This window comes from Streptomyces sp. CB03234, from assembly GCF_001905885.1.
In the GTDB taxonomy this organism is placed as follows: domain Bacteria; phylum Actinomycetota; class Actinomycetes; order Streptomycetales; family Streptomycetaceae; genus Streptomyces.
Genome location: NZ_LIYH01000002.1, coordinates 1 through 111,563, shown reverse-complemented (window position 1 = coordinate 111,563; position 111,563 = coordinate 1). Strand labels below are relative to the sequence as shown.

The window sequence follows — 111,563 nt, the reverse complement described above, 5'->3', positions numbered from 1 at the left end:
AGCTGCATCCAGGCGACGACCTTGCGCTCCCACACGATGGCGAACAGCACGGTGATCATCAGGAAGGCGAAGCAGAAGACCGCCTTGATCGCCACGAGCCACCAGGGGTCGCGGCCGAACATGGACAGGTCTTCCACCGCCAGGGTGTACGGGATCATGCCTCCACCTCCGTGGGGGCCGCGGAGCTCGGGGTCGTCGGGGAAAGGCGGACCAGTCGGCCGGGGGCCGTGCCCATGGCGGACAGGACGCCGCCCGGGGTGGACTTGAGCGGCAGCCAGACCACCCGGTCGGGCATGTCGGTCACCTGCAGCGGCAGTTCGACGGAGCCCGCCGGGCCGGTCACCGACAGCAGGTCGCCGTCCTTGACGCCCGTCTCCGCCGCCGTGGCCGCCGACAGGCGGGCCACCGAGGCGTGGCGGGTACCCGCCAGGGCCTCGTCGCCCTCCTGGAGGAGGCCCAGGTCCAGCAGCATCCGGTGGCCGGCCAGCACCGCCTCGCCCTCGCCCGCGCGGGGCAGCGGTACGGCGGACCCCACCGGGTCGCCCGCCGGTGTCCCGTCCCAGGCGCCGAGCCGGTCCATCTCACGGCGTACGGCCTTCACGTCCGGCAAGGCGAAAGGTACGTCCATGGCGTCGGCCAGCATGTGCAGCACCCGCGCGTCCGCCGGGGCGAGCGTCCGCGTCATGTGCTCCGGCTTCAGCGCGGCCTCGAACATCCGCACCCTGCCCTCCCAGTTGAGGAAGGTGCCGGGCTTCTCGGCGACCGCGGCCACCGGGAGGACCACGTCCGCCCGGTCGGTGACCTCGCCGGGCCGCAGCTCCAGCGACACCACGAACGCCGCGTCCAGGGCCTCACGCGCGCGTGCCGCATCCGGCAGGTCGGCGACCTCGACGCCCGCGACGAGCAGCGCGCCCAGCTCGCCGGTGGCCGCGGCCTCCACGGTCTGGCCCGTGTCGCGCCCGTACCGGTGCGGCAGCTCCCGTACGCCCCAGGCGGCGGCGACCTCGTCACGCGCGCGTGGATCGGTCGCGGGCCGCCCGCCCGGCAGCAACGACGGGATCGCGCCCGCCCACACCGCGCCGCGCTCACCGGCCCGGCGCGGGATCCACACCAGCTCCGCCCCCGTCGCCGCCGCGGCGCGCACGGCCGCGGTCAGCGCGCCCGGCACTCCCGCCGGCCGCTCACCGACCACGATCACCGCGCCGGGCTCCCGCAGCGCCTGGGCGGCCGCCGACCCGTCCGCGTCCAGCCCTGTCCCCGAGGCCAGCGCGTCCAGCCACTCGGCCTCCGTCCCGGGCGCGGCCGGCAGCAGCGTGCCGCCCGCCTTCTGAAGGCCCCGGGTGGCGAACGGGGCAAGCGCGTACGTCCGCTGGCCCCGCTTGCGCCACGCCTTGCGCAGCCGCAGGAAGACGCCCGGCGCCTCCTCCTCCGCCTCAAGACCGACCAGCAGCACCGCCGGGGCCTTCTCCAGGGAGGTGTACGTGACCCCTCGCCCGTCCAGGTCCCGGCCACGGCCCGCGACCCGGGCGGCCAGGAAGTCGGCCTCCTCGCTGCTGTGCGTCCGCGCGCGGAAGTCGATGTCGTTCGTGTCGAGGGCGACGCGGGCGAACTTGGCGTACGCGTACGCGTCCTCCACCGTCAGCCGCCCGCCGGTCAGGACGCCCGTGCGGCCCTTCACCAGCCCACGCGCCGCCGCCTCCAGGGCCTCCGGCCAGGAAGCGGGCTCCAGCTCGCCCGTCTCGGAGCTGCGCACCAGCGGGGTCGTGAGCCGGTCACGCTGCTGCGCGTACCGGAACGCGAACCGCCCCTTGTCGCACAGCCACTCCTCGTTGACCTCCGGGTCGTTCATCGCGAGCCGCCGCATGACCTTGCCGCGCCGGTGGTCGGTGCGCGTGGCGCAGCCGCCCGCGCAGTGCTCACAGACGCTCGGCGACGAGACCAGGTCGAAGGGGCGGGAGCGGAACCGGTACGCCGCCGAGGTCAGCGCGCCGACCGGGCAGATCTGGATGGTGTTGCCGGAGAAGTACGACTCGAAGGGGTCGCCCTCCCCCGTACCGACCTGCTGGAGCGCACCGCGCTCGAGCAGCTCGATCATCGGGTCGCCCGCGACCTGGTTGGAGAACCGGGTGCAGCGCGCGCACAGCACGCACCGCTCGCGGTCGAGCAGCACCTGCGTGGAGATCGGCACCGGCTTCTCGAACGTCCGCTTCTTTCCCTCGAAGCGGGAGTCGGCCTGGCCGTGGGACATGGCCTGGTTCTGCAGCGGGCACTCGCCGCCCTTGTCGCAGACCGGGCAGTCCAGCGGGTGGTTGATGAGCAGCAGCTCCATCACCCCCACCTGGGCCTTCTCGGCGACGGGCGAGGTGAGCTGCGACTTGACGACCATGCCGTCGGTGCAGGTGATGGTGCAGGACGCCATCGGCTTGCGCTGGCCCTCGACCTCGACGATGCACTGCCGACAGGCGCCGGCCGGGTCGAGCAGCGGATGGTCGCAGAACCGGGGGATCTCGATGCCGAGCTGCTCGGCGGCGCGGATGACCAGCGTCCCCTTGGGGACGGAGATCTCGATCCCGTCGATGGTCAGGGTGACCAGGTCTTCGGGTGGGACGGCCGCGCTGCCGCCCCCGGCGGGGCCGGATGCCATGACGGTCACGCCGTCACCTCCACGTGGTTGTCCGCCCAGGCGGTCGACTTGGCCGGGTCGAAGGGACAGCCCTTGCCCGTGATGTGCTGCTCGTACTCCCCGCGGAAGTACTTCAGCGACGAGAAGATCGGCGAGGCGGCGCCGTCACCGAGGGCGCAGAACGACTTGCCGTTGATGTTGTCGGCGATGTCGTTGAGCTTGTCGAGGTCGCCCAGCGTGCCCTTGCCGGCCTCGATGTCCCGCAGCAACTGCACAAGCCAGTACGTTCCTTCACGGCAGGGCGTGCACTTGCCGCACGACTCGTGGGCGTAGAACTCGGTCCACCGGGTGACCGCCCGCACCACGCACGTCGTCTCGTCGAAGCACTGCAGGGCCTTGGTGCCGAGCATCGAGCCGGCCGCGCCGACGCCCTCGTAGTCGAGGGGGACGTCGAGGTGCTCGTCGGTGAACATCGGGGTCGACGAGCCGCCGGGCGTCCAGAACTTCAGCCGGTGGCCGGGCCGCATGCCGCCGCTCATGTCGAGCAGCTGGCGCAGGGTGATGCCGAGCGGCGCCTCGTACTGGCCGGGCGAGGCGACATGGCCGCTGAGCGAGTAGAGCGTGAAGCCGGGGGACTTCTCGCTGCCCATCGACCGGAACCAGTCCTTGCCCCGGTTCAGGATCGCGGGAACCGAGGCGATCGACTCGACGTTGTTCACCACAGTGGGGCACGCGTACAGACCGGCGACCGCGGGGAAGGGGGGACGCAGCCGGGGCTGGCCACGGCGGCCTTCGAGCGAGTCGAGCAGCGCCGTCTCCTCACCGCAGATGTACGCGCCGGCGCCCGCGTGCACGGTGAGTTCGAGGTCGAGTCCGCTGCCGAGGATGTCCGTGCCGAGGTAGCCCGCCGCGTACGCCTCACGCACGGCTTCGTGCAGCCTGCGCAGCACGGGCACGACCTCACCGCGCAGATAGATGAAGGCGTGGTTCGACCTGATCGCGTAGCACGCGATCACGATCCCCTCGATGAGGGAGTGCGGGTTGGCGAACAGGAGCGGGATGTCCTTGCAGGTCCCGGGCTCCGACTCGTCGGCGTTGACAACAAGATAGTGAGGCTTGCCGTCGCCCTGGGGGATGAACTGCCACTTCATCCCGGTGGGGAAGCCCGCGCCGCCACGGCCGCGCAGGCCGGAGTCCTTGACGTACGCGATGAGGTCGTCGGGCGTCATGGCGAGGGCCTTCTTCAGCCCCTCGTACCCCTCGTGCCGCTTGTAGGTCTCCAGCGTCCAGGAGTTCGGCTGGTCCCAGAACGCGGACAGGACCGGTGCCAGCAGCTTCTCCGGGCTGGTCATCTCGGGTGCCAACGTCATCACTCCCCCTCCTCGGTGACCGAGCGGGCCTGGCCGTCCGGGCCGACCGGCCCGGACGGGTGCTGCGGGTCCGAGGCCGACGTCGGCTGCGGCGCGTCGTGCGAGCTGAGGTGCCCCGAGCCGGGTGTGGGCTCGTCCTGCGGGGCCTCACCGCGTGGGTGGACCACGCGGGCGCCGGGCACGGCCTCGCCCTTGGCGAGCTTCAGGCCGATCAGCGAGGCGGGCCCCGCGCCACCGGTCGCCTCGACCGCGCCGGGGCGCTCGTCGGGGAAACCGGCCAGGATGCGGGCCGTCTCCTTGTACGTGCACAGGGGCGCGCCGCGTGTCGGTTCGACAGGGCGGCCGGCGCGCAGGTCGTCGACGAGGCGCTTGGCGGACTCGGGCGTCTGGTTGTCGAAGAACTCCCAGTTGACCATCACCACGGGCGCGAAGTCGCAGGCCGCGTTGCACTCGATGTGTTCGAGGGTGACCTTGCCGTCCGGCGTCGTCTCGTTGTTGCCGACGCCGAGGTGCTCCTGAAGCTCCTCGAAGATCGCGTCGCCGCCCATGACCGCGCACAGGGTGTTGGTGCACACCCCGACCTGGTAGTCGCCGCTCGGCTTACGCCGGTACATGGTGTAGAAGGTCGCGACGGCGGTGACCTCGGCGGTGGTCAGGCCCAGCATGTCGGCGCAGAACCGCATGCCGGTCCGGGTCACGTACCCCTCCTCCGACTGCACCAGGTGCAGCAGCGGCAGCAGCGCGGACCGGCTGTCGGGGTAGCGGGCGATGACCTCCCGGGCGTCGGCTTCGAGCCGGGCGCGCACATCGGCCGGGTAATCGGGGGCGGGGAGCTGCGGCATCCCCAAGCTGACGTCTGTCATTACCGGTCGACGCCTCCCATCACGGGGTCGATGGACGCGACGGCGACGATGACGTCGGCGACCTGGCCGCCCTCGCACATCGCCGCCATGGCCTGCAGGTTGGTGAACGACGGGTCGCGGAAGTGGACCCGGTAGGGGCGGGTGCCGCCGTCGCTCACGACATGGACACCCAGCTCGCCCTTGGGCGATTCGACCGCCGTGTACGACTGTCCCGGCGGCACCCGGAAGCCCTCCGTCACCAGCTTGAAGTGGTGGATCAGGGCCTCCATGGAGGTGCCCATGATCTTCTTGATGTGGTCGAGGGAGTTGCCGAGCCCGTCCGGGCCGAGGGCCAGCTGCGCGGGCCAGGCGATCTTCTTGTCGGCGACCATCACCGGCCCCGGCGCCAGCCGCTCCAGGCACTGCTCGACGATCCGCAGCGACTGGCGCATCTCCTCCAGCCGGATGAGGAAGCGGCCGTACGCGTCGCAGGTGTCGGCGGTCGGGACGTCGAAGTCGTACGTCTCGTAGCCGCAGTACGGGTCGGTCTTGCGCAGGTCGTGCGGGAGACCGGCGGAGCGCAGGATGGGGCCGGTGGCGCCGAGGGCCATGCAGCCGGCCAGGTCCAGGTAGCCGATGTCCTGCATCCGGGCCTTGAAGATGGGGTTGCCGGTGGCGAGCTTGTCGTACTCCGGCAGGTTCTTCTTCATCGTCTTCACGAACTCGCGAAGCTGGTCGATGGCGCCGGGCGGCAGGTCCTGGGCGAGGCCGCCGGGGCGGATGAACGCGTGGTTCATGCGCAGCCCGGTGATCAGCTCGTACAGGTCCAGGATCATCTCGCGGTCCCGGAAGCCGTAGATCATGATCGTGGTGGCGCCCAGCTCCATGCCGCCGGTGGCGATGCACACCAGGTGGGAGGAGAGCCGGTTGAGCTCCATCAGCAGGACGCGGATGATCGTGGCCCGGTCGGGGATCTGGTCCTCGATGCCGAGGAGCTTCTCCACGCCCAGGCAGTACGCCGCCTCGTTGAAGAACGGCGTCAGGTAATCCATGCGCGTGACGAAGGTGGTGCCCTGCGTCCAGGTCCGGTATTCGAGGTTCTTCTCGATCCCGGTGTGGAGGTAGCCGATGCCGCAGCGGGCCTCGGTGACGGTCTCGCCGTCGATCTCCAGGATGAGCCGGAGCACGCCGTGGGTGGACGGGTGCTGGGGCCCCATGTTGACGACGATCCGCTCGTCGTCGGCCTTGGCCGCGGACTGGACGACCTCGTCCCAGTCACCGCCGGTGACCGTGTAGACGGTGCCCTCGGTGGTCTCGCGCGCGCTTGCAGAAGGGGTGGTCACGAGTACGACCTCCGCTGGTCCGGAGCCGGGATCTGGGCGCCCTTGTACTCGACGGGGATGCCGCCGAGGGGGTAGTCCTTGCGCTGCGGGAAGCCCTGCCAGTCGTCCGGCATCATGATCCGGGTCAGGGCGGGGTGGCCGTCGAAGATCAGGCCGAAGAAGTCGTACGTCTCGCGCTCGTGCCAGTCGTTGGTCGGGTAGACCGCGACGAGCGACGGGACGTGCGGGTCGGAGTCCGGGGCGGAGACCTCCAGCCGGATCAGCCGGCCGTGGGTGAGCGAGCGCAGGTGGTACACCGCGTGCAGCTCGCGGCCCTTGTCGCCCAGGTAGTGGACGCCGGAGACGCCCGTACACAGCTCGAAGCGCAGGGCGGGGTCGTCGCGCAGGGTGCGGGCGACGCGCACGAGGTGCTCGCGGGCGATGTGGAAGGTCAGCTCGCCGCGGTCGACGACCGTCTTCTCGATGGCGTTCTCGGGGACGAGCCCCTGCTCCTCCAGGGCGCCTTCGAGCTCGTCGGCGACCTCGTCGAACCAGCCACCGTACGGACGGGTGGCCGGCCCCGGCAGGCGGATGGAGCGGACGAGGCCGCCGTAGCCGGAGGTGTCGCCGCCGTTGTTCGCGCCGAACATGCCGCGCTGGACGCGTACCTCCTCGCCGCTGTCACCGCGCTGGCCGGGCAGGTTCTGCGCGCTGAGGTCCTTCTCGGGATTCGGCTGATCGGTCACCTCAGCAGCCCCTTCATCTCGATCGTGGGCAGCGCCTTGAGCGCGGCCTGTTCCGCCTCGCGGGCCGCTTCCTGGGCGTTGACGCCGAGCTTGGAGCTCTGGATCTTCTGGTGGAGCTTGAGGATCGCGTCCATCAGCATCTCCGGACGCGGCGGGCAGCCCGGCAAATAGATGTCAACGGGAACAATGTGGTCGACGCCCTGCACAATCGCGTAATTGTTGAACATCCCACCCGATGAGGCGCAAACCCCCATCGAGATCACCCACTTGGGGTTGGGCATCTGGTCGTAGACCTGGCGCAGGACGGGCGCCATCTTCTGGCTCACCCGGCCCGCCACGATCATCAGGTCGGCCTGGCGCGGTGAGCCGCGGAAGACCTCCATGCCGAAGCGCGCCAGGTCGTACCGCCCGGCGCCGGTCGTCATCATCTCGATGGCGCAGCAGGCGAGGCCGAAGGTCGCGGGGAAGACGGACGCCTTGCGCACCCAGCCCGCGGCCTGTTCGACGGTCGTCAGCAGAAAACCGCTCGGCAGCTTCTCTTCGAGTCCCATTGGTGCCCCTCAGCCCCTCAGTCCCATTCCAGGCCGCCGCGCCGCCACACATACGCGTAGGCGACGAAGACGGTGAGCACGAAGAGCAGCATCTCCACGAGCCCGAAAAGCCCCAGGGCGTCGAAGCTGACGGCCCAGGGGTAGAGGAAGACGATCTCGATGTCGAAGACGATGAAGAGCATCGCCGTCAGGTAGTACTTGATCGGGAAGCGGCCCCCTCCGGCCGGAGTGGGCGTCGGCTCGATACCGCACTCGTATGCCTCAAGCTTCGCCCGGTTGTACCTCTTTGGGCCGATAAGCGTGGCCATGACCACGGAGAAGATCGCAAACCCTGCCCCGAGGGCGCCGAGCACGAGGATGGGCGCGTAGGCATTCACGCTCCTCGCTCCTTCCAGTCGTCCTTGACCGATGGACCGCACCGGGCACCGTCTCGCCGCCTCGCGAAGATCGTGCACATGTGAGGCAGTTCACAAGCCCGACTGCTTCGCATCCTATGCCCGTCGATCTGTGATCTGCGACACGGGGTACGGCAACGCCTTTGTGATCTCCACCACCTGGCGAAGGATCATGAATTCCAGGGCGCGGCGATCTTCATACCGCATGTGGTCACGCGCTTACGAGCTGTGACATTCCAAGAAGTCGCGGCTGGTCAGAGGGGTCGCGCCCTATCAAGAGGTGGTAACTACAAGCAAATTCGCCCTGGACTCACTCGGGTGATAGAGAGCCCCGCTTCACTCGCCCGAGGGGCCAGCCGGGACCGAAGTGGACACGTGCGCGCTTTCACGATCTTCCGGGCATCCGCGGCGTGATCATTCTGTGACCTGCGTCACTCCGCCACGGGGCCTGTGAAAGCGGGCTTGGCCACCGGAGTGAAGGAGTGGTAAGAGCACGGCAATTCGGGCGTTTCGCGGAAAACCCATGATCACGGCCCTGATCACCACAGTCCGCAATGTCCGTTACGGCGTCAATAAGGGGTACACGGAAGCGGATTCACCCAATCCGCGCGCAACTGTGGCGCAACACACGTTTCTTGAAGGGAACCGTGAAGCCCTGATAGCGGTTGTACTCATGTCCCACACCGCTCACATACCCAGCCACCGGAAGCCCCGCCGCAGCGCTTCGAAGCTCTCGCTGCGAGCCGGAGTTGCCGGTGGCGTCCTCAGCACCATCGCGGTGGCCGGTGCTGCCGGGCCGGCGAATGCCGAGCCGGTGACCGAGACCATCGAGATGCCCACCCTCAACGCGGACCTGTCCGCGGACCTGTCGAGCGCCGTCGCCGCCTCCGCCGAGGCGACCCAGCAGATCGCGCTCGACCAGGAGCTGCAGGCACAGGAGGACGCCGCGGCCGTCAAGGCCGCGAAGGACGCCAAGACGGCCAAGGCCGAGGCGGAGCGCAAGGCGGAGGCCGAAGAGGCCCGGCGCAAGGCCGAGGCGAAGGCCCAGGCCGAGGCCGCCGAGCGCGCCTCCCGCTCCTCCGAGCGCACCACGCTGTCCGCGTCCGTCGGCTCCTCCGACGACGACAGCGACGGCGGCGGCTCCTCCTACGACTCGTCCCAGGCGACCGGCTCCGCCGCGGCGATCGTGGCGTTCGCCCGCGCCCAGGTCGGCGACGCGTACGTCATGGGCAGCACCGGCCCCAACTCCTGGGACTGCTCCGGGCTCGTCCAGGCCGCCTACCGCCAGGCCGGCATCGAGCTCCCGCGCGTCTCCGGCGACCAGTCCAGCCGCGGCACCTCCGTCTCGCTGGACAACCTCCAGCCGGGCGACATCCTCTACTGGGGCAGCCGGAGCAACTCGTACCACGTGGCGATCTACGTGGGCGGCGGCATGTTCGTCGGCGCGCAGAACCCCAGCACGGGTGTCGTCGAGCGCTCGCTCGACTACGACATGCCGTCGGGCGCGGTCCGCGTGCTCTGAGGCGTACGCACAGGGCGTGAAAGGCCGTCGCTCCCCCGCTCGGGGAGGGAGCGACGGCCCTTCGGTGTCCGCGTACGCAGCAGGACGTGCGCGGCGACGCCCGCGAGCAGGCCCCAGAACGGCGAACCGATCCCGGCGATCGTCACGCCCGACGCGGTGGCCAGGAACGTGATGACGGAGGCCTCCCGGTCGCGCTCATCGGCGACCGTACGCGCCAGGCTGCCCGCGATGGAGCCGAGCAGCGCCACCCCGGCGAGCGTGGCGACGAGCGCCTTGGGCAGTCCGGTGAACAACGCGACCAGCGTGGAGCCGAAGCAGCCGACCACCAGGTACCCCACCCCGCACGCCACGCCGGCGATCCACCGCTTGGCCGGGTCCCGGTGCGCGTCGGGCCCGGTGCAGATCGCCGCCGTGATGGCCGCCGGGTTGACCGCGTGCGAGCCGAACGGCGCCAGCAGCACCGACACCAGACCCGTCGTCCCGCACACCACCCGGCTGTCCGGCCGGTACCCGGCGGCGTTCAGCACCGCGAGGCCCGGCGCGTACTGCCCGGCCAGGGTCGCCACCAGCAGCGGCACGCCGATCCCGACGAGCGCCCCGGCCGAGAACTGAGGCATCGTGACATGGGGGACAGCGAGCCCCAATCCGGGCAGATCAACCCGTAGTCCGCCCGTCGCCCCCGCCACCGCCAGGCCCGCCACGAGCGCCCACACCACCGCGTACGTCGGCACCAGGCGCCGCGCCAGCAGGTACGCCAGCAGCATCGCGCCGGCGAGCAGCGGAGCCGTACGCACGGACGTGAAGACCGCCGTGCCGAAGGAGAACAGCGTCCCGGCGAGCATCGCCGCGACCACGCCCCCCGGGATGCGGGCCATCACCCGCGCGAACACCCCGGTGGCGGTGAGCGCCGTGGCGGCCACGCCCGCCGCGAGGAAGGCGCCGACGGCCTCGGCGTAGCCGTGCTGGGGCAGGGCGGTGACCAGGATCGCCGCGCCGGGCGTGGAGAACGCGGTGATGACCGGGGCGCGGCTCCACCAGCTCAAGCCCACGCAGGTGACGCCCGCGCCGATGGAGATCGCCCACACCCAGGACGACGCCTGCCCCTGGGTGAGTCCGGCCGCGGAGGCGGCGGCCAGGACGAGGGCGAGCGGCCCGGCGTACGAGACCACCATGGCCACGGTCCCGGCGGTCACCGCCGTCAGGGGCAGGGCTCCGCCCGTACGTATCGGTCCTCGGATCATCCGCTCATCGTGCCGTACCCGGATCAGCGCCCGCGGAAGGCGTCCACGAGGCGGGCGTAGCTGTCGCCGCCGTTTCCCTCGGCGACCGCCTTCGCCATCAGCTCCCGGTGCAGTTCCGGCAGCCGCCCGTCGATCCCGCGCTCGCGGCCGGCGTGCAGCAGGTGCTCGATCGCCGCGAGCTGGACGTCGATGGTGGCGTCGTCGCCCGGGTAGTGACCGGCGTCGATCTGGCCGGCGTACCGGTCCATGAAGCCGCTCACCGTCGTCAGCCAGCGGACGGCGACCGGCGTGAAGGCGCTCGCCGCCACCCCGTCCGCGCCGACCAGCGCCGTGGCGTGCAGCCACCCGCCGAACACCGACCACATCAGCCCCAGCAGCCCCGCGTCGTACAGCGAGGCGAGCCCGGGGTCCGCGCCCAGGTCGATGGGGTCGCCGAGCACGGCCAGGGTCTCGCGGTGGGCCGCGAGCACCTCGGGCGAGCCGGCGTAGAGGAACATGCTCTCCGCGTGGCCCACGCCGTCCGGCGTCGTCATGATGCCGCCGTCCAGGTAGCCGGCACAGTGCCCGGCGGCCCAGGCGGCCATCTCCCGGGCCTGTTCCGGGGATCCGGACGTCAGGTTGACCAGCGTGCGCCCCGCGAGCGACCCGGCGACCGGGTCCAGGAGGTCGTGCACGGCGGCGTAGTCGAGGACGCAGACCAGGATGAGGTCGCTCGCCTCGACGGCCTCGGCGACCGTGTCCGCGCGGACCGCGCCGGAGGCGGCGAGGGCGTCGGCCTTGGCGGGGGTGCGGTTGAAGACGGTGGTGGGGTGGCCGGCGGCGAGGAAGGCGGCGGCGAGTGCCGAGCCCATCCGGCCGAGCCCGAGGACGGTGACGTGCGCGTTGTCGTGTTCGCTCTTCATGATCGTCAGCCTCGCAGCGGGCCCGAAGCGCCGACAGCGGCAGGACTGCCCACATCCGCAAAATTCCTGCCGCCCGTTCGGCGGGCGCCGTACGCTCGGGCTCATGAGCCCGGGGACCGTCGCCATCGCCGTCGTACCGGACAGTGACGCGGGCATCTCGCTCTGGGAGATGTACGAAATGTCCATCGCCCTCGCGGTGTTCGGCATCCCGCAGCCGGACCTCGCCGACCCCTGGTACGAACTGCGCCTGTGCGGCACCGGAATCCCCGCGACGACCGGCCCCTTCGCGCTGCGCACGGACCACGGCCTCGACGCCCTCGCCGACGCGGACACCGTGATCGTGCCGTCCGTCCCCGAGCGGGTCGTCGACAGCGGCGAGGACGTGCCCGCCGCACTCGTCGAGGCGCTGCGCGCGGCCGCCGCCGCCGGGGCGCGGATGGTGTCGCTGTGCACCGGCGCCTTCGCGCTCGCCGCCGCCGGACTCCTCGACGGCCGCCGCGCCACCGCTCACTGGCAGCACACCGCCGAACTGGCCGCCCGCCACCCGGCCGTGATCGTGGACGACTCGGTCCTCTACACCGACGAGGGAACCGTCCTCACCAGCGCGGGCGCCACGGCCGCCCTCGACCTGTGCCTGCACCTGGTCCGCCGGGACCTCGGCGCCCGCGTCGCGAACCAGCTCGCCCGCCGCCTGGTCGTGCACGCCCACCGGGCGGGGGGCCAGGCCCAGTTCATCGAGGCGCCGCTGCCTCCGGCCGACGCCGACAGCCTCGGTCCCGTACTCCAGTGGGCCGCCGAGCACCTCGCCGACCCGCTGAGCGTCGACGACCTCGCCCGCCGGGCGCGGATGAGCCCGCGCAGCTTCCACCGGCGCGTGCTGGAGGCCACCGGGACCACGCCCCTGAAGTGGCTGCTCCAGCAGCGCATCGCCCGCGCCCAGACGCTCCTGGAGTCGACCGACCTGCCCGTCGAGCGGATCGGCGAGAGCAGTGGGCTGGGCACGGGGGCGAACCTGCGCCGCCACTTCACCCGCACGGTGGGGGTCTCCCCCACCGACTACCGGAAGGCGTTCAGGACCGTCAGGCCTTCGGGGCGACCTTCGACAGGCCGTTGATGATGCGGTCCATCGCGTCCCCGCCCGTCGGGTCCGTCAGGTTGGCGAGCATCTTCAGCGTGAACTTCATCAGCAGCGGGTGCGTCAGGCCGCGCTGGGTCGCGATCTTCATGACCTTCGGGTTGCCGATCAGCTTCACGAACGCGCGGCCCAGCGTGTAGTAGCCGCCGTAGGTGTCCTTGAGGATCTTCGGGTAGCGGTGCAGGGCCAGTTCGCGCTGCGCCGGGGTCTGGCGGGCGTGGGCCTGGACGATGACGTCGGCGGCGATCTGCCCGGACTCCATGGCGTACGCGATGCCCTCGCCGTTGAACGGGTTGACCAGGCCGCCCGCGTCGCCGACCAGCAGCAGGCCGCGCGTGTAGTGCGGCTGGCGGTTGAAGGCCATGGGCAGGGCGGCACCGCGGATCGGGCCGGTCATGTTCTCGGGGACGTACCCCCAGTCCTCCGGCATGGAGGCGCACCACGCCTTCAGCACCTCGCGCCAGTCCAGCTCCTTGAAGGAGTCGGAGGTGTTGAGGACGCCGAGGCCGACGTTGGAGGTGCCGTCGCCCATGCCGAAGATCCAGCCGTAGCCCGGCAGCAGCCGGTCCTCGCCCGGCCCGCGCCGGTCCCACAGCTCCAGCCAGGACTCCAGGTAGTCGTCCTCGTGGCGCGGGGAGGTGAAGTACGTACGGACGGCCACGCCCATCGGCCGGTCCTCGCGCCGGTGCAGGCCCATCGCCAGGGACAGGCGCGTGGAGTTGCCGTCGGCGGCGACGACGAGCGGCGCGTGGAAGGTGACCGGCGTCTTGTCCTCGCCCAGCTTGGCGTGCACGCCGGTGATCCGGCCGGTGCGGTCGTCGACGATCGGCGCGCCCACGTTGCACCGCTCGTACAGCCGGGCGCCGGCCTTCTGCGCCTGGCGGGCCAGCTGCTCGTCGAAGTCGTCGCGCTTGCGGACCAGTCCGTAGTCCGGGTACGAGGCCAGTTCCGGCCAGTCGAGCTGGAGGCGGACCCCGCCGCCGATGATGCGCAGCCCCTTGTTGCGCAGCCAGCCCGCTTCCTCGGAGATGTCGATGCCCATCGCCACGAGCTGCTTGGTGGCGCGGGGGGTCAGGCCGTCGCCGCAGACCTTCTCGCGCGGGAACGCGGTCTTTTCGAGAAGCAGGACGTCCAGGCCGGCCTTGGCGAGGTAGTACGCGGTCGTCGAACCGGCCGGACCGGCCCCGACGACGATCACATCCGCGGTGTGTTCGGAGAGGGGCTGCTGCTCGGTCACGGCGGGGTCTCCCGAATACTCGAAATTGCGTACCGGACGGCACAGGACGTGTGCAGTCTATGGGGACGTACCGATCACCGACCCGAAGGGCCACCTTGATGACCGAGCTGCTCCCCGGCGCCGTCCAGCCCGTTGTCCGGCTGCGTGTGCCGACGGACGAGGACGCGTACGCCTGGCACCGGGTCTTCGACGACCCGGAGGTCATGGAGTTCTTCCAGGGCGGGCCCGCCGAACTGTCCTTCTACCACGAACTCAGCGCCCGCCAGCGGCGGCACGACGCCGAGCACGGCTTCTGCCTGTGGACGCTGCTGGACGAGGACGGCGAGGTCATCGGCTTCACGGGCGCGCAGCCGTGGCCGCGCGCCTGGGGCCCGGTCGGCGAGATAGAGATCGGCTGGCGGCTGGCGCGGGCCGCGTGGGGCAAGGGGTACGCGACGGCCGCCGCCCGCGCCACGCTGGAGCGGCTGCGGGCGGCGGGGGTGGAGCGGGTGGTCGCCATGGTGAACACCCGCAACGAGCGGTCGGTGGCGGTGGCGCGGCGGCTCGGGATGGAGCGGGCGGAGACGTACGCCATTCCCGACAGCGGCGGGCAGGAGGGGTACTGCTTCCGCCTGGAGCTGGCCTAGAGCGTCTTCGTGCCCCGGTGCAGGGCGACGATCCCGCCCGTCAGGTTCCGCCAGGCCACCTTCGACCAGCCGGCCCGCTGGAGGAGCCCGGCCAGCGTGGGCTGGTCGGGCCAGCTCTGGATGGACTCGGCGAGGTAGACGTACGCGTCGGGGTTGGAGGAGACCGCGCGGGCGACCGGCGGCAGCGCGCGCATCAGGTACTCCTCGTACACGGTCCGGAACGGCGCCCAGGTGGGGTGCGAGAACTCGCAGATCACGACCCGCCCGCCGGGCCTGGTCACCCGGTACAGCTCGCGCAGCGCGGCGTCCGTGTCCTGGACGTTGCGCAGCCCGAAGGAGATCGTCACCGCGTCGAAGACGCCGTCCCGGAACGGCAGCTTCGTGGCGTCGCCCGCCGTCAGCGGCAGCCATGGGTGGCGCTTCTTGCCCTCGCGGAGCATGCCCAGCGAGAAGTCGCACGGCACGACGTACGCACCGGCCTCCGCGAACGGCAGCGATGACGTGCCGGTGCCGGCCGCCAGGTCGAGGACCTTCTGGCCGGGCCGCGCGTCGACCGCCTTGGCGACCTCCTTGCGCCACCGCCGGTCCTGGCCGAGCGAGAGCACGTCGTTGGTGAGGTCGTAGTTCGCGGCGACGTCGTCGAACATCGAGGCGACTTCGTGCGGCTGCTTGTCCAGAGTTGCTCGCGTCACGCGCCCATTGTGGCAGGCGGGCCGACGCGGGCGGATGCGGGCCGCTGCCCGCCCAGCCAGGTTCCTCCTCCGAACTCCTCTTAAACCTTTCCGGCCGCCCGGCGCTCAGGGAGGGGTGACGGCCGCGAGAGGCGCGGGCGGCGAAGGGGAGGGCGATGCCGGCACCACATGGCTCACGGGACGGGTTCGAGGAGTTCGCCCGTGCCTGCCAGCAACGGTTGTACCGCACGGCGTACCTGCTGTGCGGGAACGCGGAGACCGCCCGCGATCTCACCCAGACGACGCTGGCCAAGCTCTTCCAGCACTGGCGTCGGGCGAGCGCGGCCGAGTACCCCGAGGCGTACGCGAAGACGGTCCTCACCCGCACCTTCCTCGCCGGACGGCGGCGCCGGCTGCGCGACCTGGTCGCGTACGCCAAGGCCGGAGGCCCCGGCCCGCACGCCGCCGAACCGTCCGACCTGCGCGTCACACTGCTCGCCGCGCTCGCCGAACTCCGCCCCGGGCACGCGCGACGGTCGTGCTGCGCTACTGGGAGGATTTGCGGTTCTCCGTACGCCCGGCGGGGAAGGAGCCGCTCCCGGAGTGCCGGAACGTCCCGGCCAAGGGCCTGAAGTGCAAGCACCTCACCCTGGACGGGGGGATGCGCGTCCAGGCGTACACGCGTCCGGCGGCGGCGGAGGAGGCGTACGGCCGCGGGCTCGGTGGTCGCGGGCGTCGTGGCCGCCGGCGTCCTGGTGAGCCTGCCGGAGGGGGAGAGCGGCACCCGCCCGGGGCTCCAGGCGCGGCCGGCACCCGCGATGCCCTCGCCCGACGGGGCGCCGCCCGTGGAGGCGACCGCGGGCGCCTCCCCGTCGGGCGCCTCCACGGCGGGCTCTGCCCCGACCGCCTCCCCCGCCGGCGCCCCCGCCTCCGGACCCGCCGGCGCCCCCGCCTCCGGACCCGCCGGCGCCCCCGCCTCCGGACCCGCCGGCGCCCCCGCCTCCGGTCCCGGCGCCTTCGCCGTCGCCCCGGCGGATGGCGCGACCGGCCCCGGGCTCCGCTACCGGGTGGAGGTCGAGGACGGCTCGGGGGTGGACCCCGTGGCAGCCGCCGAGGAGATCGCCGCCGTCCTCGCGGACCCGCGCGGCTGGGGGCACGGCGGCACGCGCTCGTTCCGCCGCGTCACCGGGGCGGACGCGGGGCTGGTCATCCGGATAGCCACCCGGCGACGGTCGACCGGCTGTGCGGGGCGCACGGTCCGGACACGGGCGGCGAGGTCAACTGCCGGGTGGGGCCCGCGGTCATGGTGAACCTCAAGCGGTGGCAGCGGGGCTCACCGCGGTTCGACGGGCCGCTGGGCGAGTACCGGGCGCTGGTCGTCAACCACGAGGTGGGCCACTGGCTGGGCCGTGGCCACGAGACCTGCCCGGGCCCGGGGCGCCCTGCTCCGGCGATGATGCAGCAGATCAAGGGCCTGAAGGGGTGCCTGCCCAACGCCTGGCCGTACGACGGGACCGGCCGCTACCTGGGCGGGCCGGCCGTACCGTGAGGCCGGCTCAACGCCCCCGGTACACCAGCCGGCCACCCAGCACGGTGGCCACGCACGTCGAGGCGCCGAGCCGTACGAGGGCGGCGCGGTCGGGTACGCCGAAGACGGCGAACCGCGCCGGTCCGCCGACGGTCAGACCCGGCAGCAGCACCAGCGGCACCGGCGAGAACGACGGGGGCCCCGGCAGGGCGGCCGGGCGGTGAGCGGCGACGGCCAGCCCGGCGCGGCGCACCGCGTCCAGGGCGGCCCGGCCGCGCAGTTCACCGGCGACGGCGACCGTGCCGTGCGCCAGCATCCGCTGCACCCCGCGCCGGGCACTGGCGCCCTGCCGTGACGGATCGGCGCGGAAGAGGGCCCGCGCCCGCTCCCCGGTGACCGGCTCGGTGCCGTACCGGTCCGCCTCGCGCGGGTCGGGGTGGTAGGCCTGCTCCAGCAGCTCGGGCCCGTACGGGTTGAGCAGCCCGGGGGTGAGGATGCCGGGCCACCGCCGCACCCTGGCCTGCGGGTGTGCGGCGGCCAGTTCCTCGTACGGGCCGAGGGCGGCGACGTACGCCCCCTCGACCAGGACCGCCGCCCCGGGCGAGGCCTCGGCGACGTGGATCGTCAGCACGGCCGGCTCAGGTGGCGGGGAGCAGCGTGAGCTCCGGGTGGGCCGTACCGCCCTCGATCGCCGTGGAGGAGATGTGGGAGGCGACGCGCTCGTCGACCGGGTCGTTCGCCGGGTCGTCGTGGACGACGATGTGCTCGTACGTCGTCGTCCGCTGCGCCGGTACGCGGTCGGCGGTGCGGATCATGTCGATCATCTCGCGCAGGTTGGAGCGGTGCTTCGCGCCCGCCGACGAGACGACGTTCTCCTCCAGCATGATCGACCCCAGGTCGTCGGCGCCGTAGTGCAGGGTCAGCTGCCCGATCTCCTTGCCCGTGGTGAGCCAGGAGCCCTGAATGTGGGCGATGTTGTCGAAGAAGAGCCGCGCGATGGCGATCACGCGCAGGTACTCGAAGATCGTGGCCTGCGTGCGGCCCTTCAGGTGGTTGTTCTCGGGCTGGTACGTGTACGGGATGAAGGCGCGGAAGCCGCCGGTGCGGTCCTGGACGTCGCGGATCATGCGCATGTGCTCGATGCGCTCGGCGTTCGTCTCGCCCGTGCCCATGAGCATCGTGGACGTGGACTCCACGCCCATCCGGTGCGCGATCTCCATGATCTCCAGCCAGCGCTCGCCGGACTCCTTGAGCGGGGCGATCGCCTTGCGCGGCCGCTCGGGCAGCAGTTCGGCGCCGGCGCCCGCGAAGGAGTCGAGACCGGCGGCGTGGATCCGGGAGATCGCCTCCTCGACGGAGACGCCCGAGATGCGCGCCATGTGCTCCACCTCGCTGGCCCCCAGCGAGTGGATGACCAGCTGCGGGAAGGCCTGCTTGATGGCGGCGAAGTGCTTCTCGTAGTACTCCACGCCGTAGTCCGGGTGGTGCCCGCCCTGGAACATGATCTGCGTGCCGCCCAGCTCGACGGTCTCGGCGCAGCGCCGCAGGATGTCGTCGAGGTCGCGCGTCCAGCCCTTGGCGGTGTCCTTGGGCGGGGCGTAGAAGGCGCAGAACTTGCACGCCGTGACGCACACGTTGGTGTAGTTGATGTTGCGCTCGATGATGTACGTCGCGATGTGCTCCGTACCCGCGTAGCGCCGCCGCCGTACGGCGTCCGCGGCCGCGCCGAGCGCGTGCAGCGGGGCCGACCGGTAGAGGTCGAGCGCCTCCTCGGGGGTGATCCGCCCGCCCTCCGCGGCACGGTCGAGGACGGACTGAAGGTCGGCCTTCTCGGTCACCGGGTGACACCTTTCGGCGGTTTGCGGGCTTCGGTTTGCGGGGTTCTGCGCGGACCGAACCAGCCTACGCCAGGGGTCCGCGCCCCCTGCCGGAGCCCTCACCCGCCCTGCTTGGTCAGCGTGCCGGAGGGCCGTCCGGCCGCTGCCTCGTCGGACTGGTAGTGGAGGGTGCCGTCCTCGTTGAGGGTGAACGTCAGGGTGGCGGAGCCGGCGGTGCACATGCCGGGCGAGCCCGGCCGCTTGGGGTCGCTGCGGTCGGTGACGGTGAGCCTGCCGGGTTCCGCCGAGGTCAGCCGGCCGACGGCATGGCACTCGGCGGTCACGGTCAGGACCGTGAGGGTCGTGGTCAGGCGCATGACGTCGTCGCCCGCACGGCCCCGGGTGATCACCACCGTCAGGTCGCCGTGCGGCACGCCCTGCGCCTCCCGGGTCGGGCCCTTCCAGGTACCGAGGAACTCCTTCGGTACGCCGGAGGCCGGCACCGCGCCCTCCGGGGCGCTTCCGCTCGCGCTCGTCGTGGGCTTGGGCGAGGCCGTGTCGGTGTGGTCGCGGCCCGTGCCGAACAGGCCGAGGAGGTACCCGCCGCCCACCGTCACGGCGGCCAGGGCGCCCGCCACCGCGAGGGCCACCGTGCAGCTGAGCCGGCGGCCCCGGCCGGTGGCCGTCGGCTCGGAGGTGGTGCTGACCGAGAGGGACACCGGCTTACGGGGCGGGGGCCCCGCGTCCGCCGTCGGCACGGGGTCGATGGGCGGGCCGAAGACACCGGAGACCACCGGACCGCCCGACGCCCCCACCGCCGGGGTGCTGAACGGGACCGGGCCCGAGGCGGACGGGTGCGCCGGCGGTTCCAGGTCCAGGAGGCGGACCGCGTCGCGGCTGACCCGCTCCACCAGGGGGCCCGGGAGCCAGCCGCCCGACACCAGCGCGGCCGCGCCGCCCGGGGCCAGCCGCCCGGCCAGCTCGGCCGGCGCGGGGCGGGCGGCCGGGTCCTTGGCCAGGCACGCGGCGACCAGGTCCCGCAGCTCACCGGTGAGGGCGCCGCCCAGCTCCGGCTCCTCGTGGACCACCTTGTAGAGGAGGGCGGCCGACGAGCCGCCGGGGAAGGGCGCCGCGCCGGTCGCCGCGTACGCGAGGACCGCGCCCAGCGAGAAGACGTCAGCGGCGCCGCTCACGCCCTTGCCGAGGATCTGCTCGGGCGCCATGTAGCCGGGTGAGCCGACCGAGACGCCGGTGGAGGTGAGCGACGCGGTGCCGTCCGTGGCGCGGGCGATCCCGAAGTCGATGAGGCGCGGCCCGTCCAGGGCCAGCAGCACGTTCGAGGGCTTGACGTCCCGGTGGACGAGCCCGAGCGCGTGCACCGCCGCCAGCGCCTCGGCGAGCCCGGCGCCCAGCGCCCGTACCGTGTGCTCCGGCAACGGCCCGTGCTCGGTGACCGCCTGGGCGAGCGGGGGCCCGCTCACGTACCCGGTGGCGACCCACGGAACCGGTGCGTCCGGGTCCGCGTCGAGCACCGGAGCCGTCCATCCCCAAGCTCTCGAACCACCTCGAGCAGGGGAGACCCCATCGCCACCGACCCGCCGCGCCGACTCGACCTCCCGCCGGAACCGTGCCCGGAACTCCTCGTCCAGCGCGAAGTGCGGGTGCACCACCTTCACCGCGACGGTGCGGCCGCCCTCGCTGCGGGCGAGGTAGACCCGGCCCATGCCGCCCGCCCCGAGTCTGCCGAGCAGCCGGTACGGACCGATGACCCCCGGATCGCCAACTTCCAGCGGCTGCATGCGCCTTCCCCCCGTACGTCGTCGCGTACAGCAGCGTAGAGGGGTCGGGGCGGAACCGGTCGGGGTCCACGGCCATCTACCTGGCCGTAAATGCCCCGAAAGACCCGGAGTCCTCCCGTGAAACGACTCGTCGCCGCCGTCGCCCTCGGCTCCCTCGCCCTGCTCACCGGCTGCTCCGGCGAAGGGGCTCCGGTCTCCTTCGACGGCCCGAGCGCGCCGGCCCCCGCGCCCCGGGCAACGGACGCGAAGGGGAAGGCCCTCCCCAAGACCCTGATGCCGACCGGCCCGAAGGCGGATTTCACCACCGCCAACACCCTCCCCGACGGTACGAAGATCGGCGTGACGGCGCTCCACGGCGCCAAGTCCGGCTTCACGGGGAAGGTCTGGGTCTGGGCGCCGCCGCAGTACTTCGACCCGAAGTACGCGAACAGCGGCTTCCCCGTGCTGATCGCCCTGCCCGGCGGCAACGGCTATCCGAACAATTACTGGATGGGCACCGACCTCAAGCTGCAGAGCAGCATCAGCGAGTGGTCCAAGCAGGGCAAGAGCCTGCCCTTCGTCGTGGTGATGCCGGTCCTCAACCCGGACAAGGAGCACTACTACGACGGCAGCGACATCCCCGGGCAGCCCAAGATGGGCACCTGGATGACGGAGGACGTTCCCGATTTCGTCCGGGCGAATTTCCGCACCTTCGCCTCGCGCGACGGCTGGGCGTTCATGGGCTCGTCGTCCGGCGGGTTCGTGGGCCTGAAGTCCGTACTGAAGCACCCGGACAGGTTCAAGGCCGTCATCGCCTCCGGACCGGACACGGTTCCGGACTCGCCGCTGTGGGCCGGGCACGAGAAGGAGCGGCAGGCGAACGACCCGGAAAGGCTGGCGCGACTGCTGGGCGCCGGGCCGGACTCCAAGGACCGCGAGGTGTATCTGGCGTTCCAGATCGGCAGCAAGGAATCCGGCGTGGCCAACGTGAAGTCCTTCATCAGGAAGTACACCAAGGGGCCGGTCAAGAGCCGCCTACAGGTGATCCCGGACGGCGAGCACAACGCCAAGACCTATGTGAAAGGCATGGGCGACGGCTCGATCCAGTGGATCAGCGAGCACATGCAGGCCCCCGTACCCGCTCCCTAGGCCAGCAGTTCGACCGTCACGTCCGCCGGGAACCCGGTCGTCGGCCCGGTCCGGCGGGCGAACTCCCGTACCCCGGCCAGCTGCTCCGCCCCGAAGCGGAAGTCCAGCGTCGTGAAGTACTTCTCCAGCACCACCGCGTCGAACGCCTCCCAGCGCGCGGCCTGCTCGGCGACCTTCGCGACCTCCTCCAGCGACACGTCGCGGGAGGCCAGGAACGCCTCGTGGACCTGGCGCACGACGCGCGGCTCGCGGGCCAGGTAGTCCTTGCGGACCGCCCACACCGCGAAGACGAACGGCAGCCCGGTCCACTCCTTCCACATCTGCCCCAGGTCATGGACCTGGAGGCCCAGCCTCGGGGCGTCGTGCAGGGAGGCGCGCAGCGCGGCGTCCCCGATCAGGACCGCCGCCTCGGCCTCCTGCATCATCACGCCGAGGTCGGGCGGGCAGGTGTAGTAGTCGGGGGCCACCCCGTACCGCTCGGCGAGCAGCAGCTGCGCCAGGCGTACGGAGGTACGCGAGGTGGAGCCGAGTGCGACGCGCGCGCCGTCCAGTCTCTCCAGCGGCTGCTGCGAGACGATCACGCAGGACATGACCGGGCCGTCGCAGCCGACCGCCAGGTCGGGGAAGGCGACGAGCCGGTCGGCGTTGCGCAGGTACTCGACGAGGGTGACGGGGGCGATGTCGAGGTCGCCGCGTACGAGCTGCTCGCTGAGCTTGTCCGGGGTGTCCTTCGTGAGCTCGAGGTCGAGGAGCGTTCCGGTGCGGGCCAGGCCCCAGTAGAGGGGGAGGCAGTTCAGGAACTGGATGTGTCCGACGCGGGGCCGGCTCCGCAGCTGGTGGTGGTCGTCGGTTGAATTGTCCACAACGCGAGGCTAGCCCCGTCTCGTACGGCGGACGGCGCCGGGTCGGCCGCCGGCGCGGCCGGGTCCGCCGTCAGCACGGATGAACTCCTTCAAACAACCGGGTGACGTGATCTTTCCCTCTACCCATGCGCACACGCTGCGTGCTAGGCTCAACGCAAGTTGCAGTTTGGTTTCCCTTGCAGTACAGAGCCTGCGGAGCATGTAACCCGCAGGCTTTTGTAGTTTTCAGACTTGTTTGGCAGGTTCTGGAGCAGGGCAACCCTTTGGCCCATAGGAGGGCTTATGGCTACCGGAACCGTCAAGTGGTTCAACGCTGAAAAGGGCTTCGGCTTCATCGCCCAGGACGGCGGCGGCCCGGATGTCTTCGTCCACTACTCCGCGATCAACGCGTCTGGTTTCCGCTCCCTCGAGGAGAACCAGGTCGTGAACTTCGACGTCACCCAGGGCCCGAAGGGCCCGCAGGCGGAGAACGTCACCCCGGCCTAAGTAGCCCGGGTCGGCGATCGCGCACGACTTTCAGTACTTTCAGTACCCGATTCAGCAGTACCCAAGGAGCCTTTTCCGTCCGGCCGCGAGGCCGCACGGAAAAGGCTCCTGCCTTTTGGTTTCCTTACCGGTCGTACAGTTTGTCGATTTCCGCCGCGTAGCGCTCCAGCACCGCTTTCCGCCGCACCTTCAGCGTCGGTGTCAGGACCCCGTCGGCGACGCTGAAGTCCTCCTCCAGCACCGTGAACGCCCGGATACGGGCCGGCCGCGACACCCGCGCGTTCGCCGCGTCGACCGCCTCCTGGACCAGGGCCCGTACGGCGTCGGCGTCCAGGCCCCGGACGGCGTCGGCGTCCACCGTGATCAGCGCCACCGGATACGGGCGGCGGTCGCCGGCCATGACCGCGTGCGAGACGACCGGCGCCCGCTCGATGAGCAGCTCCACCTCCGACGGGCTCAGGTTCTTGCCCGAGGACGTAATGATCAGATCCTTCTTCCGGCCCGTGATCGTCAGGAAGCCGTCCTCGTCCAGCGCCCCCAGGTCCCCCGTGTGCAGCCACCCGTCGTCCGCGACCTCCCCCGCCGCCACCATCGGGCCCCGCGCCAGCACCTCCCCGTCCCCGGCGATCCGCACCTCGCACCCCGCGACGGGCCGCCCGACCGTCCCGTAGCGCACCGCGCCGGGGTGGTTCAGCGAGATCACGCCGCCCGACTCGGTCATGCCGTACCCCTCGAAGACCTGGACCCCGCACTCCGCCAGGAACTCCAGCGTCTCGGGCGCGATGGGCGCCGCCCCGGTCAGCGCCCACCGCAGCCGGCCGCCGAGCGCCTCCCGCACCTGCTCCGGTGTCGCGCCGAACGCCCGCGCCATGGAGTGCACCTTCTCGAAGAGGCGCGGCACGGACGGCAGGTGCGTGGGCTGCGCCTCGGCCAGCTCGGTCACCACGTTCTCGATCCGCCCGCCGAAGTAGCACAGCTCGCCGCCGTACAGCAGGGTCGTGAACTGGATCAGCTGGGCGAGCAGGTGCGCGAGGGGGAGGTAGAGGTACGTACGGTCGCCGGGGCCGCCCTCGATCAGCGGCAGCGTGGCGTCCTGGACGGCGCCCAGGTTGCCGTGGGTGAGGCGGACGCCCTTGGGCGGGCCCGTGGTGCCGGACGTGTACACGATCGCCGCGCCGTCGGCGGGGCGGACGGCGCGGGCGCGGGCGAGCAGCGCGTCGGGGGTTGCGCGCGCCCCTGCCAGGTCGTGCAGCGCGTCGGGGGTCGCGCGCGCCCCTGCCAGGTCGTGCAGCCCGATGACATGCCGCAGCGCGGGCAGCCGCCCCCGTACCCCCGCGACCCGCGCCCCCTGCGCCGCGTCCTCCACGAGGACCACCGACGCCCCCGAGTCGCCGAGCACCCAGGCCAGCTCCTCCTCCCCCGCCGTCGGGTAGACCGGCACGACGACCGCGCCGGCCGCGAGCACCGCGAAGTGGGCGTACGTCCACTCCACCCGCGTCTCCGACAGGATCGCCACCCGGTCGCCGGAGGCCACCCCCAGGGCGATGAGGCCCTGGCCCGTCTCCCGTACGGTCGCGCGGAGCCGTTCGTACGAGACCGGGGTCCACGCCCCGTCGTCCTCCCGTCTGTGGCGCAGCGCGGGCAGGTCCCCGTACCGCTCGCCCGCCCATTCGGTGAACACCGCCAGCGTGTCAGGCCGTTTCAGGGTCATGGCGTGACGGTAGGGACCCCGGCGGGCGCGCGGCATGACGGGAAACGTCAGCCCCGCTGACCTCCGCGCTCAATCCCGCTACCGTCCCTGAGCATGGCGTCCACGGCCAAGCGGACCATCACCGTGCACCATGTGCGGGCCCTGCTGCGCGGCGCGCGGCGGCACGGGCTCGACACCGTGCCGCTCCTCCAGGCCGCCGGCATCCCGCCGCTGCTGCCGGGGGACGACCGGGCGCGGGTCACCCCGTCGCAGTTCGCGCTGCTGTTCCGGGCGCTGTACCGGGCGACGGGCGACGAGTTCCTGGGCCTGGGACAGGCCCCGAGCCGCCCCGGGACGTTCGCGATGATGTGTTACGCCTCGCTCGGCTGCCGTGACCTGGGGGCGGCGATCGAGCGCGGCACGGCGTTCTACCGGCTCTTCCCGGGCGGGCCGGATCTGGCGCTGCGGCGCGGGGAGGCGGAGGCCGTCCTGACCGTGCGCGGCGCGCTGCCGGACCCGTTCGTGGACGAGTGCCTGATGATCATCTGGCACCGGCTGTGCAGCTGGCTCGTGGGCCGTCGCATCCCGCTGCTGCGGGCCCACTTCGCCTATCCGCCGCCCCCGCACCGCGACGAGTACGGGCCCCTCTTCGGCTGCCCGGTCCGCTTCGGGGCCGGGGCGACACAGGCCGCGTTCGCCGCCCACTGGCTGGCCGCCCCGCTCGTACGGGACGAGGACGACCTGGCGGTGATGCTGCGCCGCTCACCCTTCGAGCTGCTCAGCCGCCGGGCGTACGGCACGACCGTGGCCGAGCAGGTGCACAGCGCGCTCGCCGGGGCGCTGCGGGCCTCGCCCCGGCTGCCGACGCTCGTCGAGGTGGCGGCGCGGCTGGCGGTGAGCCCGGCGACGCTGCGGCGGCGGCTCCAGCGGGAGGGCACCTCGTACCAGCGGCTGAAGGACACGGTCCGGCGGGACGCGGCGATCGCGGGGCTGGCGGAGGGGCGGGAGCCGATCGCGGAGCTGGCGGAGCGGCTGGGGTTCTCCGAGGACACGTCGTTCCACCGGGCGTTCCGGCGGTGGACGGGGACGACGCCGGGTGCGTACCGGGGTCAGTGAAGCTGAGCGTTCCGGTCAGCCCCGTACTTACTCGTGAGTCACTACGGTCTCCTCACCCCCCATTGGACGTAGGGAGAGCCGCCCATGCGTGTACGTACCAGGGTGCTGGCCTGTGTGGCCGCACTCGCCCTGTCCTCCGCCACCCCCGCCCTCGCGGAGGAGACCGCTTCCCGTCCCGGTGACCTCGTGAGCTCGCAGCCCTCCGCCTTCCACCCCCTCCCCGGTCAGCCGACCGCCACCAAGGCCTGGAAGATCCACTACCGCTCGACCTCGGCGACCGGCGCCCCGAACGTCGTCTCCGGCACGGTCATCGTCCCGCAGGACGGCCGCACCGGGCCGCGCCCGCTGATCACGTACGCCGTCGGCACGGTCGGCCTCGGCGACTCGTGCGCGCCGAGCGCGGGCTTCCCCAAGGGCACCACCATGGAGGCCAACCTGATCCAGCAGCTCACCTGGCGCGGCTGGGCGGTCGTGGTCACCGACTACGAGGGCCTCGGCACGCCCGGCGAGCACACGTACACCGCCGGGCCCTCCGCCGGGCACGCCATGCTGGACGCCGCCCGCGCGGCGATCCGCCTCCCGGAGGCGGCCGGGTCCGGGCTCGGCGCGGACTCCCCGGTCGGCATCATGGGCTACTCGCAGGGCGGCCAGGCATCGAGCTGGGCGGCCGAGCTGCACTCCTCGTACGCCCCCGAGCTGAAGGTGAAGGGCACGGCGACCGGCGGCGTACCGGCGCAACTGGCGAAGCTCGCGCCCGTGCACGACGGTTCGTACGGCTCGGGCCTGCTGTTCATGGCGGCGGCCGGGCAGGACGCCGCCTACCCGGAGCTGAAGCTCGACTCGTACCTGAACCCGGCGGGCAAGGCCCTGATCGGGTTCCTCCGGGACAACTGCGTGGCGATCGACGCGACCGTCGGCTCCTTCAAGCGGATCTCCGACCTGACGGTGAAGAACCCGCTGGAGACCCCCCAGTGGCAGGCCCGCCTCGCCGAGTCGAACCTCGGCACCAAGGCGCCCGGCCACCCGGTGTACCTGTACCACGCGCTCGCCGACGAGCTGATCCCGTACGCCCAGGGGTCGGGGCTGCGCAAGGACTGGTGCGCCAGGGGCGCCGACGTGAACTGGCGGACGATCGTGGTCGGCGAGCACGTCTCGGGCGTGATCACCGAGTCCCCGAGGGCGGCCGACTGGCTGGCGGACCGGTTCGCCGGGAAGCCGGCGTCCGGCAACTGCTGACCGTCTAGCCTGGATCGTATGACCGAACGCAAACCGCCCGGCGTGGACGTCGAGTCATGGGTCGACAAGCAGATCCGCGAGGCGACCGAACGCGGTGAGTTCCACAACCTGTCCGGCTTCGGCAAGCCGCTGCCCGACGACACCGCCCCGTACGACGAACTGTGGTGGGTCAAGGGCAAGATGCACCGCGAGGGCATCGCTCCCGTCCTGCCGCCCGCGCTCGCCCTCCGCAAGGAGGCGGAGGACGCGCGGGAGGCGGCGGGACGGGCGGCGAGCGAGGCGGAGGTACGGCGGATCGTCGCCGGCATCAACGAGAAGATCGAGGCGGCCCTCCGACGTCCCCCGGCGGGCCCCCCGCTGCGGCTCACGCCGTTCGACGCGGAAGAGCTGGTCCACCAGTGGCGGTCCCGCCGCTAGACCCCCGGCGCCCCCGGCAACTCCGCGAGCCGGGGCGGCCAGACCGGCTCGGCGTCGGGGGCGGCCAGGTCGTGGGGGGTCCACCAGCGCCAGGTGAGGATCGTGTCGGCGGCGCGCGCGGCGGCCGCCTCGTCGGCCGGGTCCCGGCGCGGGCCGTGGGCCAGGTAGATGTACTCGTGCTGGCGGACGGGGACACCGGCCCGGGTGAAGTCGTGCTCCCAGGTGCACAGCAGCGGCCCGGGCTCCACGTCGCACCAGCCCGTCTCCTCGCGCAGCTCGCGCAGGGCGCCCTCGCGCGGGCTCTCGCCCGGCTCCAGGCCCCCGCCGGGCAAGGCCCAGTGGACGCCCACCTCTTCGTTGTCGTAACGGAAGAGGAACACCGCCCCGTCGGGATCGAGGACGGCGACGCGAGCGGCGGGCCGGGGGATGCGCACGGGTCAGCCCTTTCGGGTGCGGAGCACGTGGCGGGAGAGCGCGAGCGAGGCCAAGGCGGCGATCAGCGCGCAGACGCCCGGCCAGCCGAAGCGGGTGTACGCGCGCGTGGCGGCCCATGAGCCGAGGCCGCCGCCGAGGAACGCGCACATCATGTACGCGGTGTTGAGGCGGCTGCGTACGTCGGCGCGCAGCGCCCAGATGCGTACCTGGTTGGCGATCATGCCGGACTGCATGGCCACGTCCAGCAGCAGCGTGCCCAGCACCAGGGCCGCCAGGCCGGCCGCCCCGCCGAGGCCGCCGAGCGCGAGGACGGCGGCGGAGGCGATGACCGCGAGGAAGCAGACGAGGTTCACCGCGTCGGGGCCCCGGCGGTCGACCGCCCGGCCCGCCGCCGGGGTGGCGAGCATGGTGCCGACGTTCACGACGGCGAGGACGCCGACCGCCTGCGCGCCCAGCCCGTACACCGGGCCCGTCAGCAGCAGCGCGGCGCCCGTCCAGACGGCGGTGAACGCGCCGAAGACCGTCGCCTGGTAGAAGCACGAGCGGCGCAGCTCGGGCTCGGCGCGCAGCAGGCGCAGCGGGGCGGCGAGCAGCGCCCGGTACGGCTGCGCGTCGCCCGCCGGGGCGGTCCGCGGCGGCAGCGTACGGGCCAGGACGGCCGCCATGAGCAGCGAGGCGGCCGCCGCGAGCACGTACGGCGCCCGCCAGCCGAGCCATTCGCCGAGCGTCCCGCCGACGGCGCGGGACAGCAGCATGCCGCCGATGGAGCCGGCCAGCAGCGTGCCGGTGACGGCCCCGCGCCGGTCCTCGGCCACCAGGCCGGCCGCCATGGGCGCGACGAGCGGCGCGACCACGGTTGTCACGCCGACCAGCGCGCTCACCGCGACGAGCGGCGACAGCCCGGGCGCGGCACTCGCGGCGAGCAGGCTCACACCGGTGACCGACAGGAGCGTGACGATCAGCGGGCGGTGCGGGAAGCGGTCGCCGAGCGGTACGAGGAGGAAGATCCCGGCCGCGTACCCGAACTGGGCCGCCGTCACGATCAGCGCGGCGGTGTCCGGCGCGACGTGCAGGCCGGCGGCGACGAGCGGGCTGATCGCCTGGGGGAAGTAGATGTTGCCGACGGCCACGCCGCAGGCCACGGCGAGGAGCAGCACCATGGGGCGGCTCAGCGTCGCCCGTTTCTCGATCAGCACCGCCCCACGATCGCCGCACGCCAGGCCCCGCACAAACGTTTTACGCGTACCGCACCCGGTAGCGCAGGTGCGTGACGCCCTTGCCCTCGGCGATGGAGACCGGCCCTTCCAGCTCGTACGGCGCGCCCTTCAGGTCCCGGAAGAACGGCGTCCCGCCGCCGAGCAGCACCGGCACCAGGTCGATGCCGACCTCGTCGAGCAGCCCGGCGTCCAGGCACTGCTGGGCGATCGTGCCACCGTTCACCCCGACGTGCTTGCCGTCCCCCGCGAGTCGCCGGGCAAGCGCGACAGCGGGCTCCACCCCCTCCGTGACGAAGTGGAACGGCGCCCCCTCCCGGGGCCAGCCGTCCGGTACGGAGTGGGTGACGACCACGACGGGCACCCCCATCGGGTGGTTGCCGCCCCACCCGCCGGTCAGGTCGAACAGCTTGCGCCCGACGACCAGCGCCCCGGTCTCCTGGACGAGCCGGTGCCAGTGCGTGGCGCTCACCTCGGTGAGGTGGAGGGTGAGCTCCGGGTGCGTGGTCTCCACCGTCACCTCGCCGCTGTCGTACCACGCGAACAGCTTGTCGAAGCCCGTCTCGTCCGGCCCCGAGATGTAGCCGTCGAGGGACATGCTGGCGCCGGTGTAGATCTTGGTCGTCATGGTGGAGCTCCTCGCGTCGGTCGTATGTGCAGGGTGGACCGCCGGTGGCGGGAAAACTCATCGGGACGGGCGTAGCGTGAGTCGTGTCTCGGGGAGGTGTCTCGGGGAGTACGGAGGCACACCATGGTCACCACCACACGGGCTGCCGCCCTCGACATCCCCCGTACGCACCCGGTGCGGGCCCGTGCGGTGAACGCCGCCGAAGTCCGCGCGATGCTCGCCGCGCTGGGCGGGCTGGCCCCCGCCGACTGGCCGCGCGCCACGGCGTGCGAGGACTGGACCGTGCGCGACCTCACCGCCCATGTGGTGGGGCAGTACGAGGAGCTCGCCCGGCCCTGGCTGCTCGTCGGCCGGACGCTGCGCGGCCGCCGGCGCTACCCGCGGCTGATGCCCCTGGCCGCGCACAACCAGTGCCAGGTCGACGCCCGCCGCTCCGTACCGCCCCACGTCCTGGTCGGTCTGCTGACCCGGTTCGGCCCGCAGGGCGTGCGCGCGGTGGAGCGCATGCCGGTCGCCGTACGGCGGCGGATGCGCCTGAGCCCGCTGTTCCCCGAGTCGAAGGAGCTGCCCGAGGACTCCATGGACTACCTGGCCAGGGTCCTGCTCACCCGCGACACCTGGATGCACCGCGTGGACATCTGCGACGCCACCGGCCACGAGCTGGTCCTGCGCGAACACGACCGCGAGGTCGTCGGTCAGGTCCTGCTGGACCTCGCCCTCCGCTGGACCGGCCCCCCGACCTTCCTGGACCTCTCCGGCCCGGCCGGCGGCCGCTGGATGCTCGGCCGTGGCACCCCCGCCGTGGCCGCCGAGGCGGACGCCGTGACGATGATGCGCCACCTCTCGGGCCGCCCCCCGCGCGGCACCCTCGAATGCCAGGGCGCCCCGGACGCGCAGGCGGTGGTCATGGCGGCGCGGGTGATCTTCTGAGCCGGTTTCCCGGTCACCGCCCACGCCCCGGGGGTGGGCCGTCTGGTCACGGTTGCCGTTCCGGGCCGCCCTCCCTTCCGAGAGTCGCGGGCTCCGGCGCCCTGTCAAGGGCGCTTCGCGTCGGCTTCGCCGATGGGCTTCGCCCACCCTTGACAGGCCGCCTCCGCCCGCGCGTTTTCTCTCGGAGGGCGGCCCCGGGAAGCAGGCATCCCGGGGGGCGCACCACTGTGCCGGGGTTCGTTGCCGAGGCGACCCGGCCGGGGCAGGCGCGACAGTGGAATGGGGCGGTGACGGCTCGGATAAGCGACTGGCGGCCGTCTCCCGGTTGCGGCACAAGACCTCGCTCCGGTGAGTGGTGGGTGCGCGGCAGTGGTGTGGGGCTTCTGGGGTCGGCTCGGCGACTGCGGCCGGGTGAGGGGCCGGGGTTAAGGCAGGTGGCTGAGGTGGTGCGGGGCTGGGCCAGGGTGTTGCCCTGTCCGGCCGGGGGCACGGCGGGGGCGTCGGGCCACGGGACGGTGAAGCGCCCGGCCCGGTCGGGCCTTCGGCTCGGGCCCGGGCCCACGGCCTCCCGGCGACTCGGGTGCGGCCGGGGCACGCCCCGCTGCTCCCCTGCCGGGACAGCCCGGGAAGGGGCGGCCCTCCAGTCACAGCCGTATCGGCCCCCTGGGGTTGTGGGCGGGATCGGACACCCCTGCCCGGATGCGCTTGGCCGGGAGGTGTCCTACACCGCCCGCAACTCCCCGGCTGTGGTGCAGGTGTGACGGTGGGGGCGAGTGGGGCGACGTGGTGAGGCAGGCGGGGCCAGAGGGACGGATCCGGACACCGGGTGCCCCGCAGGGACCGCCTGGAGGCGTGGCCTTCCCGGCCCGGCTGATGCTCTACGGGACCCGCTGGCGGTCCCGCGGGCCCAGGACACCCCAGCCGACACCACAGGACGACCCCCCTGCCCTCTCCAGTCACAGCCGTGTCGCCTCGCCGGAGTTGTGGGCGGCATGGGACACCCACAGCCCCCGACACCACGGCGGGGAGGTGTCCCACACCGCCCACAACTCCCCCATCCCGGTGCTGCTGTGACCAAGGAGACGGGTGGGGCCTCCCTGTGGGGCAGGCGGGGCCGGTGAGGTACCCGGGCGCCACTCCGCCACGGCAACACCCCGGCCCAAACCCCATCTCACCCCAGCCAACCTGCCTGAACCCCGACCCCTCACCCACCCGCAGCCGCCGAGCCGGGCCCGGAAGCCCCATGCCACTGCCGCGCACCCACCACCCACCGGAGCGAGGTCCTGCACCGCAACCGGAAGACGGCCGCTCGCCGCTTAGCCGAGCAGCGCCGCCCCATTCCACTGCCGCGCCCCCTGCGGCGCCCGTCTCACGGCCACGAACGGCATGGGGAAAGGGGCGTCCCTCCTGGGCCCGTTTCCCCGGGCCGCCCTCCGAGTGGGAAAAGGCGGGCGGAGGCGGCCGGTCAAGGGTGGGCGAAGCCCATCGCGAAGCGACGCGACCGAAGGGAGCGCCCTTGAGGGGACGCCGGAGCCCGCCACACTCGGAGAGAGGGCGGCCCACACGCCCACCGGCGCGGTCGGGTGGTTCCGGCGGGCCAGGCGGAGGAGGACGCGCGGGGAGCCCGTGACCGACACCTCGGTGAACGCGCCGGATTCCAGGGCCCGCCGGTAGACACGGTTTCGGTCTGATGCCGTTCTTGAGTACTTCCGCCCATGTGGGGCCACGGCCGCCCACCACAGGCTGGTGCCGTCCACGGCGTACCCGGCGAGAAAGGCCCCACCCATGCGCACCGCACCGGCCCCCAAGGGAAGGACGCGGTACGTCGTCCTCGCCGCCGCGATCTGGACGATGACGGTCCTGTCGCTCGTCCCACTGGCGATCATGATGCTGATCGTGAGCCTCTGGGCGGTGTCCGTCGGGGAGTTCCCGCCGTTCCTGCTCGGGGCGGCGCTGGTGGCCGTCGTCGCCGGAGGCGCACTCACGCTGCTGTACTACGCCCCCTGCATGCGCCGCCTGTCCCTCCCCGCTCGCTTGGCCGTGCTGGGCGCCCTTGCCTTCCCGGTTTCGTCGGCCCTGTCGCTGTGGGCGACGCTGAGCGTCTGACCTCACACCCGACCGGCCAGCTCGGCCCACACCGTCTTGCGGGGCGCCGTGCCGGGGGTCGCGGGACCCCACCGGTCGGCAAGCGGGGCGCGGAGGAATGAGCGAAGGGGGACCGGGCCTGGAGGACTGCGACTCCTGGGCCGTCATCACGGCGGTGGGCCGGCAACGTCCTGGACGTGGGCGGCAGGATCGCCGCGATGACGAAGGACGTCGCGGAGGCGGCGGTATCCGAGGAAGGTCCGGGACTTGGCCAAGTTGGAGGCGAACACGGTCGAGATGGGTGCGTACACGAACACCGTGGTGGCCGGCCTGCTGCAGACCGAGGACTATGCACGCGCCATGGGCCGCAGCCCGAATAACAATTGTTTTGTTAAGGTATCGGCATGGATACCGCACCCGCTCCAGGCGAAGGCCCCGTACGGCCCGTGTCCGTGTCATTGCACGAAGGCACGATCGCGGCGCTCAAGGCACGCACCGGCAAGCGCGGCATGTCCGCGTACGTCGAAGCGCTCATTCAGCGACAGCTGGAGCGGGAACGCCTCCGCGAGCTGATCGAGGAGGCGGAAGCCGAGCACGGACCGGTCGATCAGGGAGCCGTTGAGGCGAAGCGGGCAATCCTGCGCGGCAGCAAGGACGATTCGGCCGACGCCGCATGAGCGGAACGCTCGTCCTGGACCGCGAAGGACTGTCCAAACTCGTGCGACGCAACCCTGAGCTCACGGAATGGCTGGTCGCGGCCGACGCCGAGGACATCCGTGTGATCACCAGCTCCGTCACGCTCGTCGAAGCACGCGACCCGGAGATCCACCAGGCCCAGTTCGATCACGCCATCTCACGCGTGAACATCATCCCGCCCACAGAGCCCATCGCGCGCCGGGCGAGCAGGCTTCTCGCATCGGGCGGGCTGCACGGCCACAAGTACGCGCTGGACGCCATTGTGGCCGCCACCGCACTGGCCTCGCCCGGCCCGGTGACCGTTCTTACCTCCGACCCTGAGGATCTCGGGATGCTCTGTGGCATCGGCGTCACCGTGATCAGGATTTGATGGTCCCCGGCACAGCCGTCAGGACGGGGGCCGGGCGTCGATCATGACGACCTCGAACTCCTCCACCGACCGGACGGTCGCCCGCGCCTTGCTCGCTGCTTCGCCGCGCACCCCCGCGACAGGGCCACGGGAGGCGGCCAGGCTGTCCCGGTCGGCGTAGACCGCGCCGACCGTGCCCCGGCCCGCGGTGCGGTCGAGGAAGAGCGTTCCGCCCAGGAAGCCCCGCATGGTCCGGAGCTTGGGCAGGACGCCGTTCTCGAAGGCGTCGACCAGGGCGTCCGCGTCGGTGGGGGCGAACTCCAGGCGGGTCAGGCGGAAGCGGGCGTCCTCGCCGACCGACTCGGGGCGCGAGACGACCGCGGCCTCCCAGTTGTCGACCGTCATGGTCGCGGCGAAACCCGACAGCACCCGGGCGCGCAGCTCACCCATGCGGTCGGCGCTGGCGCGGAGCGCCTCCTCGTCCTGCCACCACGTGCCGGTCAGCAGCTTGCCGACCTCGCGGTCGACGAACAGGCCCGCGCCCCGGTAGCCGGGCTCCTTGGTCAGTTGCTCCCGACCTTCCCCGGTCAGGGCCTGCACCGCCTGGTCGAGCTTCGCCGGATCACCTGTCGCATAGGTCGTACGAACGAACATGGCAGCCTTTCGCGCCGGACTCGATGTCTCTGTCCATGCGACGGCCGGTGCGGGCGGGCGGCAAGGCGGCCCACGCGTTCGGGTGACGCCACGGCGACACCCGACGGCGCCAGACGGCAACAGGCGGCGTCCGGCGGCAACAGGCGGCGCCCGGCGGGCGGCGGGAGCACGGCACGCGCTTTTCGTATGGTCATATTCGTTCGCTGTCATGCCGAATGCACCGTGCCGCCCGCATATTGCCGCTTCCTATGCCTGTGTGACGGGAATCGAACGGTTGTTGAGGTGGACACGACCACCTCTGGAGCGAAGGGAAGAGGGATGTTCCCGAACACACTCGACACGTTCGTCTCATCCGTGCGGCACGGCAAGGAAATGATGATCATCCACCGGGTCACCGGTGGCTACCTCACCCACAACGGTGACCTCCAGATCGAGACCGACCCGGTCGAGAACATCGACAACAGGCGCCACCTCTGGATCGCGCAGTTGGACGGCTACTTCAAGGGCAACGCCGTCTACACGTTCCAGAACAAGAGGGAGGACAAGTACCTCTCCGTCAACCCGGACAACATCCGCGACGGCATGCGCTTCACCGACAAGGTGGACCCGAAGGACCCCGACGCGGCGAAGAAGGCCAATGCCCAGCGGTTCCTCGTCCTGCCCATGTGCAGCAACGGCGGGTACTCGCTGGTGCCGGTGCTCGCCAGGGAGTACGCCCTGATGCCGATGGGCAACCGTCCCGGGCCCGGCTGCGACCGGCCTCTGCCCCACTGGGGCGGTCAGTCCTCGGACAACGCCTCGCACGACTTCGTACGGGGGCCCGACCAGACCGAGCGGGAGGACCCCACGGACCGGGACATCACGAGTTCGGTCGGCCGCGCCGGCGGTGGAGGCGGAGGCGGCTCGCACTGAGCTCAGCGGCGGCCACCGGCGTACAGCGCCTCTATGTCCGCCGCGAAGTCCCGGGCTATGGCGGACCGCTTGAGCTTCAGGGACGGGGTCAGGTGGCCGCTGTCCTCCGTGAAGTCGGCCGGCAGGACGCGGAAGCGGCGGATGGACTCGGCGCGGGAGACGAGGCGGTTGGCCTCGTCGACGGCGCGCTGGAGGGTGGCCAGCAGGTCCTCGTCCGTGACGAGGGCGCGCAACGGCACGTCGTCCTTCTTCTTCATGCGGCGCCAGTGGGCCAGCCCGTCCGGTTCCAGGGTGATCAGGGCGGTGACGTACGGGCGGTTGTCGCCGACGACCATGCACTGGGAGACCAGGGGGTGGGCGCGGAGCCAGTCCTCCAGCGGGGCGGGGATGACGTTCTTGCCGCCCGAGGTGATGATGACGTCCTTCTTGCGGCCCGTGATGGTGAGGTAGCCGTCCTCGTCCAGCGCGCCCAGGTCGCCCGTGGCGAGCCACCCGTCGGTGACCGCCGGGACCGCCTCGCCGCGTTCCGCGTCCCAGTACCCGGCGAAGACGTGGCCGCCGCGCAGCAGGACCTCGCCGTCCTCGGCGATCCGTACCGCCGTGCCCGGCAGCGGGCGGCCCACCGTGCCCAGCTTGGGCTTGAGCGGCGGGGTCACGGTGGACGCGGCGGTGGTCTCCGTCAGGCCGTACCCCTCGAACACGTCGATGCCCGCGCCCGCGTAGAACGACGCCAGGCGCCGCCCCAGCGGGGAGCCGCCGCAGATGGCGTACCGTACGCGGCCGCCGAGGGCCGCCCGGATGCGGCGGTAGACCAGCGGGTCGTACAGGGCGCGGGCGGCCCGCAGCGCGAGCGAGGGGCCGGGGCCGGTGCCGTGCTGGGCGGCCTCCATCGCCTCGCCGTACCGCCGGGCGATGGACGCCGCCCGGTCGAAGGAGGATGCGCGGCCCATCTTCTCGGCGGTGGCGCGGCCGGTGTTGAAGACCTTTTCCAGGACGTACGGGATGGCCAGCAGGAACGTCGGCCGGAAGCCCGCCAGGTCCGCGAGCAGGTCCTCGGTCTGGATGGACGGCGCGTGGCCGAGGCGTACGCGGGCGCGGAGGCAGCCGATGGCGACCATCCGGCCGAAGACGTGGGACAGGGGCAGGAAGAGCAGGGTGGAGGCCGGGTCCTTGCTGACGGATGTGAAGACGGGGTGGAGGAGTTCGACCGCGTTGTCCACCTCGGCGAAGAAGTTGGCGTGGGTGAGGACGCAGCCCTTGGGGCGGCCGGTGGTGCCGGAGGTGTAGATGAGGGTGGCGATCGAGTCGGGGGACAGGCCGGAGCGGCGGGCGGTGATGACCTCGTCCGGTATGCGGCGGCCGGCCTCCCGCAGCGTGCCGATGGCGCCCGTGTCGAAGGCCCACAGGTGCTCCATGCCGGGTATCTGCTTGCGTTCGTTGCTGATGAGCCGGGCCTGTTCCGTGTTCTCGACGGCGCACGCCACGGCGCCGGAGTCCTGGAGGATCCAGCGGGCCTGGAAGGCGGAGGACGTCGGGTAGACGGGGACGGTGATCAGGCCGGCGGCCCACGCGGCGAAGTCGAGGAGGGTCCACTCGTACGTCGTACGGGCCATGATGGCCAGCCGGTCGCCGGGGCGGAGGCCCTCGGCGACGAGTCCCTTGGCCACGGCGAGGACGTCGGCGGCGAAGTCGGCGGCCGTCACGTCGGACCAGGTGCCGTCGGGATCCTTGCGGCTGAGGACCGGGTCCGTGGGCGCCTCGCGGGCGTTGTCGAAGGGGATGTCGGCGAGGGACCCGCGCGTCACGGGCGGGACGAGGGGCGGGACGGAGACTTCGTGCGGCGGCTGGGTCGGGGCGAGTGCCACGTGCGGCTCCTTCGTCGGGCGCGAGTTCTCGACCAGGTCCTGACCTCTGAGTAACCTTACTCGGGAGTAAATCTAGGGCCGAGCAGGGAGTCAGGACAATGGCCGACCGCTATCTGCACGTCACCGCCACAGCACCCGGCCGTTTCCTCGCCCGGCGCCTCGGCCTCCCACAACCGGTCGCGCTGCGCCGCCGGTCACCCGAAAACCCGGGCCTGGACGGGCCGTTGCTGCACCTCACGGCGGGGCCGTCCGTACACACAGAAGCCCTGGCCCGGGTGCTGGCCCGGATCGGCGAGCAGGGCCCCGGCGACCCGGCCGGCGTCGTGCTGGACGCCACCGCCGTCGCCTCCCCCGCCGCGCTCGCCGAGGTCCACGGGGCGCTGCACCCGGTCGTACGGACCGTCAGGACGAGCGGGCGGATCATGGTGCTGGGCGCGCCGACATCGGAGGCGGACCATCACCAGGCGGCGGCGCAGCAGGCATTGGAGGGGTTCGTACGCTCACTGGCCAAGGAGGTCGGCCGTGGCATCACGGTCAACCTGGTGCGGCTGACGGCCGTTGCGCCCGCCGAGTCGACCCTGCGGTTCCTGTTGTCGCCCGCGTCGGCGTACGTGGACGGCCAGGCGGTCGACGTCGCCGACGTACCGTATGACGCCCCGGACGACTGGGCGCGGCCCCTCGCCGGCCGTACCGCCCTCGTCACCGGCGCCGCGCGCGGCATCGGCGCGGCCGTCGCGCAGACGCTGGCCCGCGACGGGGCGCGGGTGGTGTGCCTGGACGTGCCGGGGGCGCGGGCCGACCTGGTCCGTACCGCCGACCGGATCGGCGGCGCCACCGCCCTCCCCCTCGACATCACCGCCCCGGACGCGGCGGACCGCATCGCGGCGGCCGCACCGGGCGGGCTGGACGCCCTGATCCACAACGCGGGCATCACGCGGGACCGGCGTCTCGCCAACATGCCCGCCGAGCGCTGGAGTTCCGTCGTCGCCGTCAACCTCACGGCCGTGCTGGACACGACCGACGCCCTGCTCAAGGCGGGTGCCGTACGCCGGGGCGGGGCGATCGTCGCGACGGCGTCCATCGCGGGGATCGCGGGCAACACCGGCCAGACCAACTACGCGGCGAGCAAGGCCGGGATCATCGGCCTGGTCCGCTCCCTGGCGCCCCGCGCGGCGGCGGACCACGGCGTCACGGTCAACGCGGTGGCGCCCGGCTTCATCGAGACCCGTATGACGGGCGCGGTGCCGTTCCTGATCCGCGAGGCGGGCCGGAGGATGAACTCCCTGTCGCAGGGCGGCCTCCCGGCGGACGTCGCCGAGACCACGGCCTGGCTGGCGAGCCCCGCCTCCCGCCCGGTCAACGGCCAGGTGGTGCGGGTGTGCGGCCAGTCGCTGCTGGGCGCGTGAGGGCCATGAACCTTCCCCTGACCCTCGCTCTCGGCGCCCTCCGCTCACCGTTCAAGCGGCCCGGGCCCGGCGCGGTCGCGCCCGGCCGGCGGCTCGTCGAAGCGGACGTACGGATCGATCCGGCACGCCTCGGGGCGTACGCGCGCGTGTGCGGGTTCGCCGAGTCGGGCCCGGTTCCGCTGCCGTACCCGCACGTCCTGGCCTTTCCGCTCGCCATGCGGCTGATGGCCGCGCGGGACTTCCCGCTGCCGCTCCTCGGGCTGGTCCACACCTGGATCGAGGTCACCCGGCACCGCGCCCTGCTCCCGGCCGAGCGCCTGGACCTGACCGTGCACGTCGCCGCCCTGGCCCCGCACCGGCGCGGCACGGAGGCGACCGTCGTCACGGAGGCGCGGGTGGCGGGCGAGCCGGTCTGGGAGTCCCGCAGCGGCTACCTGGCCCGGCACCGGACGGCCGGCACGAGCCGGAAGGAATCCCCGCCGCGCCCCCTCCCCGCCCGCGCCGCATGGCACCTCGCCCCCGGCCTGGGCCGCCGCTACGGCGCCGTCTCCGGCGACCGCAACCCGATCCACCTGCACCCGCTCACCGCCCGCGCCTTCGGCTTCCCCCGGGCCATCGCCCACGGGATGTGGACGTTCGCCCGCTGCGTGGCCGAACAGGACCTGCCGCCCGCGGTCCACGTCCGTACGGAGTTCAGGGCGCCCGTGCCGCTGCCCGCCACCGTCACGTACGCCGCCGAAGGGGCGGCGTTCCAGCTGCGCACCGGCGGCACGGTCCACCTCACCGGGAGGGTGACCAGCGCTGCCCGTCCATGAGGTGGCCCAGGCCCGTCCAGGCGAAGTTCATCAGGGTCGCGGCCGCCTCCTTGGCGGACACCCCGGGCGTCTCGTTCGCCCACTGCGCCAGCGACTCGGCCGCGCCGACCAGTGCCTGGGCGAGCCCGGACACGTCCCGGTCGCCGAAGGCGGGGTCCTGGTGCGCGTCCCGGGCCGCCGCACCTAGCAGGCCGGTGACGAACGCGGCGATCTCGTTCCGCATGGCGGCTGCTTCCGCGGCGAACGGCTCGCCGTGCGTACGCGCCTGCTGGTGGAGCACCGCCCAGCCGTCGGGGTTCTCGGCGGTGTGCGTGAAGAACGCGGTGAGCCCCGCCCACAGTTGCCGGTCGGCCGGCATGCCGGGCCCGGAGGCGTCCCGCTGCACCGCGTCGCGCACGGCGGCGATGAGGGCGGCGGCCTCGCGGCGGATGCAGGCGGTGAAGAGCTCCTCCTTGGAGTTCAGGTACAGGTAGACCAACGGCTTCGACACACCGGCCAGTTCGGCGATCTCGTCCATCGACGCCGCCCGGTATCCGCGCTGCCCGAACGTCCGCACGGCCGCGTCCAGCATCTGCTGCTCGCGCACGGCCCGCGGCATGCGCTTGGCCTTCGCACCCGTCACGACACCCGCCCTCCTACTCCTCGGTGATCGGTAAGCCTACGGCCCGTCACAGGGGCGCGTGCCGCGCACATGACAGGGGCCAGATGCGCCGTTCGCCACCGAAAGTAGTCATGTCACTCCAGTAGGTGATATTCCGGATGGCGCGCGGGCTGCTTCGCTACAGGCGTCGCTCTTTGTCAGAAGCTCCCGAACGGAGTACTGAATGAGGCTGTCCGCCCGCCGCGCGTGCGTCGCGCTGCTCCTGCTGCTCCCCCTCGCCGCCGCCCCGACCACCGCCACCGCGGCCGACGACGACCCCGCCCCGCTGCGCACCACCGCGGCGCCCGTCCCGGACCAGTACATCGTCACCCTGAAGCCCGGCACCGCCTCGGCGAAGGTCGCCCAGCGGCTCGGCATCACCCCGCTCCACGAGTACACGAGTGTGCTGCGCGGCTTCGCGGCCAAGCTGGACGCCTCCCAACTGGCCGCCGTACGCGGCCTGCCGGACGTCCAGGCCGTCGAGCAGGACGCGGTCGTCACCGTCGGCCCCGTGGCCGCTCCCCACGCGGTCGCCGCCAGTTGGGGCCTGGACCGCATCGACCAGCCGTACCTCCCGCTGAACGGGCAGTTCAACGTCTACAGCACCGGCGCGGGAGCCACGGCGTACATCCTCGACAGCGGCATCGACTACGGGCACACCGAGTTCGGCGGCCGCGCGGTGCCCGGCTTCGACGCGATGGGCGACGGCAGGAACGGTCAGGACTGCAACGGTCACGGCACGCACGTCGCGGGCACCGTCGGCGGGGCCACCTATGGCGTCGCCCGGGCGTCGAGGCTGGTGAGCGTCCGTGTCCTCGGCTGTGACGGCAAGGGCGCGTACTCCGGGATCATCGCCGGGTTCGACTGGGTGGCGAGGAACGCCCAGCAGCCCGCGGTCCTCAACGGCTCCCTCGGCGGCCCGCGGAGCGACGCCGTCAACCAGGCCGCCACCGCGCTGTCGGACAGCGGCGTCCTGCCGGTGATCGCCGCCGGAAACGACGCGATCGACGCGTGCAACGTCTCCCCCGCGAGCGCGGCACGGGTCCTCACCGTCGGGGCGACCAACCAGCATGACCTGCAGACCAACTTCTCCAACCACGGCCCGTGCCTGGACATGTACGCCCCCGGCGCCGACATCGTGTCGGCCAGGCTCGGCGGCGGCAGCGTCGCCCTGAACGGCACCTCCATGGCCAGCCCCCACGTCGCGGGCGTGGCGACCCTCCTCAAGTCCCGCCATGCCTCGGCGACGCCGGCGCAGGTCTACCGCTGGCTCACCGACCGGTCGGTCGACGGCATCCTCGTAGTGAGCCCGTCCTCCCCGAACCGCCTCGTCCAGACCGCCGGCCTCTGACACCGGCGAAGCGCCCCCGGTCGTCGGACCGGGGGCACTGCCGGATGACGTGGCGTCAGGCGGTGACCGGCACGGTCACCTTCTGCTCGGCCTCGCGCACCTCGTGGTCGTCGTCCACCGGGGACGCCGAGGCGGAGTTGTACGCGTCGAGGTCGAGGATCTTCTCGCGGGCGGCGACCACGACCGGGACGAGCGCCTGGCCGGCGACGTTCGTGGCCGTGCGCATCATGTCCAGGATCGGGTCGATCGCCATCAGCAGGCCCACGCCCTCCAGCGGGAGGCCCAGGGCGGAGAGGGTCAGGGTCAGCATGACCGTGGCACCCGTCAGACCGGCCGTGGCAGCGGAGCCGACGACCGAGACGAAGGCGATCATCAGGTAGTCCTGGATGCCCAGCTGGACGTCGAAGATCTGCGCGATGAAGATCGCGGCGAGCGCCGGGTAGATCGCGGCGCAGCCGTCCATCTTGGTCGTGGCGCCGAACGGGACGGCGAAGGAGGTGTACTCCTTCGGCACACCGAGGCGCTCGGTGACCTTGACCGTGACCGGCATGGTGCCGACGGAGGAGCGGGAGACGAAGGCCAGCTGGATGGCGGGCCAGGCGCCCTTGAAGAACTGGACCGGGTTGACCTTGGCAACGGTCGCCAGGAGCAGCGGGTAGACGCCGAACAGGACCAGCGCGCAGCCGATGTAGACGTCGGCGGTGAAGGTGGCGTACTTGCCGATGAGGTCCCAGCCGTAGTCGGCGATGGCGTAGCCGATGAGGCCGACGGTGCCGATGGGGGCGAGGCGGATGACCCACCACAGGGCCTTCTGGAGCAGCTCCAGGACCGCCTCGCTGAGGGTGAGGATCGGCTGGGCCTTGTCGCCGAGCTTCAGGGCGGCGATACCGGCGACGGCGGCCATGAAGACGATCTGCAGGACGTTCAGCTCGGTGAACGGCGTGATGACGTCCGTCGGGATGATCCCGGTGAGGAAGTCGAGCCAGGAGCCGGCGTTCTCGGGCTTCTGGCCGTCCTTCGGGGTGAGGCCGGTGCCGGCGCCCGGGTCGGTGAGCAGGCCGATCGCCAGGCCGATGGCCACGGCGATCAGCGACGTGATCATGAACCAGAGCAGGGTGCGGGCGGCCAGCCTGGCGGCGTTGTTGACCTTCCGCAGGTTGGTGATGGACACCAGGATGGCGAAGAAGACGAGCGGCGCGACGGCCAGCTTCAGCAGCTGGACGAAGATGTGCCCGACCTGGTCGAGGGTGGTGTGCAGCCACTGCACGTCATAGCTGCGGGTGATCCAGCCGAGGACGACACCGAGGACGAGACCGGCGACGATCTGGGCCCAGAAGGGCACCTTCGGTATGCGGCGGCGGGTGGGCTGGGTATCGGGGTTCGCGGTGCTCGCGGACGCGGACACGGACACACTCCAGTGGTACGTATCGGGGAATACGGGGACGAGGGTGCGGCGCTCGCGCCTTCCGGCGGCGCCGCTGCATGATGCCGGGTCAGACTTCGCGGCAACAGACCGCGGACATACAGCGGCAGAGGTCGACGTGCAGGCGCGCCACGAGCGGGGTGCTCATGGCGTCGGCTTGGGGGCGCACTGCTGTCGTCACGCCGAACACGTTAACACTTGAACTTTGAGAACCTCAAAGCTCTTCTTTGGGGTGCGGGTGCCGCCCGGAACGCCAACACCCCCGTACGAAGCGCGGCTTCGGCACGGGGGTGCGCGATACGAGCGGAGGGCGTGAGCTACCTCACTGGGCGACGCTGTCCTCACGGGTCCGGTTGGCCTCCAGGCGGGCCTTCGCGCTGTCGACCTTCTCGACGATCTGCGCGGACATCGCGTCACGCTGCTTGCGCAGCAGGACGAAGCTGAGGGGCGCCGAGATCACGATCGACAGGAGCAGCACCCACAGGAGGTTGGAGTCCCCGAGGCCGCGCGGCAGCACACCCACGTACACCAGACCCCACAGGGCGAGGAAGCAGCCGGCGAAGATGCCCAGACGCATCAGGGTGTACCGGATCGTGGCGCTCGTGCGGGCAGCAGCGGACACGGCGTGGCCTTCTTCCTTCGTGTTCCTTGGTACGGCGTTCCTGCCTGACTAGTGAAGCACGTGGCGAATTGATCAGTTCAGGGGGAGCAGCATGACGATGTCGTCGCGGTCGTCGCCGTCCGCGACGCGGATCGCGTCCGGGATGCGCCCGACCTCCTTGTAGCCGCACGAGGCGTAGAACCGGTCGACGCCGGTGCCGCCGCGGCAGGTGAGCCGGATCGCCTCGATGCCGCCGAGGCCGCGTACCGCCGCCTCCGTCGCGGCCATGAGGTCGCGCCCGTACCCCTTGCCGTGGTGGCGGGGGTGGACCATCACGGTGTAGAGCCACACCCAGTGCCGCATCAGGCGGTGCGTGTTGTACGTGATGAACGCCGTGGCGGCGACGGCGCCGTCCTCGTCGCGGCCGACGAGCAGGCGGGTGCGGCCCTCGGTGATGGCGGTGAGGTGCTTGACCCACTCCGGGCGTATGTCGTCCGGCGTGACGGGCGGAACGAAGCCGACGGAACCACCCGCGTTGGAGACGTCCGTCCACAGCGTGAGGACGCCGTCACGGAGGGCGGGGTCGATCCGCGGGTCCAGTTCGAAGTTCAACGGCATGCATTCGACGATAAACGGCTCAGCGCAGGGCCCGGGCGGCTATCCGCAGGTCGGACACCAGCCCCTCGTACACCGCCTCGCGGTCGTCGGCGCGCAGTACGGCGGAGGGGTGGATGGTCGCGAGCAGGCACTCGCCGAGCTCCTCGTGGCCGGGGAACGGCAGGAGCATGCCGCGCTGCTTGGTGACCCGGAAGGAGGAGCCGAGCAGCGCCTTCCCGGCGGTCGCGCCGAGGGCCACGATCAGCTCGGGGTCGACGAGCCGCAGCTCGGCCTCCAGCCACGGCCGGCAGGCGGTCATCTCGCGGAGGCTGGGCGCCTTGTGGATACGGCGCTTGCCGCGTTCGGGGACGACCTCGAACTTGAAGTGCTTGACGGCGTTGGTGGTGTACGTGTCACCCGGCTCGATCCCGGCCTCGGCGAGCGCCCGGTCCAGGAGCTTGCCGGCCGGGCCGACGAACGGCGCGCCCTGCCGGTCCTCCTGGTCGCCCGGCTGCTCCCCCACGAGCAGGACGCGCCCGTGGACGTTCCCGGCGCCGAACACGGTCTGGGTCGCGTCCCGGTGCAGCGGGCAGCCCCGGCACCCGGCGGCCGCCTCGCGCAGCGCCTCGATCCCGGCGCCCTCGGGCACGAAGGGCTCGGCGGTGTAGGCGTCCTCGGGGGCGGTCCTCGTACGACTGGCCATGCGCCCCGGGTACCCTCGGGGCGGCAGGTCAGACCTGTACGGGGAGGGGCCACACCTTGGTGCCCACGACGGGGGTCACACCCGCATGGGCTGCGGCGACTCGCGGCGGTCCGGGTCCGGGCCCGGGTACTCGCGGATGATCTCGTACCGGGTGTTGCGCTCCACCGGGCGGAAGCCGGCGTCCCGGATCAGCTCCAGCAGGTCCTCACGGCCCAGCTTGTTGGGCGTGCCGTAGTTGTCCGCGTCGTGCGTGATCTTGTACTCGACGACCGAGCCGTCCATGTCGTCCGCGCCGTGCTGGAGCGCCAGCTGCGCCGTCTGCACGCCGTGCATGACCCAGAAGACCTTGACGTGCTGGACGTTGTCGAACAGCAGCCGCGAGACCGCGAAGGTCTTCAGCGCCTCGGCGCCCGTCGCCATGGTCGTCCGCGCCTGGAGGCGGTTGCGGATCTTGCCGTCCTTCATGTCCACGAAGTCGTGCTGGTAGCGCAGCGGGATGAAGACCTGGAAGCCGCCGGTCTCGTCCTGCAGCTCACGCAGCCGCAGCACGTGGTCCACCCGGTGGCGGGGCTCCTCGATGTGCCCGTACAGCATCGTGCACGGGGTCTTCAGACCCTTCTCGTGCGCGAGGCGGTGGATGCGGGACCAGTCCTCCCAGTGGGTGCGGTGGTCCACGATGTGCTGGCGGACCTCCCAGTCGAAGATCTCCGCGCCGCCGCCGGTCAGCGATTCGAGACCCGCCTCGATCAGCTCGTCGAGGATCTCGGAGGCGGACAGCCCGGAGATCGTCTCGAAGTGGTGGATCTCGGTCGCCGTGAAGGCCTTCAGCGAGACGTTCGGCAGCGCCTTCTTCAGCTCGCTGAGCGAGCGGGGGTAGTAGCGCCACGGCAGGTTGGGGTGGAGCCCGTTGACGATGTGCAGCTCGGTGAGGTTCTCGTTCTCCATCGCCTTGGCGAGGCGGACGGCCTCCTCGATGCGCATGGTGTACGCGTCCTTCTCGCCCGGCTTGCGCTGGAACGAGCAGTAGGCGCACGACGCCGTGCACACGTTCGTCATGTTGAGGTGCCGGTTGACGTTGAAGTGCACGACGTCGCCGTTCTTGCGCGTACGCACCTCATGGGCGAGGCCGCCGAGCCACGCCAGGTCGTCCGACTCGTAGAGGGCGATGCCGTCCTCGCGGGTCAGCCGCTCCCCGGACCGGACCTTCTCCTCCAGCTCGCGCTTGAGCCCCGCGTCCATCAGGCCGCCTCCCATACGTGTGTCAATCGGGCTCCACCACCGTACGCCTAGCCTTCCTCCGGCAAGTCGCCGACCCGGTTCTCCCACTTCGTCGACAGCACGATCGTCGTACGCGTACGGGACACGCCCTTCGTCCCCGACAGCCGGCGGATGGTCTTCTCCAGGCCGTCCACGTCGCTCGCCCGCACCTTGAGCATGAACGAGTCGTCACCGGCGATGAACCAGCAGTCCTCGATCTCGGCCAGGTCCCGCAGCCGGCGCGCCACGTCCTCGTGGTCGGCGGCGTCGGAGAGGGAGATGCCGATCAGCGCCGTGACGCCCAGGCCGAGGGAGGCGGAGTCCACCGTGGCGCGGTAGCCGGTGATGACGCCCGCCGCCTCCAGGCGGTTGATCCGGTCGGTGACGGAGGGCCCGGAGAGCCCGACGAGCCGGCCGAGCTCGGCGTACGAGGCCCTGCCGTTCTCACGAAGGGCCTGGATGAGCTGCCTATCCACGGCGTCCATATACCTGAAGCCTTCCATTGTTCAGCAACACAGCACGTTTGATTGTAAAAACAAAGGCACACACGGGTCCGTCAGGAGACGATCCTCATCCTGTACACGACCGGCACGGCCGGGACGCGCTAGTCCCCACGGGAAGCACCACCCAGTTCGCCCCTCCAGCGGCGGTACAGCTGGTGCGGCACCCCCGCCGCGTCCAGCACGCGCCCCGCGACGAAGTCCACCAGGTCCTGGATGTGCGTCGCGCCCGCGTAGAACGCCGGGGAGGCGGGCAGCACCACCGCGCCCGCCTCGTCCAGGGCCACCAGGTGCTTGAGCGTCTGGCCGTTCAGCGGGGTCTCCCGCACCGCGACCACCAGCGTGCGCCGCTCCTTCAGCGTCACGCTCGCCGCCCGCTGCAACAGGTCCTTGGACAGGCCGAGCGCCACCCCCGCCACGCACGCGGTGGAAGCGGGCACGATCAGCATCCCCTTGACGGGGTACGAACCGGACGACGGCCCGGCCGCGAGGTCGCCCGCCGCCCAGTGCCGTACGTCAGACACGTCCACGGGGAACGCCCCCGGCTTGCCGTCCGCGCCCCGCGACAGCCACTCCGTCAGGTCCTCGCGCCAGTGCGCGTCCCGGAACGCGATCCCGGTCTCGTCCAGCAGCGTCAGCCGCGACGCCCGGGACACCACCAGGTCGACGCTCTCCCCGGCAGCGAGCAGCCCGCGCAGCACGGCGGCGGCGTACGGGGTCCCTGACGCCCCCGACACCCCGACGACCCACGGGCGACGCTGCACTTCTACCGGCTCCACGCCGCTGAGCCTATCCGGCCGGACCGGTACGGAACCGGCCGGTACGGAACCGAGCGGGGCGCCCCGGACGTTTCCGCGGGAGACGCGCTCACGGACGCGCTCACGGACGCGCTCACCGGCGCGCTCACCGACGTGCATCACCACAGGGGGCCGCCATGGCAGGGACGACAAGGGGCGAGGTCACCGGCCGGACCGGCGCCGACCGGGTGAAGGCCGCCGCCGTGCTGATGCTCGGGTGGGTGGCCCTGCTGTGGCTGCTGGAGGCCGTCGACCTGGCGAGCGGCCACGCCCTCGACGCGTACGGCATCTCACCGCGCGAGGTCGTCGAGCTGCGCGACCTCGTCCCGGCCGCGTTCCTGCACTTCGGATTCGGCCACGTGGCGGCGAACAGCGTCCCGCTGCTGGTGTTCGGCTTCCTCGCCGCACTCGGCGGCATCCGGCGCTTCCTGGCCGTCGCCGCGCTGATCGTGATCGTGGACGGCCTGGGGGTGTGGCTGGTGTCCCCCGCGTACAGCGTCACGGCGGGCGCGTCGGGCCTGATCTTCGGCCTCTTCGGCTACCTGCTGGTGCGCGGCTTCGTGGACCGCAAGCCGATGGACATCGTGGTGGGCCTGCTGATCGGCGCCGTCTGGGGCAGCACCATCCTGCTGGGCATATCGCCCACCCAGTCGGGCGTCAGCTGGCAGGGCCACCTGTTCGGCCTGCTGGCGGGCGTGGCAGCGGCCTTCGTCTTCCGCCGCCGCCGTCCGCGCGGTGCGGCGGCCGGGGTCACGGCCGGCTGACGCCGGGGTCCACGGGCAGGTCGGTGGTGTCGACGGTGAGCTTGCCGAGGCCGGACTCCACGGTCACCGTGTCGCCGTACGGGATCACGTCCCGCCCGCGATAGCCGTCGGGACCCGGGTTCCACAGCGTCAGGCAGTGCGCCTTGTACGGGTCGAAGATCAGGTAGTGCGGGATACCGCGCCGCGCGTACGCGCGGTCCTTGACCTCGTAGTCGTTGCGCACGCTGCTCGGCGAGACGACCTCGATGGCCAGTCCGACGAGGTCGGGCGGGTACGAGCTCGGTGCGGTGCCCGGGGAAGACGTCTTCGAACCGGCTCAGCCGGGAGCGGAGTGGGCTGCCTCCGGTATCGGTCACTGCCCGCCTCCTCCGTTCCGTCCCCGCACCGGGCGGGGAGCCGACGGGGAGAGCGTGCCGCACGGCGAACGCCCACGTCGATCACACGATCGGGTTACACCGTGAGCCCACGCACCAGGAGGTCGGCCAGCGCGCACACGAACAGGGCAATCCCGATGAAGCCGTTGACCGTGAAGAACGCCCGGTTCAACCGCGACAGGTCGTGCGGGCGCACGATGGTGTGCTCGTAGAGGAACGCGACCGCGACGATCAGCAGGCCCGCCCAGAAGAACGGGCCCGCGCCGGTGGCCAGGGCGTACCAGACCAGCAGCGCGGTGGTCACCGCATGGGCGCCCCGGGCCCCGTACAGGGCCGCCGGGATGCCGAAGCGGGCGGGGACGGACTTCACGCCGTGGGCGCGGTCGGCCTGGACGTCCTGGCAGGCGAAGATCAGGTCGAAGCCGCCGATCCAGACGCCCACGGCGAGGCCCAGGATCACCGCCTCCCACGACCACGCCCCGGTGACCGCGATCCACGCGCCGACCGGGCCCATGGCCTGGGCGAGGCCCAGGATGGCGTGCGGGAAGTTCGTGAACCGCTTGCCGTACGGGTAGACCACCATCGGGACGACCGCGACCGGCGCGAGCGCCAGGCACAGCGGGTTCAGCAGGGCGGCCGCGCCCAGGAAGACGGCCAGCGCCACCAGCGCGCCCGTCCAGGCGGACCGGACGGACACCGCGCCGGTGACCAGCTCGCGCCCCGCCGTGCGCGGGTTACGGGCGTCGATCTCGCGGTCGATGATCCGGTTGCAGGCCATCGCGAAGGTGCGCAGGCCCACCATCGCCACGGTGACCAGCAGCAGCTCCAGCCAGTGGACGGTGGTGTCGGTCCGGAACATCGCGGTGAGCGCGGCGATGTACGCGAAAGGCAGCGCGAAGACCGAGTGCTCGATCATCACCAGCCGCAGGAAGGCCTTGATCCGGCCGGCCGGCCGCGGCGCGGTGGTCGTCGTCATGCGAGGCTCCCGAGGAACGCGTCGAGGTCGGCCAGCAGCGCGGCGACCGGCACCGGGCCCGTCTCCACGGTCAGCTCCGTCTCGGGGTCGTCGGGCGGGGTGATGTGCGCCGTGAAGGCGTACGCGTCCGGGCCGGCCGGGCGGGCGTCCAGGCGCAGCACGGCGCCGCCGTCGACCGTGAACGGGCCGGCCGCCGCCGCCAGCTCGGCGCGCAGCCGCTCGGCGAAACCGGCCGGTTCGGAGTCACGCACACCGGGCAGCTCGAAGCCGTCGCCCTCGCCGTCGTTCTCGACGAGGACGGCCCAGATGTCTCCGGGACCGGCGAACTCCTCCGGCGGGACGCCCGCCTCCTCGGCGGCCAGCCGGACGCCGTCGTCGGCCGGGTCGAGCGCGGGGCGCACCAGGGCGACGTAGGAGGTGTCGGTGCCGATGAAGAGGGCTGGGCCTCCAGGGGCGGGGCTCACAGGCCGTACTCCTTCCAGCGGCGGTCCACCAGCGCCGCCGTCGCCGGGTCCGACTCGACCATGTCGGGCCAGCCGCCGTCGCGCGTGTAGCCCTCCTCGGGCCACTTCTTCGTGGCGTCGATGCCTGCCTTGCCGCCCCAGAACTGCTGGTAGGAGGCGTGGTCCAGGTGGTCGACCGGGCCCTCGACGACCGTGAGGTCGCGGGCGTAGTCGGTGTTGCCGAGGGCCCGCCACGACACCTCGTGCATGTTGCGGACGTCGCAGTCGGCGTCGACGATCACGATCAGCTTGGTCAGCGACATCATGTGCGCGCCCCAGATGGCGTGCATGACCTTCTGCGCGTGCTTCGGGTACTTCTTGTCGATCGAGACGATCGCGCAGTTGTGGAAGCCACCCGACTCCGGCAGGTGGTAGTCCACGATGTCCGGCACGATGATCTTGAGGAGGGGGAGGAAGAAGCGTTCCGTCGCCCGGCCCAGCGGGCCGTCCTCCGTCGGCGGGCGGCCCACCACGATCGACTGGAGCAGCGGGCGCTTCCGCATGGTCACGCAGTCGATCGTCAGCGCGGGGAACGGCTCCTGCGGGGTGTAGAAGCCCGTGTGGTCGCCGAACGGCCCCTCGGGCAGCATCTCGCCCGGCTCCAGCCAGCCCTCCAGGACGACCTCCGCCTGCGCCGGCACCTGGAGCGGCACCGTCTTGCAGTCGACCATCTCGATCCGCTTGCCCTGCAGGAAGCCCGCGAACAGGTACTCGTCGATGTCCTCGGGCAGCGGGGCCGTCGAGGCGTACGTCACGGCCGGCGGCGCCCCGAACGCGATGGCGACCGGCAGCCGCTCCCCGCGCCGGGCGGCGACCTGGTAGTGGTTGCGGCTGTCCTTGTGGATCTGCCAGTGCATGCCGATGGTGCGCCGGTCGTGGCGCTGGAGCCGGTACAGCCCGAGGTTGCGGATGCCGTTCTCGGGGTGCTTGGTGTGGGTCAGTCCCAGGTTGAAGAACGACCCGCCGTCCTTGGGCCAGGTGAACAGCGCCGGGAGCTGGTCCAGGTCCACCTGGTCGCCCCGCAGCACGACCTCCTGGACCGGCGCGTCCTTGACCTTCTTCGGCGGTACGTGGGTCATCGCGCCCAGCTTGCCGAACGCCTCGCGCACGCCCACGAAGCCGTGCGGCAGCTCCGGCTTCAGCAGCCCGCCGATCTTCGCGCTGATCTCGTCGTACGACTTCAGGCCCAGCGCCTTCAGCAGCCGGCGGTCCGTCCCGAACACGTTCATCGCGAGCGGCATCGAGGACCCGCGTACGTTCTCGAAGAGCAGAGCGGGGCCGCCGGACTTCTGGACCCGGTCGACGATCTCCCCGACCTCCAGATACGGGTCGACTTCGGCCTTGATGCGCTTGAGGTCGCCTTCGCGGTCCAGGGCCCTGAGCAGCGAGCGGAGATCGTCGTAAGCCATGGGGCCCAGTATCGGCCACCGGTTACCCTGGCCTTGTCACCGGGGCTGACGAAACGCGGCCCGCCAATGCTTCCAGGGGGCTGTCCCACATGCTCAGGGCACTGCTGTACATCCTGCCGCTGGCGCTGACGATCTACGCGTTCATCGACTGCCTGAACACCCCCGAGGACGAGGCCAGGCACCTGCCCAAGGTGGCCTGGATCTTCATCATCCTGCTGTTCTGGATCGTCGGCCCGATCGTCTGGCTCGCCGCGGGCAAGCTCCGCCACGCCCCGGCCGGCGGTCGCACGCCCTCCCCCTTTTCGAAGGGCTACCGCAACCACCGCACGGAGTGGGTGGCGCCCGACGACAACCCGGAGTTCCTGAAGTCCATCCGTGAGGACAACAAGAAGGACGAGTCGCTCCTGAAGGACTGGGAGGCCGACCTGCGCCGCCGCGAGGAAGAGCTCAAGGGCAAGGGCAAGGACAAGGGCGAGGGCGAGGACGAGGACGAGCAGCAGGACGGCGGCGGCGACACCGGCCCCGGCACTGCCCCCGGCACCGGACCCGAGAAGTCCTGACCTCGTGGAGATACGGCTCCTGGTGACCTTCGAGAAGGTCGCCGGCATCCTCAGCTTCACGCAGGCCGCCGCCGAGCTGAAGTACGCCCAGTCCAGCGTGACCAGCCAGATCCGGTCGCTGGAGTCCTCGCTCGGCACCGAGCTGTTCGACCGGCTCGGCAGCCGTATCCGGCTGACGGAGGCGGGTGAGCGGCTGCTGCCGTACGCCCGGCAGATGATCGAGCTGGCCGACGAGGCGAGGGCGGCGGTCGCCGCGGCGGAGGAGCCGGCCGGGACGGTCAACATCGGCACCATGGAGTCGCTGACGTCCTACCGGCTGCCCGCGCTGCTGGAGCTGTTCCACCACCGCTACCCGAAGGTGCGGCTGTCGCTGCGGCCCACGCTGGGCGACGAGACGCGGCAGGCGCTGCGGCAGGGCACGTACGACATCGGGTTCCTGATGGAGCGCGAGACCGAGCACACGGGGCTGGAGAGCGAGGTGCTCACGGCCGAGCCGCTGGTCCTGGTCGCCGCGCCCGCGCACCCCCTGTCCGGCCTGCCGGACCTGTCCACGGGCGACCTGGCGGCCGTGCAGCTCGTCGGGACGGAGCCGGGCTGCCCGTACCGCGACCTGTTCGAGGAGGAGCTGCGGGAGCGGACCGGCGCGCCGCCGCCGTTCATGGAGTTCGGCACCATCGAGGCGACGAAGAGCGGGGTGGCGGCCGGTCTGGGCGTGGCGCTGCTCCCGCGCGTGACGGTGGCGCGGGAGCTGGCGGCGGGGACGCTGGTGGAGCTGGCCTGGGAGCCGCCGTTCACGCTGTTCACGCAACTCGCGTGGCGGCGCGGGAAGCGGCTTCCGGCGCAGGTGCGGCTGTTCGTGGAGCAGGCACGGCGGCTCGTGCGCGAGCAGACACAAGCGTGACCTGCAGGCTCGCCAGCACGATCAGCGGCAGGCCCAGGGCCTGTACGAGCCCGATGTGGTGGCCGTACACCGCCCAGTCGGCGAGCATCGCGACGGCCGGGTAGGTGAAGGCCAGCACGGCGATCTTGGCGGTGGGCAGCTTCTGGTACGCCGCGTACATCAGGACGTACATCAGGCCGGTGTGGATCAGGCCCAGTCCGGCGAGCCACGCCCAGCCCGCGCCCAGGCCGGCGACCTGGGCGAAGTCCGCGAACGGCAGCAGCAGCGGGATGCCGACCAGGACCTGGACGAGGGCGACCAGGTGCGGCCGTACGCCGGTGACCCGCTTCGTGACGACGGTCGAGATGGCGTAGAACACGGCGGCCAGCAGCGCCAGCCCGAGCCCCTTGAGCGAGCCGGTGTCCCCCGGCCGGATGCCGGAGACCAGGATCAGCCCGGCGAACGCCACCACCAGCCAGCCGAGCTTGGCGGCCGTGAGCCGCTCCCGGAGGAGCACCGCGCCGAGCAGCACCACGTAGAAGGGCTGGGTGTGGTAGACGACGGTCGCGAAGGAGATCGAGGTCGCCTCGTACGCCTCGAAGAGAAACGCCCAGTTGAAGACGATGAACACGCCGCCGAGCGCGGCGAGGCCGAGCTTCTTCGCGGTGAACCCGTGGTCGGTGAAGTAGCCACGGACGAGGGCGTACGCGCCCAGCGCCAGGGCCCCGAAGAGGCAGCGGAAGAAGACGACGTTGAACGGGGACGCCCCCGACTCGACGACGAAGATGCCGAGGGTGCCGGACAGCACCATGGCGAGGGTGAGCTCGACCGTGCCCTTGGTTTCGTTTCTCATGGCGGTGACGCTACGGATGGCGCAGGCGGCCGGTCCACGAGCCAGTGGGGCGTCCCGCCGATGGGGTCATCGGCGCGGCCGATGGGGAAGAGTGGCTGTCATGGACCTTCAGCAGCAGGCACGGCAGTGGCTGGAGACGGCCGTCGCCGAGGCGCGCGCCGGGCTCGCCGAGGGCGGGATCCCCATCGGGGCCGCCCTGTACGGGGCGGACGGCACGCTCCTGGGGCGGGGGCGCAACCGCCGCGTACAGGACGGTGATCCGTCCATGCACGCCGAGACGGCCGCGTTCCGGGCGGCCGGGCGGCAGCGGTCGTACCGGGGGACGACCATGGTGACCACGCTGTCGCCCTGCTGGTACTGCAGCGGGCTGGTGCGGCAGTTCGGGATCTCGCGGGTGGTGATCGGCGAGGCGGAGACGTTCCACGGCGGCCACGACTGGCTGGCCGGGCACGGTGTGGAGGTCGTGCTGCTGGACGACACGGCGTGTGTCGCCATGATGCGCGACTTCATCGAGGAACACCCGGCGCTCTGGAGCGAGGACATCGGCGATGAGTGAACCGGCCATTCCCGTGATCGACCTGTCGCCCTGGCTGTCCGGCGACCCCGCCGCCCGTGCCCGGGCCGCGCGGACCGTCGACCGGGCGCTGCGCACCGCCGGGTTCCTGCTGGTGACCGGGCACGGGGTGGAGCCGGGGCTGCGGGCGGCGATCCGGGAGGAGGCGCGGCGGTTCTTCCACCTGGATAGGCGGGTGAAGGAGCCGTACGCCGTGAAGGTCGGCGGGCGCGGCTGGCTCGGCCCGGGCGCGGAGGCCAACGCGTACGCGGAGGGGACGGCGAGCCCGCCGGACCTGAAGGAGTCGCTGTCGTTCGCGTCCCACGAGCCGACCGGCGAGCCGGCGGTGGACGCGGAGTGGTTCCTGCCCAACACCTGGCCGGCCGAGGTGCCGGGGCTGAGGCCGCTGGTGGAGGAGTACCTGGCGCGGATGCGGGAGCTGTCCGACCGGCTGCTGGAGCTGCTGGGCGTGGCGCTCGGCGAGCGCGAGGACTTCTTCACCCGGCACACCACGCACCCCACCTGGGGCTTCAACATCAACTGGTATCCGGGGCGGGACGTGGTCGGGGAGCCGGAGGAGGGCCAGTTCCGGATCGGGCCGCACACGGACTTCGGCACGGTGACGGTGCTGGACCGGCAGGCGGGCCGGGGCGGGCTCCAGGTGTTCACGGACGAGGGCGGCTGGGAGGACGCCCCGTACGACCCGGACGCCTTCACCGTCAACATCGGGGACCTGATGGCCTTCTGGACGGACGGCCGCTGGCGCTCGGGCCGCCACCGGGTGCTGCCGCCGCCCGCCGACGTACCGTCCGAGGAGCTGATGTCGCTGGTGTACTTCTACGAGTGCGATCCGGGGACGGACGTACGGGGCACCGACTCGCACACGTACCTGCGCAGGCAACTGGACGCCATCACGACTGAATGACGGTTCGCCCGACCCCTCACGCGGCCAACGGTTCGAAAGTAACCTGAGCTTGACGCTGAGTCACGGGGGGTGGCGGTGGACAGAGAGCTGTACGGCCGCGAGGCGGTGCTGGACGAGCGTGGTCTGGCCGCCCGGCTGACCGGACTCACCCCGTACAGCTTCAGCCCCGCCGGGTACGAGCACGGCGACGATCCGCCCGTCACGGTCTTCACCGGCGGCCGGGGCATGGGCAAGACCGCGCTGCTCAAGCAGCTCCGCAACGCCTACCGGGGCGGTACCCCGCTCGCGCTGCTGGACTGCGCGCACATCGAACCGCCCTTCGACCACGGGCCCGGCTGGAATCCGCTGACGGGCGCGCTCGCGGAGCTGGCCGTGCAGTTGTCGCCGAGGGTGCACTCGGCGAAGCCGGTGGAGTTCCCGCGCCTCGCGCTGGGCCTCGCGGCGGTCGCGGTCACCGGCTGGACCCAGGAGGACGACGACCGGGCGCGGCGCGACCTCCAGCGTCTCGGCCCGGTCCTGGCGACCGTCGACGAGGCCAAGGGCGCGGCCGGTACGTGGGTCTCCAAGGTGCTGGCCAAGCTGGCCTCGACGGTCGCCGAGTCGACGGCGCCGCTCGCCGGGCTGCTGGCCGAGGCGACGGTGGAGACCGTCCTGGAGGAGGTGTTCGGCCGCCACCAGCGCAAGTCCAAGGCCTGGTACGGCGCGTACCGCAACGCGGGCGGCCGGGGCGAGCTGGGGCTGCACCAGCTGGCCGTCGACTTCGAGCAGGGCGGGCGGCGCCGGGAGGAGGCCGAGGGCTTCCTGGTCGGGGCGCTCGTGGAGGACGTACGCCGGGCGTACGTGGGCCTCACCCGGCGCGGGACCCGGCGCGGCCGCCCGCTCGTCCTGCTGGACAACGCCCACCTGCCGCTCGGGCGGCGGCTGGTCGAGCCGGTCCTGCGGGACCGCAGCGCCGGGAGCCGCGACCAGCTCGTCGTCATCGCCGCGTCCCGGGACCGCGACCACGAGGGGCTGCGCCGGGCGACCCGCAAGCGGCTGCCGGAGGTCGCGCACACGGCGGGCTGGGAGCGGGGCGCGGACATCACGTCGGGCATCCTCGCCGTGGAGCTGACGCCGCTGAGCGCGGCGCACACCCGGGCCGTGTTCGACCGGTACGACCCGGCGGGGCGCACCCCGGCCGACCTGTCGCGGGCGGTCCACCGGCTGGCGGGCGGCCGGCCGCTGGCGGTGGCGCTGCTCGGGCGGGCGGTGGGCAGGGTGCCGGCGGCCGGGCGCGGCGGGCTCACGCCGGGTGCGCTGCTGGACCTGACGGTGGAGCTGCGCGAGGACACCGCCGCCGTACCGGTCGCGGACACCCTGCTCGCCGGGCTGCTGCCGCCCGGGCTGCGCCCGGACGTGGCCGCCGTGCTGGCCGCCGCCCACGACGAGGAGTCGGCCCGCGTGCTGGCCCGCACCCGGCTGCGCGGCGCGTCGGTGGAGGGCGACATGGCGCTGCTGGTGCGGGACGCGCTGCGGGCGGACGGCTGGCCCGAGGCGGGCGGGCACTTCGTGGCGGACCCGCTGCTGCGGGCCCTGCTGCTGCACCGGCTGCGGTTCCACGACGCCGACGCGCCCGCGTACGCCGCGTGGCGCGCCGTCCACGAGACGCTGCACCGCCACCACGGCCCCGAGCCGACCCCGTACCGCCTCCGGCAGGACCTGGCGCTCGGCCGGGCCGAGGAGGCGGTGACCGAGCTGCGGCTGGCGTTCCCCGGTCCGGACGTCCTGGACTGGCTGGACCGGCTGCGGCTCATCGCCACCGCCCCGTACCCCCGCGAGCAGGGTCGCACCGGCCCCGATCCGCGCCGCGCGGTGGCGCTCGGCGAGGACCCGGGCGGCCCGCTGCCCGACGGGCTGGACGCCGACGCGACGGCCCTGCACCTGGGGCTGCGGCGGCTGCTGCACGCGGTGTGGCTGCTGACCGACCCGCTCGCCCTGCCGGACGACGACGTGATCGACAAGCTGATCCACGAGCTGCGGCAGCTGTCCGGCCGGCATCTGACCGGCACCAGTCCGCTGTGGGAAGCGGCCACCCACTGGCCGAGGGACATCCGTGCCTGGCGGGCCCCGACGGTGCCGCCGGGACGGGAGGACGGAGTCTGACGTGCCCCATCCCCTCCGCTACCGGGTCTTCTACACCACCCGGCAGAAGATCGTCACGAGTGTGCTGGTGCTGGCGCTGCTGGCCTGGGGCGCGGTGTACGCCGTCGACCGGCTGACCGCCCCGGACGACCGTTCCTGCGCCCCCGGCGTCGCGCGCCCGGTGGGCAGTGACGAGTGCGTCGGGGTCTCCGGCGACGGCCACGACTTCGGCGTCACGGCGCTGACGGAGGCCGCCGCCGCCATCGACCGGGAGAACGACACGCTGACGGCGGGCCAGTACGTGACGGTCGCCGTGCTCCTGCCCCTGACGTCCACGAGCGCCGAGATGCGGACCAAGGTGGTCCACGAGGTGCGGGGCTCGTTCGCCCGCCAGTACAAGGCCAATCACGACGACAACGGCAAGCTGCCCAAAATCCGGCTGGTGCTGGCCAACACCGGCGACGGCAACGCCCACTGGCGTACGGCGGTCGAGCAGCTCACGGGCATGACCGGCGCCCCGCACCACCTGCGCGCGGTCTCCGGCATAGCCACCAGCAGCGCGCCGGTCAAAGCGGCCGTGACCGAGCTGACGCGCGCGGACATCGCGGTCGTGGGGACCACGATCACCGCCGACGACATCGCCAACGGCCACCCCCGCCCCGGCGACCATCCGTTCCCCGGCCTCGCGCGGGTCGTCCCCACCAACAAGGACCTGGCGGACGCGCTGGCCAACTTCGCCAAGGTGGACTCGGAGAAGGCGTTCCTCGTCCATGACACCCGCACCGGGGACAACTACACGGACACGCTCAAGGACGCCTTCTCGGAGTTGCTGCGCAAGTCCCCGCACCCGCCGCAGCTGTTCACCTCGCCGAAGCACCCGAAGGACCCCGACCCCACGCCCAACACCTTCGCGCACATCACGCACATCCTCTGCGCCTCCCGCGCCGAGACGGTGTTCTTCGCCGGGCGCCACACCCAGCTGCGCCACTTCGTCAACGCGCTCGGGGAACGCGGCTGCGCGCACCGCACCTTCACGGTGCTGACCGGCGACGAGGGCTCGTACCTGGGAGCGGACGAGCGGCTCAAGAAGGAGTCCCTCGACTCCGGGCTGACCGTCCGCTACGCCGCGCTCGCCCACCCCGACGCCTGGCGGGCGGTGAAGGGCAGGCCGAATCCGGCGACGGGCGGGACCACGGGCGCGTACGCGGACTTCGAGAAGGCGATGGAGGCCGCGCGGCTGTCCCCGAAGGCGTCGAAGCCCACGCCACGCCCGCCGTTGCGGCCGGTGGGGCTCACCGACGGGCAGGCGATCATCGCGTACGACGCGATGGCGGCGGCCGTCCAGGCCATCCGGATGGCGACGCCGAAGGGGCGGACGGTGCCCCCGTTCGAGGACGTGGGCAAGCAGTGGGCCCAGGTGCAGGGCCCCCTGCGGGTGCACGGCGCGAGTGGCTGGATCTGCCTGGACAACTCCGGCAACCCGCACAACAAGGCGGTCCCGGTGGTGGAGCTGACCCGCGGGGCCCCCCGGTTCGTGGAGATCGCCTGGCCCGAGGGCAAGCCCCCGACGAGCGACTGCCTGCCACCGCGCCGGCCCTAGGCAACCGCCGCGGCCGCCGGGCCGGTCCGGGACGCCGGGCCGCGGGTGGGCGCGCGGGCAACGCACCGCCGGCCCGCGGCGTCACGTCGCGCCGAAGTCGCGGGCCTCGTACCGGTCGCGCAGGTCCTGCCAGCGCTCCCGGGACCAGGCCGCCCAGTCCGCCGCGCGGCCGTCGAGGAAGTCGGCGAGGTAGGTGAAGTGGTCGTGCCAGCCGGCCAGGCAGTCCAGCCGCAGGTCGTCCGTCCCCCGGAACTCGTTGGTGAACCGCAGCACGGTCGACCCCGGGGGGCCGCCCGGCTCGATGTGGAACCGCATCCGGCCGTGCACCTCGACCGTGTACTCGACGATCCGTTCCACGTCCCACGCGGTGACCGTCCCGGACACCACGGTCGCCGGCTTCGTGTTGAGCCAGCGCAGGGTGACCGCCCCGCCGAGCCGGGCCTGCAGGACCTCGGCCTCGGCGAGCCACCCCCGCAGCCCACCGGGGGTGGTCAGGGCGAGCCAGACCCGCTCCTCGGGGTGGGCCAGGGGGACCACGAACCGCACGGTGTGGGTGTCGCCGTGACTCGTACTGGTGCCGGGAGGGATCTGTTCGGCCATGTATCCAGCGTCGCGCGCTCCCCCGCCGGGCGCTACCTCACACGCCCGCGTACGAGTGCAGGCTGTTGACGAACATGTTGACGCCGTAGTAGTTGAACAGCCAGCAGGCGAACGCGATCAGCGCCACGTACGCGGCCTTGCGGCCCTTCCAGCCGGCCGTCGCCCGCGCGTGCAGGTACGCGGCGTACGCGACCCACGTGATGAACGACCAGACCTCCTTGGCGTCCCAGCCCCAGTAGCGGCCCCACGCGTCACCGGCCCAGATCGCGCCCGCGATGATCGTGAAGGTCCACAGCGGGAAGATCGCCGCGTTGACGCGGTACGCGAACTTGTCCAGGCTCGCGGCCGCCGGCAGCCGCTCCAGCACGGAGCGGGCGAAGCCGTTCGGCGTACCGCCGCCCGCGAGCTTGTTCTCGTAGGAGTCCCGGAAGAGGTAGAGCAGCGTGGCGACCGCGCCCAGGTAGAAGACCGCGCCGCAGAAGATCGCCGTGGAGACGTGGATCCACAGCCAGTACGAGTGCAGGGCCGGGACCAGCTGGTCGCTCTCGGTGTACAGCCAGGTCGTGGCGATGCCCAGGTCCAGCAGGACGGTGGTGACCAGCGGCAGCCCCATCCAGCGGACGTTCTTCTTGGCGACGAGGAAGCCGAGGTACGCGCCGACCACCACCGTGGAGAAGGTGGTGGAGAACTCGTACATGTTGCCCCAGGGGGCCCGCTGCACGGACAGCGCGCGGGTGACCACGCCGGCCGCCTGGACGAGGAAGGCGAGGGTGGTCAGCGAGACGGCGATACGCCCGTACAGGTCGCCCTTCTCGTCCCCGCCGGCCGCGCCGGGCCCGTCCGGTACGTCACGCGCACCGGTGGCGGAGCGGGTGACCACCGTCGGCTTGTCGAGGACGGCGGTGCCTCCGGCCCGCTGCCCTCCCACCCGCACCTGCGCGGCGGCGGGACGGGCGGTCAGGGCCGCCGCCGTACGGCCGACCTTGCTGCGGCTGCCGAGGACCCACTCGGCGATGTGCGCGAGGAAGGCCAGGGTGTAGACGGCCATGGAGGAGTAGATGAGCACATTGCTCATCTCCGCCAGGCTCTCGTTCGTCGCGGCGGCGAGATTCACTTCTCAGCCCCTTCAGCAGCTGCTTCTTCGGCTTCGGCTTCGGCATCGGCATCGGCTTCGGGCGCGGTCGGCGCCACGGAATGGAGCGTGACCGCCAGGTCGGCCAGCTCCTCGGGGAGCTTCGCGGACTCGCTCCGCCCCAGCCCCGCCATCTCGACGACGGTCACGCCGTCGTCCCCCCGTACGGCCCGGATCCAGACCCGGCGGCGCTGGATGAACAGCGAGCCGACCAGCCCGGCGATCGCGACGATCGCGCCGGTGAGGGCGAGGCCGTTGCCGGGCTGCTGGGAGATCTGGAAGCTGGCCCACTCCTTGATCTCCTTCTCGAAGGTGATCGAGCCCGCTCCCTCCGGGAGGGTCATCGTCTCGCCCGGTACCAGCGTCTTCTTGAAGATGTCGCCGTTCGCGTCCTTGAACGGCTTCATCTTGCTGGTGTCGAGCTGGTACACGTTCTGCGGCAGTCCGCTGTCGACGCGCAGGTCGCCGCGGTACGCGCTCAGGTTGAGCGCGGGGAAGGCCAGCCCGGGGAACTGGCTGAACATCTGGCCCTGGCCCTTGCCCGCGTACGTCGGCACGAAGAAGGCCGGGAAGCCCAGCTGGTCCTTCTTGCCGTTCTTGTCGCGGTAGCCGTCCATCACCTTGATCACGCCGGTGGAGGTGATGTTGTTGTCGATCGGCAGGAGCGGGACGGCGCCCTGGAAGACGACCTTGCCCTTGCCGTCCTTGACGGTGACGACGGGCGCGTACCCGTGGGCGATCAGGTAGACCTTCGAGCCGTCGACCTCCAGCGGCTCGTTGACCCGGATGACGCTCCGCTTCTTCTCACCGCCGCCCTTGGAGTACGTGACGTCCGCCTCGAAGGTGCGGGGGGTGCCGCGCTGCGGGCCGCTCGTCTCGTACGTACCGGTGAACTGGTTCAGGGTGAAGGTGAACGGCGCCAGCTCGTCGGTGGAGAACAGGGAGCCGGACTTGAAGTCGTCGTACTGGGTGAGCGTGTTGGAGAAGCCGTCGCCCTCGACGATCAGCTTGCCGCCCTCGGACTTGAAGAGCTGGCCCACGGCGAAGGCCACCAGCATCACGATCAGCGCGATGTGGAAGAGCAGGTTGCCGACCTCCCGCAGGTACCCCTTCTCGGCCGCGACGGCGTCACCCGCCGTGTGGGCCCGGAAGCGCCGCTTCCTGAGCATGGCCAGCGCCGCCCGGCGCACCTCCTCGGGCGCGGCCTCGGTGCGCCAGGTGGTGTACGCGGGCAGGCGGGTCAGGCGCTTGGGAGCGGCCGGCGGGCGGCCTCGCAGCTGTCCCACGAATTGCCAGGTGCGCGGGACGATGCAACCGATGAGGGAGACGAACAGCAGGATGTAGATCGCGGAGAACCACACCGAGCTGTAGACGTCGAAGAGCTGGAGCTTGTCGTAGACCGGCGCCAGCGTCTCGTGCGCTTCCTTGAAGGAGCGGACTTTCAGCTCGTCGACGCTGTTCTGCGGGATGAGGGAGCCGGGGATCGCGCCGAGCGACAGCAGGAAGAGCAGGATCAGCGCGACCCGCATGGAGGTCAGCTGGCGCCAGAACCAGCGGATCCAGCCGATGACGCCGAGCGCCGGGCCGCCGGCCTGGACGACCTCTTCCCTGGGTGCGGTGGACAGCTGCGCACCGGCCGCCGCCTCGTCCCGCTCGGTCGTCGTCTCTGTCTTGCTCATGGAACTAGATCCCCACCTGGAAACCGTTGGACCAGCCCTGCACCTGCTGTACGAGGGTGTCCCACGCACCTGTGAGCAGCAGCAGCCCGGTCAGGATCATCATGCCGCCGCCGATCCGCATCACCCACGCATAGTGCCGCTTCACCCAGGAGAAGGCGCCGAGCGCCTTGCGGAACGCGACCGCGGCGAGCACGAACGGCAGGCCGAGGCCGAGGCAGTACGCGAGGGTCAGCAGCGCCCCGCGCCCCGCGCTGGCCTCGTTGGCGGCGAGGGCCTGGACGGAGGCGAGCGTCGGGCCGATGCACGGCGTCCAGCCGATGCCGAACAGGGCACCCAGCAGCGGCGCACCGGCCAGCCCGGTCACCGGCCGCTTGTGGAAGCGGAACTCCCGCTGGGTGAACCACGGCATGAGTCCCAGGAAGAAGACGCCCATCAGGACCATCAGGACGCCGAGGACGGTGGTGAGCGTTTCGCGGTGTTCCTGGAGGGTCCAGCCGAAGTAGCCGAAGAGGGCGCCGCCGGAGACGAAGACGGCGGAGAAGCCGAGGACGAAGAGGGCCGCGCCGGCGGCCATCCGGCCCCGCCGGGCCTCGGCCAGGTCGGTGCCGGTGACGCCGGTCACGTAACTGAGGTAGCCGGGCACGAGCGGCAGGACGCAGGGCGAGAAGAAGGAGACCAGCCCGCCGAGCACCGCGATGGGCAGGGCGAGCAGGAGGGCCCCGCTGGAGACCGTCTCGTTGTACATCGGCTAGTTCCCCGAGGCCTTCTCGGCCGCGATCGGGTCGATCATCTTGCGCAGCTTGGTTTCGTTGAGCGGCATGAGCGCGCGTGCCGCGATCTTTCCGTCACGGTCGAGGACGACGGTGGAGGGGATGCCCTGCGGGTTGAGCGTGCCCTTGGGGAAGCCGTTGAGGATCAGCTCGCCGGCCGGGTCGTACAGGCTCGGGTAGGGGACCGCGAAGTCCTTCTCGAAGGCGAGGGCGGGCTGCTTGTTGGGGTCGCGGGTGTTGATGCCGACGAACTCCACGCCCTCGGACTTGAGGTCGGTGGCGACCTTGGTGAAGTGCTTCGCCTCGGCCCGGCAGGGGCCGCACCAGGAGCCCCAGGCGTTCAGCACGACGACCTTGCCCTTGAGGTCGGCGACGTCGAGGGGCTTGCCGTCGAGGGTGGTGCCCGCGAGCTTGTTGGGAGCCGTGCGCTCGCCCTTGGCGACGGTGTCGATACCGCCGGTGTTGGTGACGAAGTTGGTGTTGCCGCCACCACCGGACGTGCCGTTGGAGTCGCCGCTGCACGCGGCCAGCGTGAGCGCGGCCGCAAGGGCGGCGCCGGCGGTGAGCAGGAGGCCTCGGGGGGCGCGGCTAAGGCTCATGTGAAAAGTTTCGCATGTACGTTTCGGGGATCTTGCGCGCCCCCCTGCCTGCCCGTAAAGCCCGATGTCAGGCGGGCTTAAGGAAGGTGTTCCAGCCGCCCGCCGGCGATTGGCCGACTTCGAGCGTACGGAGCTTGTCGAGGATCCCCGGGTCCTGGACGTCCAGCCAGTCGACGAACTGCTTGAACGACACGAGCCTTACGTCCTTCTTCCCGGCCATGCCCTTGAGGGCTTCTTCGACGGCGTCCATGTAGATGCCGCCGTTCCACTGCTCGAAGTGGTTGCCGATGTAGAGGGGCGCGCGATTCGATTCGTAGGCGCGGGTGAATCCGGCGAGGTAGGCCTCGGTGGCCTGCTTCTTCCATTCCGGATAGCGCGACGGCATGCCCTTGGTCGTGTTCTTCGACTGGTTGGCGAGCATGTTGTAGTCCATGGACAGGACCTCGAAGGAGCGGCCGGGGAAGGGGATCTGCTGGAGCGGCAGGTCCCAGATGCCCTGGCGCTTGACGGGCCACTTCTGGTGGCCGCCGGGCGAGCTGGCGTCGTAGCGCCAGCCGAGCTTCTTGGCGGTGGGCAGGAGGTTGTCCTGGCCGAGGAGGCAGGGGGTGCGGGCGCCGACGAGTTCCTTGCGGTAGTCGAAGGGCAGCGGGTCGAGGTCGGTCCAGCCGCTGTTGGTCTTCCATTCGGTGACGAATTTCACCGCCTGGTCGATTTCGCTCTGCCAGTCGGCCGGGGTCCACTTCTCGACCGAGCCGGAGCCGGCGCAGAAGTGGCCGTTGAAGTGGGTGCCTATCTCGTGCCCGTCGAGCCAGGCCTGGCGGACGTACGTCAGCGTCTGCTTGATGTGGTCGTCGGTGAGGTAACCGATGTCGGAGGCGCCGGGGCGGTTGTTCGGCGGGCGGTAGAGGGTCTTCTTCGATTCGGGCAGGAGGTAGAGCCCGGAGAGGAAGAAGGTCATGCCCGCGTCGTGGTTCTTGGCGAGCTCGAGAAAGCGCGGGAAGAGGCCGTTGCCGACCTCGCCGGCGCCGTCCCAGGAGAAGATCACGAACTGCGGCGGGGTCTGCCCGGGCTCCAGGGGGACGGGCCTGTCGGGCTGGTTGGGCTGCTTTCCGGTGTCGGACGTGGAACCGTCCCCTATGAGACGCCCCTCTACCTTGCCGGGGGCCGTACCTTTCTGCCCACCCTCGCCGGGCCCGCTCCCGGGCTTGTCCGAGCCGCCGCCCAACCCGCAGCCACCGACCCCCATCGCGGCCGCGGCGCCAACTCCGGCTCCCAGCAGGCCCCTTCGACTGATCCCGCGCATATCGTCCCCATCCGCGCTCGCTCGTTGCCGGACATACCTTCCAAACCGGCAATGTGTGAGAGGGCAGAAGGAAGAGGGCGGTTCCCCCGATTACCACACAATCCCCTGCGTGACGGGACCGTTACCCGCAGCTTGACGACACGGGCGTGTGCGCGGGCGGGGCGGGGGCGGGCGTTGCGGGCGCGGGCGCGGCGGGCGCGGCGGGCGGGCGCGGCGGGCGGGGGGCGCGCGGGCGCGGGCGTTGCGGACGCGCGCTTCGGGCGCTTCGGGCAAGCTCGGGGTGACGAGATCTGGCCGTCGACACCCGGGTCGACGGCTGCGGATCCGCGCTCTACGGGTCCGGGAGCTGCGGACGCGGGAGCTCCGGGGCCCGGGCAAGGGGCGGATGAGACCCGGGCGCTGGCACGGGGCCGAAGGCCCGGGTGGCCGCGCGCGGGCGCCACGGCGGGGCGCGAAGGCCGCGCGGCGGGGCGCGCCCGGCGCCCAGCGCCCAGCGCGGCGGGCACGGGCGCGGCGGGCACGGGCGCGGCGGGCACGGGCGCGGCGGGCACGGGCGCGGCGGGCACGGGCTTTGCGGCCTGGGCGAGCCTAGGACGGGACGAGGTCCATCCGCCAGGGCCGGGGCCGAAGGCCGAGCGGCGCGCGGGCGCGCGGGCGGGCCAAATCCGGGACGGGAGGGAGCCGGTCGCCGCGAGCGGGGCCAAGGCCGGGAGTGGCGGCGCGCGGGCGCGGGCACCGCGGCGGGGCGCGAAGGGCGCGCGCCGCGCCCGGCGCTGCGGGCGCGTGCGCCGGGCACAGGCTCTGCGGCCCGGGCGAGCCTGGGACGGGACGAGGTCCATCCGCCGGGACCGGGGCCGACGGCAAAGTGGCCGCGCGGGCGCGCGCCGCCCCGGGGCGCCGGCCGGCCCCGAGGGGGCGGCGGCGCCCGGTGGGGGCAGGGGTCAGGCGCCGAAGGCTTTGGACTTGCCCTTCGCCGGCTTGGCACCGGCCAGCAGGTGCGGCGGGACGAGGTCGCGGGCGGGCTCGCTGTAGCCGACCGAGACGATCTTGTCGCCCTGGTAGGTGAACGTGGTGAGGGACGCGAGCGTGCACTGCCGGCGACGCGGGTCGTGCCACAGCCGCCGCCGCTCGACGAAGCTCCGGACGATCCAGATCGGCAGCTGGTGGCTGACGCACACCGCCTCATGGCCCCGGGCCGCGTCCCGCGCCGCGTTCAGCGCGCCCATCATCCGGACGACCTGGTCGATGTACGGCTCGCCCCAGGACGGCCGGAACGGATTGGTCAGGTGCCGCCAGTTCGACGGCCGGCGCAGCGCGCCGTCGCCCACGCCGAACGTCTTGCCCTCGAAGACGTTGCCCGCCTCGATCAGCCGCTCGTCGGTGGCGAGGTCCAGCCCGTGCGACTTGGCGATCGGCTGGGCGGTCTCCTGGGCGCGCTCCAGCGGGGAGGCGGCGACGTACGTGACGTCCCGCCCCGCCAGGTGCTCGGCGACCCGGTCGGCCATCTGCCGGCCGAGCTCGGACAGGTGGTAGCCCGCCCGGCGCCCGTACAGGATCCCGTCCGGGTTGTGCACCTCGCCGTGGCGCATCAGGTGGACGACGGTGATCTCGTCGTTGCCGGTCATACGGTGGCCTCCGCCGCGGCGCGGGCGGCGGCCGGCAGCGCGGCGGCGATCCGCTCCACCGCGCGCTCGTCGTGCGCCGTGGACACGAACCACGACTCGAACGCGGACGGCGGCAGGTAGACACCCTGCGCCAGCATCGAGTGGAAGAACGCGGTGAAGCGGAACGCCTCCTGCTTCTTCGCGTCGTCGTAGTTCACGACCTCCGCGTCGGTGAAGAAGACGGAGAACATGTTGCTCGCGGTCTGGAGGCGGTGCGCCACGCCCTCCTTGGCCAGCGCCTGGGTCACCAGGCCCTGGATCTCGCGCGAGACGGCGTTCACCTTCTCGTACGCCGCGTCGTCGAGCAGCCGCAGCTGCGCCAGACCGGCGGCGGTGGCGACCGGGTTCCCGGACAGGGTGCCCGCCTGGTAGACGGGGCCGGCCGGGGCCAGGTGGGCCATGACGTCGGCGCGGCCGCCGAACGCGGCGGCCGGGAAGCCACCGCCCATGACCTTGCCGAAGGTCATCAGGTCGGGCGCGACGCCGTCGACGCCGTACCAGCCGGCCTTCGACGTACGGAAGCCGGTCATGACCTCGTCGGAGATGTACAGGGCGCCGTTCTCGGCGCAGATCTCCTTCAGACCGGCGTTGAAGCCGTCGCGCGGCGGGACCACGCCCATGTTGCCGGGCGAGGCCTCGGTGATCACGCAGGCGATCTCGCCGGGGTGCGCGGCGAAGGCCTGGCGTACGGCGTCGAGGTCGTTGTACGGCAGCACGATCGTGTCGCCCGCCTGCGCGCCGGTGACGCCGGGCGTGTCGGGCAGCCCGAAGGTGGCGACGCCCGAGCCGGCGGCGGCCAGCAGCGCGTCCACGTGCCCGTGGTAGCAGCCGGCGAACTTGATCACCTTCGCGCGGCCGGTGAAGCCGCGGGCGAGGCGGATCGCGGACATCGTCGCCTCGGTGCCGGACGACACCAGACGTACCTGCTCGACGGGCTCGATCCGGGCCACGATCTCCTCGGCGAGGGCCACCTCGCCCTCCCCGGGCGTACCGAAGGAGGTGCCACGGGCCACCGCCTCCTGGACGGCAGCGATCACCTCGGGGTGCGCGTGGCCGAGGATCATCGGCCCCCACGAGCAGACGAGATCGACGTACTCACGCCCGTCCGCGTCGTTGAGGTACGGACCCGTACCGGACACCATGAACCGGGGCGTACCGCCCACGGCCCGGAAGGCCCGTACGGGAGAGTTCACGCCGCCGGGCGTCACGAGGGACGCGCGGTCGAAAAGCGTCTGTGAGACTGGGGCTTCGTATGAATACGGCACGTTGGTCCTGACCTGCGAGAACGAGTTGACGGCAGCAATGCTCGGGCATGGCGGCCGGGACGACACCAGTGGGCCTTCCTTGAACGCTTCGCCTGCCCGCGACGTTGTTTACGACGAGGCGCCGGACCTCCGGGTCTGCGAAACTGGGGCGTCATAGGGAATGCTCACGGAATCCATGGTGTCAGAGGCCCGGACGTTCTTGCGGACAGGTGTTTCACCGCACGTCCGCGGGGGAGGTCACTGTCACGATGATCGGGTTGCGCGGCGGGGGCTGTGTTACCTAAAAAGCAGTCGGGTGGAGATATGCATCGCGGTGGCGGACTGGGCGAGGGGACCGACGACCTGGGACCCGAGCCTGCCCGGCGGGGGAAGCACCGGCGCGAGCAGGACAAAGCCTCGCAGGACAGAGCCTCCTTGGGGCCGATGGGCGGCGGAAGCGGGGGTGGCCGGGGCATGGGGGTGACGTACAAGTACTTCGGCGCGCCCAATGGCGCGACCGCCGCCCGCGTACCGATCTCGATGCGGCCCGAGGAATTGGGCGGCGACGAACTCGGTATGGGCGGCATGTTCACCAAGATCAAACCGGAGACCATAGCCGCGATGGTGCTGACCGGCATCCAGGGCATGCCGCTGCACAAGGTGCCGCCGCTGGAGCTGGTGGTGCTGCACCCCGACTACGCGGTGGTGAAGCTGCCGATGACGGTGGTCGACCCGCTGCGCGGCATCGGCGAGGAGTCGGTGGGCGCGGCGGCGTTCATCTGGTCGACGGTCCCGGACCGCGGCGGGCCTCGGGACGCGTTCAACGTGTACCAGCTGCTGCACGAGTGGCAGGACTTCTCGGTGCGGCTGCACGAGGCGGGGCACCAGCCGTACTGCCTGGTGTGGCCCTGAGCACATGGGCAGCGGAGCGTCGCCGGTACGGCTCGAGGCGTGGTCGGAGCGGGACTTCGACCTGCTGCGGGCGGTCAACGCGCCGGAGTTGATGGCCCACCTGGGAGGGCCGGAGACGGCGGAACAGCTGGTCAAGCGGCACCAGCGGTACGTGGACCTGAGCGCGGACCGCTCGGGGGCCGGGCGGATGTTCCGGATCGTGCTGGAGCCGGAGGGCGTCCCGGTGGGCGTGATCGGCTTCTGGGAGCAGACCTGGGACGGGACGCGGGTGTACGAGACCGGGTGGACGGTTCTGGGCGGCTTCCAGGGGCGGGGCGTCGCGACGGCGGCGACGGTGGCCGTGGCGGATCGGGCCCGGGCGGCGCGCAAGCACCGGTATCTGCACGCGTTCCCGTCCGTGGACAACGGTCCGTCGAACGCGGTGTGCCGGAAGGCGGGTTTCGAGCTGCTCGGCGAGCGGGACTTCGAGTACCCGCCGGGGCACCTGCTGCGGAGCAACAACTGGCGGCTGGACCTGGAGGCGGGCGATCCGGGCTCGCGCTGATGGTTCAGGTCCGGGAAACCATGAGGTGCGGTGATCGCGGTGCGCTGCCCGGCGCCCGGGCCCCGTCCGGCGGCCCGCCCACCGGCGGCCCTGACCCGGCGAAATGATCTGGCTGGCCCGGCGGGCCCGGTGGCATGCTGGCGACGTGAACGGACCGGAGATCCACATCAGCTTCGCGCCCGGCCTGGGCCTCTTCGTCGCCGCCCCGCGCCGCGCCGGGCGTTCCGTCGTGGTCACCGACGGGGTGTCCACACTCGGCCATGTGGTCGAGTCGCTCGGCGTGCCCCTCACCGAGGCGGGCCTGCTGCTGGTCGACGGCCGCCCGGTCACGCCCGCGCACATCCCGGCGGCCGGCGAGCACGTCCAGGTGCTCGGCGTCGAGCGCCCGCAGCCGGTGCCGGGCGCGCCGCTCAGGTTCCTGCTGGACGTTCACCTCGGGACGCTGGCGCGGCGGTTGCGGCTGCTCGGCGTCGACGCGGCGTACGAGAGCGAGGACATCGGCGACGCGGCGCTGGCCACGTGGTCGGCGAAGGAACGGCGCGTGATGCTCTCGCGCGACCGGGGGCTGCTGCGGCGCCGCGAGCTGTGGGCCGGGGCGTACGTCTACAGCGACCGGCCGGAGGACCAACTGCGGGACGTGCTGGAGCGGTTCGCGCCGCCACTGGCGCCGTGGACGCGGTGCACGGCCTGCAACGGCCCGCTGGCCGACGCCGACAAGGACGCGGTGCGCGACCAGTTGGAGCAGGGCACGCAGCGTACGTACGACGTCTTCGCGAAGTGCACCGAGTGCGGCCGGGTGTACTGGCGCGGCGCGCACCACTCCCGCCTGGAGGCCATCGTCGAGGACGCGCTGCGCGAATTCGGCGACGCGGCCGCCTAGAGGCCTGTCCGGCCGGACCTGTCAGGGCCGGTCAGGGCCGGTCGGCGGTCAGATACCGCTGGATCGTGGGGCCGAGCCAGGCGATCACCTCCTCGCGCGACATGTCGACGGCGGGCGGCAGCCGCAGCACGTACCGGGCCAGTGCCATGCCGAGAATCTGCGAGGCGGCGAGGGCGGCGCGGCGCGGGGCGTCGGCCGGGTCGGGGCAGACGCCGGCCGCTATCGGGCCCAGCTGCGCCTTGAACACCGCGCGCATGCGCTCGGCGCCCGCGGCGTTGGTGACGCCGACCCGCAGCACCCCGGTCAGCACGTCGTCCTGCTCCCAGCGGTCGAGGAAGTGCGTGACGAGGACGGCGCCGATGTGCTGTGCGGGCAGCGCTCCGAGCGGGGGGAGGCGCAGGTCGATCTCGGAGGCGGCGGCGAAGAGCCCCTCCTTGTTGCCGTAGTACCGCATCACCATCGACGGGTCGATCCCCGCGTCGCGGGCGATGGCGCGGATGGTGGCGCGCTCGTAGCCATCGGCCGCGAACCGCTCCCGGGCCGCCTCGAGGATGGCGGCGCGGGTGGTGTCGGAGCGACGGGGAGTCGTCATGCCAACAACTGTAGGCCAACAACCGTTGACACGCCAGAGCCGACGGGTCTACCGTTGCCAACAAGCGTTGACCAACAGATGTTGACCCATCCACCGTTGGCACCCAGGAGGCAGCCATGAACGGCACGGCCGGCACGGAGTTCGACGTCATCGTGGTGGGCGCGGGGCCCACCGGACTGCTGCTCGCCGGCGACCTCGCCGCCGCGGGCGTGAACGTCACGGTCGTCGAGCGCCGACCGCACGAGACCAGCAACATGACGCGCGCGTTCGGCGTCCACGCCCGCACCCTGGAACTGCTCGACGCCCGGGACCTGGCGGACGAGCTGGTCCACAAGGGCACGTCCGTCACCGGGCTGCGGTTCTTCCGCAAGCTGTCGCTCGACCTGTCCCGCCTCCCCTCCCGCTTCCCCTTCCTGCTCATCACCCCGCAGTACGAGGTCGAGCGACTGCTGGAGCGCCGCGCCGTCGCCGCGGGCGTCGACTTCAGGTACGGCACGGAGCTGCGCGCCCTGCACCAGGACGACGGCACGGTGACCGCCGAGGTCACCGGCGCGGACGGAACGCCCGGCACACTGCGGGCCCGCTACCTCGTCGGCACCGACGGCCACCGCAGCGCCGTGCGCCGCGACCTGGGCCTGCCGTTCCCCGGCAGCTCGGTCATCCGCTCCATGGTGCTCGCCGACGTCCGCCTCGCCGAGGAGCCCGACGAACTGCTCACGGTCAACGGCGTCGGGGACACCTTCGCCTTCATCGCCCCCTTCGGCGACGGCTGGTACCGGGTCATGGGCTGGAACCGCCAACGCCAGGTCCCCGACAGCGAGCCGGTCGGCCTCGATGAGGTGCGGGAGATCGCCCGGCTCGCTCTCGGCTCGGACTTCGGTATGCACGACGCCCGCTGGATCTCCCGCTTCCACAGCGACGAGCGCCAGGTCCCCGCCTACCGGTCCGGCCGCGTCTTCCTCGCCGGGGACGCGGCGCACATCCACTCCCCGGCCGGCGGCCAGGGTATGAACACCGGCCTCCAGGACGCCGCGAACCTCTCCTGGAAGCTCGCATCCGTCCTGCGCGGGGAAGCCCCCGACCCCGAGGCCCTGCTCGACAGCTACCACGCCGAGCGGCACCCCGTCGGCACGATGGTGCTGCGCAGCAGCGGCGCCCTGGTCCGCCTCGCCATGGCCCACAACCCCCTCGAGCGCATGGCCCGCGCCCTCGGCGCCGGTCTCCTGAACGCGGTCCGTCCCGCGGCCGCCAAGGCGATGGGCATGGTCAGCGGCATCGGCATCAGCTACCGCGCCGAGCGCGGCGCCCACCGCCTGGTGGGCCGGCGCGCCCCGGACCTGACGCTCACCGAGGGGCGGCTGTACGAACTGCTCCGCAAGGGCCGGTTCGTCCTCGTCGCCCCGCAAGGCGCCGCCCCCCAGGCGCCCCGAATCCCCGTGCCCGGCCGGGTCATACGGGCGAGCTGGGCGAACAGCACCCGCCAGGACACCGTCCTGGTCCGCCCCGACGGCTACATCGCCTGGGCGGCCAAGGCCTGACCCGCACCAGAAACCCGCGCCCCCCTCACCCGCACACCCGCACCCGCACCCGCACCCGCGTCAAGCACAAACAGGAGGTGCCCTTTTCGGAGGTTTTATCAAGGAAACACCCATATGTCGTGTTGTGGTACCCGAACGGCGCCGGACGATGTGCGGGCTCCTTCTCCGCCACCGACGACCGGGATGTGTCATGGGACTTTCCCTCACCGAAGCCGATCTGCCGCTCATCCACTGTCCATGGGACTCGGCGGTCCACCCCCATGCGCGTCAGGTGGAGAAGCAGGCCGAGGAGTGGATCCGTGACAGCGGTATGTGCGCCACGGACGACGAGTGCGCGTGGGTCGTGGCGACGCACAGCACGGACTTCTTCGCCCGGTTCGCGCCCGTCGCGGACGACGACCGGCTGCTGGCGACATCTCTGTGGGTCTACTGGGGGTTCGGAATCGACGACGCCCGCTGCGACAACGGGCCGTTGAGTGCCCGTCCGGCGCTGTTCAACGCCCTGGCCGGCCGGGTGCAGCGGGCAGCCGAGGCGCCATCGGCCACGGACGGGGGCGAGCGCTACATCCCGGCCCTGCAGGACATCCTCGCCCGCTTCCGCTCCTTCGGTACGGCGGCACAGGTACGGCGGTTCACCCACGCCCAGCGGGCCTGGCTGTCGGGTGTGTGCTGGCAGGTGGGCAACCAGGCGTCCGGCCGGATGCCGGAGCTGGACGAGTTCCTCGCCATGAGGCTGCTGTCCAGCGGCGGCGAGCCGACCTTCGCCATGCTGGAGCTGGCCACCGGGCTGGAGGTCCCGGACAACGAGCTGCACCGGCCGGCCGTGCGGGCGCTGACGGAGATGGCCATTCTCGTGGCCGCGCTGGACAACGACAGGCACTCACTGCGCAAGGAGTTGTCCCGGGGGCACACGGACCAGAACATCTACAGCGTCCTCATGTGCCACGAGTCGATGTCGCTGCCCGAGGCGGTGGAGGCCGCGACCCGGCTCAGGGACCGGGTCCTCGTCCGCTTCACGCGCCTGCACGACCGGGTCCGGCCGCACGCCGGTGCCGCCCTGGCGAACTATCTGCAAGGGCTCCGCCACGGCATCCGGGGGAACGCCGAGTGGGGGCTGCGGGTGCCGCGCTACCTGAGCCTGGGGCGGGTACCGGACGCCATGGAGGAAACGCCGCTGGAGTGGGCGGAGGAACCGGCCGACAGCCGCCCCACTCCGCCCCCCGGCGCGCCCACCATCGCCTGGTGGTGGGACGAGGACCTGGCCTGACGACGGCTCCCGGTCAGCGCGGCGCGGCGAACAGCAGGGTCCACCAGGGCCCGTCCGGGCCCCGGCCCACGCCCACACCGGCATGGCGGAACTGGCAGGTCAGGACGGACTCACGGTGCTCGGGGCTGTTCATCCACGACCGCACGGCCGCTGCGGCGTCCTCGGGCCCGGCGACGATGTTCTCCCCGGCCCGGCTCCAGCGGTAACCGGCGGCCGTGAGCCGGCTGCCCGGATCGGAGCCCTTGTGCCCCGTATGGGAAAGGGCTCCCGTACGGGCCATGTAGGCGCTGTGCCCCTGTGCGGCCTTGGTCACGGCGCTGTGCTGCCGCACCGCGGGACAACCGGCCCTGGACCGCTCCTGGTTCACCAGCCGGACCACCTCCGCCCGTACGCCCCCCAACGCCCCCACCCCGCTCGGCGCCCCCGCCGCACCCGGCCTGCCGGCCTCACCGGGCCCCCCGGGCCGCCCCGCGCCACCCGGCCTCTCAGGCCCACCCGGCCGCTCAGGCCCACCCGGCCGCTTCGAGGACGGGCGCACGGCGCCGTCCGGGCCGGGGTGAGAGGAAGGCGGCCGCCAGACGGGCACGGGAGAGGACTGCCACGGCGGTGGCGGCTGGGGTTCGTAATTCCGGGGCCGCTGCGAAAGGGATTCGGCGGCGCACGGCGGCCCGCCGAACACGGCGCATACGGCTGCCAGCGCAGCAACCAACAAGGTGCGAGATTTCACCGTTTCACCCTACGGAAGAGCGAAATAAGACACACCGAACACCCGCCACCGACCCCCACCACCAAAGAAAGAAAAGGAGATCCCACTATTGATCCGGTTCGTCATGACGTCACTCCGGTAGCCCCCTTCGAGGGAAAAGCGACCCATTCCCCTGGCATACGCGGCTGCCGTACAGCAGCAATGGCTAGGGTGATTTCCGTTGAGGATCATCCTTTCCTGAGGAGCCAGCCATGTCGTTTTTCCGTCGTGCCGCGGCGATTTCCGTCGTAGCGATCACACTGGCCGCGGGCGGCGCCGCGCCCTCCGCGTTCGCCGCCCCGTCGTCTCCCGCCGTCGACATCGACGGTCCGGGCGGCAGGCGCGGCCACGACCGTCCGATGAACTTCGGGCCCTTCGAGGTCCCGCGCAACGGCCATGTCACCGCTGGGTTCGCGTGGGGCACGTCGAACCGTGACGACCGCGACGACTACGACCGCTACTGACGACCACCGCGGCACCGACAGCAGCACAGCGGGTGGGGTACGGCCGGCCGGCCGTACCCCACCCGTTTGTCGTCAGCGCTTGAGCGTGGCCGCGCTGGCGACCAGGACACCGATGACGCACAGCAGGATCAGCAGCGCGTCACGGACGAAGACGCCGGTCACCCCGTCGTGCCGGGCGGCCTCGGTCGCCGCCTGCACCGCGTACGTCATCGGCATGACCTGCGCCAACGCGTCCAGCGAGCCGTGCATCTCCTCGCGCGGCACGAACAGCCCGCACACCAGGAACTGCGGCAGCACCCCGGCCGGCAGGAACTGCACCGCCTGGAACTCATTGCGCGCGAACGCGCTCACGAGCAGTCCCAGCGCCAGCCCCAGCAGGGCGCCGAGCATGGCGATGACCATGAGCAGATAGGCCGGCCCCTTGATGTCCAGCCCCAGCGGCCCGATCGCCAGCAGCGTCGACAGGACGGCCTGGAGCATCGCCAGGAACGCGAAGGCCAGGCTGTAGCCCAGCACGATGTCGAGCCGCTGCACCGGCAGCGTCAGCAGCCGTTCGGCGGTCCCCGAGGTGCGTTCCCGCAGGGTCGAGACCGACGCCACCAGGTACATGACGATCACCGGGAAGATGCCGAAGACCTGGGGGCCGACACGCTCGAACGACTCCTCCGCGTCATGGAACATCAGCTTCAGCAGCACCATGAGCATGCACGGGATGACCAGCATCAGCGCGGCGCTGCCCCGGTCCCGGGAGATCTGCTGCAACACCCGGTGAGCCGTGGCGGCGGTGATGCTCGGCGTGAACGGCAAGGGCCGCCCGGCCAGCCGCGGCCCCGTCCCCGTCCCCGGACCCGCCGCGCCGCTCACCACGGGGACTCGGAAGCGAAGTAGGGCCGGTCGGGATCGTGGAGTACGTCGGTGATCAGCGGCTCCCGGACCGGCTCGGCACCCGGCCGCCGCCGCCCCGTCTCGGCGGCCTCCGCCGAGGTCACCAGATGCATGAAGGCCTCCTCCACACTGTCGCAGCCGGTATGCAGCAGCAGGTCGTTGCGCCCGGCCGAGGCGAGCAGCCGGCCGGCGCGCATCAGCAGCAGCCGGTCGCAGCGGTCGGCTTCGTCCATGACGTGGCTGGACACCAGCAAGGTCGTTCCTTCCTCCGCGAGGCGCTTGAACACCGCCCACAGCTCGCGGCGCACCAACGGGTCCAGCCCCACGGTGGGTTCGTCCATGACGAGCAGGTCGGGGGTGCCCAGCAGCGCCACGGCCAGCGAGACGCGGGAGTACTGCCCGCCGGACAGCCGGGCGACCGGCTTGTCGGCGTACTCGGCGAGGTCGACCTCCTTCACCACCCGGACCACCGCGTTCTCCCGCCGCCAGCCCCGCAGCCCCAGGGCGGCGGAGAAGTACCGGAGGTTCTCCAGAACGGTGAGGTCGGGGTAGACGGAGGGGGCCTGGGTGACGTACCCCACCCGGGAGCTCAGGGCGGGCGCCCCGGCGGGGCAGCCCAGCACCTGCACGTGTCCCGACGTACAGGGCTGGATTCCGACGACGGACCGCAGAAGCGTCGTCTTTCCGCAGCCACTCGGTCCGAGCAGGCCGACAATCGTCCCCCGGGGGACGGTGAAACTGATGTCCTGCAGAAGAGTGTGGGTTCCGCGCGCGACATGGAGGCCGTACACGCTGATGGCCGGCGGACCGACCGCCTCCCGGCTTCTCATCCGAATATCATTCTGCTGCAAGAACCCACTGTTTTCATCAATAGATATGGCTGTGGCGGCACGGCGGTGCGACTGCCCGGAAAAAGGAACGTAACGTCGGCGCACTCGGTTACGAAGAGGGCATTCCCATGTTGACGCACCGCCGTCCGGCCGGTGAAATCAGCGGTCGCGACCGGTCATCAGCACCGCGATGTCGTGCAATTGCCGGTAGATCTCCGGGGCGGGCTCGGCCCGCGCCAGGGCCCTCATCGCCGCGGCGACCTGGCGTTTCGCCTCCAGCTCTGTCCGTTCCCGCCCCCCGGCCTCCTCGATCAGCCGCGCCGCCAGGGCGACATCGGCCTCCGGCAATGGCGCCGACCCGGCGTAGAGGTCGGCCAGCCGTCTGCCCACCGGCCCCTCGTCGGCCAGCGCCACCACCACCGGGAGCGATTTCTTGCGGGCCGCGAGATCGGCACCGACGGGTTTGCCGCTGCGCGCGCTGGAACCCCAGATGCCCAGCAGATCGTCGACGCACTGGAACGCCACGCCCAGGCACCGGCCGAAGTCACGCAGCCCGGACACCCGGTCCTCCGACGCCCCCGCGAGCACTCCGCCCAGCGCGCAGGCGCATCCCATGAGCGCCCCCGTCTTGCCCTCCGCCATGGACAGGTACTCGGCGGGCGCGACCATGGTGGCCTTCTCGAACGCCACATCCTGGCTCTGCCCCCGCATCAGGTCGACGAGGGCGGTGATCAGCTCCCGCAGGGCGGGCTCCGTCCGGGGCGCGGACGACTCCGCGAGCGTCCGGACGGCGTTCACCAGCAGGGCGTCACCGGTCAGCACGGCGGCCGGAGTGCCGTACACCGTCCAGGCGGCGGGACGGTGCCGCCGCAGCGGATCCCCGTCGATCACGTCGTCGTGCAGCAGCGAGAAGTCGTGGACCAGCTCCACCACGACGGCCGCGGGTACGGCGGCCTCGGCGGCGCCCCCGACGGCCCTGGCCGACAGGAAGGCCAGCGCGGGCCGCACCGCTTTGCCGCCCCGCTCGCCGACGGGCGCGGCCGGCGGCCCGCCGTCCGCCTCGTGCCAGCCGCGGTGGTACCCCACGATGCGGCACTCGGGCGGGGGCATGGCCCGCACGGCGTCCCGCAGAGCGGGGGTCACGAGCTCGCGGGCCCAGTCGAAGAGCGCGTACGCGGACGTGGCCGGCTGCGCGCCGATCGCGGTCAATCCCGACATGCGCTGCCTCCGACGGCACCGGGCGCCGGGATGCCTCTCGGCCGGGCACGTTCTCGAACTGCGTGGCGGGGGTCTGACTGTTCGTAAGGCACGGCCCCAGCTAACCGAGCGATGGCGTCCGTGTCGCCTCCAGCGCCCGGGAAACAGAAAGATCACCTCAGCGGCCCAGGGAACGCAGATCTCCCGGTAATCGGCTGGTCCCTCTGATCACGGCCCGGCGGGCATCAGAAGACGTACGGGTCCCCCGTGGCCAGCACCAGCACCCGGTGGTCGTTGTCGGCCGGGTTCCGGTCCACCGCGCCGCCGTTCCACGCGGTGGCCACCCGAGCCGTCAGCTCCTGCGGCGCGACGCCGGCCGTCCGCAGGGTCAGCGCCGTCTCGTGCCGCGTACCGTCCACCCGCAACGGCCCGGTGGAGCACAGCACCTCCCGCTCGCCGCCCCACACACAGCCGGCCGGCAGGGCGTGACCGGCGGCGAGCGGGACCGAGAAGGCCAGCCGCACGGTCGTGTCGTCGAGCCCCGACGGCCCGCGGTTCTCACTCAGCAGGACGACATCGAGCCGCCCGTCCCAGAGCGTCACATGGCCGTGGTGCGCCACATCCGCCTCGGGTCCGGCCATCCCGTCACCGGCCGTCTCGGCAGCCCCACCCACGCCCACACTCACACCCGCCACCGTCGCCACGGCGACGGACATCACCAGCAGAGCCCTGCGCATCGCAACCATGTCCGGAACATACCGATATGACCGGCCGCCATGTGTCTCCCCCGCCGCTCCGGAGGGATCTTCGCGGCCGCCTATGCTGGCCGCGTACCGGCCGTTCGATCACCCGCGCGAGGAGTACCGCCATGACCGCCGCCGCCACCCCCGCCGGCTCCACCGACTCCCCCGGCGTTCCCGTCGCTGTCGTCACCGGAGCGAGCAGCGGTATCGGCGCCGCCACGGCACGCCGGCTCGCCGGGGCGGGCCACCACGTCGTGCTCACCGCCCGCCGCAAGGACCGTATCGAGGCCCTCGCCGCCGAGCTCACCGCCGCCGGCCACCGGGCCACGGCGTACGCCCTCGACGTCACCGACCGCCCGGCCGTCGACGCCTTCGCGGCCGGCCTGGAGCGCTGCGACGTGCTCGTCAACAACGCGGGCGGCGCCCTCGGCGCGGATCCCGTCGCCACCGGCGACCCCGCCGACTGGCGCCGGATGTACGAGGTCAACGTGATCGGCACGCTCCACATGACCCAGGCCCTGCTGCCCGCCCTCACCGCGAGCGGCGCCGGCACGGTGGTCGTCGTCTCCTCCACCGCCGCCCACGCCACCTACGAGGGCGGCGCCGGATACGTCGCCGCCAAGAACGGCGCCCGCGTCCTGGCCGAGACCCTCCGCCTGGAAATCCTCGGCACCCCGGTCCGCGTCATCGAGATCGCCCCCGGCCTGGTCAAGACCGACGAGTTCGCCACGACCCGCTTCCGCGGCGACACCGAGAAGGCGGCCAAGGTCTACGCGGGCGTCCCCGACCCCCTCAGCGCCGACGACGTCGCCGACACCATCACCTGGGCGGTCACCCGCCCCGCCCACGTCAACATCGACCTGCTGGTGGTGCGCCCCCGTGCCCAGGCCTCCAACACCAAGGTCCACCGCGAGCTGTGACGGGACCGGGGCCGTGACGTGAAGGGCGCGCCTCAGCCCTTCACGCACACCACCTGTTTCAGCTTCGCCACGACCTCCACCAGGTCGCGCTGCTGGTCGATGACCTTCTCGATCGGCTTGTACGCACCCGGGATCTCGTCCACGACGCCGGAGTCCTTACGGCACTCCACGCCCCGCGTCTGCTCCTCCAGGTCCCGCGTCGAGAAGCGCCGCTTGGCGGCGGAGCGGCTCATCTTCCGTCCCGCGCCGTGCGAGGCCGAGTTGAACGACGCCTCGTTGCCCAGGCCCTTCACGATGTACGAGCCGGTGCCCATCGAGCCCGGGATGATCCCGAAGTCGACGGAGCCCGCGCGGATCGCGCCCTTCCGGGTGACCAGCAGGTCCATCCCGTCGTACCGCTCCTCCGCCACGTAGTTGTGGTGGCACGAGATGACCCGGTCGAAGGTGACCCTGGCCTTCTTGAACTCCTTGCGGACCACGTCCTGGAAGAGCGCCATCATGATCGCGCGGTTGTACTTGGCGTACTCCTGCGCCCAGAACAGATCGTTCCGGTACGCCGCCATCTGTGGGGTGTCCGCGATGAAGACAGCGAGGTCGCGGTCGACCAGGCCCTGGTTGTGCGGCAGCTTCCGCGCCTCGCCGATGTGGTGCTCGGCCAGCTCCTTGCCGATGTTCCGGGAGCCGGAGTGCAGCATCAGCCAGACCGATCCCGACTCATCGAGACAGAACTCGACGAAATGGTTTCCGCTTCCGAGGGAGCCCATCTGCTTCACTGCTCGATCCCGACGGAATTTGACCGATTCCGCCACCCCGTCGAACCGCGCCCAGAAGTCGTCCCAGCCCGCGCCCGGGAAGCCGTGCAGCCGGCGGGGATCGACCATCTCGTCGTGCATGCCGCGCCCGACCGGAATGGCCTGCTCGATCTTCGAGCGCAGCCGCGACAGGTCACCGGGCAGGTCGTTCGCCGTCAGCGACGTCTTCACCGCCGACATGCCGCAGCCGATGTCCACCCCGACCGCCGCCGGGCAGACCGCCCCGTGCATCGCGATCACCGACCCGACCGTCGCGCCCTTGCCGTAGTGCACGTCCGGCATCACGGCCAGGCCCTTGATCCACGGCAGGGTGGCGGTGTTGCGCAACTGCCGCATCGCCCCGTCCTCCACCGTCGAAGGATCGGTCCACATCCGGATCGGGACCTTCGCCCCCGGCACCTCTACATACGACATAGTTCTCAATCCCCCCGAAAATTCTGAAAGCGCAAAAACCGGCTCCAAGGTCCGCGAAAGAGACGGCGGACCGGCATCGACGGCGGCGCGTGCGATACACATTGTGTCCATCGACCGGCGACGGGCGGCAACCCGTTTTCCCGCCGGCCGTACCGACCGGCACCAGAGCGAAAGGAGCCCGGGACCGTGCAGCGAAGGGCGTACGTACCCGGTGTGGCCGCACTCCTCGCGGCGCTCACCGTCGGCGTCACCGGCCTCGCCGGGTGCAGCGCCGGCTCCGGACCCGACGGCGCCACCACCGACTCCAAGGCGGGCGGCCCCGCGGACACCGCAGTCCAGCCCGGCAAGTACCGCACGCTCCTGGAGCCCTGCGGCTCCGTCCAGCGCTCCACGCTCAAGGACCTCCTGCCCGGAGCCGCCCAGCTGCCCGAGGAACAGCGCGAGCGGGTCTACCGCGGCACCCCCTCCGCCACGTACGACACCGACCGCCGCGCCGGCTGCAGCTGGAAGACCGACGGCCCGGACGCCTCCCACCAGCTGACCCTCGACTTCGAGCGTGTCGTGTCCTACGACCCCACCGTCAGTGACGACGACCGCGCCCAGCAGGTCTATGCGGAGAAGGAAGCCGCCGCCGGGCTGCCCTCCCAGGCCCCCGCGCCCGCCGCCGGCACGGCCCAGCAGGCCCCGCCCACAACCGGCCCCACCGCGAGCCCCGCCGCGAAGGCGACCACCCCCACCGCCGACCCCACCCCCACCGGGAGCGCCGGCACCCCCGAGGGGCTGGAACCGCGCGTGCTGGCCGGCCTCGCCGACGCGGCGTTCCTCGACGACGTCCTCACCCGCGCCGGTTCGACCGCCCAGCACCGCACCGTGAGCGTGGTGTTCCGCACATCGAACGTCATCGTGACCATCCGGTACGGCGAGCAGCCCGCCCGCGTCACCGAGGTGCCGGACAGCAAGGAACTGCAGGAAAAGGCCCAGGGTCTGGCCCGTAACCTCGCCGAGCGGTTCGAGGAGTAGTCACTCCCCAGCCACCCCGGGCCGGTCCCGTGACGCCGCCGGGACGCCCCCGCGGACGTACCGACTCGGGCTACCGTGTCCGGACCGCCGGACCGTACGACAAGCGACTGAAGGAACCATGTACCGATCAGCCCCGCGACTCACCCGCATACTCGCCTGCGCAGCCGTACCGGTGATGCTCGTCGTCGCCGGCTGCTCGTCGGACTCCGACAGCAAGAGCGACGCGGACGCGCAGTCGCCGTCCACCGCCTCCTCGCCGCAGGCCGCCGTGAAGCCCAAGCCGACCGTCGCGCCCGCGAAGTACACGCAGCTCCCCGAGGCCTGCAAGGCGATCACCGGGAAGACCATCGAGGACCTGGTGCCGGAGGTGAAGAACGAGAAGGGCACGCCCGGCAAGTCCAGCGACACCGCCAGCCGCGGCAGCTGCGCCTGGAACGGCCTGGACGACAACGGCATCAAGGGCTCGCAGTACCGCTGGCTCGACATCTCCCTCCTCCGGTACGACTCCGACCCGTCGCTCGGCAGCGCCGAGCAGCGCGCGCAGGAGAACTACACCAAGGAGGTCGCCAAGGTGAAGGCGACCGAGGGCGCCACCAGCGTCAAGACCTCACCCGCGGCGGGCGTCGGCAATGAGGCGACGGCCATCAGCTACGGCTTGAAGAAGACCGACGAGGACTTCAAGTACGCGGCGATCGTGACCCGTACGGAGAACGTGCTCATCACCGTCTCCTACAACGGCGCGGGCTACGCCGGTGCCAAGACCCCGACCCCGTCGGACCTGATGGAGGACGCGGTCAAGGCCTCCAAGGAGGCGGTGGCCGCGGTCGCGGCGGCCAACAAGTAGCCCAACAGGCGCAACAGGCGGCAACCACCTGGCACATACATGCGGAGCCCGGACGTCCCCCGAGGACCGGGCTCCGCACACGTGTGCCAGGCTTTGCCCGCCAGACTCGTCAACGGGAGGGGATCGCGGGTGGCCGCGATGCAGCTGACACGCACGCACCGAATACTCATCGGCGTCGTCATCACCGGTGCGGTGATCATTGCCGGAATCGGTTTCGCCGGCTCGTACGCGGCGGTGCGCGAGCTCGCCGAGAAGAAGGGCTTCGGCGACTTCTCGATCGTCTTCCCCATCGGCATCGACGCCGGTATCTGTGTGCTGCTGGCCCTCGACCTGCTGCTGACCTGGCTGCGCATCCCCTTCCCGCTGCTGCGCCAGACGGCCTGGCTGCTGACCGCCGCGACGATCGCCTTCAACGGCGCGGCGTCCTGGCCCGACCCGCTCGGCGTGGGCATGCACGCGGTGATCCCGGTCCTGTTCGTGGTCGCGGTGGAGGCCGCACGGCACGCCATCGGCCGGATCGCCGACATCACGGCCGACAAGCACATGGAGGGCGTACGCCTCACCCGGTGGCTGCTCTCGCCCGTACCCACCTTCCGGCTCTGGCGCCGGATGAAGCTGTGGGAGCTGCGCTCGTACGAGCAGGTCATCAAGCTGGAGCAGGACCGGCTGATCTACCAGGCGCGCCTCCAGGCCCGCTTCGGGCGCGCGTGGCGCCGCAAGGCCCCGGTGGAGGCGCTGATGCCGCTGCGGCTGGCGAAGTACGGGGTGCCGCTCGCCGAGACGGCCCCGGCGGGCCTGGCGGCGGCGGGCATCGAGCCGGTGCTGCTGCCGCCGAACCCGGTGCTGCTGGAGAAGGCGGTGCCCGAGCTGGAGCTGCCCCAGGGCGAGGCCCACCAGCACGGGACGCCCGACGACCGGGACCAGCCCGTAGCCCACGCCCACCCGCAGCCCCACCCCCAGCCCCGGCCCCAGCCGGAACCCCAGCCCGGAAACCGGCCCGAGTCCGAGCCGCAGCCCGAGCCGCAGCCCGACGGCCAGCTCCCCGGCAACCACGTCAGCCCCTGGTTCGCCGCCCCCCAGCTGCCCCAGGACGCCTACGAGCGCGCCTACGCCCCCACCTACGTCGAGGGCCTGGAGCCCACCCCGGTCCGCGTCCCGCCGGGCCCCGACGGCCACGACGGCCGCGAGGAGCCGATGCCCGCCGGGACCTCCGGGCCCGCCGAGACGGCCGAGCTCGCCGACCCGGACGCCGAGGAGTTCAGCCGCCTCGCGTACCCGGTGTTCAAGCAGTACGTCGACGAGAACAACGACTGGCCGAGCGTGGACGTCATCGACATCCACCTCGCCGACGGCTACGGCATCCGCCACCCGCTCAGCGCGGTCCTGCTGCGCCGCCTGCTGCCCGAGTTCAAGAACCGCTACCAGGCGGAGCTCGCCGCCGAGCACATCGCGTAACCGCCCGCCACGGGTCAGCGCCTGGCGCGGACCTTCGCCGTCTCCCCGTACACGGCGAGGACCGCGCCGAGCACCGCGATCACGGCGTACCCGGCCGTAGGGATCTCCCACCATTTGTGGAGCAGGCCCCAGGGCCCGTCCCCGAAGGTCCGCCCGGCGACGCCCAGCACGCCCTGGACGCCGGTGACCCACCCGATGACTGCCACGATCTCCTTCATGGCTCCACGGTCCCGTGCCCCGCGCCCCGGAACGTCCTGCGCCGGACGGAAAGCCGGGTCATCCGAAGGATGCAGAAGGCCAGGAGGGCCCTCACCCCCAGGTGAGAGCCCTCCCCCCGCACAAACCGCGGAAGCTACGCGCCGAGCAGCTTGCGCACCCGGTCGGCGCCCACCGCCAGCAGCAGCGTGGGCAGCCGCGGCCCGGTGTCCCGGCTGACGAGCAGCCGGTACAGCAGGGCGAAGAAGGTGCGCTGGGCGACCTTCAGCTCCGGCGTCGGCTTGGCCTCCGGGTCGAGCCCGGCCATCACCTTCGGCACGCCGTAGACGAGCGTGGTCAGCCCGTCCAGCGACCAGTGGCTGTCCAGGCCCTCCAGCAGCAGCCGCAGCGACTCGCGCCCCTCCTCGTCCAGCGAGCCGAGCAGCTCGGTGTCCGGCTCGGAGCGGACGATGGTGCGCTGCTCCGCCGGGACCTGGGTGGAGATCCAGTTCTGGGCGCGGTCCAGCCGCGGCCGCGCCTCGTCGAGCGAGGCCAGCGGGTTGGCCGGGTCCAGCTCGCTGAGGATGCGCAGCGTCTGCTCGTCGTGCCCGGCGGTGATGTCCACGACCGAGGCGAGCGTGCGGTACGGCAGCGGGCGCGGCGTACGCGGCAGCTCACCGGCCGCCGTGCGCACCGCGCGGGAGTGGGCGGCGGCGTCGGCCGGCAGCACGCTGCCGTCGGCGACCTTGGCCTCCAGCTTGTCCCACTCGTCGTACAGCCGCTGGATCTCCTGGTCGAAGGCGATCTTGAAGGCCTGGTTGGGCTTGCGGCGCGCGTACAGCCAGCGCAGCAGCGGCGCCTCCATGATCTGCAGCGCGTCGGCCGGGGTCGGCACCCCGCCCTTGGACGACGACATCTTCGCCATGCCCGAGATGCCCACGAACGCGTACATGGGGCCGATCGGCTGGACGCCGTCGAAGACCTCGCGCACGATCTGCCCGCCCACGACGAACGACGACCCGGGCGACGAATGGTCGACACCGCTCGGCTCGAAGACGACCCCTTCGTACGCCCAGCGCATCGGCCAGTCGACCTTCCAGACCAGCTTGCCCCGGTTGAACTCGCTCAGCTTCACCGTCTCGGAGAAGCCGCAGGCGCAGCTGTAGGCCAGCTCCGTCGACTCGTCGTCGTAGGAGGTGACGGTGGTCAGGTCCTTGCCGCACTGCCCGCAGTAGGGCTTGTACGGGAAGTAGCCCCCGGCGCCGCCGGAGCCGTCGTCCTCGCTCGCCGCGCCGGAGCCCTCCTCGGCCACCAGCTCGGCCTCGTCGACCGGCTTCTGCTGCTGCTTCTTCGGCTTGCCGGTCGCCTTGTCCTTCGTCCGGTACCGGTCGAGGATCGCGTCGATCGTCCCCCGGTGCCGCATCGCGTGCAGGATCTGCTCGCGGTACGCGCCGGAGGTGTACTGCTCGGTCTGGCTGATGCCGTCGTACTCGACGCCCAGCTCGGCCAGCGACTCGATCATCCCGGCCTTGAAGTGCTCCGCCCAGTTCGGGTACGCGGAGCCGACCGGGGCGGGGACCGAGGTCAGCGGCTTGCCGATGTGCTCCTCCCACGAGCCGTCCACGCCCGGGATGCCGAGCGGCACCTTGCGGTACCGGTCGTAGTCGTCCCAGGAGATCAGGTGGCGGACCTCGTACCCCCGGCGCCGGATCTCGTCGGCGACCAGGTGCGGGGTCATGACCTCGCGGAGGTTGCCCAGGTGGATCGGGCCCGACGGGGACAGGCCGGAGGCGACGACGACCGGTTTCCCAGGCGCACGTCGCTCCGATTCGGCGATGACCTCGTCCGCGAAACGGGAGACCCAGTCGGTCTCGGTGCTGCTCTGAGCCACGATCGGCACGTCCTTGATTCCTTGGGATTCTCGAAGGCTGGCGTAAGACATTCTCCCAGACGGAACAACGTCCCCCGAGGTTGTCCACAGGCCGGGCAAAGCCCCGACAAAGAGCTTGCGGACCCATGGGACACTTGACAACCGGAATAGGCATTCACCACCACGACAGGAACGGAAGCTCATGGCCTCGGTCCCTTCCCTCGCTTCGACCGTGCGGCAGCGCCTCGCGGACGCCCTGACGGCAGCCCTGCCGGAGGCCGGCTCCGCCGACCCGCTGCTGCGACGAAGCGACCGGGCCGACTTCCAGGCCAACGGCATCCTGGCCCTGGCGAAGAAGCTCAAGGGCAATCCGCGCGAGCTGGCGACCAAGGTCGTCGAGGCCATCGGCGCCAACGACGTCCTCAAGGACATCGAGGTCTCCGGCCCCGGCTTCCTCAACATCACCCTCACCGACAAGGCGATCCTCGACACCCTCGCCGCCCGCGCCGCCGACGAGCGCCTCGGCGTCCCGTACGCCGAGAAGGCCGGCACGACGGTCATCGACTACGCCCAGCCGAACGTGGCGAAGGAGATGCACGTCGGGCACCTCCGCTCCGCCGTCATCGGCGACGCCATGGTCAAGATCATGGAGTTCGCGGGCGAGAAGGTGATCCGCCGCCACCACATCGGCGACTGGGGCACCCAGTTCGGCATGCTCATCCAGTACCTGATCGAGCACCCGCACGAGCTGGACCACAAGGACGCGGACGTCTCCGGCGAGGAGGCGATGTCCAACCTCAACCGGCTCTACAAGGCGGCCCGGGCGCACTTCGACTCCGACGAGGAGTTCAAGGCGCGCTCGCGCGACCGCGTGGTGGCCCTCCAGTCGGGCGACGAGGAGACGCTCGCCCTGTGGCAGCGGTTCGTCGACGAGTCGAAGATCTACTTCTACTCGGTCTTCAACAAGCTCGACATGGAGATCAACGACCCGGACGTGGTCGGCGAGTCCGGCTACAACGACATGCTCGACGAGACGTGCCGCCTGCTGGAGGAGTCCGGCGTCGCGGTCCGCTCCGAGGGCGCCCTGTGCGTCTTCTTCGACGACGTCAAGGGCCCGGACGGCAACCCGGTCCCCCTGATCGTCAAGAAGTCCAACGGCGGCTACGGCTACGCGGCCACCGACCTGTCCGCGATCCGCGACCGCGTCCAGAACCTGGGCGCGGACACCCTGGTGTACGTGGTGGACGCCCGCCAGTCGCTGCACTTCAAGATGGTCTTCGAAACCGCCCGCCGCGCGGGCTGGCTGGGCGACCAGGTGCATGCCGTCCAGCTCGCCTTCGGCACGGTCCTCGGCAAGGACGGCAAGCCGTTCAAGACCCGCGAGGGCGAGACGGTCCGGCTGGTCGACCTGCTGGACGAGGCGATCGACCGGGCGGCGGCCGTGGTCCGCGAGAAGGCCCAGGACCTGACCGAGGACGAGATCGCCGAGCGCGCCGCCCAGGTCGGCATCGGCGCGATCAAGTACGCCGACCTGTCCACGTCCGCGTCCCGGGACTACAAGTTCGACCTGGACCAGATGGTGTCGCTCAACGGCGACACGTCCGTCTACCTCCAGTACGCGTACGCCCGTATCAAGTCGATCATCCGCAAGGCCGGCGACTCCAAGCCGGCCGCCCACCCGGACATCGCCCTCGCCCCGGCCGAGCGCGCGCTGGGCCTGCACCTGGACCAGTTCGCCGAGACGCTGGCCGAGGTGGCGACCACGTACGAGCCGCACAAGCTGGCCGCGTACCTGTACCAGCTGGCGTCGCACCTGACGAAGTTCTACGACCAGTGCCCGGTCCTCAAGGCGGACACCCCGGCCCAGCTCGAGAACCGCCTCTTCCTCATCGACCTGACCGCCCGCACGCTCCACCAGGGCATGGCCCTCCTCGGCATCCGTACGCCCGAGCGCCTCTGACCCGCACCCAGCCACGAAGAGGGGGGCGTGCCGCATCCGGCACGCCCCCCTCTCCCGTCGCGGAGAGCGGTTCCGGCCACCTGTGACCCGCCTGCGCCCATGCGCCCCCGTTGCGCCCGCCGCCGGGGGCGCCGGGCGGGACAGGATGCCAGCGCTGACCCGTACGGCAGGAGGAACCGATGCACGGCATGACCAGCTTCGAGGACATCTACGACCGCCCCGACCCGCGCGCCTACTTCGCCCGGCTGGCGCCGCTGTCGTACGAGATACCCCACCACGCCCAGGCCGTCTTCCGCCGCACCCTCGCCGAACGCGCCGAACCCGGCCTCACCGTCCTCGACCTGTGCTGCTCGTACGGCATCAACGCCGCCCTGCTCAACCACGACCTGACCCTCGCCGACCTGTACGCCCACTACACGAGCCCCGAGGTCCAGCGCCTGACGACCGCCGAACTCATCGAGCGGGACAAGGACTTCTACGCCGCCAGGCGCCGCCCCGACGCCGTTCGCGTCGTCGGCCTCGACATCGCCCAGGGCGCCCTCGACTACGCCCGCGCGGTCGGTCTCCTCGACGGCGTCCACGCCGTCGACCTCGAAGAGCACGCCCCGCCCCCCGCGCTGACCGCCACGATGGCCGACGTCGGCCTCATCACCCTCACCGGTGGCGCCAGTTTCCTCAGCCGCCGCACCTTCGCCGCGCTGCTCGAATGCGCACGGCGCCCGGTGTGGGTGAGCGCCTTCGCCCTGCGGACGGTGACCTACGCGCCCATCGCGTCCTGCCTCGCGGGCTTCGGCCTCACCACCCGCACCGATCCGGAACGCACCTATCCCCAACGCCTGTTCACGAGCCCGCAGGAGCGGCGCGCGGCCATCTCCGCCGTACGTCTCGCGGGCCTGGACCCCACCGGCCGGGAGGCGGAGGGCCGCTACCACGCCGCCCTGTACGAGTCGCGTCCCTGAGCCGACTCGATTGTCAGTGGCGGCACTTAAGGTCGTTCCATGGTCATCAACCCGAACGCGCTGGGCCTGGACCTGCCGCCCGGCACCATGCGCGTCCAGCCCTCGCTCTGGTACGCGGACGAGCCCGCCACGCCCGACACCTGGGCACGACTCCTGCCCGCCCGGGAAGCCGCCGGAATGCAGCCGCTGCTGCTCACCGAGACCCAGTACTTCCACCCGAGCCAGGTGGCCGACCCCGACGACCACGACCCGGCCGCGACGCTGGCCGACCTGTGGGACGAACTGGCCCAGGAGGAGGACGCCGGCACCCTCACGCCCTTCTCCGCCACGTGGCCCGGCCTCGCACCGGCCTCCGACGGCGCCACCGACCCGGACGCCACAGCCGCCCGCATCACGACCGAACTCCTCCACGACGACGACTGGCTGAAGGGCGCCCGCGGCGCACTGGTCCCCGCCCGCCGCAGCGCCGACATCCCGGCCGTCCTCGGCTGGTCCGGCGCCACGGCCCACACCGACGCCGTCCACCTCTCCACCGTCCTCCGCTCCTGGGAGGACCGGTTCGGCATACGGGTCGTGGGCCTGGGCGCCGACCTCCTCACCGTCTCCGTCGCGGCGCCGCCCCGCACCATCGCCGACGCCCTCGCCGTGGCGGCGGAGCACTACGCGTTCTGCCCCGACAACATCTGGGACGGCTACGACACGCTCCGCGCCTACGCCGCCGAGGAGGTGCTCGACCGCCAGGACTGGACGTTCTGGTGGGACTGACCGGCGCGCGGTGTCATCCGGGCCCGGCGCACAGGGAGTTGGAAGGAGTGGAGAGGCGCCACTCCGCCAGTTCGCCCCTGCTGATCCACAAGGGAGTCACACATCCATGACCCGGATGAAGAAGTACGCGCTCGCCGTATCCGTGGCGGCCGCGCTGGTGGGAACACCGGCCGTGGCGTACGCGGCGGCCGCACCCGTGAAGAAGACGTCCGAGCGGCACACCTCATCGATACGAGTGGTGGCACCGGGCGAACGCGTCAAGGCGGCGCCCGGAGTGGAGCTGTGGCTCACCGAGGAGGGCAAGCACTGGTCAACCCCCGACGGCGGTGAGAACTTCCGCAGCGTCACCGACGGCAACCTGGACATGACCAGACCGGGCATCAGCCACCAGTCGGAATCCGACGGCCGGCGCACCTTCCACTCCGGCGTCTACTACGGCACCAAGGACGCCGCCCGCGTCACACTCACCGACCAGACCGGCCGCACCACCACCGCCACCATGGTGGAACTCCCCGGCAAGCCGGGCTGGGGCGCCTGGTACGTCACCACACGGGCCCACACGGCGGGCAGCCACACCGTCACCCTCCACGACAGCGCGGGCAGGGTCCTCGCCGAACTGCCCGGCCACGACTTCTCCGACGTGTCCTGATCTCCGTTCCGATCCTGGTGGCAGGGCCCGACACGGGGCGGGCCCTGCCACCACCCCGCCGCCGAACGCGAGGACCCTCACCGTGCCCGAGGAGAACACCTCCGACTTCGCCGAGTACGCCACGGCGTCCTGGCCCCGCCTGGTGCGCACGGCCCAACTGCTCACCGGCGACTTCCACGAGGCGGAGGACCTGGTGCAGACGACGCTCGCCAAGCTCTACGCGCGCTGGCGGTGGATCCCCCGCGACGAGATCGACATGTACGTGCGGCGCGCCCTGGTCAACAACAACCTCAGCCGCCTCCGCAAGAGACGCGTCGTCCATCTGCTGATGCCGTTCCTCCCGGAGAAGGCCCACCGCTCGCACGCCGAGTCGGTCGAAGCGCACACGGTTCTGTGGGAAGCGCTGGGGGACCTGTCCGCCCGCCAGCGGGCCGTGATGGTCCTGCGTTACTGGGAGGACCTGAGCGAGCAGGACATCGCCGACGTACTGAACTGCTCCGTCGGCACGGTCAAGACCCATGCCAGGCGCGGCCTGGAGGCGCTGCGCGCCCACGCCGCCCTCGCCGGCCACCCCCACGCCTCCCCCGGAGCGAAGCGATGAACCCCACAGAGGAAGCCCGGCTGCGCGAGGTGTTCGCCGACGCGGCCCACGGCATCACCCCCGGCCCCGTACCGCTCACGGCCGTCGAACGGGCCGGACGTGCCCGCCGCCGACGGCGCACGGCGGGGCTGACGGCCTGCTGCGGCCTGCTGGTGGCCTCCTTGGCCGTCACCGCCCACCGGTTCGTCGCACCGGAACAGCACCGGCCCGTGGTGACCCCGGCCTCACCGACGGCGAGCCCGCCGCCCGCACCGAGGAGACAACGCCCAGCCCCCACCCCGCCCAAGGTCGTGGCACCGGGCGAACGCGTCAAGGCAGCCCCCGGAGTGGAGCTGTGGCTCACCGAGGAGGGCAAGCACTGGTCCACCCCTGACGGCGGTGAGAACTTCCGCAGCGTCACCGACGGCAACCTGGACACCACCAGGCCCGGCATCAGCCACCAGTCGGAATCCGACGGCCGGCGCACCTTCCACTCCGGCGTCTACTACGGCACCAAGGACGCCGCCCGCGTCACACTCACCGACCAGACCGGCCGCACCACCACCGCCACCATGGTGGAACTCCCCGGCAAACCGGGCTGGGGCGCCTGGTACGCGAGCGCGACGGCCGACCCTGCCATCACGCTCTACGACAGCGCGGGCAACGTCCTCGCCGGTACGGGGCTCTAGCCGCGGCCGATCCGCTGGGCGACCTCCGTCGCCCAGTAGGTGAGGATCATCTGCGCGCCCGCCCGCTTGATCCCCGTCAGGGACTCCAGGATCGCCTTGTCCCGCTCGATCCAGCCCTTCTCGGCGGCGGCCTCGATCATCGCGTACTCACCACTGATCTGGTACGCGGCGACCGGCACGTCCACCGCGTCCGCGACCCTCGCCAGCACGTCCAGGTAGGGCCCGGCCGGCTTGACCATCACCATGTCGGCGCCCTCTTCCAGGTCCAGCGCCAGCTCCCGCATGGACTCCCGGACATTGGCCGCATCCTGCTGGTACGTCTTGCGGTCACCCGTCAGCGACGACCCGACCGCTTCCCGGAACGGCCCGTAGAACGCCGACGCGTACTTCGCCGTGTAGGCGAGCACCGCCACGTCCTCCTTGCCGATGGTGTCGAGCGCCTCCCGGATGACGCCGACCTGACCGTCCATCATCCCGCTGGGCCCCACCACATGAACGCCCGCGTCCGCCTGCACCTGCGCCATCTCGGCGTACCGCTCCAGGGTCGCGTCATTGTCGACGCGCCCCTCCTGATCCAGCACACCGCAGTGCCCGTGATCCGTGTACTCGTCCAGACACAGATCCGACATCACAACGAGCTCGTCACCCACCTCGGCCCGCACGTCCCGGATCGCGACCTGAAGAATCCCGTCCGGATCGGTCCCGGCCGTCCCCGCCGCGTCCTTCTTCGCGTCCTCCGGCACCCCGAAGAGCATGATCCCGGAGACCCCGGCCTCGACCGCCTCCACGGCGGCCTTCCGCAGCGTGTCCCGCGTGTGCTGCACCACGCCGGGCATCGCCGAGATCGGCACCGGCTCGCTCACCCCCTCCCGCACGAACGCGGGCAGGATCAGATCGGCCGGGTGGAGCCGCGTCTCCGCGACCATCCGCCGCATCACGGGAGTCGTCCGCAGCCGCCGCGGCCGCGCACCGGGGAAGGATCCGTACGAAGTCATACGCCCACGCTACGCCCGCCCCGCCCGTGCTCTTGCCGACAGCCTGCCGGACTCACCGCCCCTCCGCCGCCCCTCCGCCGCCCCGCCGCAGTCGCGCTCAGGCCGCCAACGCCGTCCCGGAACGGCATTCGCGGCAGCACCCCGGCTCAGGCGAGCGGAACGCGCGGTCGCACGTGTCGCAGGTCTGGAACGGATGAGGCGGGGCGGCCTCGACGCCCAGGGTGTCCCCTGCGGGGAGCGGCGGAGGCAGCATCTCCCGCAGCCGGTGCCCGAGGAGTCCTGCCGGGCTGGTCATATCCACCGGCAGGCACGCGGTCAGGGTGCGGTGGACGGCAGCGGGGCTGGCACCGTTGTCGAACCACGCGGCCACGGCGGGGGCGAGACGCCGTACCTCCCGTCCGGAGAGGGTGAGCCGGTCGTCGGTGCGGCGCAGACCCGCGAGGAGGGCGACAGCGGTGTCGTGGTGCTCGCCGCCGACCGCCTCGGCGGGTTCGGGCACGGCCACCACGACGGGCGCCGCCGCTGTCACCGATGACACCGGCGGTACGGGTTCCACCGGCGCGAGCGGCTCCGGAGGCCTGACCACGCCGAGCGCCGGGGCGTTGTAGGCGTAGGTACGGGTCACCATGCGGCCACTGGTCGTGCGCTCCCGTACCCGTCGGATGTAGCCGTGCGCCTCCAGCTCACGCAGGGTCGAGGCGATCCGGTCGCGGCTCTCGGGGAACCGGGCGGCGAGGGTGCGAATGTCGATCGAGGCGCCTTCGGGCAGCGACAGGATGTGGGTGGCCAGCCCGATCGCGGTGAGGGACAGCTCGGCGTGCTGGGCCAGGTGGTTGCCGATGATCGTGTAGCGGTCCGGCTGGTGTTCCCTGATGTGGGTGACCCCGGTGTGGGTGGTGCTTCGGAGAACACGGGGTCGCGGGCGCACAGCGGCGCTACGCTTTGGCTCAGCCATGGGGAAGACCTTTTCTCTTCCTCGATGGTCAGGCCCTCGCACTGGGATTCGCACTCCCGGCGGGGGCCGTCGCATATCTGCGGTTGTCAACGGCGAGCGTGCCCGGCCAAACCGCCCCCGCGCCACCCGTGTTGGGCGGATTCACTCCAGCGAGTGACGTACGCGGGGTTTGGTTGGTTTGGAAGGTTCTTTCCCAAGGTTATTTGTCTTTGACCGCCTGCCGCACCGGCTCCCGGCCCACCGGATCCCGGGTTTCCGGGCTCCGGTGACGCGTTCAGCAGTCGGGAGGCGAGACGAGGTCGAGTTCCGCCCAGACGGTCTTGCACGGCACCGGACCGAGCTCGACGCCCCAGCGATCCGCCAACACCTCGACGAGCAACAGCCCGTAACCGGACTCGGCCACCCCACCGGCCGGCTCCACCGTACGTAGGGGCAGCCGCTCGTGACGGGCGTCCGTCACTTCCACCCGGAGCGTGGCGGCCTGCACCACAGCGAGCGTGAGCCGGAAGCTCCGTCCAGGCACCCGCCCATGCGACACGGCGTTCGCCGCCAGCTCCGCCACGATGAGCCTCGCCGGATCCAGCGCCAGCCCCCACGAACACAGTTGCTCCACCGCCAGCAGCCGGGCCAACCGCGCCCCGCGACGGGTGGCGGAGAGCGGCACGGAGAACTGGTACGGCGGGGCGGGGGTAAGGGGCGCGATTTGTCGATTCACGTCACCCAGCGTGTCCACGCGTGCGTACGCTGTGAAGAAAGGCAGCCCGTGCGGACGGCGACTGTCCGCGTGACGTCCGGTTCCGTCCGGGCCGTACGGGATGACCGGAAAGGGCTCGGCGGGAGGGCGACGGACGTGAGTGACGACTGGGACGCGGACCTGGAGGACGACGAGGCCGGGGCCGTGATGAGGACCGTCGTACGGCAACTGAAGCTGTGGCGCGAGGCGGCCGGCCTCACACAGGCCGAGTTCGGGGCCGCCATCGGGTACGGGGAGGAACTCGTCTCCTCCGTCGAGCGCGGACGCCGCATTCCCCGCCCCGAGTACCTGGACCGCTCCGACCAGGTCCTGAACGCGGGCGGCCGGATCGCGGCGATGAAGAAGGACGTGGCGGAGGTCCGGTACCCGAAGAAGGTACGGGACGTGAAGCGCCTTGAGGCCGAGGCGGTCGAGATCTGTGCCTACAACAACTCGGTCATCGACGGCTTGCTGCAGACGGAGGAGTACGCGCGTGCTGTGTTCGGCGGCCGTCGGCCTCCGTTCACAGAGGAGGAACTGGAACAGCGGGTCGCCGCACGACTGGCCCGCCAGGAGATCCTCGACACTGCAACCGCACGGCCGGTTTTCAGCTTTGTGCAGTGCGAGGCGACGCTACGCCGCTTGATCGGGGGCAAGATGGTGATGCGGCCGCAGCTCGAACGGTTGTTGGAGGTGGGGCGGTTGCGGAACGTCGACTTGCAAGTCCTGCCTTTGAGCCGCGAGGAGAACTCCGGGCTCGGCGGTCCGTTCCGGTTGCTCAAGCTCCAGGACGGAGCGACGGTCGGACTGAATGAAGTGCAGCTCACCAGCCGTGTGACCGCTGACCCGAAAGAGACCCGGATCCTCGACATGCGTTATGGAATCATCCGGGCGCAGGCTCTCACTCCTCGAGAGTCGCTGGCCTTGATCGAGAAAGTGCTGGGAGAGACATGACCCTCAAGCTCTCTGATGGAGCCGGTTCCGACCTGGAGTGGATAAAGAGCAGCTACAGCACGGACGACGGCCCGTCCTGCGTCGAAGTGGCCTGGGTGAAAAGCAGTTACAGCGGCGCGGACGGCCCCTCTTGCGTCGAGGTCGCAGCCACCCCCGGCACCATCCTCGTCCGCGACTCCAAGAACCCCACCGGCCCCCGCCTCGCCTTCGCCCCCACCACCTGGGCGACCTTCCTGCCGTACGCCTCCGGCAACTGACAAAGCACGTACGGGGGTGGAGCGCACCGTGCGGTGCCCTCCACCCCCGTAGGAGCCCTACCGACCGTCAGGTCGTACGCCGCCGCCGCGCGCCCGGGCGGCGCTCGCTCGGGCGGGTGACCGGGTCGCCCGCCTCCAGCGCGGCGGCCCGCCGCCGGAGCCCGAACTCCGCCAGCGCCTCGGCCAGCTTGTGGACGGACGGCTCGGGCGACAGAACATCAACCCGGAGCCCGTGCTCCTCAGCCGTCTTCGCGGTCGCGGGCCCGATACAGGCGATGACCGTCACGTTGTGCGGCTTACCGGCGATGCCCACCAGGTTCCGTACCGTCGACGACGACGTGAACAGAACGGCGTCGAAGCCACCGCCCTTGATGGCCTCCCGCGTCTCGGCCGGCGGCGGCGACGCCCGCACGGTCCGGTAGGCCGTGACGTCGTCGACCTCCCACCCGAGCTCGATGAGACCGGCGACCAGCGTCTCGGTCGCGATGTCGGCGCGCGGCAGGAAGACACGGTCGATCGGGTCGAAGACCGGGTCGTACGGCGGCCAGTCCTCCAGCAGCCCGGCGGCCGACTGCTCGCCGCTCGGCACGAGATCGGGCTTCACACCGAACTCGACCAGCGAGGCAGCCGTCTGCTCGCCCACCGCCGCGACCTTGATCCCGGCGAAGGCGCGGGCGTCGAGCCCGTACTCCTCGAACTTCTCCCGCACCGCCTTCACGGCGTTGACGGACGTGAAGGCGATCCACTCGTAGCGGCCCGTCACGAGCCCCTTCACCGCGCGCTCCATCTGCTGCGGCGTACGCGGCGGCTCGACGGCGATGGTCGGGACCTCGCTGGGCACGGCCCCGTAGGACCGGAGCTGGTCGGAGAGCGACGCCGCCTGCTCCTTCGTACGCGGTACGAGGACCTTCCAGCCGAACAGCGGCTTGGACTCGAACCACGCGAGCTGGTCGCGCTGGGCGGCGGAGCTGCGCTCACCGACCACGGCTATGACGGGCTGGTGGCCCTCCGGCGACGGCAGCACCTTCGCCTGCTTCAGCACCTGCGCGATCGAGCCGAGCGTCGCGGTCCACGTCCGCTGCCGGGTGGTCGTACCGGCCACCGTCACGGTCAGCGGGGTGTCGGGCTTACGGCCCGCCGACACCAGCTCACCCGCGGCGGCGGCCACGGAGTCCAGGGTCGTGGACACGACCACCGTCCCGTCCGACGCCCCCACCTCCGTCCAGCACCGCTCACTCGCGCTCCGCGCGTCCACGAAGCGCACGTCGGCGCCCTGCGCGTCCCGCAGCGGCACACCCGCGTACGCGGGCACGCCGACGGCAGCGGCGACACCGGGCACGACCTCGAAGGGGATGCCCTCCGCGGCGCACGCGAGCATCTCGGCGCCCGCGTTGCCGTCGAGCCCCGGGTCGCCGCTCACCGCACGGACGACCCGCTTGCCGCCCCGCGCGGCCTCCATGACAAGATTGGTCGCATCCCTCAACACGGGGACCCCGGCGGGCATTGACGCATCGTCAACAACCGTCAGCTCAGGCGTGCTCACGCCCGCCCGCGCATGGCCGCGTACGACATCGAGCACATCCGGCTCGGCGATCAGTACGTCAGCGCCTGACAGGGCCTCGACGGCGCGCAGTGTCAGCAGCCCGGGATCACCGGGTCCGGCGCCCAGGAAGGTGACGTGCCCGCACGCGGAGAACGCGGAGGAAGCCTTGGATGCAGTGGTGGGGCTCAAAGTGCTCGCTCCCCCATAAGACCGGCCGCACCCTTGGCGAGCATCTCGGACGCGAGTTCGCGACCGAGCGCGACAGCGTCGCCGTGCGACATGGGTACGGGACCGGTGGTGGACAACTGCACCAGCGTGGAGCCGTCGGTCGTGCCGACGACGCCCCGCAGGCGCATCTCATGAACAACCTGCCCATCGGCCAGCAGGTCGGCCAGGGCACCCACAGGTGCGCTGCAGCCGGCCTCCAGGGCGGCGAGCAGGGACCGCTCGGCGGTCACGGCGGCCCGGGTGTACGGGTCGTCGAGCTCGGCGAGCGCGGCGGCGAGGCCGGCGTCGGCCGCCGTGCACTCGATCGCCAGGGCTCCCTGGCCGGGAGCGGGCAGAACGGTGTCGACCGACAGGAAGTCGGTGACCTCCTCGCTACGCCCGATGCGGTTGAGCCCGGCCGCGGCGAGTACCACCGCGTCCAGCTCCCCGTTCCGTACGTAGCCGATGCGCGTGTCGACATTCCCCCGGATGGCGACGCACTCGATCTCCATGCCGCGGGCGCGCGCGTACGCGTTGAGCTGTGCCATGCGCCGCGGCGAACCGGTACCCACCCGGGACCCGGCCGGAAGTTCCTCGAACCGCAGCCCGTCCCGGGCGACCAGCACGTCACGCGGGTCCTCGCGCTGCGGGATCGCCGCGAGCACCAGGTCCTCGGGCTGCGCCGTCGGCAGGTCCTTCAGCGAGTGCACGGCGAAGTCGACCTCGCCGGCGAGCAGCGCGTCGCGCAGCGCGGTGACGAAGACGCCGGTGCCGCCGATCTGCGCGAGGTGCTCGCGGGAGGTGTCACCGTACGTGGTGATCTCCACCAGCTCCACGGGACGCCCGGTCAGCTGCCGTACCGCCTCCGCGACATGGCCGGACTGGGCCATGGCGAGCTTGCTGCGCCTGGTCCCGAGCCTCAATGCCCTCTCGGTCATACTCGCCCTCTATTCGGGTCGTTCATGTCGGCCCGGCTGACGGAGGCGACCGTCTCCGGGTCGAGGTCGAAGAGTGTGCGCAGCGCGTCCGCGTACCCCGCGCCGCCGGGCTCGGCGGCGAGCTGCTTGACCCGTACGGTCGGCGCGTGGAGGAGCTTGTCCACCACACGCCGCACGGTCTGGGTGATCTCGGCGCGCTGCTTTTCGTCGAGGCCGGGCAGCCGCCCCTCCAGCCGGGCCATCTCCCCCGCGACGACGTCGGCCGCCATGGTGCGCAGCGCGACGACGGTCGGCGTGATGTGCGCGGCGCGCTGTGCGGCACCGAAGGCGGCGACCTCGTCGGCGACGATGCCGCGCACCTGGTCCACGTCGGCGGCCATCGGCGCGTCGGCGGAGGCCTCGGCGAGCGACTCGATGTCGACGAGCCGGACGTCCGCCAGCCGGTGCACGGCGGCGTCGATGTCGCGGGGCATGGCCAGGTCGAGCAGCGCCAGCGGAGCCGTACGGCCCGCCATCGCGCTCTCGACGGCCACACCCGTCAGCACCAGCCCCGTGGCACCCGTGCAGGAGACGACCACGTCGGCACGTGTCAGTTCGTCACCGACGGAGGCCATGGCCACCGCACGCGCGGCCACCCCCGTACCCCCGGGCTCGGTCAGGATCTGTACGAGCCGTTCGGCGCGCTCCACCGTGCGGTTGGCGATGACGATCTCGGCGACACCGGCCCGCGCGAGGGTGGCGGCGGCGAGCGAGGACATGGACCCGGCGCCGATGACGAGCGCCCGCTTGCCCTCGGCCCAGGCGGAGACGTCGGCACCGGCGGCCAGCTGCTGCAGCCCGAAGGTGACGAGCGACTGGCCGGCCCGGTCGATCCCGGTCTCGCTGTGGGCCCGCTTGCCGACCCGCAGCGCCTGCTGGAACAGGTCGTTCAGCAGCCGTCCGGCGGTGTGCAGCTCCTGGCCGCGCGCGAGGGCGTCCTTGATCTGGCCGAGGATCTGCCCCTCGCCCACCACCATGGAGTCCAGCCCGCACGCCACCGAGAACAGGTGGTGGACGGCCCGGTCCTCGTAGTGCACGTACAGGTACGGGGTGAGCTCCTCCAGCCCGACGCCGCTGTGCTGGGCGAGCAGCGTGGACAGCTCGGCGACGCCCGCGTGGAACTTGTCCACGTCCGCGTACAGCTCGATGCGGTTGCAGGTGGCCAGGACGGCGGCCTCGACGGCCGGTTCGGCGGCGAGGGTGTCGTGGAGCAGCTTGCTGCGCGTGTCGGAGTCGAGGGAGGCCCGCTCCAGCACGCTGACGGGGGCGCTGCGGTGGCTGAGGCCGACGACGAGGAGGCTCATGCCGGCATCACGGCGGGCATGTCCCCGTCAGGTCCCTTCCGGTCATCGGCCTGCGTGGCGGTGGCCGGCTCACGCACGACGGGCGGCAGCACGGCCTCGCCGCCGCCCTCCTCGCCGGCCTTGCGCTGCTCGTGGAAGGCGAGGATCTGCAGCTCGATGGAGAGGTCGACCTTGCGTACGTCCACGCCGTCGGGCACGGACAGCACGGTCGGCGCGAAGTTCAGGATGGAGGTCACCCCGGCGGCGACGAGCCGGTCACAGACCTGCTGCGCGGCGCCGGCGGGCGTGGCGATGACGCCGATCGAGACGCCGTTCTCGTCGACGATCTTCTCGAGGTCGTCGATGTACTGGACGGGCATGCCCGCGACCGGCTTGCCGACCATCGAGGGGTCGGCGTCGATCAGCGCGGCGACGCGGAAGCCACGGGAGGCGAACCCGCCGTAGTTCGCGAGGGCGGCGCCGAGGTTACCGATACCGACCATGACGATCGGCCAGTCCTGGGTGAGCCCGAGCTCGCGCGAGATCTGGTAGACGAGGTACTCGACGTCGTACCCGACACCACGGGTGCCGTAGGAGCCGAGGTACGAGAAGTCCTTGCGCAGCTTCGCGGAATTGACCCCCGCCGCCGCCGCGAGCTCCTCGGAGGAGACCGTCGGTACGGAGCGCTCCGACAGTGCGGTGAGCGCCCGCAGATACAGCGGAAGCCTGGCGACGGTGGCCTCGGGGATTCCTCGGCTACGGGTCGCCGGTCGGTGTGTTCGGCCAGTTGCCACGGTGCTCCTGCGGGATGAGCGGGGCTGCAGGCGGCCATACGTACCGAGGCCGCCCCGTCGACAGCAGGCTATGTCTTTGTGAACGCGTGCACAAAGATGGTGTCCATTTTGTCCGCGCAAAGTGACCGGGCTCACGCGAATCGATCGCGCCAACCCGGAACCAAGGCGAACCTCAGTCCGTTCACGAGCCGAAGGGGGCAAAGCGGTACACACTCCTCATGACCACGCCCCCGAAGCGCAACAAAACGCACACGATGGTAACCGCCTTTCCCGGTCACCTCCCGCCCTCAGCCGTACGGCGGAGCCGATTCGGTTGCTGCCGGCGGACCAGGGTCGGGGCCCCTCCGGGCTCACCTCCTCCCCGTCGGCGGGGTGCCCGAGCGGCCTCGTGGCCGTATCGCGCCGCCGACCGGGCTGCGGGGGCGACCCTGGCCGTGGTCGACCAAAAGCGCGCCCGCAGACGGCGTACGACCGGGGTGTGGCCGTGCAGGGTCGCCCCCGCAGAGGCTGGCGGCAACGGGCGGGCTCCGAACCGCCGAGACCCAAGGCCGCCGGCCTCGAGGAGGTGAGCCCGGAGGGGCCGCACCCCACCACCCACCGACAGGCGCCGCACCCCCCAAGCACCGCGCCGCGCCGCGCACGCGAGTGTCATGCCTCCAGCGCGCGCCGCAGCCGCCCCGCGTCCACCTTCCAGAAGGTGTGCTGTTCCCCGTCCACCAGGACAACCGGAATCTGCTCCCAGTACGCGCGGTGGAGTTCCGCGTCCTGAAGGATGTCCTTCTCCTCCCACACGGCACCCGTCTCGGCGCACACCTCACGGATCACCTCCCGCGCGTCGTCGCACAGATGGCACCCGGGCTTACCGATGAGGGTCACCGTCCGCGAACCGCCGGCCTTCTTCTTCGTACGTCCGAACATGCCCCCTATTCTCCGCCCGCGTCATGCCGTCGCCCCACAGAGTTCACGCCATGGCATCCCCACAAGTCGGGAAGTACCGAACACAGTGGCTATGCTCACGACATGGCCGCACTGGGATGGCTCACTCCTCATAGGCGTTCCGCCACCGCACGCAGCGTGCTGGCGGGCGAAGCGTCGGCCGAGGCCGCCCGCAAGACCTCGCAGCCGGCGCCCGAACCCCAGTTCCCCGTCCCCGGCGACGAGCACGCCGCCGCGTTCTTCGACCTCGACAACACGGTGATGCAGGGCGCCGCGATCTTCCACTTCGGCCGAGGGCTGTACAAGCGGAAGTTCTTCCAGCGCCGTGAGCTGGCCCGGTTCGCCTGGCAGCAGGCCTGGTTCCGGCTCGCCGGCGTCGAGGACCCCGAGCACATGCAGGACGCCCGCGACAGCGCGCTGTCCATCGTCAAGGGCCACCGCGTCTCCGAGCTGATGACCATCGGCGAGGAGATCTACGACGAGTACATGGCCGACCGCATCTGGCCCGGCACCCGCGCCCTCGCCCAGGCCCACCTCGACGCCGGCCAGCGGGTCTGGCTGGTCACCGCCGCCCCCGTCGAGACGGCGACCATCATCGCGCGCCGCCTGGGCCTCACGGGGGCGCTCGGCACGGTCGCCGAGTCCGTGGACGGCGTCTACACCGGCAAGCTCGTCGGCGAGCCCCTGCACGGCCCGGCCAAGGCGGAAGCGGTCCGCGCGCTGGCCGCCGCGGAGGGCCTGGACCTGTCGCGCTGCGCGGCGTACAGCGACAGCCACAACGACATCCCGATGCTGTCCCTGGTGGGCCACCCGTACGCCATCAACCCGGACACCAAGCTGCGCCGGTACGCGCGCGAGCGCGAGTGGCGGCTGCGCGACTACCGCACGGGCCGCAAGGCCGCCAAGGTCGGCATCCCGGCCGCCGCGGGCGTCGGCGCCCTCGCCGGCGGCACCGCCGCCGCAGTAGCCCTCCACCGCCGCCGCCGCTGACCCCCCACCAGGCGTGGGCCGCCGCCCACAGCACGCCCCCGTCGTGGGCCGCCGCCCGCCGGCCCCCGGCCCGGGGAGTGCACGGGCCCCCGCCTGCCGGCCGGTGGCCAATCCGGCCTCTTACCCGCCCACACCCCCCGGCAGTCGCCCCACCCCGCACTCGGCCACAAGAGATCCCGCACCCAAGCAGATCTCGAAGTAATCCGATCAATAAATGGTCACGAAGTGCGACTTGATCAGCCGCGTAGACGCAACAGAAGCGACTGAATCGATGATTTAAGCAACTCGGTGTAGCGCTCCCTGCACTAAGCGTTATTCTCCTCAGACGCATACGGAACCCCCACGCGTCGCTACGTCGAGTGAAAGGTTCCGTACTGCACGTGATGGAAGCTCTGCCTCTGGGAGTCCCGTGTACCCACACGTCGGGGTTGACGCCTCGGGCCTGGCTACGCTCCGCGCGACGGTCATCGACCATCTGCGCGGCTTCGTCCCCACCGCGTACGCCGTCCCGGCCTTCGCCTCACCGGCACTCGCCGGTCCTTGCTATGCCCTCGCCGACGGCGGTGCAGCCGTCGGGAGACGCGGCGGCCGGGGCGGTTCGGGCACCTCGACCACCGCCCGACGGCCCACCGCAGACAGCGACAGCGCCCGCATGATGGAGCTGGTCGAGCGCGCCCAGGCCGGTGAGGCCGAGGCCTTCGGCCGTCTGTACGACCAGTACAGCGACACCGTGTACCGCTACATCTACTACCGCGTCGGCGGGAAGGCGACGGCCGAGGACCTCACCAGCGAGACGTTCCTGCGCGCCCTGCGGCGCATCTCCACCTTCACCTGGCAGGGGCGCGATTTCGGTGCCTGGCTGGTCACCATCGCTCGCAACCTGGTCGCCGACCACTTCAAATCGAGCCGATTCCGGCTGGAAGTGACCACCGGCGAAATGCTCGACGCCAACGAGGTCGAGCGCAGCCCTGAGGACTCGGTCCTGGAGTCCCTCTCCAACGCGGCCCTTCTGGAGGCGGTCCGCAAGCTGAACCCGCAGCAGCAGGAGTGCGTGACCCTGCGCTTCCTCCAGGGCCTGTCCGTCGCGGAGACCGCCCGCGTCATGGGCAAGAACGAAGGTGCGATCAAGACGCTCCAGTACCGGGCGGTCCGCACCCTGGCGCGCCTGCTGCCCGAAGACGCCCGCTGACCCACAGCGGGCGACCCCAACTCACCGTCCGTGACGCCTCGATGACGCGCTGGTCCGATCATCTTTCGTGCGTAACCCAAGTGCCGAGACGCTCGTTGTGCGGGATGCAGGCTCCCTGTGGTCGCACCATGACCCCAGCCACTCACTCGTTCGTGTGGATGTGCTCAAGGTGTGCAACCTTCCGGACCCCCCGGGGAGTCGACCGTCATGACGAGAGGAGGTGCCGCCAGTGATCGCGAACGTATCGGCGCACCGGCGGGCGAACGCCTTCGCCCAGGCCCTGGAAGAGCAGGCGGCCGAGCAGCCCGAGGCATCGGTCGAACCGACCGAGCAGGGTCGGCTGTTGGCCCTGGCGAGCGGTCTCGGCGAGCTGCCGAAGCCGGAGTTGGACCCCGACGTGAAGGTGGTGCAACGAGCGCAGCTGGTCGCCGCCATGGAGGCGATGTTTGCCGAGGGGAGCGCATCCGCGGGCCCTACGGTGCCGGAGCAGCGGGCGACGACCGGGCGGGGCGCCCACCGGGCATCCGCTCTCCGGAAGTTGCGCCCCCGCTCCCGCTGGTCGAAGGGGCTCGCCGCCGGCGGACTCACGGTCGGGGTGGCGGCGGGCGCGTTCAGCGGGGTGGCCGCTGCCAGTTCCGACGCCCTCCCCGGTGACTCGCTCTACGGGCTGAAGCGCGGCATGGAGGACCTCAAGCTGGGTATGGCGGACGACGACGCCGACCGGGGCGAGATCTACCTGAACCAGGCCTCCACCCGGCTCAGCGAGGCCCGCCGCCTCATGGAGCGCGACCGGTCCGGGGTGCTGGACCACGAGTCCCTGGGCGAGATCCGGCGGGCGCTCAACGGCATGCAGCACGACGCCGCCGAAGGCCACCGGCTGCTCCGCCTGGCGTACGAACGGGACGGGACCATCGCCCCGATGGCCACGCTCAACTCGTTCGCCCGAAACCACCGGGAGGCCTGGAACGGCCTGCGCGACCGGCTGCCCGCCCAGCTGACGGACGTACGGGACCAGGTGAGTGACGTCTTCGCCGCCATAGACGAAGAGGTCGGCCCGCTCCAGTCCAAGCTGCCGCAGCCCCCGGAGCGGAGCGACGGCCGGGAATCCGGCCGGCCCGGCGCCACCGAGGACTCCTCCGGCTCCGGACCGTCCCGCCAGTCCCCCTCGACGCCGGAAGCGCGGCCCTCCGGCAGCAGCAGCAAGCCCGGCCCCTCCGGCTCGGGATCGGGCGCGGCGAAGGACGACGGCCTGCTCGGCGGCAACACGGGCGGCCTGCTCGAACCGGACCCGACGACGCCTCCGCCGGCCTCGGACGGCGACAGCCGGCCCACCACGCCGCCCGCCCCGGACGTCACCATCCCGCCGATCCTCCCGGGCATCCTCCCGGGCCTGGGCATCGACGAGGAAGACGCCAGGTAGGTGCTGGGGGGCCCTCCCGGGGGAGGGCCCCCAGTTCCTTCAGAAGAACACCGACCGCCGCTGCACCAGCAGCTTGTAGAGCGTGTGCTGGATCTGTTCCCTGACCTGGTCCGTCAGGTTGAACATCAGCATCGGATCCTCCGCCGCCTCCGGCGGGAACCCGTCCGTCGGGATCGGCTCACCGAACTGGATCGTCCACTTCGTCGGCAGCGGCACCGCCCCGAGCGGACCCAGCCAGGGAAACGTGGGCGTGATCGGGAAGTACGGAATCCCCAGCACCCGCGCGAGGGTCTTCGCGTTGCCGATCATGGGGTAGATCTCCTCCGCGCCCACGATCGAGCACGGCACGATCGGCGCACCCGCCCGCAGCGCCGTCGACACGAACCCGCCCCGGCCGAACCGCTGGAGCTTGTAGCGCTCGCTGAAGGGCTTCCCGATGCCCTTGAAGCCCTCCGGCATCACCCCGACGACCTCACCGCGCTGCAGCAGCCGCTCCGCGTCCTCCGCGCACGCCAGCGTGTGCCCCGCCTTACGGGCCAGCTCGTTGACGACCGGCAGCATGAAGACCAGGTCCGCGGCGAGCAGCCGCAGATGCCGCCCGGCCGGGTGGTTGTCGTGCACGGCGACCTGCATCATCAGCCCGTCCAGCGGCAGCGTCCCCGAATGGTTCGCCACCACCAGCGCCCCGCCCTCGGACGGGATGTTCTCGATGCCCTTCACCTCGACGCGGAAGTACTTCTCGTACAGCGGCCGCAGCAGCGACATCAGGACCTGGTCGGTCAGCTCCTCGTCGTACCCGAACTCGTCGACCTCGTACTCGCCGGTGATCCGCCGCCGCAGGAACGCCAGCCCGCCCGCGATCCGCCGCTCCCAGCCGCCACCGCAGCCCGCGTCCGCCTGTGCGCCGCCCCCAGTGGCCTCGGGAGCCGCCGCCTCGGGCGCCTGCGGCCCCGGCAGCGGGCTCACCGCCCCCTCGCCGGTCCGCCGCCGTACGCCGCCACCGCCGCCGCCCAGCAGGGGCCGGCGGCGCGCCGGTCGGGGAGTGGCCGCACCGCCGCGCGGCCGGTCGTCGTCGAACGGGATGACCTTGGCGTCCGCCATCGTTGTATCGCGCTCCCTCATCCGGCGGTGTGAGTCGTCTTCGCGCCGCCCAGCGGCGGCCACGCGGCGATCCGGTCGACCGCGCCCGCGAGGGCCTCCGGCGGCAGCAGGCCCGGCCCACGGCTGCGCGCGAAGTCCGCGAAGGCCTCCGCGGTCGTGTACTTCGGCTCGAACCCGAGCGTCTCGCGCATCTGCACCGTGCTCACCACCCGGCCGTGCGTCAGCAACCGGATCTGCTCGGGTGAGAAGTCGGTCACACCGACCGTACGCAGCGCCGTGCCGACCCAGGTGACCGCGGGCAGCGGCACCGGCACCGTCGGCCGCCCCAGCCGCCGCGAACACTGCGACAACGTCAGCACACCGTCGCCGGCCACATTGAAGGTGCCGCTGTTGAGCGTGGCGCGCCGCGGCTCGTGCGAGGCGATCCGCAGCACCTCGATGACGTCGTCCTCGTGGACGAACTGCAGCCGGGGGTCGTAGCCGAACACCGTCGGCAGGACGGGCAGCGAGAAGTACTCGGCGAGCGGCGAGTCCGCGTCCGGACCGAGGATGTTGGCGAACCGCAGCACGCACACCGCCACATCGGGCCGCCGGCGCGCGAAGCCCCGCACGTACCCCTCCACCTCGACGGCGTCCTTGGCGAAGCCGCCGCTCGGCAGGGACTTCGGCGGGGTCGTCTCCATGAAGACGGCCGGGTCGCGGGGCGCGGAGCCGTACACGCTCGTACTGGACTTCACCACCAGCCGGCTGACCGTCGGCGACTTCTGGCACGCCCCGAGCAGCTGCATGGTCCCGATGACATTGGTCTCCTTGACCGCCGTCCGGCCACCGGCGCCCAGCGGCGTCCCGGTGACGTCCATATGGACGACCGTGTCCACCCCGTACTGCGCCAGGACCCGCCCTATGGCGGGCTGCCGGATGTCGGCACGGACGAACTCCGCCCCGCCCAGCCGGTGCGCGGGAGGGACGGCGTCCACGCCGATCACCCGCTCCACCTCGGGATCCCGCTGGATGCGGCGTACGAACCGGCCGCCGAGCTGCCGGGCCACGCCGGTGACGAGCACGACCTTCCCCAAGATCAGCGCCTTCCGTTCGGTCCTCGCCTACGGGCCACCGTAGCGGGTGAATGGTGCGCTGTAATGACCGCCGCACCCCCAGGGGTGCCGCGGCAAACACCGCGGCCCTCCCACCGGAACCGGTGGAAGGGCCGCGAATGGCGCACGTACAGCCGTCGCCTACTTCTTGTTGCGACGCTGAACGCGGGTGCGCTTGAGCAGCTTGCGGTGCTTCTTCTTGGCCATCCGCTTACGCCGCTTCTTGATAACAGAGCCCACGACTACCCTCGCTCACTTCTCGGAACACCCCCGCACAAGCGGGGATCTCGGTGCGGGGCGTCTGGGCCCACACGACCTACGTCGGCCTAGCCTACCGGCCAGAGCACCGTGCTTGTAATCCGAGGGGTACGTGGGACTCCCTCGACGACCGCTACGCGGTCTCCACCCCCACAAAGGACTCACGGAGGTACTCGTGAACCGCTTGCTCCGGAACCCGGAATGACCTGCCTACCCGGATCGCCGGCAGATGACCGCTGTGCACCAAGCGGTACACGGTCATCTTTGACACTCGCATCACCGCGGCGACTTCCGCCACCGTCAGGAACACGACCTCATTGAGAGGCCTCTGCTCTGCAGCCATGACCCACCTGTACCTTCCGCCCACAACGCCCACCGGCTTCCCCTCCGGTGACTCTTCGTCGCGGTGCGCTCACTCACCAGACTAGGGGCGGGTGATACGAGTGGGGAAGAGGAGCTGCCATCCCCCGCCTACCGTGACAGACACGCTCGATTGAGTACATAGCGAGTAAGCGGCCGGTAGTAATCAGACCGCACACCGTCATCAATCGGAACGGCTACGGACACGCGCCCCTCCGCCTCTCCGACGAACAGCGCGGGGTCGTCCGTGTCGGCCAGCCCGATGGCCTCGATACCCAGCTGACCTGCGCCGCAGACCCATCCGTGGTCGCCGACGACGAGCTGCGGAAGGGGCCCGCCGACGTCCGCGAGACCCTCCAGAGCGGCCCTGACGGGAAGGGGGGAATGGGTGTGTGCGCCGGTCTCACAACCGGCGCCTTCGGCCCCCGGTTCCCGCACCAACGCGACTCCCCGTACGTAGTCGAGGCTGTACGTACGTACGCCGAACCGGGTCGTTATGTCGACACATCGCCCCCGCGCGGGTGTGAGAACGAGACATCCGGCCGCCGACAAAGCGTCTGCAAGCCCGGCGTAGAAGCCAAGCAGCCGGTGCGGATGACCGGTCCCGAACAGCACCGGCGCCCGCCTTCCCGCCGCCTCCGCGAGCCGCGCGGCGAACGCGCGGAGCGCGCTCAGCGTCCGCTCCGGGTCGATGACGTCGGGCCCCGACCGGTACGCGGGATCGCCGGACACCCCGCACTTGTCGGCCATCAGGCGTAACAGGTCCCGTTCGTCCCACCCCCGCTCCGGATGGAGCCCCAGCGTCACCCGCGGATCCCGGGCCGCGAACAGGCGGTAGCTGCGCAGGCTCTGCTCTCGCGAGGTGGACACCGGGCCCGCCAGCCCGGCCGCCAGCAAATGCGCGCGCAGCGCACCGGTACTCAACACCCTGCCGATGCTGCCGCACCTCCCCCGGCGCGGCGCCAAAACGTCACGGACACCCCACACTTGGCGTAACCCCGCCGGTGGCGCGACCACGCCGGGGCCGGGCCCACGGCGGTGTACGCCTACGGCAGCAGGCCCCGCAGCGGGAACGCCGCCCGCCGTGCCGCCAGCACCGCCTGGTCCAGCCGGTCCGCCGGGTCGTACCCCTCGTCCCAGCCCCGCCACTCCACCGGCCACCGCCCGTCCGTCATCCGCCCGGGCGCCAGTTGCCGCGTCCGCGCGTACACCTCGTCCCGCCACGACGACGGGACGACCGACTCGGGCTCCACCGGAGCGCCCGCCGCGATCCCCACCAGATGCGTCCACGACCTCGGTACGACGTCCACGACCGCGTACCCGCCACCGCCCAGGGCGACCCAGCGCCCCTCGGCGTACTCGTGCGCCAGGTCGTGGCACGCCACCTGGACCGCCCGCTGGGCGTCCAGCGACACCGCAAGGTGGGCGAGGGGGTCCTCGAAGTGCGTGTCCGCCCCGTGCTGCGTCACCAGCACCTGGGGCCGGAAGTCCGCCAGCAGCTCGGGCACCACGGCGTGGAACGCCCGCAGCCAGCCCGCGTCACCCAGCCCGGCCGGCAGCGCCACGTTCACCGCGCCGCCCTCCGCCGACCCCGCCGCGCCCGTCTCCTCCGGCCACCCGGTCCCCGGGAACAGCGTGCGGGGGTGCTCGTGCAGCGAGACGGTCAGCACCCGCGGGTCCTCCCAGAACGCCGCCTGTACGCCATCCCCGTGGTGCACGTCCACGTCCACGTACGCCACCCGCTCCGCGCCCAGCTCCAGCAGCCGCGCGATCGCCAGCGACGCGTCGTTGTAGATGCAGAACCCCGCCGCCGACCCCGGCATCGCGTGGTGCAGCCCACCCGCGAAGTTCACCGCGTGCGCGGCCTCACCCCGCCACACCGCCTCGGCCGCGCCCACCGACTGCCCCGCGATCAGCGCCGACGCCTCGTGCATCCCGGCGAACGCCGGGTCGTCCAGCGTCCCCAGCCCGTACGCCTGGTCAGCGGCCTTCGGGTCCGCCGACGCCGCCCGTACGGCCGCCACGTAGTCCTCGCGGTGCACCAGCCGCAGCGTCGAGTCCCCGGCGGGCTTCGCGGCCACCACGTCCACCTGACGGTCCAGCCCGTACGCCCGCACCAACCCCATGGTCAGCGCGAGCCGGACGGGGTCCATCGGGTGACTCGCCCCGAAGTCGTACCCGGTTACTGCGTCATCCCACATCAACAGTGCGCGGCCGCTCATGCCCGCCACCGTATCGGTCCGGTTCAACAGCGAACGACCGGGCATACCGCAACGTCAGCAGCACCAGCACCAGCGGCACCAGCATCGCCCCGCGATAGCTCCACGCGTCACCGACAGCCCCCACCAACGGCGACCCGACCAGGAAGCCCACGTAGTTGAACACATTCAGCCGCGCCACCTCCGCGTCACCACGCGCCGCCGCGAACGTCTGCGGCACCAGCACACTCAGCCCCAGCCCCAGCACCGTGAACCCGGCCACCCCCGCCCACGCCCCCGGCGCCCCGGCCACCACCCCGAACCCCGCCGCCGCCAGCACCGCCCCACCCCGCACCACGGCCACCGCCCCGAACCGCCGCACCCCCAGGTCCCCCACGGCCCGCCCCAACAGGGTCGTGACCATATAGGCGTTGTACGGCACGGTCGCCAGCTCCTCCGAACTCCCCAGCACGTCCGTCAGATACTTCGCGCTCCAGTTCGAGACGGTCGAGTCGCCGATGTACGCGAAAGTCATCACCAGGCACAGCGGCACCAGCAACCCCAGGCGACGCCCCGCCGGACCTCCTTCGGTCACCCGCTCCCCATCCACATACCACCGGCTCCCCACCAACGCCGCCGGCAGCACCACCACCACGACCGCCAGGTACGACAGCCCCAGCGCCACCTGCCAGTGCACCGCCGCCCACGCCAGAGAGGCCCCCACGATCCCGCCCAGGCTGTACGCGGCGTGGAACCCGAGCATGATGCTGCGCCCGTACGCGTGCTGGAGGCTCACCCCCAGCATGTTCATCGCCGCGTCGAGCGCCCCGACGGCCAGCCCGAACACCCCGAGCGCCACCGCCACGTGCCACAGCCGCTCGCCCGCCCCCACGCCCAGGAGGGCCAGCAGCACGACAGGCTGCGCCCACCGGAGCACCACGCTCGGCGCCACCCGCCGCACCAGCTTCCCCGTGGCCACGCTCCCGACACCCGCGAGGACCGGCACGGCCGCCAGGAACACCGGCAGCAGGGCATCGGATATCCCGTACCGGTCCTGAATGGCGGGGATGCGCGTCACGAGCAGCGCGAAGGTCACCCCCTGCACGAAGAAGGAGACCGCCAGCGAGCCCCGACCACGCCGCAACCGCGCATCCGTCATGGCGGCACAGCGTAGGGCTCTCACCTACCCATGGGTAGATCACTCACGCGAGCAGCCCCATCAGCTCCCCCATGTCCTCGAAGTACCCGTTCGCCCCGGCCAGCTTCCCGGCCGGCGTCATCGCCGTGAACCCGTACACGTCCATCCCGGCCGCCAGAGCCGCCTGCACCCCGAGAGGACTGTCCTCGACCACGACACACCGCTCGGGCGCCACCCCCATCCGCTCGGCGGCGTACAGGAACAGATCCGGCGCCGGCTTCCCCCGCCCCACATCCTGCGAACTGAACACGTTGCCCTCCCCGAACCACCGGTCCAGCCCCGTCCTCCGATGCCCCACCCGGATCCGCTCATGGCTCCCGGAGGAAGCGACGCAGTACGGCACCCCCTCGGCGACGAGCTTTCCCAGCACGTCCGGCACCCCGGGGACCACCTCCAACTCCCGCTCGAAGGCGGCGAACACGCGCGTGTGGAAGATCTCGTCGAAGTCCTCGGGCAACCGCTGCCCGGTCCGCTCCAGGACCAGGTCGTGTACGCGGTGCATGGCGGCCCCCATGTAGTCGCGCAGGGAGTCCTCGTACGAGGTGGGGTGCCCGAGCTCGGTCAGGTACGCGGCCAGGAGAGTGTTGGACAGGGGCTCGCTGTCGACGAGGACCCCGTCGTTGTCGAAAATGACGAGTTCATAGCGCATGCCACCACCGTAAACGCAGAAAAGCCCCGCACCATGAGGTGCGGGGCTTTCCCACAATAATTGTTCGGCGGTGTCCTACTCTCCCACAGGGTCCCCCCTGCAGTACCATCGGC

The 111,563-nt window shown here is 71.7% G+C and carries 113 protein-coding genes and 4 pseudogenes (1 of these 117 running past the window's edge); 48 read left to right on the top strand and 69 right to left on the bottom strand.

Translation table 11 applies throughout. The annotated features are described in order from the left end of the window. The 8 genes in view from nuoH to AMK26_RS07220 are tightly spaced (at most 20 nt apart) and all read right to left on the bottom strand, a layout consistent with a single transcriptional unit that may run on beyond the window. Positions 1–158, bottom strand: the 5' portion of a protein-coding gene (gene nuoH / locus AMK26_RS07255; RefSeq protein ID WP_073753342.1) for an NADH-quinone oxidoreductase subunit NuoH. 1,201 nt of this gene lie to the left of the window's left edge; the window shows 158 of its 1,359 coding nt (coding positions 1–158); its start codon is at positions 156–158; its stop codon lies beyond the left edge, outside the window. Continuing rightward, positions 155–2,653 (bottom strand): NADH-quinone oxidoreductase subunit G, encoded by a 2,499-nt coding sequence (locus AMK26_RS07250; protein WP_073753340.1) that lies wholly within the window; start codon positions 2,651–2,653, stop codon positions 155–157. The genes nuoH and AMK26_RS07250 overlap by 4 nt, the downstream gene beginning before the upstream one ends. Then, complete coding sequence (gene nuoF, locus AMK26_RS07245; protein WP_073753338.1) at positions 2,650–3,993, bottom strand: NADH-quinone oxidoreductase subunit NuoF; 1,344 nt, start codon at positions 3,991–3,993, stop codon at positions 2,650–2,652. The genes AMK26_RS07250 and nuoF overlap by 4 nt, the downstream gene beginning before the upstream one ends. Beyond that, positions 3,993–4,835, bottom strand: a complete 843-nt coding sequence (gene nuoE, locus AMK26_RS07240; protein ID WP_107420889.1) for an NADH-quinone oxidoreductase subunit NuoE — start codon at positions 4,833–4,835, stop codon at positions 3,993–3,995. Before nuoE ends, nuoF begins: the two co-directional genes overlap by 1 nt. Positions 4,836–4,855: 20 nt before the next feature. Then, positions 4,856–6,178 (bottom strand): NADH-quinone oxidoreductase subunit D, encoded by a 1,323-nt coding sequence (locus AMK26_RS07235; protein ID WP_073753334.1) that lies wholly within the window; start codon positions 6,176–6,178, stop codon positions 4,856–4,858. Then, positions 6,175–6,903 carry an NADH-quinone oxidoreductase subunit C gene (locus AMK26_RS07230; RefSeq protein WP_073753332.1) on the bottom strand — a complete coding sequence of 243 codons (729 nt, stop codon included), beginning with the start codon at positions 6,901–6,903 and terminating at the stop codon, positions 6,175–6,177. The genes AMK26_RS07235 and AMK26_RS07230 overlap by 4 nt, the downstream gene beginning before the upstream one ends. Further along, positions 6,900–7,454: a NuoB/complex I 20 kDa subunit family protein gene (locus AMK26_RS07225; protein WP_073753330.1), complete on the bottom strand. Its 555-nt coding sequence runs from the start codon at positions 7,452–7,454 to the stop codon at positions 6,900–6,902. The genes AMK26_RS07230 and AMK26_RS07225 overlap by 4 nt, the downstream gene beginning before the upstream one ends. 17 nt (positions 7,455–7,471) lie before the next feature. Further along, complete coding sequence (locus tag AMK26_RS07220) at positions 7,472–7,831, bottom strand: NADH-quinone oxidoreductase subunit A (RefSeq protein ID WP_003956195.1); 360 nt, start codon at positions 7,829–7,831, stop codon at positions 7,472–7,474. A gap of 691 nt (positions 7,832–8,522) precedes the next feature. On the opposite strand from AMK26_RS07220, the gene AMK26_RS07215 reads away from it, so the two are divergent. Further along, complete coding sequence (locus AMK26_RS07215; RefSeq protein ID WP_073753328.1) at positions 8,523–9,371, top strand: C40 family peptidase; 849 nt, start codon at positions 8,523–8,525, stop codon at positions 9,369–9,371. Here AMK26_RS07215 and AMK26_RS07210 read toward each other — a convergent pair. Beyond that, positions 9,335–10,612 carry a benzoate/H(+) symporter BenE family transporter gene (locus AMK26_RS07210; RefSeq protein ID WP_073753326.1) on the bottom strand — a complete coding sequence of 426 codons (1,278 nt, stop codon included), beginning with the start codon at positions 10,610–10,612 and terminating at the stop codon, positions 9,335–9,337. The genes AMK26_RS07215 and AMK26_RS07210 overlap by 37 nt on opposite strands. 23 nt (positions 10,613–10,635) lie before the next feature. Next, positions 10,636–11,619 (bottom strand): NAD(P)-dependent oxidoreductase, encoded by a 984-nt coding sequence (locus AMK26_RS07205; protein ID WP_274536111.1) that lies wholly within the window; start codon positions 11,617–11,619, stop codon positions 10,636–10,638. Between AMK26_RS07205 and AMK26_RS07200 the strand changes: the two genes are divergently transcribed. Then, the gene (locus tag AMK26_RS07200; RefSeq protein ID WP_073753322.1) at positions 11,618–12,628 is read left to right on the top strand and encodes a helix-turn-helix domain-containing protein; all 1,011 of its coding nucleotides are present in this window, start codon (positions 11,618–11,620) and stop codon (positions 12,626–12,628) included. The two genes, AMK26_RS07205 and AMK26_RS07200, sit on opposite strands and share 2 nt — an antisense overlap. Here AMK26_RS07200 and AMK26_RS07195 read toward each other — a convergent pair. After that, complete coding sequence (locus AMK26_RS07195) at positions 12,594–13,886, bottom strand: geranylgeranyl reductase family protein (RefSeq protein ID WP_073753320.1); 1,293 nt, start codon at positions 13,884–13,886, stop codon at positions 12,594–12,596. The genes AMK26_RS07200 and AMK26_RS07195 overlap by 35 nt on opposite strands. Before the next feature lie 98 nt (positions 13,887–13,984). Between AMK26_RS07195 and AMK26_RS07190 the strand changes: the two genes are divergently transcribed. Continuing rightward, on the top strand, positions 13,985–14,512 hold the full coding sequence (locus AMK26_RS07190) for a GNAT family N-acetyltransferase (RefSeq protein WP_073753318.1): 528 nt from the start codon (positions 13,985–13,987) through the stop codon (positions 14,510–14,512). Here AMK26_RS07190 and AMK26_RS07185 read toward each other — a convergent pair. After that, the gene (locus tag AMK26_RS07185) at positions 14,509–15,204 is read right to left on the bottom strand and encodes a demethylmenaquinone methyltransferase (RefSeq protein WP_073753316.1); all 696 of its coding nucleotides are present in this window, start codon (positions 15,202–15,204) and stop codon (positions 14,509–14,511) included. The genes AMK26_RS07190 and AMK26_RS07185 overlap by 4 nt on opposite strands. Before the next feature lie 155 nt (positions 15,205–15,359). Between AMK26_RS07185 and AMK26_RS07180 the strand changes: the two are divergent. The 3 genes and pseudogenes from AMK26_RS07180 to AMK26_RS38515 all read left to right on the top strand — a co-directional run. Further along, positions 15,360–15,745, top strand: a pseudogene (locus AMK26_RS07180) (sigma factor); the annotation flags it as partial. 160 nt (positions 15,746–15,905) lie between these two features. Beyond that, the gene (locus tag AMK26_RS38520; RefSeq protein ID WP_338015575.1) at positions 15,906–16,493 is read left to right on the top strand and encodes a hypothetical protein; all 588 of its coding nucleotides are present in this window, start codon (positions 15,906–15,908) and stop codon (positions 16,491–16,493) included. Continuing rightward, positions 16,424–16,732, top strand: coding sequence for a DUF3152 domain-containing protein (locus tag AMK26_RS38515; protein ID WP_338015573.1), 309 nt, complete (start codon positions 16,424–16,426; stop codon positions 16,730–16,732). Before AMK26_RS38520 ends, AMK26_RS38515 begins: the two co-directional genes overlap by 70 nt. Positions 16,733–16,739: 7 nt before the next feature. Here the strand turns inward: AMK26_RS38515 and AMK26_RS07170 are convergent, their stop codons facing one another. The 3 genes from AMK26_RS07170 to AMK26_RS07160 all read right to left on the bottom strand — a co-directional run bounded on the left by AMK26_RS07170 (position 16,740) and on the right by AMK26_RS07160 (position 20,327). Beyond that, positions 16,740–17,342: an imidazolonepropionase-like domain-containing protein gene (locus tag AMK26_RS07170; RefSeq protein WP_073753314.1), complete on the bottom strand. Its 603-nt coding sequence runs from the start codon at positions 17,340–17,342 to the stop codon at positions 16,740–16,742. A gap of 7 nt (positions 17,343–17,349) precedes the next feature. Further along, positions 17,350–18,549: a cyclic dehypoxanthinyl futalosine synthase gene (gene mqnC, locus AMK26_RS07165; protein ID WP_073753312.1), complete on the bottom strand. Its 1,200-nt coding sequence runs from the start codon at positions 18,547–18,549 to the stop codon at positions 17,350–17,352. Positions 18,550–18,647: 98 nt separating this feature from the next. Next, a complete protein-coding gene (locus tag AMK26_RS07160) occupies positions 18,648–20,327 on the bottom strand; it encodes a serine/threonine-protein kinase (protein ID WP_073753310.1) in 1,680 nt (559 codons plus the stop codon). Between the two features lie 90 nt (positions 20,328–20,417). Between AMK26_RS07160 and AMK26_RS07155 the strand changes: the two genes are divergently transcribed. Continuing rightward, positions 20,418–21,455, top strand: coding sequence for an alpha/beta hydrolase (locus AMK26_RS07155; RefSeq protein ID WP_073753308.1), 1,038 nt, complete (start codon positions 20,418–20,420; stop codon positions 21,453–21,455). On the opposite strand, the gene AMK26_RS07150 is transcribed toward AMK26_RS07155, so the two are convergent. Further along, on the bottom strand, positions 21,452–22,318 hold the full coding sequence (locus AMK26_RS07150) for a menaquinone biosynthetic enzyme MqnA/MqnD family protein (protein ID WP_073753305.1): 867 nt from the start codon (positions 22,316–22,318) through the stop codon (positions 21,452–21,454). The genes AMK26_RS07155 and AMK26_RS07150 overlap by 4 nt on opposite strands. A 282-nt stretch (positions 22,319–22,600) precedes the next feature. Between AMK26_RS07150 and AMK26_RS07145 the strand changes: the two genes are divergently transcribed. Next, positions 22,601–22,804 carry a cold-shock protein gene (locus AMK26_RS07145; RefSeq protein ID WP_003967102.1) on the top strand — a complete coding sequence of 68 codons (204 nt, stop codon included), beginning with the start codon at positions 22,601–22,603 and terminating at the stop codon, positions 22,802–22,804. Between the two features lie 124 nt (positions 22,805–22,928). Here the strand turns inward: AMK26_RS07145 and AMK26_RS07140 are convergent, their stop codons facing one another. Beyond that, positions 22,929–24,515: an AMP-dependent synthetase/ligase gene (locus AMK26_RS07140; protein WP_073754700.1), complete on the bottom strand. Its 1,587-nt coding sequence runs from the start codon at positions 24,513–24,515 to the stop codon at positions 22,929–22,931. 93 nt (positions 24,516–24,608) lie between these two features. Between AMK26_RS07140 and AMK26_RS07135 the strand changes: the two genes are divergently transcribed. The 3 genes from AMK26_RS07135 (at position 24,609) to AMK26_RS07125 (ending at position 27,263) form a co-directional block, all read left to right on the top strand. Further along, the gene (locus AMK26_RS07135) at positions 24,609–25,610 is read left to right on the top strand and encodes an AraC family transcriptional regulator (RefSeq protein ID WP_073753303.1); all 1,002 of its coding nucleotides are present in this window, start codon (positions 24,609–24,611) and stop codon (positions 25,608–25,610) included. 84 nt (positions 25,611–25,694) lie between these two features. Next, on the top strand, positions 25,695–26,846 hold the full coding sequence (locus AMK26_RS07130; protein ID WP_073753301.1) for a lipase family protein: 1,152 nt from the start codon (positions 25,695–25,697) through the stop codon (positions 26,844–26,846). Between the two features lie 18 nt (positions 26,847–26,864). Further along, a complete protein-coding gene (locus AMK26_RS07125; protein WP_073753299.1) occupies positions 26,865–27,263 on the top strand; it encodes a J-domain-containing protein in 399 nt (132 codons plus the stop codon). Here the strand turns inward: AMK26_RS07125 and AMK26_RS07120 are convergent. From AMK26_RS07120 to AMK26_RS07110, 3 genes are read right to left on the bottom strand one after another with little or no spacing between them, the layout of a single operon-like run. Continuing rightward, positions 27,260–27,697 (bottom strand): NUDIX hydrolase, encoded by a 438-nt coding sequence (locus tag AMK26_RS07120; protein ID WP_073753297.1) that lies wholly within the window; start codon positions 27,695–27,697, stop codon positions 27,260–27,262. The genes AMK26_RS07125 and AMK26_RS07120 overlap by 4 nt on opposite strands. Before the next feature lie 3 nt (positions 27,698–27,700). Beyond that, on the bottom strand, positions 27,701–28,894 hold the full coding sequence (locus AMK26_RS07115) for an MFS transporter (protein WP_443333150.1): 1,194 nt from the start codon (positions 28,892–28,894) through the stop codon (positions 27,701–27,703). 40 nt (positions 28,895–28,934) lie between these two features. Beyond that, positions 28,935–29,540 (bottom strand): dihydrofolate reductase family protein, encoded by a 606-nt coding sequence (locus AMK26_RS07110; RefSeq protein WP_073753293.1) that lies wholly within the window; start codon positions 29,538–29,540, stop codon positions 28,935–28,937. A 123-nt stretch (positions 29,541–29,663) separates the two neighbouring features. On the opposite strand from AMK26_RS07110, the gene AMK26_RS07105 reads away from it, so the two are divergent. Beyond that, positions 29,664–30,470 (top strand): maleylpyruvate isomerase family mycothiol-dependent enzyme, encoded by an 807-nt coding sequence (locus tag AMK26_RS07105; protein WP_073753291.1) that lies wholly within the window; start codon positions 29,664–29,666, stop codon positions 30,468–30,470. 1,601 nt (positions 30,471–32,071) lie between these two features. Here AMK26_RS07105 and AMK26_RS38680 read toward each other — a convergent pair. Beyond that, positions 32,072–32,149: pseudogene (locus AMK26_RS38680) on the bottom strand (class I SAM-dependent methyltransferase); the annotation flags it as partial. Between the two features lie 106 nt (positions 32,150–32,255). Here AMK26_RS38680 and AMK26_RS07095 point away from each other — a divergent pair. The 4 genes and pseudogenes from AMK26_RS07095 to AMK26_RS07085 all read left to right on the top strand — a co-directional run bounded on the left by AMK26_RS07095 (position 32,256) and on the right by AMK26_RS07085 (position 33,621). Then, positions 32,256–32,576 carry a hypothetical protein gene (locus AMK26_RS07095; RefSeq protein WP_079277487.1) on the top strand — a complete coding sequence of 107 codons (321 nt, stop codon included), beginning with the start codon at positions 32,256–32,258 and terminating at the stop codon, positions 32,574–32,576. Positions 32,577–32,746: 170 nt separating this feature from the next. Continuing rightward, positions 32,747–32,918 (top strand): annotated as a pseudogene (locus tag AMK26_RS37620) (Scr1 family TA system antitoxin-like transcriptional regulator); the annotation flags it as partial. 41 nt (positions 32,919–32,959) lie between these two features. After that, positions 32,960–33,232 carry a hypothetical protein gene (locus tag AMK26_RS35540; protein ID WP_079277486.1) on the top strand — a complete coding sequence of 91 codons (273 nt, stop codon included), beginning with the start codon at positions 32,960–32,962 and terminating at the stop codon, positions 33,230–33,232. Then, positions 33,229–33,621 carry a type II toxin-antitoxin system VapC family toxin gene (locus AMK26_RS07085; RefSeq protein ID WP_073753285.1) on the top strand — a complete coding sequence of 131 codons (393 nt, stop codon included), beginning with the start codon at positions 33,229–33,231 and terminating at the stop codon, positions 33,619–33,621. The genes AMK26_RS35540 and AMK26_RS07085 overlap by 4 nt, the downstream gene beginning before the upstream one ends. Before the next feature lie 18 nt (positions 33,622–33,639). Here the strand turns inward: AMK26_RS07085 and AMK26_RS07080 are convergent, their stop codons facing one another. Then, entirely contained in the window at positions 33,640–34,254 is a 615-nt protein-coding gene (locus tag AMK26_RS07080; protein ID WP_073753283.1) for an antibiotic biosynthesis monooxygenase, read from the bottom strand. Between the two features lie 318 nt (positions 34,255–34,572). Here AMK26_RS07080 and AMK26_RS07075 point away from each other — a divergent pair, with 318 nt between their 5' ends. Further along, entirely contained in the window at positions 34,573–35,166 is a 594-nt protein-coding gene (locus AMK26_RS07075; protein WP_073753281.1) for a hypothetical protein, read from the top strand. A gap of 2 nt (positions 35,167–35,168) precedes the next feature. Here the strand turns inward: AMK26_RS07075 and AMK26_RS07070 are convergent, their stop codons facing one another. Further along, positions 35,169–37,031, bottom strand: coding sequence for an AMP-dependent synthetase/ligase (locus AMK26_RS07070; protein WP_073753279.1), 1,863 nt, complete (start codon positions 37,029–37,031; stop codon positions 35,169–35,171). Positions 37,032–37,129: 98 nt separating this feature from the next. Between AMK26_RS07070 and AMK26_RS07065 the strand changes: the two genes are divergently transcribed. Further along, complete coding sequence (locus tag AMK26_RS07065) at positions 37,130–38,437, top strand: 3-oxoacyl-ACP reductase (protein ID WP_073753277.1); 1,308 nt, start codon at positions 37,130–37,132, stop codon at positions 38,435–38,437. A gap of 5 nt (positions 38,438–38,442) precedes the next feature. Further along, positions 38,443–39,252 (top strand): MaoC family dehydratase, encoded by an 810-nt coding sequence (locus tag AMK26_RS07060; RefSeq protein ID WP_073753275.1) that lies wholly within the window; start codon positions 38,443–38,445, stop codon positions 39,250–39,252. Here AMK26_RS07060 and AMK26_RS07055 read toward each other — a convergent pair. Then, positions 39,218–39,850 (bottom strand): TetR/AcrR family transcriptional regulator, encoded by a 633-nt coding sequence (locus AMK26_RS07055; protein ID WP_073754699.1) that lies wholly within the window; start codon positions 39,848–39,850, stop codon positions 39,218–39,220. The two genes, AMK26_RS07060 and AMK26_RS07055, sit on opposite strands and share 35 nt — an antisense overlap. Positions 39,851–40,076: 226 nt before the next feature. On the opposite strand from AMK26_RS07055, the gene AMK26_RS07050 reads away from it, so the two are divergent. Then, positions 40,077–41,243 carry a S8 family peptidase gene (locus AMK26_RS07050; protein WP_073753273.1) on the top strand — a complete coding sequence of 389 codons (1,167 nt, stop codon included), beginning with the start codon at positions 40,077–40,079 and terminating at the stop codon, positions 41,241–41,243. A gap of 55 nt (positions 41,244–41,298) precedes the next feature. On the opposite strand, the gene AMK26_RS07045 is transcribed toward AMK26_RS07050, so the two are convergent. The 7 genes from AMK26_RS07045 to AMK26_RS07015 form a co-directional block, all read right to left on the bottom strand. Next, the gene (locus AMK26_RS07045) at positions 41,299–42,648 is read right to left on the bottom strand and encodes a dicarboxylate/amino acid:cation symporter (protein WP_073753271.1); all 1,350 of its coding nucleotides are present in this window, start codon (positions 42,646–42,648) and stop codon (positions 41,299–41,301) included. Between the two features lie 340 nt (positions 42,649–42,988). Then, complete coding sequence (locus tag AMK26_RS07040) at positions 42,989–43,243, bottom strand: DUF4229 domain-containing protein (protein WP_073754698.1); 255 nt, start codon at positions 43,241–43,243, stop codon at positions 42,989–42,991. Positions 43,244–43,360: 117 nt separating this feature from the next. Beyond that, positions 43,361–43,885, bottom strand: coding sequence for a GNAT family N-acetyltransferase (locus tag AMK26_RS07035; protein ID WP_073753269.1), 525 nt, complete (start codon positions 43,883–43,885; stop codon positions 43,361–43,363). A gap of 19 nt (positions 43,886–43,904) precedes the next feature. Further along, positions 43,905–44,567, bottom strand: coding sequence for a UdgX family uracil-DNA binding protein (locus AMK26_RS07030; RefSeq protein ID WP_073753267.1), 663 nt, complete (start codon positions 44,565–44,567; stop codon positions 43,905–43,907). Between the two features lie 75 nt (positions 44,568–44,642). Then, positions 44,643–45,806 carry an aminofutalosine synthase MqnE gene (gene mqnE / locus AMK26_RS07025; protein ID WP_073754697.1) on the bottom strand — a complete coding sequence of 388 codons (1,164 nt, stop codon included), beginning with the start codon at positions 45,804–45,806 and terminating at the stop codon, positions 44,643–44,645. Positions 45,807–45,853: 47 nt separating this feature from the next. Beyond that, positions 45,854–46,309, bottom strand: coding sequence for an Lrp/AsnC family transcriptional regulator (locus AMK26_RS07020; RefSeq protein WP_073753265.1), 456 nt, complete (start codon positions 46,307–46,309; stop codon positions 45,854–45,856). Positions 46,310–46,428: 119 nt separating this feature from the next. Continuing rightward, on the bottom strand, positions 46,429–47,103 hold the full coding sequence (locus AMK26_RS07015) for a UbiX family flavin prenyltransferase (RefSeq protein WP_073754696.1): 675 nt from the start codon (positions 47,101–47,103) through the stop codon (positions 46,429–46,431). A gap of 155 nt (positions 47,104–47,258) precedes the next feature. On the opposite strand from AMK26_RS07015, the gene AMK26_RS07010 reads away from it, so the two are divergent. Beyond that, positions 47,259–47,885: a rhomboid family intramembrane serine protease gene (locus AMK26_RS07010; protein WP_073753263.1), complete on the top strand. Its 627-nt coding sequence runs from the start codon at positions 47,259–47,261 to the stop codon at positions 47,883–47,885. On the opposite strand, the pseudogene AMK26_RS07005 reads toward AMK26_RS07010, so the two are convergent. From AMK26_RS07005 to AMK26_RS06990, 4 genes and pseudogenes are all read right to left on the bottom strand, one after another. After that, positions 47,872–48,147: pseudogene (locus AMK26_RS07005) on the bottom strand (Uma2 family endonuclease); the annotation flags it as partial. The gene AMK26_RS07010 and the pseudogene AMK26_RS07005 sit on opposite strands and share 14 nt — an antisense overlap. 188 nt (positions 48,148–48,335) lie before the next feature. Further along, positions 48,336–49,235: a menaquinone biosynthesis prenyltransferase MqnP gene (gene mqnP, locus AMK26_RS07000; protein ID WP_073753259.1), complete on the bottom strand. Its 900-nt coding sequence runs from the start codon at positions 49,233–49,235 to the stop codon at positions 48,336–48,338. Next, positions 49,232–49,699: a hypothetical protein gene (locus AMK26_RS06995; protein WP_073753257.1), complete on the bottom strand. Its 468-nt coding sequence runs from the start codon at positions 49,697–49,699 to the stop codon at positions 49,232–49,234. Before AMK26_RS06995 ends, mqnP begins: the two co-directional genes overlap by 4 nt. Beyond that, complete coding sequence (locus AMK26_RS06990) at positions 49,696–51,147, bottom strand: menaquinone biosynthesis decarboxylase (protein ID WP_073753255.1); 1,452 nt, start codon at positions 51,145–51,147, stop codon at positions 49,696–49,698. Before AMK26_RS06990 ends, AMK26_RS06995 begins: the two co-directional genes overlap by 4 nt. Positions 51,148–51,236: 89 nt before the next feature. Between AMK26_RS06990 and AMK26_RS06985 the strand changes: the two genes are divergently transcribed. Both AMK26_RS06985 and AMK26_RS06980 read left to right on the top strand, forming a co-directional pair. Then, entirely contained in the window at positions 51,237–51,707 is a 471-nt protein-coding gene (locus tag AMK26_RS06985) for a PLD nuclease N-terminal domain-containing protein (protein WP_073753253.1), read from the top strand. Positions 51,708–51,711: 4 nt separating this feature from the next. Further along, positions 51,712–52,608, top strand: a complete 897-nt coding sequence (locus tag AMK26_RS06980) for a LysR family transcriptional regulator (RefSeq protein ID WP_073753251.1) — start codon at positions 51,712–51,714, stop codon at positions 52,606–52,608. On the opposite strand, the gene AMK26_RS06975 is transcribed toward AMK26_RS06980, so the two are convergent. Beyond that, positions 52,508–53,440 carry a DMT family transporter gene (locus tag AMK26_RS06975; RefSeq protein ID WP_073753249.1) on the bottom strand — a complete coding sequence of 311 codons (933 nt, stop codon included), beginning with the start codon at positions 53,438–53,440 and terminating at the stop codon, positions 52,508–52,510. The two genes, AMK26_RS06980 and AMK26_RS06975, sit on opposite strands and share 101 nt — an antisense overlap. A 100-nt stretch (positions 53,441–53,540) precedes the next feature. Between AMK26_RS06975 and AMK26_RS06970 the strand changes: the two genes are divergently transcribed. The 4 genes from AMK26_RS06970 (at position 53,541) to AMK26_RS06955 (ending at position 58,639) form a co-directional block, all read left to right on the top strand. Then, entirely contained in the window at positions 53,541–53,996 is a 456-nt protein-coding gene (locus AMK26_RS06970; protein ID WP_073753247.1) for a nucleoside deaminase, read from the top strand. After that, positions 53,989–54,918, top strand: coding sequence for an isopenicillin N synthase family dioxygenase (locus AMK26_RS06965; RefSeq protein ID WP_073753245.1), 930 nt, complete (start codon positions 53,989–53,991; stop codon positions 54,916–54,918). Before AMK26_RS06970 ends, AMK26_RS06965 begins: the two co-directional genes overlap by 8 nt. Before the next feature lie 75 nt (positions 54,919–54,993). Beyond that, positions 54,994–57,060 (top strand): hypothetical protein, encoded by a 2,067-nt coding sequence (locus tag AMK26_RS06960; RefSeq protein WP_073754695.1) that lies wholly within the window; start codon positions 54,994–54,996, stop codon positions 57,058–57,060. Between the two features lies 1 nt (position 57,061). Next, positions 57,062–58,639: an ABC transporter substrate-binding protein gene (locus AMK26_RS06955; protein ID WP_073753243.1), complete on the top strand. Its 1,578-nt coding sequence runs from the start codon at positions 57,062–57,064 to the stop codon at positions 58,637–58,639. A gap of 81 nt (positions 58,640–58,720) precedes the next feature. On the opposite strand, the gene AMK26_RS06950 is transcribed toward AMK26_RS06955, so the two are convergent. The 8 genes from AMK26_RS06950 to hemL all read right to left on the bottom strand — a co-directional run bounded on the left by AMK26_RS06950 (position 58,721) and on the right by hemL (position 67,651). Further along, positions 58,721–59,239: an SRPBCC domain-containing protein gene (locus tag AMK26_RS06950; RefSeq protein WP_073753241.1), complete on the bottom strand. Its 519-nt coding sequence runs from the start codon at positions 59,237–59,239 to the stop codon at positions 58,721–58,723. Between the two features lie 37 nt (positions 59,240–59,276). Continuing rightward, positions 59,277–60,353 (bottom strand): c-type cytochrome biogenesis protein CcsB, encoded by a 1,077-nt coding sequence (gene ccsB, locus AMK26_RS06945; RefSeq protein ID WP_073753239.1) that lies wholly within the window; start codon positions 60,351–60,353, stop codon positions 59,277–59,279. Continuing rightward, the gene (gene resB, locus AMK26_RS06940; RefSeq protein ID WP_073753237.1) at positions 60,350–62,050 is read right to left on the bottom strand and encodes a cytochrome c biogenesis protein ResB; all 1,701 of its coding nucleotides are present in this window, start codon (positions 62,048–62,050) and stop codon (positions 60,350–60,352) included. The genes ccsB and resB overlap by 4 nt, the downstream gene beginning before the upstream one ends. Positions 62,051–62,054: 4 nt before the next feature. Beyond that, positions 62,055–62,795: a cytochrome c biogenesis CcdA family protein gene (locus tag AMK26_RS06935; RefSeq protein WP_073753235.1), complete on the bottom strand. Its 741-nt coding sequence runs from the start codon at positions 62,793–62,795 to the stop codon at positions 62,055–62,057. A 3-nt stretch (positions 62,796–62,798) separates the two neighbouring features. Next, complete coding sequence (locus tag AMK26_RS06930; RefSeq protein ID WP_073753233.1) at positions 62,799–63,419, bottom strand: TlpA family protein disulfide reductase; 621 nt, start codon at positions 63,417–63,419, stop codon at positions 62,799–62,801. Between the two features lie 67 nt (positions 63,420–63,486). After that, the gene (locus AMK26_RS06925; protein ID WP_073753231.1) at positions 63,487–64,722 is read right to left on the bottom strand and encodes a hypothetical protein; all 1,236 of its coding nucleotides are present in this window, start codon (positions 64,720–64,722) and stop codon (positions 63,487–63,489) included. A 941-nt stretch (positions 64,723–65,663) separates the two neighbouring features. Further along, a complete protein-coding gene (locus AMK26_RS06920; protein ID WP_073753229.1) occupies positions 65,664–66,347 on the bottom strand; it encodes a histidine phosphatase family protein in 684 nt (227 codons plus the stop codon). Beyond that, positions 66,344–67,651, bottom strand: a complete 1,308-nt coding sequence (gene hemL, locus AMK26_RS06915; RefSeq protein ID WP_073753227.1) for a glutamate-1-semialdehyde 2,1-aminomutase — start codon at positions 67,649–67,651, stop codon at positions 66,344–66,346. Before hemL ends, AMK26_RS06920 begins: the two co-directional genes overlap by 4 nt. 303 nt (positions 67,652–67,954) lie before the next feature. Here hemL and AMK26_RS06910 point away from each other — a divergent pair, with 303 nt between their 5' ends. From AMK26_RS06910 to AMK26_RS06900, 3 genes are all read left to right on the top strand, one after another. Next, positions 67,955–68,542, top strand: coding sequence for a hypothetical protein (locus AMK26_RS06910; RefSeq protein ID WP_073753226.1), 588 nt, complete (start codon positions 67,955–67,957; stop codon positions 68,540–68,542). A gap of 4 nt (positions 68,543–68,546) precedes the next feature. Continuing rightward, positions 68,547–69,086 carry a GNAT family N-acetyltransferase gene (locus AMK26_RS06905; protein ID WP_073753224.1) on the top strand — a complete coding sequence of 180 codons (540 nt, stop codon included), beginning with the start codon at positions 68,547–68,549 and terminating at the stop codon, positions 69,084–69,086. A 145-nt stretch (positions 69,087–69,231) separates the two neighbouring features. Then, complete coding sequence (locus tag AMK26_RS06900; protein ID WP_073754694.1) at positions 69,232–69,966, top strand: Mut7-C RNAse domain-containing protein; 735 nt, start codon at positions 69,232–69,234, stop codon at positions 69,964–69,966. Positions 69,967–69,997: 31 nt separating this feature from the next. On the opposite strand, the gene AMK26_RS06895 is transcribed toward AMK26_RS06900, so the two are convergent. Next, positions 69,998–70,558: a TetR/AcrR family transcriptional regulator gene (locus AMK26_RS06895; protein WP_073753222.1), complete on the bottom strand. Its 561-nt coding sequence runs from the start codon at positions 70,556–70,558 to the stop codon at positions 69,998–70,000. Between the two features lie 116 nt (positions 70,559–70,674). On the opposite strand from AMK26_RS06895, the gene AMK26_RS06890 reads away from it, so the two are divergent. Continuing rightward, positions 70,675–72,096, top strand: a complete 1,422-nt coding sequence (locus tag AMK26_RS06890; RefSeq protein WP_073753220.1) for an FAD-dependent oxidoreductase — start codon at positions 70,675–70,677, stop codon at positions 72,094–72,096. Between the two features lie 190 nt (positions 72,097–72,286). Further along, a complete protein-coding gene (locus tag AMK26_RS06885; RefSeq protein WP_143608471.1) occupies positions 72,287–73,363 on the top strand; it encodes a terpene synthase family protein in 1,077 nt (358 codons plus the stop codon). Positions 73,364–73,376: 13 nt separating this feature from the next. On the opposite strand, the gene AMK26_RS36900 is transcribed toward AMK26_RS06885, so the two are convergent. Then, complete coding sequence (locus AMK26_RS36900) at positions 73,377–73,730, bottom strand: CAP domain-containing protein (protein WP_158071104.1); 354 nt, start codon at positions 73,728–73,730, stop codon at positions 73,377–73,379. Positions 73,731–74,320: 590 nt separating this feature from the next. Between AMK26_RS36900 and AMK26_RS06875 the strand changes: the two genes are divergently transcribed. Continuing rightward, entirely contained in the window at positions 74,321–74,572 is a 252-nt protein-coding gene (locus AMK26_RS06875; RefSeq protein WP_073753216.1) for a hypothetical protein, read from the top strand. A gap of 72 nt (positions 74,573–74,644) precedes the next feature. Here the strand turns inward: AMK26_RS06875 and AMK26_RS06870 are convergent, their stop codons facing one another. The 4 genes from AMK26_RS06870 to AMK26_RS06855 all read right to left on the bottom strand — a co-directional run bounded on the left by AMK26_RS06870 (position 74,645) and on the right by AMK26_RS06855 (position 78,230). After that, entirely contained in the window at positions 74,645–75,337 is a 693-nt protein-coding gene (locus AMK26_RS06870; protein ID WP_241837820.1) for an ABC transporter permease, read from the bottom strand. Between the two features lie 95 nt (positions 75,338–75,432). Further along, entirely contained in the window at positions 75,433–76,287 is an 855-nt protein-coding gene (locus AMK26_RS06865) for an ABC transporter ATP-binding protein (RefSeq protein WP_079277482.1), read from the bottom strand. A 159-nt stretch (positions 76,288–76,446) separates the two neighbouring features. Next, positions 76,447–77,505: a polyprenyl synthetase family protein gene (locus tag AMK26_RS06860; protein ID WP_073753214.1), complete on the bottom strand. Its 1,059-nt coding sequence runs from the start codon at positions 77,503–77,505 to the stop codon at positions 76,447–76,449. 224 nt (positions 77,506–77,729) lie between these two features. Then, positions 77,730–78,230, bottom strand: coding sequence for a hypothetical protein (locus AMK26_RS06855; RefSeq protein WP_073753212.1), 501 nt, complete (start codon positions 78,228–78,230; stop codon positions 77,730–77,732). 122 nt (positions 78,231–78,352) lie between these two features. Here AMK26_RS06855 and AMK26_RS06850 point away from each other — a divergent pair, with 122 nt between their 5' ends. Further along, positions 78,353–79,147 carry an SDR family NAD(P)-dependent oxidoreductase gene (locus tag AMK26_RS06850; RefSeq protein WP_073753210.1) on the top strand — a complete coding sequence of 265 codons (795 nt, stop codon included), beginning with the start codon at positions 78,353–78,355 and terminating at the stop codon, positions 79,145–79,147. Between the two features lie 32 nt (positions 79,148–79,179). On the opposite strand, the gene AMK26_RS06845 is transcribed toward AMK26_RS06850, so the two are convergent. Further along, positions 79,180–80,373, bottom strand: coding sequence for an RtcB family protein (locus tag AMK26_RS06845; RefSeq protein ID WP_073753208.1), 1,194 nt, complete (start codon positions 80,371–80,373; stop codon positions 79,180–79,182). A gap of 186 nt (positions 80,374–80,559) precedes the next feature. Here AMK26_RS06845 and AMK26_RS06840 point away from each other — a divergent pair, with 186 nt between their 5' ends. The 3 genes from AMK26_RS06840 to AMK26_RS06830 all read left to right on the top strand — a co-directional run bounded on the left by AMK26_RS06840 (position 80,560) and on the right by AMK26_RS06830 (position 83,692). Continuing rightward, on the top strand, positions 80,560–81,393 hold the full coding sequence (locus tag AMK26_RS06840) for a hypothetical protein (protein WP_073753206.1): 834 nt from the start codon (positions 80,560–80,562) through the stop codon (positions 81,391–81,393). A 118-nt stretch (positions 81,394–81,511) separates the two neighbouring features. Further along, positions 81,512–82,237: a DUF3558 domain-containing protein gene (locus tag AMK26_RS06835; RefSeq protein WP_073753204.1), complete on the top strand. Its 726-nt coding sequence runs from the start codon at positions 81,512–81,514 to the stop codon at positions 82,235–82,237. A 138-nt stretch (positions 82,238–82,375) separates the two neighbouring features. Next, positions 82,376–83,692 (top strand): DUF2637 domain-containing protein, encoded by a 1,317-nt coding sequence (locus tag AMK26_RS06830; protein ID WP_443333149.1) that lies wholly within the window; start codon positions 82,376–82,378, stop codon positions 83,690–83,692. 14 nt (positions 83,693–83,706) lie between these two features. On the opposite strand, the gene AMK26_RS06825 is transcribed toward AMK26_RS06830, so the two are convergent. After that, positions 83,707–83,910 carry a hypothetical protein gene (locus tag AMK26_RS06825; RefSeq protein WP_073753200.1) on the bottom strand — a complete coding sequence of 68 codons (204 nt, stop codon included), beginning with the start codon at positions 83,908–83,910 and terminating at the stop codon, positions 83,707–83,709. Positions 83,911–84,044: 134 nt separating this feature from the next. Continuing rightward, positions 84,045–85,787: a lysine--tRNA ligase gene (gene lysS / locus AMK26_RS06820; protein WP_073753198.1), complete on the bottom strand. Its 1,743-nt coding sequence runs from the start codon at positions 85,785–85,787 to the stop codon at positions 84,045–84,047. A gap of 172 nt (positions 85,788–85,959) precedes the next feature. Between lysS and argS the strand changes: the two genes are divergently transcribed. The 6 genes from argS to AMK26_RS06790 all read left to right on the top strand — a co-directional run bounded on the left by argS (position 85,960) and on the right by AMK26_RS06790 (position 91,359). Further along, complete coding sequence (gene argS / locus AMK26_RS06815) at positions 85,960–87,717, top strand: arginine--tRNA ligase (RefSeq protein ID WP_073753196.1); 1,758 nt, start codon at positions 85,960–85,962, stop codon at positions 87,715–87,717. 179 nt (positions 87,718–87,896) lie between these two features. Beyond that, on the top strand, positions 87,897–88,676 hold the full coding sequence (locus AMK26_RS06810; RefSeq protein ID WP_079277481.1) for a hypothetical protein: 780 nt from the start codon (positions 87,897–87,899) through the stop codon (positions 88,674–88,676). A 39-nt stretch (positions 88,677–88,715) separates the two neighbouring features. Beyond that, the gene (locus AMK26_RS06805; RefSeq protein ID WP_073753194.1) at positions 88,716–89,441 is read left to right on the top strand and encodes a DUF4253 domain-containing protein; all 726 of its coding nucleotides are present in this window, start codon (positions 88,716–88,718) and stop codon (positions 89,439–89,441) included. Positions 89,442–89,547: 106 nt separating this feature from the next. After that, positions 89,548–90,090 carry a hypothetical protein gene (locus AMK26_RS06800; RefSeq protein ID WP_073753192.1) on the top strand — a complete coding sequence of 181 codons (543 nt, stop codon included), beginning with the start codon at positions 89,548–89,550 and terminating at the stop codon, positions 90,088–90,090. Positions 90,091–90,172: 82 nt separating this feature from the next. Beyond that, on the top strand, positions 90,173–90,691 hold the full coding sequence (locus tag AMK26_RS06795; protein WP_073753190.1) for a SigE family RNA polymerase sigma factor: 519 nt from the start codon (positions 90,173–90,175) through the stop codon (positions 90,689–90,691). After that, positions 90,688–91,359, top strand: a complete 672-nt coding sequence (locus AMK26_RS06790; protein ID WP_073753188.1) for a hypothetical protein — start codon at positions 90,688–90,690, stop codon at positions 91,357–91,359. The genes AMK26_RS06795 and AMK26_RS06790 overlap by 4 nt, the downstream gene beginning before the upstream one ends. On the opposite strand, the gene hemB is transcribed toward AMK26_RS06790, so the two are convergent. From hemB to AMK26_RS06775, 3 genes are all read right to left on the bottom strand, one after another. Then, entirely contained in the window at positions 91,356–92,354 is a 999-nt protein-coding gene (gene hemB, locus AMK26_RS06785; RefSeq protein ID WP_073753186.1) for a porphobilinogen synthase, read from the bottom strand. The genes AMK26_RS06790 and hemB overlap by 4 nt on opposite strands. Positions 92,355–92,451: 97 nt before the next feature. After that, positions 92,452–93,309 carry a helix-turn-helix domain-containing protein gene (locus AMK26_RS06780; RefSeq protein WP_073753158.1) on the bottom strand — a complete coding sequence of 286 codons (858 nt, stop codon included), beginning with the start codon at positions 93,307–93,309 and terminating at the stop codon, positions 92,452–92,454. Positions 93,310–93,583: 274 nt separating this feature from the next. Then, on the bottom strand, positions 93,584–94,024 hold the full coding sequence (locus tag AMK26_RS06775) for an ATP-binding protein (protein ID WP_073754689.1): 441 nt from the start codon (positions 94,022–94,024) through the stop codon (positions 93,584–93,586). Positions 94,025–94,210: 186 nt separating this feature from the next. Here AMK26_RS06775 and AMK26_RS06770 point away from each other — a divergent pair, with 186 nt between their 5' ends. Together AMK26_RS06770 and AMK26_RS06765 are read left to right on the top strand one after the other, a co-directional pair. Next, positions 94,211–94,996 (top strand): helix-turn-helix domain-containing protein, encoded by a 786-nt coding sequence (locus AMK26_RS06770; protein WP_073754688.1) that lies wholly within the window; start codon positions 94,211–94,213, stop codon positions 94,994–94,996. Beyond that, entirely contained in the window at positions 94,993–95,253 is a 261-nt protein-coding gene (locus AMK26_RS06765; protein ID WP_073753156.1) for a DUF397 domain-containing protein, read from the top strand. Before AMK26_RS06770 ends, AMK26_RS06765 begins: the two co-directional genes overlap by 4 nt. Before the next feature lie 67 nt (positions 95,254–95,320). Here AMK26_RS06765 and AMK26_RS06760 read toward each other — a convergent pair whose 3' ends face one another. The 5 genes from AMK26_RS06760 to AMK26_RS06740 all read right to left on the bottom strand — a co-directional run bounded on the left by AMK26_RS06760 (position 95,321) and on the right by AMK26_RS06740 (position 100,975). Further along, positions 95,321–96,985 (bottom strand): uroporphyrinogen-III synthase, encoded by a 1,665-nt coding sequence (locus tag AMK26_RS06760; protein ID WP_073753154.1) that lies wholly within the window; start codon positions 96,983–96,985, stop codon positions 95,321–95,323. Further along, on the bottom strand, positions 96,982–97,941 hold the full coding sequence (gene hemC / locus AMK26_RS06755) for a hydroxymethylbilane synthase (RefSeq protein ID WP_073753152.1): 960 nt from the start codon (positions 97,939–97,941) through the stop codon (positions 96,982–96,984). The genes AMK26_RS06760 and hemC overlap by 4 nt, the downstream gene beginning before the upstream one ends. After that, entirely contained in the window at positions 97,938–99,284 is a 1,347-nt protein-coding gene (locus AMK26_RS06750; RefSeq protein WP_073753150.1) for a glutamyl-tRNA reductase, read from the bottom strand. The genes hemC and AMK26_RS06750 overlap by 4 nt, the downstream gene beginning before the upstream one ends. Continuing rightward, positions 99,281–100,057: a redox-sensing transcriptional repressor Rex gene (locus tag AMK26_RS06745; RefSeq protein ID WP_073753148.1), complete on the bottom strand. Its 777-nt coding sequence runs from the start codon at positions 100,055–100,057 to the stop codon at positions 99,281–99,283. Before AMK26_RS06745 ends, AMK26_RS06750 begins: the two co-directional genes overlap by 4 nt. Before the next feature lie 648 nt (positions 100,058–100,705). Continuing rightward, a complete protein-coding gene (locus AMK26_RS06740) occupies positions 100,706–100,975 on the bottom strand; it encodes a glutaredoxin family protein (RefSeq protein WP_073753146.1) in 270 nt (89 codons plus the stop codon). Positions 100,976–101,077: 102 nt separating this feature from the next. Between AMK26_RS06740 and AMK26_RS06735 the strand changes: the two genes are divergently transcribed. From AMK26_RS06735 to AMK26_RS06725, 3 genes are all read left to right on the top strand, one after another. Beyond that, on the top strand, positions 101,078–101,983 hold the full coding sequence (locus tag AMK26_RS06735; protein WP_073753144.1) for an HAD family hydrolase: 906 nt from the start codon (positions 101,078–101,080) through the stop codon (positions 101,981–101,983). Between the two features lie 409 nt (positions 101,984–102,392). Continuing rightward, on the top strand, positions 102,393–103,172 hold the full coding sequence (locus AMK26_RS06730) for an ECF subfamily RNA polymerase sigma factor, BldN family (RefSeq protein WP_073753142.1): 780 nt from the start codon (positions 102,393–102,395) through the stop codon (positions 103,170–103,172). Positions 103,173–103,401: 229 nt separating this feature from the next. Then, positions 103,402–104,592 (top strand): DUF5667 domain-containing protein, encoded by a 1,191-nt coding sequence (locus AMK26_RS06725; RefSeq protein ID WP_073753140.1) that lies wholly within the window; start codon positions 103,402–103,404, stop codon positions 104,590–104,592. A gap of 39 nt (positions 104,593–104,631) precedes the next feature. Here the strand turns inward: AMK26_RS06725 and AMK26_RS06720 are convergent, their stop codons facing one another. The 8 genes from AMK26_RS06720 to AMK26_RS06685 form a co-directional block, all read right to left on the bottom strand. After that, on the bottom strand, positions 104,632–105,693 hold the full coding sequence (locus AMK26_RS06720; protein ID WP_073753138.1) for a lysophospholipid acyltransferase family protein: 1,062 nt from the start codon (positions 105,691–105,693) through the stop codon (positions 104,632–104,634). A 17-nt stretch (positions 105,694–105,710) separates the two neighbouring features. Then, a complete protein-coding gene (locus tag AMK26_RS06715; RefSeq protein ID WP_073753136.1) occupies positions 105,711–106,769 on the bottom strand; it encodes an NAD-dependent epimerase/dehydratase family protein in 1,059 nt (352 codons plus the stop codon). Between the two features lie 159 nt (positions 106,770–106,928). Next, on the bottom strand, positions 106,929–107,027 hold the full coding sequence (locus tag AMK26_RS06710; protein ID WP_003948845.1) for a 30S ribosomal protein bS22: 99 nt from the start codon (positions 107,025–107,027) through the stop codon (positions 106,929–106,931). A gap of 151 nt (positions 107,028–107,178) precedes the next feature. Next, a complete protein-coding gene (locus AMK26_RS06705; RefSeq protein WP_158071103.1) occupies positions 107,179–107,388 on the bottom strand; it encodes a helix-turn-helix domain-containing protein in 210 nt (69 codons plus the stop codon). Between the two features lie 128 nt (positions 107,389–107,516). Beyond that, entirely contained in the window at positions 107,517–108,332 is an 816-nt protein-coding gene (locus AMK26_RS06700) for a phosphatase (protein ID WP_073753132.1), read from the bottom strand. 119 nt (positions 108,333–108,451) lie between these two features. Beyond that, positions 108,452–109,627, bottom strand: coding sequence for an acetoin utilization protein AcuC (locus tag AMK26_RS06695; protein ID WP_073754687.1), 1,176 nt, complete (start codon positions 109,625–109,627; stop codon positions 108,452–108,454). Further along, entirely contained in the window at positions 109,596–110,762 is a 1,167-nt protein-coding gene (locus AMK26_RS06690) for an MFS transporter (protein ID WP_073753130.1), read from the bottom strand. The genes AMK26_RS06695 and AMK26_RS06690 overlap by 32 nt, the downstream gene beginning before the upstream one ends. A gap of 43 nt (positions 110,763–110,805) precedes the next feature. Beyond that, the gene (locus AMK26_RS06685; RefSeq protein ID WP_073753128.1) at positions 110,806–111,450 is read right to left on the bottom strand and encodes an HAD family hydrolase; all 645 of its coding nucleotides are present in this window, start codon (positions 111,448–111,450) and stop codon (positions 110,806–110,808) included. Positions 111,451–111,563: the final 113 nt, after the last annotated feature.

Coding starts and splice junctions, on each gene's coding strand:
- AMK26_RS06965 (WP_073753245.1), top strand. CDS start 53,989: ATGAGTGAACCGGCCATTCCCGTGATCGACCTGTCGCCCTGGCTGTCC.
- AMK26_RS07130 (WP_073753301.1), top strand. CDS start 25,695: ATGCGTGTACGTACCAGGGTGCTGGCCTGTGTGGCCGCACTCGCCCTG.
- AMK26_RS07210 (WP_073753326.1), bottom strand. CDS start 10,612: ATGATCCGAGGACCGATACGTACGGGCGGAGCCCTGCCCCTGACGGCG.
- AMK26_RS07085 (WP_073753285.1), top strand. CDS start 33,229: ATGAGCGGAACGCTCGTCCTGGACCGCGAAGGACTGTCCAAACTCGTG.
- AMK26_RS06790 (WP_073753188.1), top strand. CDS start 90,688: ATGAACCCCACAGAGGAAGCCCGGCTGCGCGAGGTGTTCGCCGACGCG.
- AMK26_RS35540 (WP_079277486.1), top strand. CDS start 32,960: ATGGATACCGCACCCGCTCCAGGCGAAGGCCCCGTACGGCCCGTGTCC.
- AMK26_RS06935 (WP_073753235.1), bottom strand. CDS start 62,795: ATGTACAACGAGACGGTCTCCAGCGGGGCCCTCCTGCTCGCCCTGCCC.
- AMK26_RS06875 (WP_073753216.1), top strand. CDS start 74,321: ATGTCGTTTTTCCGTCGTGCCGCGGCGATTTCCGTCGTAGCGATCACA.
- AMK26_RS07125 (WP_073753299.1), top strand. CDS start 26,865: ATGACCGAACGCAAACCGCCCGGCGTGGACGTCGAGTCATGGGTCGAC.
- AMK26_RS07160 (WP_073753310.1), bottom strand. CDS start 20,327: ATGCAGCCGCTGGAAGTTGGCGATCCGGGGGTCATCGGTCCGTACCGG.
- hemC (WP_073753152.1), bottom strand. CDS start 97,941: ATGACCGAGAGGGCATTGAGGCTCGGGACCAGGCGCAGCAAGCTCGCC.
- AMK26_RS06805 (WP_073753194.1), top strand. CDS start 88,716: ATGGTCATCAACCCGAACGCGCTGGGCCTGGACCTGCCGCCCGGCACC.
- AMK26_RS07060 (WP_073753275.1), top strand. CDS start 38,443: ATGAACCTTCCCCTGACCCTCGCTCTCGGCGCCCTCCGCTCACCGTTC.
- AMK26_RS07010 (WP_073753263.1), top strand. CDS start 47,259: ATGGCAGGGACGACAAGGGGCGAGGTCACCGGCCGGACCGGCGCCGAC.
- AMK26_RS06740 (WP_073753146.1), bottom strand. CDS start 100,975: ATGTTCGGACGTACGAAGAAGAAGGCCGGCGGTTCGCGGACGGTGACC.
- AMK26_RS07205 (WP_274536111.1), bottom strand. CDS start 11,619: ATGAGCCCGAGCGTACGGCGCCCGCCGAACGGGCGGCAGGAATTTTGC.
- AMK26_RS06925 (WP_073753231.1), bottom strand. CDS start 64,722: ATGCGCGGGATCAGTCGAAGGGGCCTGCTGGGAGCCGGAGTTGGCGCC.
- resB (WP_073753237.1), bottom strand. CDS start 62,050: ATGAGCAAGACAGAGACGACGACCGAGCGGGACGAGGCGGCGGCCGGT.
- AMK26_RS06720 (WP_073753138.1), bottom strand. CDS start 105,693: ATGGCGGACGCCAAGGTCATCCCGTTCGACGACGACCGGCCGCGCGGC.
- AMK26_RS07040 (WP_073754698.1), bottom strand. CDS start 43,243: ATGCGTCTGGGCATCTTCGCCGGCTGCTTCCTCGCCCTGTGGGGTCTG.
- AMK26_RS06695 (WP_073754687.1), bottom strand. CDS start 109,627: ATGAGCGGCCGCGCACTGTTGATGTGGGATGACGCAGTAACCGGGTAC.
- AMK26_RS06780 (WP_073753158.1), bottom strand. CDS start 93,309: ATGGCTGAGCCAAAGCGTAGCGCCGCTGTGCGCCCGCGACCCCGTGTT.
- AMK26_RS07030 (WP_073753267.1), bottom strand. CDS start 44,567: ATGGCCAGTCGTACGAGGACCGCCCCCGAGGACGCCTACACCGCCGAG.
- AMK26_RS07050 (WP_073753273.1), top strand. CDS start 40,077: ATGAGGCTGTCCGCCCGCCGCGCGTGCGTCGCGCTGCTCCTGCTGCTC.
- AMK26_RS07190 (WP_073753318.1), top strand. CDS start 13,985: ATGACCGAGCTGCTCCCCGGCGCCGTCCAGCCCGTTGTCCGGCTGCGT.
- AMK26_RS06950 (WP_073753241.1), bottom strand. CDS start 59,239: ATGGCCGAACAGATCCCTCCCGGCACCAGTACGAGTCACGGCGACACC.
- AMK26_RS07075 (WP_073753281.1), top strand. CDS start 34,573: ATGTTCCCGAACACACTCGACACGTTCGTCTCATCCGTGCGGCACGGC.
- AMK26_RS06885 (WP_143608471.1), top strand. CDS start 72,287: ATGGGACTTTCCCTCACCGAAGCCGATCTGCCGCTCATCCACTGTCCA.
- AMK26_RS07110 (WP_073753293.1), bottom strand. CDS start 29,540: ATGACGACCAAGATCTACACCGGCGCCAGCATGTCCCTCGACGGCTAC.
- AMK26_RS07225 (WP_073753330.1), bottom strand. CDS start 7,454: ATGGGACTCGAAGAGAAGCTGCCGAGCGGTTTTCTGCTGACGACCGTC.
- AMK26_RS07140 (WP_073754700.1), bottom strand. CDS start 24,515: ATGACCCTGAAACGGCCTGACACGCTGGCGGTGTTCACCGAATGGGCG.
- AMK26_RS07215 (WP_073753328.1), top strand. CDS start 8,523: ATGTCCCACACCGCTCACATACCCAGCCACCGGAAGCCCCGCCGCAGC.
- AMK26_RS06855 (WP_073753212.1), bottom strand. CDS start 78,230: ATGGTTGCGATGCGCAGGGCTCTGCTGGTGATGTCCGTCGCCGTGGCG.
- AMK26_RS06970 (WP_073753247.1), top strand. CDS start 53,541: ATGGACCTTCAGCAGCAGGCACGGCAGTGGCTGGAGACGGCCGTCGCC.
- AMK26_RS06990 (WP_073753255.1), bottom strand. CDS start 51,147: ATGGCTTACGACGATCTCCGCTCGCTGCTCAGGGCCCTGGACCGCGAA.
- AMK26_RS06825 (WP_073753200.1), bottom strand. CDS start 83,910: ATGAAGGAGATCGTGGCAGTCATCGGGTGGGTCACCGGCGTCCAGGGC.
- mqnE (WP_073754697.1), bottom strand. CDS start 45,806: ATGGACGCGGGGCTCAAGCGCGAGCTGGAGGAGAAGGTCCGGTCCGGG.
- AMK26_RS06850 (WP_073753210.1), top strand. CDS start 78,353: ATGACCGCCGCCGCCACCCCCGCCGGCTCCACCGACTCCCCCGGCGTT.
- AMK26_RS06770 (WP_073754688.1), top strand. CDS start 94,211: ATGAGGACCGTCGTACGGCAACTGAAGCTGTGGCGCGAGGCGGCCGGC.
- AMK26_RS06735 (WP_073753144.1), top strand. CDS start 101,078: ATGGCCGCACTGGGATGGCTCACTCCTCATAGGCGTTCCGCCACCGCA.
- AMK26_RS07080 (WP_073753283.1), bottom strand. CDS start 34,254: ATGTTCGTTCGTACGACCTATGCGACAGGTGATCCGGCGAAGCTCGAC.
- nuoE (WP_107420889.1), bottom strand. CDS start 4,835: ATGCCGCAGCTCCCCGCCCCCGATTACCCGGCCGATGTGCGCGCCCGG.
- AMK26_RS06910 (WP_073753226.1), top strand. CDS start 67,955: ATGCATCGCGGTGGCGGACTGGGCGAGGGGACCGACGACCTGGGACCC.
- AMK26_RS07135 (WP_073753303.1), top strand. CDS start 24,609: ATGGCGTCCACGGCCAAGCGGACCATCACCGTGCACCATGTGCGGGCC.
- AMK26_RS06905 (WP_073753224.1), top strand. CDS start 68,547: ATGGGCAGCGGAGCGTCGCCGGTACGGCTCGAGGCGTGGTCGGAGCGG.
- AMK26_RS06985 (WP_073753253.1), top strand. CDS start 51,237: ATGCTCAGGGCACTGCTGTACATCCTGCCGCTGGCGCTGACGATCTAC.
- AMK26_RS06705 (WP_158071103.1), bottom strand. CDS start 107,388: ATGGCTGCAGAGCAGAGGCCTCTCAATGAGGTCGTGTTCCTGACGGTG.
- AMK26_RS07095 (WP_079277487.1), top strand. CDS start 32,256: ATGCGCACCGCACCGGCCCCCAAGGGAAGGACGCGGTACGTCGTCCTC.
- AMK26_RS06830 (WP_443333149.1), top strand. CDS start 82,376: ATGCAGCTGACACGCACGCACCGAATACTCATCGGCGTCGTCATCACC.
- AMK26_RS07065 (WP_073753277.1), top strand. CDS start 37,130: ATGGCCGACCGCTATCTGCACGTCACCGCCACAGCACCCGGCCGTTTC.
- AMK26_RS06800 (WP_073753192.1), top strand. CDS start 89,548: ATGACCCGGATGAAGAAGTACGCGCTCGCCGTATCCGTGGCGGCCGCG.
- AMK26_RS07055 (WP_073754699.1), bottom strand. CDS start 39,850: ATGCCGCGGGCCGTGCGCGAGCAGCAGATGCTGGACGCGGCCGTGCGG.
- argS (WP_073753196.1), top strand. CDS start 85,960: ATGGCCTCGGTCCCTTCCCTCGCTTCGACCGTGCGGCAGCGCCTCGCG.
- AMK26_RS06810 (WP_079277481.1), top strand. CDS start 87,897: ATGCACGGCATGACCAGCTTCGAGGACATCTACGACCGCCCCGACCCG.
- AMK26_RS06920 (WP_073753229.1), bottom strand. CDS start 66,347: ATGACCGGCAACGACGAGATCACCGTCGTCCACCTGATGCGCCACGGC.
- AMK26_RS06975 (WP_073753249.1), bottom strand. CDS start 53,440: ATGAGAAACGAAACCAAGGGCACGGTCGAGCTCACCCTCGCCATGGTG.
- mqnP (WP_073753259.1), bottom strand. CDS start 49,235: ATGACGACGACCACCGCGCCGCGGCCGGCCGGCCGGATCAAGGCCTTC.
- AMK26_RS07145 (WP_003967102.1), top strand. CDS start 22,601: ATGGCTACCGGAACCGTCAAGTGGTTCAACGCTGAAAAGGGCTTCGGC.
- hemB (WP_073753186.1), bottom strand. CDS start 92,354: ATGACTTCGTACGGATCCTTCCCCGGTGCGCGGCCGCGGCGGCTGCGG.
- nuoF (WP_073753338.1), bottom strand. CDS start 3,993: ATGACGTTGGCACCCGAGATGACCAGCCCGGAGAAGCTGCTGGCACCG.
- AMK26_RS07155 (WP_073753308.1), top strand. CDS start 20,418: ATGCCCCGAAAGACCCGGAGTCCTCCCGTGAAACGACTCGTCGCCGCC.
- AMK26_RS06835 (WP_073753204.1), top strand. CDS start 81,512: ATGTACCGATCAGCCCCGCGACTCACCCGCATACTCGCCTGCGCAGCC.
- AMK26_RS06685 (WP_073753128.1), bottom strand. CDS start 111,450: ATGCGCTATGAACTCGTCATTTTCGACAACGACGGGGTCCTCGTCGAC.
- AMK26_RS06845 (WP_073753208.1), bottom strand. CDS start 80,373: ATGTCGTATGTAGAGGTGCCGGGGGCGAAGGTCCCGATCCGGATGTGG.
- AMK26_RS07035 (WP_073753269.1), bottom strand. CDS start 43,885: ATGCCGTTGAACTTCGAACTGGACCCGCGGATCGACCCCGCCCTCCGT.
- AMK26_RS06765 (WP_073753156.1), top strand. CDS start 94,993: ATGACCCTCAAGCTCTCTGATGGAGCCGGTTCCGACCTGGAGTGGATA.
- AMK26_RS06895 (WP_073753222.1), bottom strand. CDS start 70,558: ATGACGACTCCCCGTCGCTCCGACACCACCCGCGCCGCCATCCTCGAG.
- AMK26_RS06750 (WP_073753150.1), bottom strand. CDS start 99,284: ATGAGCCTCCTCGTCGTCGGCCTCAGCCACCGCAGCGCCCCCGTCAGC.
- AMK26_RS07020 (WP_073753265.1), bottom strand. CDS start 46,309: ATGGACGCCGTGGATAGGCAGCTCATCCAGGCCCTTCGTGAGAACGGC.
- AMK26_RS07105 (WP_073753291.1), top strand. CDS start 29,664: ATGGTCACCACCACACGGGCTGCCGCCCTCGACATCCCCCGTACGCAC.
- AMK26_RS06690 (WP_073753130.1), bottom strand. CDS start 110,762: ATGACGGATGCGCGGTTGCGGCGTGGTCGGGGCTCGCTGGCGGTCTCC.
- AMK26_RS06930 (WP_073753233.1), bottom strand. CDS start 63,419: ATGAGCCTTAGCCGCGCCCCCCGAGGCCTCCTGCTCACCGCCGGCGCC.
- AMK26_RS06890 (WP_073753220.1), top strand. CDS start 70,675: ATGAACGGCACGGCCGGCACGGAGTTCGACGTCATCGTGGTGGGCGCG.
- AMK26_RS06860 (WP_073753214.1), bottom strand. CDS start 77,505: ATGTCGGGATTGACCGCGATCGGCGCGCAGCCGGCCACGTCCGCGTAC.
- AMK26_RS07200 (WP_073753322.1), top strand. CDS start 11,618: ATGAGCCCGGGGACCGTCGCCATCGCCGTCGTACCGGACAGTGACGCG.
- AMK26_RS06865 (WP_079277482.1), bottom strand. CDS start 76,287: ATGAGAAGCCGGGAGGCGGTCGGTCCGCCGGCCATCAGCGTGTACGGC.